Raw genomic sequence first — 112573 nt, 5'->3', positions numbered from 1 at the left:
CCTGCGCGGCATCCGGGAGTCCGGGACCGCCTTCGCCATCCCGACCTACGCGTTCATGGTCGGCATCCTGGGGATGATCGGGTTCGGCGTCTACCGGGCGTTCGTCGCGGGCGACGAGATGCTCGCGGAGAGCTCGGAGTTCGGCATCACCGCCGAGAACGGCGAGCTGACCGGCCTGTTCTGGGTGTTCCTGATGCTGCGCGCCTTCTCCTCCGGCTGCGCGGCGCTGACCGGCGTCGAGGCGATCAGCAACGGCGTGCCCGCCTTCCGCAAGCCCAAGTCCCGCAACGCGGCCACCACGCTGCTGATGATGGGCGGCATCGCCGTCACCATGATGATGGGCCTGATCCTGCTCGCCAAGGTCACCCGGGTGCGCGTCGCCGAGGACCCGGGCACCCAGCTCGTCGGCGCGCCCGAGGGCTATGAGCAGAAGACGATGGTCGCCCAGATCGCCGACGCGGTGTTCAGCGACTTCCGGCCGGGGTTCTTCTTCGTCACCGTCGTCACCGCGCTGATCCTGCTGTTCGCGGCCAACACCGCGTTCAACGGCTTCCCGGTGCTGGGCTCGATCCTGGCCCAGGACCGCTACCTGCCCCGCCAGCTGCACACCCGCGGCGACCGGCTGGCCTTCTCCAACGGCATCGTCGGGCTCGCCGGGTTCGCCATCGTGCTGGTCGTGGCCTTCGACGCGGAGGTCACCAAGCTCATCCAGCTCTACATCGTCGGGGTGTTCGTCTCCTTCACCATGAGCCAGACCGGCATGGTCCGGCACTGGAGCCGGCTGCTGTCCACCGAGACCGACCCCGGCGAGCGGCGGCGGATGCGGCACTCGCAGGCGATCAACGCGTTCGGCCTGTTCATGACCGGGTCGGTGCTGATCATCGTGCTGATCACGAAGTTCCTCGCGGGCGCCTGGATCGCCATTGCCGCGATGGGCGGGCTGTACGCGCTGATGACCGGCATCCGCAGGCACTACGACAGGATCAACCGCGAGCTGATCAAGGCCGAGGCCGAGCGGCCCGCGGTGCTGCCGTCCCGGGTGCACGCGATCGTGCTGGTGTCCAAACTGCACCTGCCGACCAAGCGCGCCTTGGCTTACGCCCGTGCCACCCGCCCGGACGTGCTGGAGGCGGTGACGGTCAATGTGGACGACGTCGACACCAGGCGGCTGGTGACGGAGTGGGAGAAGCAGTCCTTCACCGTCCCGCTGAAGGTGGTCGAGTCGCCCTACCGGGAGATCACCAAGCCTGTGCTGGAGTACGTCCGGCGTGTCCGGTCGGACAACCCGCGCGATGTCGTGACAGTGTTCATCCCGGAGTACGTCGTCGGGCGGTGGTGGGAGCAGTTCCTGCACAACCAGAGCGCGTTGCGCCTCAAGGGGCGCCTGCTGTTCCAGCCCGGGGTGATGGTGACCAGTGTGCCGTGGCAGCTCGCGTCGTCGCGAAAGGTCAACGAGCGCGATGAGGTGACGCCCGGCGCCGTGCGGCGCGGGCTCGGTGAGGAGGAGCGTCGGTGACCGATTGGACCGGGCGACGGTTGGAGGCTTCGGTCGAGGCCGTTGCCCACGGTGGGCACTGCGTGGCCAGGATCGAGAGCCGGGTGGTGTTCGTCCGCCACGCCCTGCCGGGGGAGCGGGTCATGGTGCGGATCACCGAGGACAAGGGCGGGTCGTTCTGCCGGGGGGACGCCGTCGAGGTGCTGGAGGCCGCCCCGGGACGGGTCGAGCCGCCGTGCGCGTACGCGGTGCCCGGCGGGTGCGGCGGCTGCGACTGGCAGCACGCGGACGGGGAGACCCAGCGCTCGCTGAAGGCGGCCGTGGTGGCCGAGCAGTTGCAGCGGCTCGCGGGCGTGGAGTGGGCGGTCGAGGTCGAGGAGCTGCCCGGCGGGCTGGGCGACTGGCGCACGCGGGCGCGGCTGGCCGTCGACAAGTCCGGGCGGGCCGGGTTCCGCGGGCACCGCAGCCACCGGCTCGTGCCGATCGCGGACTGCGTGATCGCGGCGCCGGGCACGGTGGACGAGGTCGTGGGCCGGTCGTGGACGCCGGGCGCGGAGGTCTCGGTGTCGGTCGACGCGACCGGGCGCACCCACGCCGCCGAGCTGACCGACCGCGGGCGGCGGGTGCGGGGCGTGATCGGCGCGCCGACGGCGCTCGAGCGGGCGGCGCGGCGGGACTGGCGCATCGACGCGCACGGGTTCTGGCAGGTGCACCCGGACGCGGCCGACCTGCTGGCCGAGGTCGTGGGGAAGTGGGCCGCGGCGCCGTCGGGCGGGTGTGCGTGGGACCTCTACGCCGGGGCCGGTCTCTTCGCCGCGGTGCTGGCCGCCCAGGTGGGACCTGAGGGCTCTGTCGTGGCGGTGGAGTCCGACCGCGACGCCGCCGAGCACGGTGCGGAGAACCTGGCGGACCTGCCGATGGTGCGGGTGTTCGCGGGCCGCGTGGAGGACGTCCTCGGCGCGGACCTGCCCGACCCGGACGTGGTGGTGCTCGACCCGCCCCGGCGCGGCGCGGGGGGAGCGATGGTCGACGCGATCGCCGCCCGCGGACCCGCCCGGGTGGTCTACGTCGCCTGCGACCCCGCGGCCCTCGCCCGCGACATCGCCTCCTTCGCCGGGCACGGCTACCACCTGCGCGACCTGCGGGCGTTCGACGCCTTCCCCATGACCCACCACGTGGAGAGCGTGGCCCTGCTCTCCCGCGACTGAGCCGCGCTATCGGCTCGGCGGCGTCCAGCCCGGTGGGGGCACGGGCCCGCCCGGGATGCCCCACGGCGGGGTGGGCGGGCCCGACGCTGGGTTGGGCACGCCCCCGGGCGGCGTCGGCGGGAAGGGCGGAACCGGCCCGCGCGGTGGGGCCGGAATCGGCCCGGAACCGTGGTGCCGGCCGGGCTGCCCAGGATCGGGCTGGCCGGGACCGGACTGCCCAGGGCCGGGCTGCCCGGGACCGGAAGGCGTGTGGCCGGACCTGCCGGGGCTGGGCGGCGGTGCGTGGCTGGGCTGTGCCGGACCGGGCGGTGGGCCGGGTTGGGGCGGACCCGGGCGCGGGCCGGAAGTGGGGCCGGGCTGAGGGGTGCTGCCGGGGTGATGCGGAGCCGGAATCGGGCCGCCCGGGGGGCGGTGGCCGGGGGCTGCCTCGCCCGGGCGGGTGATTCGGGCGCGCAGCCAGCCGGGGATGTGGGAATCCTCACGGGGGAAGAAGCGAAGCTCGTCAATGAACCCGATCGGGGGTGGGACCCGCCGCCAAGTGGGTTCGATGTCCGGCTCGAACTCCACTGTGTAGTCACCGGGGGGTTCGATCTCGTACACCGCCGAGATCCAGGTCCCGCGCCCGGCGCGGTACATGCCGCCGCGCAGCGTGCGCAGGCCCTCCACCATCTCCGTGGGCGGGCGGACCGACACCGGCTCGCCGTCGGCGCCGGTCACGGTGAGGTCGACCTCGACGTGCCTGCCGACCGAGCGGTACTCGGCGCGCAGCCGCTGCCAGCGGGGCCCCGCCACCGCGACCATCGCGCGGCCGACCTGCTTGGTCAGCCGGTCCAGCTCCACCTGGCCCATCGCCGTGTGCGGCTCGGTCATCCGCTGCTCGTCCCCCGACAACGCGTCCCCCCATCGTGCGCGCCAAACCATACCCGTCCAGACCAGTGCTTGCCTGGGCATCGCGCACACACGCCTCGGCGCGCCCCGGCGGGACACTCGTAGACTGGCCGAGTCGATATTCGCGACAGCCAACCGGACAAGACGAGGTGACGACTCGGTGACGCTGCTGGACACCGTGCACGGACCGGCCGATCTGCGGCGGTTCACCCACGAGGAACTGGACCGGCTGGCCGTCGAGATCCGCTCGTTCCTGGTGGACAAGGTCACCCGCGTCGGCGGGCACCTGGGGCCCAACCTGGGCGTGGTGGAGCTGACCATGGCGCTGCACCGGGTCTTCGACTCCCCGCGCGACCCGATCCTCTTCGACGTCGGCCACCAGGGCTACGTCCACAAGATCCTCACCGGCCGCCGCGAGGCGTTCGACGACCTGCGCCAGCAGGGCGGCGTGTCCGGGTACCCGTGCCGCGCCGAGAGCGAGCACGACCTGGTGGAGAACAGCCACGCCTCCACCGCCCTGTCCTACGCCGACGGCCTGGCCAAGGGCTTCGAGCTGCGCGGTGAGCGCCGCACGGTCGTCGCCGTGGTCGGCGACGGCGCGCTGACCGGCGGCATGTGCTGGGAGGCGCTGAACAACATCGCCGCCGGGCGCGAGCGCTCCGTGGTGATCGTCGTCAACGACAACGGCCGCTCGTACTCCCCGACCATCGGCGGCCTCGCCGACCACCTGACCACGCTGCGCCTGCAGCCGGGCTACGAGCGCGCCCTGGAGGGCGGCAAGCGGGTCCTGCAGGGCACCCCCGTGGTCGGCAAGCCCCTCTACGCCGCCCTGCACGCGGCCAAGCGCGGCATCAAGGACGCGCTGAGCCCGCAGGTGCTCTTCGAGGACCTCGGCATGAAGTACCTGGGCCCGGTCGACGGCCACGACGTGGAGACCATGGAGGCCGCGCTGCGCCGCGCCCGCGACTTCGGCGGGCCGGTGATCGTGCACGCGGTGACCCGCAAGGGCAACGGCTACCCGCTGGCCGAGAACGACGAGTTCGACCAGATGCACCAGACCGACCCGATCGACCCCGACACCGGCGCGCCCCGCAAGTCCCGGGCGACGACGTGGACCCACGTCTTCGCCGACGAGCTGGCCCTGGTCGGCGCCGAGCGCCCCGAGGTGGTGGCGATCACCGCGGCCATGCTGCGCTCCACCGGGCTGGCCCCGTTCGCCGAGCGGTTCCCCGAGCGCTGCTTCGACGTGGGCATCGCCGAGCAGCACGCGGTGACCTCGGCGGCCGGGCTGGCGATGGCCGGGCTGCACCCGGTCGTCGCGATCTACTCCACGTTCCTCAACCGCGCGTTCGACCAGATGCTGATGGACGTCGCGCTGCACCGGCTCCCGGTGACCGTCGTGCTGGACCGCGCGGGCATCACCGGCCCCGACGGGGCCAGCCACCACGGCATGTGGGACCTGTCGATGCTGGGCATGATCCCGGGCATCCGCATCGCCGCCCCCCGCGACGCCGGGACGCTGCGCGCGGAGCTGCGCGAGGCCGTGGCCATCGACGACGGCCCCTCGGTGCTGCGCTTCCCCAAGGCCGCGGTGGGCCAGGACATCCCCGCCGTCGCCCGGCGCGGTCCGGTCGACATCCTGCACCAGTCCGGGCACAAGGACGTCCTGCTGGTGACGGTCGGCTCGTTCGCCGCGCTGGGGCTGGCCGCCGCTGAGCGGCTGGCCGACCAGGGCATCGGCGTCACCGTCGTGGACCCCCGCTGGGTCACCCCGGTCCCGGAGGAGCTGGCCGACCTGGCCGCCGAGCACCGCCTGGTCGTCACCGTGGAGGACTGCGGGCGCCACGGCGGGTTCGGCTGGGCGCTCGCGGCGCTGCTGCGCGATTCCGATGTGGACGTTCCCCTGCGGGACCTGGGCATTCCCAACGTCTTCCACGACCAGGGCACGCGCGACGAGGTGCTCTCCCGCCTGGGCCTGACCGCCCAGGACGTCGCCCGCCGGGTGACGGGCTGGGCATCGGACCTGATCGTGCGCTCGAGCGACGCCGAGCAGGAGCAGGCCGAGCTATAGCTCCCGGGTGCGGCCGTAGGCGAGCCTGGCGACCTGCTCCTCGTACTCGGCGCGGTCCTTGCGGTCCAGGGTCCTGGGCCGGCCGAGGGCGGCGGCGCGCCAGTACAGCGTGCAGCCCCACTCCAGCAGGAGCGCGCGCTCGGTGGCGGTCTCCAGGTCCGCGCCGTGGGTCAGGGCGCCGTGGTTGGCCATGAGGGCGGCTGTGCGCCCGTCCAGGGCGTCCAGGACGGCCTCGGCCAGCTCCGGGGTGCCGAACGTCCGGTAGGGCGCCACGCGGACCGTGCCGCCCAGTTCCATGAGCTGGTAGTGCACGCACGGCAGCTCGTCCAGGACCAGGGAGACCGCGGTCGCCATCGAGGCGTGGGTGTGGACCACCGCGCCCGCGCGGAACCTCCGGTACACGCCCAGGTGCAGGTCCAGCTCGGAGGTCGGGGCCAGCGTGCCCTCGACCACCTCGCCGTCGAGGGCGATGACGGTCACCTGCTCCGCGCGGACCTCGGCCAGCCGCATGCCGGTCGGGGTGATGGCCACCAGGTCGCCGTCCCGGGCGCTGATGTTGCCCGCCGTTCCCAGCACCATGCCCTCCGCGGCCAACCGCCGGGCCTGCCGGGCCACCTGTTCGCGCACCGCACGCAGCTTCATGGCCCTGATCATGCCCAAACGGGACGATGCCGCGGCAGGTGTGGCACGGTTGTGGGGTGCGAATTCTGATCGTGGAGGACGAGGAGCCCCTGGCCGAGGCCATCGCGCGCGGCCTGCGCCGCGAGGGGATGGCCGTGGACGTGGCGCTCGACGGTGACGAGGGCCACGAGAAGGCCAGCATCACCCGCTACGACGTCGTCGTCCTCGACCGCGACCTGCCCGGTATGCACGGCGACCAGCTGTGCCGGGAGATCGTCGCCTCCGGCGCGCTGACCAGGGTGCTGATGCTGACCGCCAGCGACGGCGTCGCCGAGCGCGTGGAGGGCTTGTCCCTCGGCGCGGACGACTACCTGGCCAAGCCGTTCGCCTTCCCGGAGCTGGTGGCCAGGGTGCGGGCGCTGGCCCGGCGGGCCACGCCGGTGACCCCGCCCGTGCTGGTCGCGGGCGACCTGGAGCTGGACCCGGCCCGGCGCACCGTCACCCGGGGCGGGCGGGCGGTGGAGCTGACGCGCAAGGAGTTCGGCGTGCTGGAGGTGCTGCTCGCCGCGCGCGGGTCGGTGGTCAGCAGCGAAGAGCTGCTGGAGCGGGTGTGGGACGAGAACGCCGACCCGTTCACCACCACGGTGCGGGTCACGGTGATGACGCTGCGCAAGAAGCTGGGCGACCCGGGGCTGATCGATACGGTGGTCGGCTCGGGCTACCGCGTGCGCGCGGGGAAGTAAGTGGGGCTGCGGGCCCGGATCACGCTGCTGACCACCGTGCTGGTGGCGCTGGTCAGCGCCCTGCTGCTGTGGCTGGGCTGGCTGCTCGCGGGCGGGGTCGTCGCCTCGGTGCCGTCGCTGCCGCCGGGGGAGACCGTGCTCGTCGGCGGGGTCCCGGTGGCGGCGGACAAGCTGGCCGAGGCCCTGGCCGACGACGCGCGGCAGCGGCTGCTGCTGGCGGGCTCGGTGGCGTTCGTGTGCGTCGTGGCGGCGACGGCGCTGCTGGCGTGGGTGGTCACCGGCCGGGTGCTGCGCCCGCTGCGGGAGGTGACCGGGACCGCGCACCGGCTGTCGGTGGAGTCCCTGGGCTCGCGCATCAACCACCGCGGCCCGCGCGACGAGGTCGCCGAGCTGGCCGACACCTTCGACGCGATGCTGGAGCGCCTGCAGGCCGCGTTCGCCACGCAGCGCCAGTTCGTCGCCAACGCCAGCCACGAGCTGCGCACCCCGCTGGCGGTGATCCGCACCGAGCTGGACGTCACCCTGGCCGACCCCGACGCCTCGGCCGAGGAGCTGCGGCGCATGGGCGAGGTCGTCCGCGCCGCGACCCTGCGCGCGGGCCAACTGGTCGAGGCCCTGCTGGTGCTGGCCCGCACCGATGGCCTGGGCGTCGGCGCCACCGGCCCGGTCGACCTGGCCATGGTCGTGTCCAACGCCTGGCGCGCGACCGCCGCCCACGCCACCACCCGCGCCCTGACCACCACCTTCCACACCGACCCGGTCATCGTCCTCGGCGACTCGGCCCTGCTGGAACGGGTGGCGGGCAACCTCCTGGAGAACGCGGTGCGGCACAACGTCGACGGCGGCTGGATCGACGTCCGCACCACCTACGATCCACAGTGGACAACCCTGCGCGTGGCATCGTCGGGCGCGGTGGTGCCCCCCGACCGCGTAGGCGAGCTGTTCGAGCCGTTCCGCCGGGGCGGGGTCGACCGAACCGCCCACAAGGGCACCGGCCTCGGCCTGTCCATCGTCCGAGCGGTGGTACGCGCGCACGGCGGCCGCGTGGCAGCCGAAGCCGTCCCCGGCGGCGGCCTGGCCGTGACCGTCAACCTCCCGACAATGCGCCCCTGACCCTGATTCTTGACCACGGCAATCAACTTGACGTGCCATGCGCAGGCTCACGACCTGCTCGCTGTGGTCATGGATGGGCGGGTGGAGGCCAGTCCTCTCCAAGCCGACGAAGGTCTTCCGACAGCCCCGGCGCCACATCGCTCCACGAGACCACCAGGAGTGGTGGCACGTGTTTCCTGGTCTGCGCGAGTTGGTGCGGTGGGGACGCAGGCGCTTGCGGAGTTGGAGGGCGGGGCTCAGGGAACCCGAGGGGCCAGGCGACTGGCGAGGGCTTGGGCGTCGACGGGGGCGCGGACTTTGGCGTCGTTGTCGAAGTAGGTGTAGACGTCGGCGTGGGTGCGCCATTCGCGGATCTTGGTGGCCCAGCGGTCCAGGGCTTTGTCGGTGTAGCCGCTGGTGTAGAGCTCCTCGTCGCCGTGGAGTCTGATGTAGACGAAGTCGGTGGTGACTTCCTCGATGTTGGGCCAGTCCCCGGCGGCGTCGGCGATGACGATGGCCGTGCGGTGGGCGCGCATGAGGGTGGTGAACTCCTGGCTGAGGAAGCCGGGGTGGCGGGGCTCGACGGCGTGGCGGAGGGGGCGGTCGGCGTCGGTGGTGGTGTGGGCGCGGCCTTCGAGGCGGTGGTCGTGGCGGGTGGCCAGGGCGGCGGCCTCCGCTGTGGTGCGGGGGAGCGCGGTGAGGAAGGCGTCGATGACGTCCGGCTCGAAGGGGAACGTGGCGGGCAGCTGCCAGAGGATCGGGCCGAGCTTGGGGCCCAGGGCGAGCAGGCCGGAGGCGAAGAAGTTCGCCATCGCCTCCTCGGCGTCGCGCAGCCGCTTCATGTGGGTGATGAACCGCGACCCCTTGACCGCGAACACGAAGTCCTCAGGGGTCTGATCGCGCCAGTTCTGGTAGCTGCTGGGCCGCTGGAGCGAGTAGAACGAGGCGTTGATCTCCACCGAGTTGAGGACGCCCGCCAGGTAGGCCAGTTCCTTCTTCTGCGGCACGCCCTTGGGATAGAACACGCCGCGCCAGGGCGGGTACACCCACCCCGACGTCCCGATCCGCACCGTGCCCGTCATCGGGGCATCATGGCCCAACCGCCCGGCGTCCGCTGGTGGCGGACGCCGGGCGGCCAATCGTCAGGCAGGGTCGTCAGGCCGGGACGGAGGCCACGCCCCGGGCCAGGAACGGCGTGCCGTTGACCTTCGCCGAGATGCCCTCGCGGTCCAGGAACGGCGTCGCGCCGCCCATCCAGAACGGCCAGCCCGCGCCGAGGATCATGCACAGGTCGATGTCCTGGGCCTCGGCCACGACACCTTCGTCCAGCATGATGCGGATCTCCTCCGCGACGCCCTCCAGCACGCGCCCGCGGACCTCGTCGCCGGTCAGCGGGGTGGCGCCGAACTCCCAGAGCGCGGCGACCTCCGGGTCGACGCTCTGGTTGCCCGCCGCGTCCCAGGTGTACACCGCGGTCTTGCCCGCCGCCACGAACCGCTTCATGTTCTCGCTGACGGTGAAGCGGTCGGGGAAGGCGCGGTGCATGGTCTCGGCGACGTGCAGCGCCACCGCCGGGCCGACGAGCTGGAGCAGCACCAGCGGGCTCATCGGCAGGCCGAGGTTCTCCGTGGCCCTGTCGGCCACCTCGAACGGCGTGCCCTCGTCGACGGCGCGCACGACCTCGCCCATGAAGCGGGTCAGCAGCCGGTTCACCACGAACGCCGGGGCGTCCTTGACCAGCACGCACGACTTGCGCAGGGACTTGCCCACCGCGAAGGCCGTGGCCAGGGTGGCGTCGTCGGTCTTCTCCGCGCGGACGACCTCCAGCAGGGGCATGACCGCGACCGGGTTGAAGAAGTGGAAGCCCACGACCCGCTCGGGGTGCTTCAGCCCGGCGGCCATCTCGGTGATCGACAGCGACGAGGTGTTCGTCGCGAGCACGCACGTCTCGCTCACGTGCGCCTCGACCTCGGCGAACACCTGCTGCTTGACCGAGAGCTCCTCGAACACGGCCTCGATGACGAAGTCGGCGTCAGCGAAGGCCGCCTTGTCCAGCGAGCCGCTGACCAGCGCCTTGAGCCGGTTGGCCGCGTCGGGGGAGACCCGCCCGCGGCCCGCGAGCTTGTCGATCTCGGCGTGGACGTAGGACACGCCCTTGTCCACCCGGGCCTGGTCGATGTCGGTGAGCACCACCGGCACCTTCAGTTGGCGGGCGAACAGCAGCGCCATCTGGCCGGCCATCAGGCCCGCGCCGACGATGCCGACCTTGGTCACCGGACGCGCCAGGCCCTTGTCGGGAGCACCCGCCGGGCGCTTGGCGCGCTTCTGCACGAGGGTGAACGAGTACAGGCCCGCGCGCAGCTCGTCGGTCATGAGCACGTCGGCCAGCGCCTCGGTCTCGGCGGCGTACCCGCGGTCGAGGTCGTTCTCCCTGGCCAGCTCCAGCAGTTCCACGGCCTTGAGCGCGCCGGGGGAGGCGCCCTTGGTCTTGTCCCACACCAGCGCCTTGGCCCGCGCCACCGCGGCGTCCCAGCCCGCGCCCCGGTCGATCTCGCGGCGCGCCGGGGTGACCGAGCCGTCGAGCACCGCGGCCAGCCAGCGCAGCGACTCCTCGATGAAGTCGGCCGAGCCCAGCAGCACGTCGGCGATCCCGAGGTCGGCGGCCTGCTTGGGCTTGAGCATCCGGTTCTGGCTCAGCGCGTTCTCGAAGATCACCGTGACGGCGGCGTCCGGGCCGATCAGGTTCGGCAGCAGCTGCGTGCCGCCCCAGCCGGGGAACAGGCCGAGGAACACCTCGGGCAGCGCGATGGCCGCGGTGTTGTCGCTCAGCGTCCGGTAGTGGCACGACAGCGCCAGCTCCAGCCCGCCGCCCATCACCGCGCCGTTGACGAAGGCGAAGGTCGGCACGGGGGAGTCGGTCAGGCGGCGGAACACCGCGTGGCCCGCCTCGGCGATCTTGTGCGCCAGCGCCCGGTCCGCCACCTGCTCCACACCGGACAGGTCAGCGCCCACGGCGAAGATGAACGGCTTGCCGGTCACCGCGACCGCGGCGGGCTCGGCGGCGAACGCGGCGTCCAGCGCCTCGTTGAGGCTCACCAGGCTCTGCGGCCCGAAGGTCGACGGCCGGGTGTGGTCGTGGCCGTTGTCCAGGGTGATCAGCGCGACCGGCTTGGCCACGCCGGGGACGCTGACGAGGCGGGTGACCGCCCGGGTCACCACCTCGTCGGGGAAGGCCGTCGCGGCCTCGTCCTTGGTGAACATCACTTGCCCCCGTTCCAGTGCGGGTTCTCCCAGATGACCGTTCCGCCCATGCCGATCCCGACGCACATGGTGGTCAGGCCGTAGCGCACGTCGGGGCGCTCGGCGAACTGGCGCGAGAGCTGCGTCATCAGCCGCACGCCGGAGGAGGCCAGCGGGTGCCCGCAGGCGATCGCGCCACCCCACTGGTTGACCCGCGGGTCATCGTCGGCGATGCCGAAGTGGTCGAGGAACGCCAGCACCTGCACGGCGAACGCCTCGTTGACCTCGAACAGGCCGATGTCCCCGATGGACAGCCCGGCCCGGGACAGCGCCCGCTCCGTGGCGGGCACCGGGCCGATGCCCATCACCTCGGGCTCGACGCCGGTGAAGGCGTAGCCCACCAGGCGCATGCCGACCGGCAGGCCCAGCTCCCGCGCGGTGGCCTCCTCGGCCAGGATGCAACCGGTGGCGCCGTCGTTGAGACCGGCGGCGTTGCCCGCGGTGACCCGCCCGTGCGGACGGAACGGGGTCTTGAGCTTGGCCAGCGTCTCGACCGTCGTGCCCGGGCGCGGCGGCTCGTCCTCGGTGGCCAGGCCCCAGCCCAGCTCGGCGGAGCGGGTGGCGACCGGGACCAGCTCGGGCCCGATCTTGCCCGTCTTGACCGCCTCGGCGAAGCGCTCCTGGCTGCGCGCGGCGTAGGCGTCGCAGCGGTCCTTGGTCAGGTGCGGGTAGCGGTCGTGCACGTTCTCCGCGGTCTGGCCCATGATCAGCGCGGTCGGGTCGACCAGCTTGTCGGCCACGATCCGCGGGTTGGGGTCGACGCCCTCGCCCATCGGGTGGCGGCCCATGTGCTCGACGCCGCCCGCGATCACGATGTCGTAGGCGCCGAAGGCGATGCCGCTGGCGGTGGTGGTCACCGCGGTCATCGCGCCCGCGCACATGCGGTCGATGGCGAAGCCGGGCACCGACTTGGGCAGGCCGGACAGCAGCGCCGCCGTCCGCCCGATGGTCAGGCCCTGGTCGCCGATCTGGGTGGTGGCGGCCACGGCCACCTCGTCCACCCGCTCCGGCGGGAGCTCCGGGTGCCGCCGCAGCAGTTCACGGATGACCTTCACGACGAGGTCGTCGGCGCGGGTCTCGGCGTAGATGCCTTTCGGGCCTGCCTTGCCGAACGGCGTGCGGACGCCGTCGACGAAGACCACGTTCCGAACGGCGCGCTCGGCTGCGGGTGCAGCGGGTGCGGCCACGGGTGCTCCTTCACATTGGACTACTCACCGGTAACAATGCTAGCGCCAGTTACCCATCGGTAGCGCTGAGCTGTTCGCCACGATCGTGCCCGCCGCCGTCGATGCGCAGCAGGCCGGTCATCTCCCACAGGGTCGAGGTGAAGAACTCGTCGGCGGGGTCGGCGCTGCCCTTGAGCTGACCGAACAGCTCGAAGCTGAGCATCCCGAACAGCTGCGTCCAGGCGATCATCACCCGGGCCAGCGCGCCGGGCGCGATGGAGCTGCCGATGACGGCCGCGGTCTCGGTCATCTGCTGGCGCAGAGCGGTGCTCACCGGTGAGTCCGGCGCTCTCTCCGCGATTCTGACCAGCACTTTCGGCACTCGGGACGCGGGCGTGATGGTGTCCTGCGGCGCCTGGTAGCCCTGGATGGGGGAGCCGTAGATCAGCATGTACTCCGACGGGTTGCGCAGCGCCCAGTCCCGGATCGCGTGGCAGACGAGCAGCCAGCGCCGCGACGGCGGCGCCGAGGGGACGTCGGCCTGCTCGGCGGCGGCGCCGAGAGCGTTGTACGCATCGATGATCAGTGCCGTCAGCAGGTCGTCCCGGCTGGGGAAGTACCGGTAGATCGCCGAGGACGCGAACCCGACGGCCCGCGCGACCCCGCGCAGGGACAGGCTGTGCGGCCCGCCCTCCCGCAGCTGGGCGCGCGCCTCGTCCTTGATCTCCTGGACTATCTCCGCGCGAGCCCGCTCACGCGCCGTCCGTGCGGCTGTCATGGTCCAACACCCTACGCGGATCGCTGCACGCAATTGAGAGCACTGCTCTTGACCGCACTCGATTGAGTGGTGTTCACTGATCTCAGACGAGAGCAGTGCTCTCGTAACACCGTTCCGAGGAGAGACCATGAGCTACCAGAAGCCCGGCTCGTTCACCCGCCGCGTGTTCAACCCGCTGGTGGCGTTCCTGGTGCGGCGAGGTGTCAACGTCGCGGGCTCGCGCGTCCTGACCGTGCGCGGCCGCAAGTCAGGGGAGCCTCGATCCACCCCGGTCAACCTGCTGGCCCTCGACGGCGAGCGCTACCTCGTCGCCCCGCGCGGGCACACCCAGTGGGTCAGGAACCTGCGGGCGGACGGCGTCGGCGAGCTGAGCCTGGGCACGAGGACCGAGCGGTTCAGCGCCACCGAACTCGACGACGGCGCCAAGCCGGTGATCCTGCGCGCGTACCTCAAGCGGTGGGCCTGGGAGGTCGGCGTGTTCTTCGACAAGGTCGACGCCAAGTCCCCTGACGCCGAGCTGCTGCGAGTGGCGCCGGACCACCCGATCTTCCTGATCAAGCCCGCGGTCTAGCTTCAGGCGTGGGCGTGCAGCGCCTTGGTGAGGGCGGGCTCGGCGAGGGCGATCTGCCACTCGCGGGCGCCGCCCGCCCGCAGGGCCGCCGTGACGGAGTCGGGGTCGACGGGCTGCGGCGGGGTCCAGCAGGTGCGGCGGACCAGGTCGGGCTGCAGGAGGTTCTCCACGGGGAGCCGGTTGGCCTCGGCCAGCGCGGTCAGCGCCGTGCGGGCGGCGGCCAGGCGGGCCGCGGCGTCGGGGTCCTTGTCCGACCAGCGGTTCGGCGGCGGCGGGCCGTCGGCCGGGGGTGACGGGTCGGGCAGCTCGTCCTTGGGCAGCCGGGCGGCGGTGCGCAGGGCCCGCATCCACGTGCCGGACATGCGGCGCTGGGCGCGTCCCCGGAACACCGGCAGTTGCAGCAGGGCGGGCTCGTCCTCGGGGTTGGCCGCGGCGGCGGCCACGATCGCGGTGTCGGGCAGGACCCGCCCGGGCGCGATGTCACGCTGGCGGGCCAGGGTGTCGCGCGTCTCCCACAGCGCCCGCACGGCGGCCAGGCCGCGAGCCGAGCGCACCCCGTGGATGCCCGACGTGCGCCGCCACGGCTCCTTGCGCGGCGGGGGCGGCGGGGCCGTGCGCAGCGCCTCGAACTCCTCCAGCGCCCACTCCAGCTTTCCCTGCGCCCGCAGCTCCTCCTCAAGAGCGTCGCGCAATGGGACCAACAACTCGACGTCCAGCGCCGCGTAGTCCAGCCAGTCCTGCGGCAGCGGGCGCCGCGACCAGTCGGCGGCCCCGTGGCCCTTCTCCAGCTTGTAGCCCAGCAGCAGCTCCACCAGCGTGCCCAGGGCGACTCGCTCGAACCCGGCGAGGCGGCCCGCCAGCTCGGTGTCGAAGAGCCGCGGCGGGCGCAGGTTCAGCTCCGCCAGGCACGGCAGGTCCTGGGAGGCGGCGTGCAGCACCCACTCGTCAGTGGCCAGTGCGGCGATCAGGGGGTCGATCCGGTCGTCAACGGCGACGGGATCGATGAGGAAGGTACCGGCGCCTTCACGGCGCACCTGCACCAAATACGCCCGCTGGGAATAGCGGTAGCCCGAGGCGCGCTCGGTGTCGACCGCGATGGGCCCCTGGCCCGCTGCGATCTTCTCCGAGGCCCGCAGCAGTGCGGCGTCGTCCGCGACCACGTCCGGCGTGCCGTCCGCGGGCTCGGTGAGCAGCACCGGGATGACTTCGGGTCCTTTGCCGGGTGTGGTCACGGCGCATGACCATACGGCAAGGACGTTGGCCAAGCGTGCGGTTCAGCAGCAGTCGGGTGGTTGGGCCATGCCCAGCCCAGCCACCCGACTGCTGATGTCTAACGGATCACTCCGGCACGCATGGCCAGAGCGACCATCTGGGCGCGGTCACCGGTACCCAACTTGCGGCCTATCCGCGAGAGGTGCGACTTCACCGTCAGTGCTGACAGGTTCAGCGCCTCGCCGATCTCCTTGTTGGACTGCCCGTCCGCGACCAGCTGGAGCACCTCGACCTCACGAGCGGAGAGCTCGCGCGGCGTGTTGTCGGTGCCCGGCACCCGGGTGCCCGTGGCGAGGACCGGCGCGACGCTCGGGTCGGCGTAGACGCCGCCTTCGAGCACACGTCGGACCCCGTCGGTCACCACTACCGGCGACGCGGACTTCAGCAGGTACGCCTGGGCGCCCGCTTGGAAGGCCGATCGAACGGCGTAGGGGTCGTCGGACGAGGCGAGCACGACGATCCGCGGCCAACCGTGGCTGCGGAGCTCCGTGACCAGCTCGATCCCGCTGCCGTCCGGCAACCCGAGGTCGAGGATCGCCAAGTCGCAAGGCCCTGTGGCCTGCGCTCGCGCTCTCGCCTCGGCCACCGTGGCGGCCTCATGCACAGTGCCGGCGCCCATCTGGGTCAACCGGGCTGCTATCGCCTCCCTCAAGAGCGGGTGGTCATCGACCACCAGCACGGAAAAAAGCTCTTCCCGCGGGTGCGGGACCATGTTCGCCGGCAAGGAGCCGGCTGGCGTGGTTCGGACGGCCTGACCTAAGCCGACGGCAGCCACGTCACTACCTCCCTGGAGTCGGTCGTTGCCCCCCGACCGGCACTGGGACTTTCGACCAAACAGCCGCGCCGCCGTTGGACCGAAAGTGGTGTCGACACGGGCAGCCTAGCCGCCCAAGCGGGTTAGCGGGACGATCAATCGGGTATCTATCCGATCGGGTTGTGACAGACGGCAGTTTTCGTAACACGTTCGGGTGACTCGCCGACTGGTGACGTAACGGAGAGGTCTAGCTACACGATGAAACGGAGTCGCGGGTAGTGGCAGAGCAGTCCCTCAGGCGCGCCCGCAGCCTTCTGGAGACCGTCCCACTGATTGACGGTCACAACGATCTGCCGTGGACGCTGCGTGACCGGTTCGGCTCCGACCCGGCATCCGCGCTCGCCGCCATCGACCTCGCCGTCGAGCAGCCCGCCCTGCACACCGACCTGGTTCGGCTGCGCCGCGGGCAGGTGGGCGGGCAGTTCTGGTCGGTCTACGTCCCGAGCACGCTGAGCGGGCCCGAGGCCGCCACCGCCGTGCTGGAGCAGATCGAGCTGGTGCACGCCCTCGTCGGGCGGTATCCCGAGCTGCGCCTGGCCCGCACGGCGGACGAGGTCGAGGCCGCCTTCGCCGAGGGCCGGATCGCCTCCCTGATCGGCGCCGAGGGCGGGCACTGCATCGCCGAGTCCCTGGGCGTGCTGCGCGCGCTGCACCGACTCGGTCTGCGGTACCTGACCCTCACTCACAACGACAACACGCCGTGGGCGGACTCGGCGACCGACGAGCCCGCGGTGGGCGGCCTCTCGCCGTTCGGGGAGCGGGTCGTCGCCGAGCTCAACCGCCTCGGCGTGCTCGTCGACCTCTCCCACGTGGCGGCCACCACGATGCACGCCGCGCTGAACGTCACCCGGGCGCCGGTGATCTTCAGCCACTCCTCCTGCCGGGCGGTCACCGACCACGTGCGCAACGTGCCCGACGACGTGCTCGAACGCCTCCCGGGCAACGGCGGTGTCGTGATGGTCACATTCGTCGCGTCGTTCGTCTCCCAGGCGGTCGCCGACTGGGACGGCGGCGCGGGCGGCACGCCGCCGCGGGCCACCCTCGCCGACGTCCTCGCCCACCTCGACCACGCGCGCGAGGTGGTGGGCGTCGACCACATCGGCATCGGCGGGGATTACGACGGATGCGCCGACCTGCCCGTGGGCCTGGAGGACGTCAGTGCCTACCCCGGATTGTTCGCGGCGCTCCTGGAGCGCGGCTGGAGTGCGTCCGACTGCGCCAAGGTTGCTGGCCGTAACGTCCTACGTGTGCTCCGGGCGGCGGAAGAAACTGCCGCCGAGCGGTCGTAAGCGGCAACGGGTAATGGGAAAAACTGGCAACAGGTAAAAAGTGCCGGTGTGCCGTTGTGGCTCGGCAACTGGCAACCGGTAAGCCGCTCCCCTTGGGCCGATCTGACTACCGTCAGGCTGCCGGACGACCTTGGGGAAGGGACGTGTTGGGTGTGAACCGATCCATCAGAGGGGCTCGGCTGCTGCGGCTGACCGCCGCGCTCGGGCTCACCGGGGCCGTGGTGGCGGGCATCACCGCCGCCCCCGCGGCGGCCGACGACGGCGTGCTCAGGGCGGACCACGCCCTCGCGCGCAACTGCTTCGCCGAGCTGCTGCCCGCGAACGCGCGCGGCACCGCCCACCGCGAGGTCACCGCGGGCGCCGACGGGCTCGTCCAGGCCCGGCTGGCCCCGCACGGCGGCGGCGTCGGCGACTGGGACGTGGCCGTCTTCGACAGGGGGACCAGGGAGCTGGTGGCCGCGTCGGCCGGCCTGCGCGCGGTCGAGCTGGCCGAGAGCTTCGTCGGCGCGGGCCAGGAGCTGGTCGTGCAGGCGTGCCGGTACGGGGGCTCGGCCCGGTCGGTGCGCCTCGGCGTCGACTTCCTCGCCGTGCCCGCGGCCGGGGCCGCCCAGCGCGCCGACATCGTCCGCGTGCAGACCCCGACCCGGGCCCACAAGGACCGCCTGCTCGCCCTGGACCTCGACCTGACCGAGAAGGCCGACGCGACCGGCGTCGAGGTCGTGCTCGCCACCGAGGAGGACCGGGCGACGCTGGCGGCCAGCGGCCTCGCCTCGACCGTCGTGCGCGCGGACATCTCCGCCCGCTCGGTGGCCAACGCCGAGACCGACCGCCGCTACGCCGACCGCGTCGAGCGGTCCGCGCTGCCCTCGGGCCGCACCGCCTACCGGCACCTCTATGAGTACGAGTACGAGATGAAGGACCTCGCCCGGCGCAATCCGAGCCTGGTCCGGGTGTTCACCCTGCCCGAGCAGACCTGGGAGGGCCGCGACGTCCTCGGCGTGGAGATCGCCGCCGACGTGCACAACCTGGCCGACGGCAAGGCCGTGTCCTTCACCATGGGCATCCACCACGCGCGCGAGTGGCCCGCGGGCGAGCACGCGATGGAGTGGGCGCACGAGCTGGTCAACGGCTACCGCGCCGACGCCCGCATCCGGTCGCTGGTGGGCAAGACCCGCTCCATCGTGGTCCCGATCGTCAACCCGGACGGGTTCTCGGTCTCCCGCGAGGCCGAGCCGCGCGGGGACTTCACCCGCTTCGACTACGAGATGAAGCGCAAGAACTGCAACGTCAACGACTCGCCCGCCGAGCTGCGGACCGGGACCTGCGCCGACAACCCGGCCGGGCGGCTGCGCGGCACCGACCCCAACCGCAACTACGCCGGGTTCTGGGGCGGTGCGGGCGCCTCGACCAACTGGAGCAGCGACACCTTCCGCGGCTCCGGGCCGTTCTCCGAGCCCGAGACGCGCAACGTCCGGTCGCTGGTGTCGACCCGGCAGGTGACCAACCTGATCACCCTGCACACGTACTCCAACCTGGTGCTGCGCGTGCCGGGCGTGGCCGACGTGCGCCCGCCGCTCGACGAGCCCGCCTACAAGGCCCTCGGCGACCTCATGGCCTCCCGCAACGGGTACGTCAGCCAGCCGTCCTGGCAGCTCTACGACACCACGGGGTCCACAGAGGACTGGTCGTACTTCGCCACCGGCGGCTGGGGCTTCACCTTCGAGATCGGGCCGGACGAGTTCCACCCGCCGTTCCAGGCAGGCGTCGTGGCCGAGTACGCGGGCCTGGCGCCCGCGGCGGGCGCGGGCCGGGGCGGCAACCGGGCCGCCTTCCTGGACATGCTGGCCAACGCCGCCGACCCCGCCGCGCACTCCACGCTGATCGGCTCGGCGCCGAAGGGGCACACGCTCCAGCTGCGCAAGACCTTCCAGACGCCGACCTCGCCCGTGCGCCAGCCCGACGGGACCATCGGCTCGCCCCTCTACGTCACCGACACCCTGACCTCCTCGCTGGCGGCCACCGGCGGGCGGTTCAGCTGGGCGGTCAACCCCTCCACCCGCCCGTTCGTCGCGGGCCGCTACGGCAGGGTGCCGCAGGGGCCCGCCCAGCAGCCGGTCCTGCTGACCAACCCGCCGGGCATCCCCGCGGAGAACCCCGACTTCCCCGGCGACATGACCGGCGAGGTCATCCCGTTCCGCGTGGACGGCCTGCCCGCGGTCGACAACGGCAGGCTGACGGTGTCGGTGAAGTGGGCGACGCCGGAGACCGACTGGGACCTCTACGTGCTCGACGCCTCCGGGGCGGTCGTGACCTCCTCGGCCAACGGCGGGACCACCACCGAGAACGCGGTCATGTTCGACCCGCCCGCCGGGGACTACCGCGCGGTGGTGGTCAACTACTCCCAGGCCGACCCCGCGTCCCCGGACGACTGGTCCGACCTGCGGGTCGACTTCGCCGCGCCGCAGCCGCCCGTCTACGGCCCCAAGGAGGCGTACACCCTGACCTGCTCGGACCGCAGGGGCAGGCTCGTGGGCATCGCCGAGGTCTTCGCCGACCGCGGCCAGACCGTCGACGTCGGCCAGGTCTGCACCCGTTCGGCGCGGGAGGCGAAGGGCCGCTGAGTGAGGGGGGCGCTGAGTCGGGGGCCTGGGTCGGGGCCTTGAGTCAGCGCCCGAGTCGGGCCCAGCCGAGACCTGGGGTCCGCGGCGGCCATCCCCGTCGCCGCCGCGGACCCGTCTCTCACGCGGGCTGCGGCACCGCGGCCATCAGCGCGTGGAAGTGCTGGGGCTCGTGCGTGGAGAACAAGCCGTACCAGGCGGCCAGCGCGGCCGGGCTCAGCACGCCGAGGCGTTCCAGGACCGCGCGGGCGAACTCCAGGGGGGCCACGCCGGTGGCGGTGACCAGGTCGCCGTCGATGACCGCCGGATCGGTGCGGTACAGGCCCGCGCCGGTGTAGGTGGGAACCATCGCGGCCAGGGCGTTCGGGTCGTTGCTGGTATGGGCGCGGGTGTCCAGCAGCCCGGCCGCCGCCAGGGCCACGGTCGCGCCGCAGATGGCGGCCACCGGGACGCCCGCGACGAGGAACTCGGCGGCCTTGGCCGCGGCGGGCGCGTGCTCCGGGGCGTCCCAGATCTCCGCGCCGGGCAGGACCAGCAGCGCGCTCTCCTCCGGGGCGAGCTCGGACAGGGCCAGGTCCGGGGTGATCGTGAGGCCGCCCATGGTGCGGACCGGCTCGCGGGTCGCGCCGACGGTGCGCACGGGCAGGGCGGTGCCGGGCTCGGCGAAGAAGCGGCCGGTGTTCAGCTCCGCGCTCAGGTAGCCGACCTCCCAGTCGGCCATGGTGTCCAGGACGTACAGGTGTGCGCTCGTCATGATCCGACACTAACCGCGGGCACCGACAGTCCCCGGCAGGCCGATCACTCGCCTTGGCGCTGGCTGAACAGGGCGACCCCGACCGGCGGCAGCCCCACCACGCTGGCCATCAGGTCGCAGAACGCCTCGCCGTGGGGGGCCAGGTCCTCGGTGCGCGGGGTCCAGGAGGCGCGCAGCTCCAGGTCGTCGGTGCGGGCCGGGCCCGCGATGTCGCCGAAGCGGGCGGAGGAGGTGTCGGTGACCGTGCCGCCCAGGGCGGTGTGCTCCGCGCCCGCGGCGGCGAGCGCGTCGGTCAGCCACGACCACCCGACGCTGGGCAGCAGCGGGTCCTCGGCCAGTTCGGCGTCCAGCTCCGCGCGGACGTAAGCCACCAGGCGCAGGACGCCGTCCCACGCCTGCTGGCCGTCGGGGTCGTGCAGCAGGATCAACCGACCGGTGGCGTGGACGTCGCCGGGGCCGCTGGCCTCGGCGGTGAGGGCGTACGCGAACGGCGCCAGCCGCTGCGGCGCGCGGACCTCGGCGAGCTGCAGCTCCCGGCGCGGGCGCAGCGACCGCAGCGCCGCGACGGCCCGGACGAATATCTCAGGCGCTGGCGTCTCGGTCACGACTGGTAACTGTAGGACCACCCGAGACGGTGAGTGGGGATGGCGCGCCGGGCAACAGGGCAACCCACGGTACGAGTGCGGGGTCCGCCACCGGCCCGCGAGGACCGTGGCACGATGACGGTGCCATGACTGACACAGCGGACATCCAGGCGGGCCGGCGGTCGCCCGCCCGCAGGCACCTTCCCGACGCCCCCTTCCTGGTGGCCGCCCGCGGCGGGACCCCGAGCCACGTGCCGGTGTGGTTCATGCGCCAGGCCGGGCGCTCGCTCCCGGAGTACCGGGCGCTGCGCGAGGGCAGGCCCATGCTGACCGCCTGCTTCGACCCGGAGCTGGTCCGCGAGGTCACCCTCCAGCCCGTGCACCGCCACCGCGTCGACGCGGCCATCCTGTTCAGCGACATCGTGGTGCCGCTGGTCGCCGCGGGCATCGACCTGGACATCGTCGCGGGCACCGGTCCCGTGGTCGCCCGCCCGGTGCGCACGCCGCAGGCCGTCGCCGAGCTGCCGAGCCTGGACCCGGCCGCGGTCGAGCCGGTCGCCGAGGCCGTGCGGCTGCTGACCGCCTCGCTCGGGGACACCCCGCTGATCGGCTTCGCGGGCGCGCCGTTCACCCTGGCGTCCTACCTGGTCGAGGGCGGGCCCAGCCGCAACCACGAGCACACCAAGGCCCTGATGTACTCCGACCCGGACACCTGGCACACGCTGCTGGACCGGCTCGCCGACATCACCCTGGAGTTCCTGCGCGTGCAGCTCGCCGCGGGCGTGGACGCCGTGCAGCTGTTCGACTCGTGGGCGGGCGCGCTGTCCGAACGCGACTACCGCGAGTACGTCCTGCCACACTCCACGCGCGTCCTGTCCGGACTGGCCGACGCGGACGTGCCGCGCATCCACTTCGGCGTCGGCACCGCCAACCTCCTGGGCGCGATGCGGGAGGCGGGCGCCGACGTGGTCGGGGTCGACTGGCGCACCCCGCTCGACGAGGCCGTGCGCCGCGTCGCCGCGGCCCGGGGAGAGTTCCGGACCGGGCCGGTCGTGCAGGGCAACCTCGACCCGGCCGTGCTGTTCGCCGGGGACGACGCGGTGCGCGCGCACGCCGAGCGGATCGTCGCCGAGGGGCGCGCGGCCGACGGCCACGTGTTCAACCTCGGCCACGGCGTGCTGCCGCAGACCGACCCCGAGGTCCTGACCCGGCTGGTGGAGCTGGTGCACGCCCTGCCAGTGCGATGATCGCCGTCGTCGGCGGCGGCATTTCCGGGCTGGCCGCGGCGCACCGGCTGCGGGCCCTGCTCGGGCCGGGCGCCGACATCGTCGTGCTGGAGCAGTGCGGGCGCCTCGGCGGCAAGCTGTGCACCATCGAGATCGCGGGCACGCGCTTCGACGTGGGCGCGGAGGCGTGGCTGAACCGCAGGCCCGAGGTCGCCGACCTGGTCGCCGAGCTGGGCCTCGGCGGGATCGTGCACCCGAGCGGGGCGCGTTCGGCGGTGCGGGCGGGCGGGAACACCCGGCTCATCCCCGGCGGCACCATGCTGGGGCTGCCCGCCGACCCGGCCGCCGTCGCCGACCTGCTCTCCGCCGATGGGCTCAGGCGCGTCGAGGCGGAGGCCGGGCTGCCACCGGTCCGCCTCGGCCCCGACGCCGCCCTCGGGCCGCTGCTGCGCGAGCGCTACGGCGACGAGCTGACCGACCGGCTGGTCGACCCGCTGCTCGGCGGGGTGTACGCGGGCAGCGTGGACCGGCTCGGGCTGCGCGCCACCATGCCCCCGATCGCCGCCGCGCTGGACAGGGGCGCCGGGTCGCTCACCGCCGCCGCGCGGGCCGTCCTGCGCCCGTCGACCGGCGAGCCCGTCTTCGCCACCCTCGACACCGGCCTGGCCACGCTGGTCGAGCGCCTCGCGGTGGCCGCGGAGGTTCGGCTGGGCACTGTCGTGCGGGACCTGGAGCGCACCCCGACCGGCTGGCGGCTGACCGTGGGCCCGTCCTCGGAGGTGCTCGACGCCGAGGCCGTCGTGCTCGCGGTGCCGCCGCCCGCGGCCCGGCGGCTGCTGGGCCGGGCGGCGCCCGCCGCGTCCGCCGCGTACGGGCGCGTCGAGCTGGCGTCGATGGCGGTGGTAGCGCTGGCCCTGCCCGAGGGCACGGAACTGCCGGGCACCTCCGGGCTGCTGGTCGGCGCGGGGGAGCGGCGCGCGGACGGGCGGCCGTACGCGGTCAAGGCGTTCACATACTCGGCCACCAAGTGGGCCCGCCCCGGGCCGGTGCTGGTGCGCGGGTCGGTCGGGCGCTTCGGTGACCCCGGCGCGCTGCGCCTGACCGACGACGAGCTGGTCGCGGCCGTGCGCGCCGACCTCGCCGAGCTGGCGGGCGTGCGCGCCGCGCCGGTCGAGGCCGCGGTGCGGCGCTGGGGTGGCGGGCTGCCCCAGTACGGGGTCGGGCACACCTCGCTGGTCGCCGAGATCGAGCGCGCCGTCGCCGCCGAGCCGGGCCTGGCGGTGGCGGGCGCCCCCCTGCACGGCGTCGGGCTGCCCGCCTGCGTCGGGACCGGTGACGCCGCCGCCCGACGTGTCGCCGCCCACCTGCTGGCCGTGCGCTGAGAGTGGGACGATGGCGGTATGGCCCGCCTGAACTACACCGAGCTGAACGACACGATCCGGTACACGATGTGGTCGGTCTTCCGCATCACGCCCGGCACGCTGCCCCCCAACCGCGGCCCGGCCGCCACCGAGGCGCAGTCCTACCTGGACGCGCTGGGCGACAAGGGGGTCGAGGTGCGCGGCGTCTACGACCTCGCGGGCCTGCGCGCCGACGCCGACTACATGATCTGGTGGCACTCCGAGGCCATCGAGGACCTGCAGGCCGCCTACACCTGCTTCCGGCGCACCGAGCTGGGCCGGGCGTCGTCGCCGGTGTGGAGCCAGGTGGCGCTGCACCGGCCCGCCGAGTTCAACCGCAGCCACATCCCCGCCTTCCTCGCGGGCGAGGAGGCGCGCAAGTACGTGTGCGTGTACCCGTTCGTGCGGTCCTATGAGTGGTACCTGCTGCCGGAGGAGGAGCGCCGCAAGATGCTCGCCGACCACGGCAAGGAGGCCCGCGACTACCCGGACGTGCGCGCCAACACGGTGTCCTCTTTCGCCTTGGGCGACTACGAGTGGATCCTCGCCTTCGAGGCCGACGAGCTGCACCGCATCGTCGACCTCATGCGGCACCTGCGCGGCACCGAGGCGCGGCGCCACGTCCGCGAGGAGATCCCGTTCTACACCGGTACCCGCGTGCCCGCGGCGGAACTGGTAGCCAACCTGCCATAATCGTTGTGCGACAAGGGCTTCCGGGAATTGTCGGTGGCCGGGTCTAGCGTGGGCCGCGTTCTGATTTCCCCCCACGCTGGAAGGTTCGATCATGGTCATCCGCACAACCGCGTGGCCCGCGGGCACCCCGTGCTGGCTCGACGTGAGCACCGACGTCGACCGCGCGATGGCGTTCTACGGCACGGTGTTCGGCTGGAAGTTCGAGATCGGCGGCCCCGAGGTCGGCGGCTACGCGATGGCCAGCAAGGACGGCCACGTCGTCGCGGGCGTCGGGCCCCGCCAGGACCCCGACCAGCCGTCACTGTGGACGACGTACCTGGCCACCGACGACGTCGACGCCAGCGCCAAGGCCATCGCCGAGGCGGGCGGCCAGGTGTCGTACGGGCCCGTGGACGTCATGGACAAGGGCCGCATAGCGATCGCGCTCGACCCGCAGGGCGCGGTGTTCGGGCTCTGGCAGGCAGGCACCAACACCGGCGTCGACCTGGCCAACGAGCCCGGCTCGCTGGTGTGGAACGAGCACATGAGCGAGCAGTTCGACGCGGCGAAGGAGTTCTACGCCGCGGTGTTCGGCTACACCTACCAGGACGTCGAGGGCGCCGAGGGCAAGTACTGCACGGTCCACGCGCCCGGCGCGAGCGACCCGGTGGCCGGGATGGGCGCCGGTGGCGGGCCCGCCTGGTCGGCCTACCTCCAGGTCGAGGACACCGACGCGGCCATCACCACCATCACCGGCCTGGGTGGCTCGGTGCTCACCCCCGCCGAGGACACCCCGTTCGGCCGCATGGCGGTCGTGGCCGACGACCAGGGCACGCCCTTCAGCATCATCGGCACGCCTTCGGCCTGACGGCCCCACAGCGGCGACCCGGGGCGCGGGGGCGTCCCGGGCCTCAGCGCCGCCATCACGAGCCCTCCGACCACGAGCGCCGCGATCCTGGGCGCCGCGATCCCAGGCGCCGCGACGATCAGCGCCGCGACCACGACCGCTCTGCCCACGAGCGCCGCGACCACGACCGCTCTGCCCACGAGCGCCGCGATCCCGACCGCTATGACCGTCAGCGCTTCGATCTCCAGCGCTCCGACCTCCAGTGCTCCGATTTCTAGCGCTCCGACCTCCAGCGCTTCGACCACCAGCGCGTGGGCCGGGGGGCGCCGATCGCCCAGTCGCGGAAGGCTTTGGCGTCCGCGCGGGCGCGCGTGCCCGCCTGCCGCGGGTTGGCCTTGGCGTAGGCGTCGAACAGCTCGCGGTAGCGGTCGCCGAGGTCGGCCGCGGTCTCCGGGTCGAGCATGGCGTTGACCCTGCGGCGCTTGGCCAGCAGCGCGTCGGCCTCCACGGCGAGCAGGCGCTCGTCGAAACCCGCCGGGGGCGGTCCTCCCGCGAGGACCGCTCTCAGGAGCTCGCCCTGGCGCCGGGCCAGCTCCTCGCGGGCGCTCACGCCGCCACGATCGCGCGGATGGCGGCGAGTTCGGCGGCCAGGTCCTCGTCGGCGGGGTAGTGGTCGTCGCGCTCCAGCAGCACTCCTGGGGGTGTGCTCCTGGAGCACAGCTCACGCAGGAGGTCGAGCACCTCGGCGGGCACCGGGTGCGCGTGCGAGTCGTGGTAGACGCCCGCGTGCTCGTAGCCGCCCGCGACGTGCACGTAGGCGACCCGCTCCAGCGGGAGGCCGTCGAGCAGGGCGTCGAGGTCGTGGCCGAGGTTGCGGGCGTTGGCCCACATGTTGGCCACGTCCAGCAGCAGCAGGCAGTCGGTGCGCTCGGCCAGCTCGGTCAGGAACTGCGCCTCGGTGAGCTCGGCGTCGGGCCACTCCAGCAGGGCGGCGATGTTCTCCAGGGCCAGCGGGACACCGAGGACGTGCTGGGCCTCGGTGATGTTCGCGGTCAGGACGTCCAGGGCGACGCGGGTCCTGGGGACCGGCATGAGGTGCCCGGAGTCGAGGCCGCCCGCCCGGACGAAGCACACGTGGTCGCTCACCATCGGGGCGCCGACCAGGTCCGCGACGGCGGCCAGGTGTTCCACCCTGGCCACGTCGACCGGGTCGGCGCCGCCGAGGGACAGGGAGACGGCGTGCGGGAGCACGGGGACACCGCGGGATCGGAGCACCCGCAGGGAGTCGGGGAGCTCGTCGCCGTGGATGTTCTCCGCGACGACCTCCACGAAATCGACTCCCGGCAGTCGTTCGACGGTGAGGTCGATCTCCGACCGCCAGCCGATGCCCACCCCCAAAGTGCCCACGCTGTCCATCATGCCCCCGCTCGCCGTCTCACCCGCCGCCTCCGCCGCATCCGCCGCCACCACCGCCGCAGCTGCTCCCTCCACTGCTGCCGCCGCAGGACGACGAACTCCCCGAACAGGCGTACCCCGACCCGCCCCCGCCGCCGGAGGACGTGCTCGCGCGGGTGGCCAGCGCCGCGCTGATGTCCGGGTCGGGGTAGGCGGCCAGGCCCGCGAACAGCACGGTCGTGGTCGCCCCGCCCAGCAGGGTGGTCTGGGTGGCGAGCGCGACGCTCTGGGCGCGCATCTTGCGCGCCTCACTCAGCACGCGCTCCCCCGCGTACGAGCGCTCCGACAGCGGCGCCCGGTAGAGCACCACCGCCATCACCGCCGTGACGATCAGTCCGACGGTGAGCCAACCGACCGGGTGGCCCAACGAGATGCCGTTCAGCCACCGGGCCACGCCCACCACGAGGAGCACCAGCGCCGGGACGGCCGCGAGCCGCGCCCGGATGTCGCCCCCATCGACCAACAGCCCCTTGACAGTCAGCGACGTGCGGACGGCTTTCACCGCGTCGTCCCGACTGACCCGGTCGATCAGCAGGCTTACGGTTCGGTTCGCGTAGCGCTGGGCGTCGGTCAGGACCGCCAGGTCGACCGCGTCCGTCGCCGTGGCCCCCGCCACGACCCGGACCGCCCCCTGCCTGTTCGCCTTGAGCTTGCCGAGGTCGAGCAGCCGCGCCACGGTCGTCTCGACGACGCGCCGCGGCCCCCCGGCCAGGTACGCCAGCTCGTGCACGGAAAGCAGGTCGGCGCGGACCAGTCCCGCGGCCGAGCGCCCCACCGGCGTCCCCGCCCGCACCGCGATCCGCACCGCGGCCGCGAACAGCAGCACGAACGCGAAGCCGACCAGATAGATCCGCAGGAAGTCGGGCCCGGAAATACCCCACGGTTGCATCGGTTCCCCCTTGCTCGGGGTCGGCCGACGTCCTGGCGCCAGGGCGGCTCCCACCACCACTGGTCACATCGCGGACCGCACCGCCCACCCCGTCTTTCTCGCTGTCCGATCAGGATTGATCGTGTGCACCATGCTCTGAGGGTGTGACGGCCCGCACAAGACAGCTTGAGCAAGATTTAGGGAAGCCCTGGGCAGGACTTAGGTTTGCGGTTCCCGGGAAACGGACCGTCGCGGGATCACGTCGGGTCGGCACCGTCGGGGACCAGCCGCAGCGAGATCGAGTTGAGGCAGTACCGCTGGTCGGTCGGCGTGGGGTAGCCCTCGCCCTCGAAGACGTGGCCGAGGTGGCTGTGGCAGGTCGTGCAGATGACCTCGGTGCGGACCATGCCGTGGGTCCGGTCCTCGCGCAGGATGACGCGGTCGCCCGCCAGCGGGGAGAAGAACGACGGCCAGCCGCAGTGCGAGTCGAACTTCGTCTCGCTGCGGAACAGCTCCGCCCCGCACGCGCGGCAGTGATAGACGCCCGCGGTCTTGGTCTCGGTGTACTCACCGGTCCAGGCCGGTTCGGTGCCCGCCTCGCGCAGGACGCGATACTCGGCGGGGTCGAGCTGGGCGCGCCACTGCTCCTCGGACTTGACCACCGCGGGGGTGGCGCCGACAACCGGTTCCATGCCGTCCACGCTAACCCAGCAGGGTCGTCACGATGAACACCAGCGCGTCCCACGCCGCGATGATGATGCCGAGCAGGATCAGCCCGGCGACGATGCCCGCGGTCAGCCGGTAGTGCCCGCCGAGGCGGTTGGCCGAGTCGGCGAAGTCGCTCACTCCGCCGAGGTAGCCCTCGACGGTGTAGCCGGGGCGCACCCGCTCCACGCGGTCGAGGTGGGCGGCGAACGCCTGGGCCTCGGGGTCGTCGCGGTCGAGCCCGATGAGGTCGTCGCTGAACCGGTCGCGGCCGTGCCGCTTCTCGTCGTCGGGTGGCTCGCGGGTCACGCCCATGGCAACACGGTAGCTCGCCTGGGTGCGCAGTGTCGTCGTCCTGCCGGGCAATTCACGGCCCAACCCGTAGGCTGCCCGAGTGGCAGCAGCCGAGGAGATCACCGTCGACGGCCGCACCGTGCGGGTGTCCAACCCGGACAAACCGTACTTCGCGGAACTGGGACTCACGAAACGCGACATCGTCACCTACTTCCTGTCGGTCGGTGACGGCATCCTGGGCGCGCTGCGTGAGCGCCCGACCACGCTGGAGCGCTGGCCCGGCGGGGTGTTCGAGGGCGCCAAGCTCTCCACCCGCGCCGACAACCGCGGCGACGCCTTCTACCAGAAGCGCGTCCCCAAGGGCGCCCCCGACTACGTCGAGACCGCCCGCATCGCCTTCCCCAGCGGCAGGCACGCCGACGAGGTGTGCCCGACCGAGCTGGCGGTGGTCGCGTGGGCGGCCAACCTGGGCACCCTGACGTTCCACCCGTGGCCGGTGCGCCGCGCCGACGTCGAGCGGCCCGACCAGATCCGCGTCGACCTCGACCCGCAGCCGGGCACCGACTTCGCCGACGCCGTCCGCATGGCCCACGAGGCCCGCGCGCTCCTCGACGAACTCGGGATGCGGGCGTTCCCCAAGACCTCCGGCGGCCGGGGCGTGCACCTCTACGTGCCGATCGAGCCCCGCTGGACCTTCGTGGAGGCCCGCCGCGCCGTGATCGCCCTCGGCCGCGAGCTGGAGCGGCGCAGGCCGGAGCGGATCACCACCAACTGGTGGAAGGAGGAGCGCGGCGAGCGCATCTTCCTCGACTACAACCAGATGGCCCGAGACCGGACCATCGCCTCGGCGTACTCCGTGCGGCCCACCCCGCGCGCCCTGGTGTCGGCCCCGCTGACCTGGGACGAGCTGGACTCCGCGCACCCGGAGGACTTCTCGGTGCTGACCATGCCCGCCCGCTTCGCCGAGGTCGGCGACCTGCACGCGGGCGTGGCCGAGCACGCCTTCGGCCTTGAGCCCCTGCTGGAGATGGCCGAGCGCGACGAGCGCGACCACGACCAGGGCGACCTGCCCTACCCGCCGGAATACCCGAAGATGGCCGGTGAGCCCAAGCGCGTGCAGCCCTCGCGGGCGCGGGAGGACTGAGCGCTGCTCCATCTGGTCGAATGCCGGGCTGTTCCGGCATTCGAGGGCGTGGAAACGTCAGACTCCGTGCCTACACTCAGTCGCGTGAGGAGAGGAGGCTCGACATGACCGACCCCTACCTGGTGCGCTACGTCGGCGGGCCCCTCGACGGCAGGGTGGACACCGTCCCCGCCCCGACGGAGCCCCGCGAGACCGTCACCCACGTGCATCTGCACGAGGGCCCCAAGATCGTCCACCACTACGACCTGTCCTACGCCGTCGAGCTGGGCTGCGAGTACCGCCTGCGCGAGGTCTGAGAAGCCCCTTCAGAGGCGCAGCTCGGCCAGCACCGGGCGGTGGTCGGACGCGGTCGTCGCGGGCACGGTCGAGGTGGACACCCCGATCCCCGGTGAGACCGCGATGTGGTCCAGCCGCAGCGTCGGCGTCCCCGCCGGATACGTCGGACCTGGCTGCACGTCGGTGAACCGCGTCCACAGCGGGGCCAGCTCGGGCGCGCCCGGCTCGGCGTTGAGGTCGCCGAGCAGCACGTGCCGCCCGGCCTCGGGCACGATCCGCAATGTGTCGGCCACCTGGGCGGCCCGGACCGCCGGATCGGGCCGGAAGTCAAGGTGTGTCACCCAAACGTGCACGAGCGTGCCGCGCACGAGCACGCGCGCCTCGGCGAAACCGGGCGCCGGGCCCAGCGCGTTGTCCTGAGTGGACTGCCGGGTGATCTCGTGGTTCGCGGTGTGCGTGATCGGGAAGCGGCTCAGCACCGCGACGCCGTGGCGGCGGCGCGGGGTGCCGGGCAGGTCGTAGATCGGGGCGAAGAACACCCACATGTCCAGCAGCCCGGCCAGATCCGCGGCCTGGTCGGCGAAATCGCTGCGGGCCGACCAGTGCACGTCGACCTCCTGCAGGCCGACGACGTCGGCGCCGGTCCCGCGGATCGCGGACGCGGTGCGGGCCAAGTCGAGCCCGCCGTCGGCGCCGATCCCGGTGTGCACGTTGAAGGCCAGCACCCGCAGCACGACCGGCGGTGGGCCGGGAACCCCGGCCAGCAGCAGGATCGCCAGCAGCAGCGACTTCACCTACGGAGGACAGACCGTGCCGTCGCGGGGGACCGTGCCCGCCCGGAGGAACGCCAGCGCGGCCTCCGTCGCGCACGTCGAGGCGGGCAGGGCGCCGTGTCCCGCGCCCTGCCAGGAGACCCCGACCGCGGTGGCCAGCCGCTGCACGGCGCGCTCGGTGCCCTCCAGCGGGGTGACCGGGTCGATGGCGGTGGCCAGCACCACGATCGGCGGGGCGGCCTTGGCCACCGGCTGCGGCACCGGCTTGGACGGCACGGGCCACGGCCCGCACAGCGCCAGCCACTGGGCGGCCAGCGCGCCGAAGACCGGGTAGCGGGAGTTCAGGTCCCTGGTCGTCTGCTCGATCTGCTCGGTGGCCAGCCGTGACTTGGTGTCGTTGCAGCGCACCACGAGCGTGCCGTCGAAGGTCGCGGCCAGCTCCTCGGTCTCCAGCACGGTCGGCAGGATGAACCCGGCCAGCGCCGCGCCGTCCCCGTCGCGCGCCGCCGCGATGGCCTCGGCCAGCGCGGGCCACGCGGCCTGGTCGGCCAGTCCCTTGTGCACCGCGCGCAGGACGATGCCCGGCGTGAGGTCGATCCCCCCCGCCGTGAGCGGCAGGCTGCTCGCCTCGTCGAGGACCGCCGAAAGCGCTTGCCGGGCCGCATCGCCCAGCGGGCACGCGCGGGCGGCGCAGTCCTCGGCGAAGGCGTCCAGCGTGGCCTCGGCGCCCGCGGCCATCCCGGTCACCACGACGCGGTGGTCCTCGTCGGGGTCGGGCAGGCCGTCGAGCACCATCCGGCCGACCTTGCCGGGGTAGCGCTCGGCGAAGACCGACAGCACCCGCGAGCCCTCGCCGTGGCCGATGGCGTGCAGGCGCTCCATCCCGAGCGCGGACCGCACGGCGTCGGCGTCGGCGGCGGTGCGCCAGGTGTCCAGCGCGGGCAGGTGCTTCTCCAGCGCGATCGAGCAGTTCTGCCCCGCGCTGCGCGCCCAGTCGACCCACTCGCCGATCCGCATGGCGCGCGGGTCGGCGCCGACCAGGTCGGCGCGGACCCGCTCGGGCACGCAGCGCACGGCGTCGGAGCTGCCCGTGCCCCGGCGGTCCACGCCGACCAGGGAGAACTCGGCCAGGAACTCGGCGGGCAGGCGCGCGGCCACCTGCGCGGCGTAGAGCGTCCCCGGCAGGCCGTCGACGTCGTTGAACACCACGACCGGCACCGGGCCGGTGCCCGCGCGCAGCACCTGCATCCGCTTCACGCCGCGGTTGGGGGCGTAGGGGGAGTCCAGGACGCCGGTGACCCGGCCGCACTCCACCGCCAGCGACTCCGGCAGCCCCAGCCCGGCCAGCTGGTCGCTGATCTCCGGGCCGCAGGGGCTCCAGCGCAGCGAGGTCGCGCCGGGCTCCCCGAGCGGCGGCACCTCGGCCGGACCGGGGGCCTCGGCGGTCGGGGCCACGCTGCCGTCGCCCTGGACGACGATCGCGGGCCTGCTGGAGGGGCCCGCCGTGCACGCCGCGGCGGCCAGCGCGACCCCCGCGAGCAGAGCTGCGGCCCTCACACCCACGCCTGTCCCTCCTGACGACCAGCCACAACGATGCCGGCAACCGGGTGAGGACCCGGTGAACGCCATACGTAGGATGTTTTTGTGGTCATGGCACATGTGGACCGGGCGGGTCGGTCATCCTGGTGGCGCTGGACGGCGGCGCTGGCCGCGGTGCCCCGGCGGACCGGGTCGATCCCGCCGACGGTCTCGGTGCTCCTCGGTGTGGTCAGCGTCCAGGTGGGCGGCGCGGTCGCCAAGACGATGTTCAGCAGCGCGGGGGCCAGCGGGGTGGTCGCCCTGCGGCTGTTCTTCGCCGCGCTGATCCTCGTGCTGATCTGGCGCCCCCGGGTGCGGGTCGACAAGGCGACGCTGGGGGTCGTCGTCGCCTACGGGGTCGTGCTGGCGACGATGAACCTGCTGTTCTACCTCTCGCTGGCCCGCATCCCGCTGGGGGTGGCGGTGACCGTGGAGTTCCTGGGGCCGCTGTCGCTGGCGCTGCTGGGCTCGCGGCGGGTGCTGGACGCGCTGTGGGCGCTGATGGCCGCGGGCGGGGTGGTCCTGCTGGCCCGGGCGACCACCGACGCCGACCTGGTCGGCCTGCTGCTCGCGGCGGGCGCGGGGGCCTGCTGGGCCGGGTACATCCTGCTCAGCGCCAAGCTCGGCAGCCGCACGTCGGGCGGCGCCGGGCTGGCGCTGGCGATGGTCGTCGCCGCGGCGGTGGCGGTGCCCGTCGGGGTCGCCGACTCCGGGACGAGCCTGCTGTCGCCGATGGTGCTGCTGGCCGGGCTCGCGGTCGCGCTGATGTCCTCGGTGATCCCGTACTCCCTGGAGCTGGAGGCGCTGCGCAAGATCCCGCCGCGGGTGTTCGGCGTGCTGATGAGCATGGAACCGGCGGTGGCCGCCCTGGCGGGCCTCGTCGTGCTCGGCGAGCTGCTGCACCCGGTCCAGTGGGTGGCGGTCTGCCTGGTCGTGGCCGCGTCCGTGGGGGCGACCAGGACCGCGGGGCACTAGGTCTTGCGTTCGCGGACCTCGCCCTGCAGGACCGAGTCGAGGTCGTAGCGGGTCGGCTCCTCCAGCTGCTCGTACGTGCACGACTTCGGCTCCCGGTCCGGGCGCCAGCGGCGGAACTGGGCGGTGTGCCGGAAGCGGCCCGGGTAGCCGCCCTCGGTGTGCTCGTAGGCGACCTCCACCACCCGCTCCAGCCGCAGCGGCACCCACGGCTGCTCGGTCGTGCGCCACCGGCTGATCGCCCCGGGCATCCGCAGCACGTCGTGGTCGGCGTCGTCCGCCGCCCACGGGTGGTTCTCCCGCCCGCCGGGGATCAGCTCGGCCAGCTCGACGGCCAGCTCCCGCCGGTAGGCCGCCGGGAACGAGCCCACCACGCCGACGTGGTGCAGGTTGCCGTCGTGGTCGTACAGCCCCAGCATCAGCGACCCGACGGCCTCACCGGGCGTGGTGTCCTTGTACCAGCGCATCCCGCTGACCACGCAGTCCGCCGTGCGCGAGTGCTTGAACTTCAACAGCGTCCGCTTGTTGGGCGTGTACTCGCCGTCGGCGGGCTTGCCCATCACCCCGTCGAGGCCCGCGCCCTCGAAGATCTCGAACCACCGCCGCGCCAGGTCCGCGTCGCGCGTCACCGGGGTCAGGTGGACCCGCTCACCCAGGGACAGCGCGCCTTCCAGGATCTCCCGCCTGCGCACGGTGGGCGTCTCCAGCAGCACGTCGTCGTCCAGCGCGAGGATGTCGAAGGCGATGAACCGCGACGGCGAGGTCTCCGAGAGCATCGTGACCCGGCTCGCGGCCGGGTGGATGCGCTCGGCGAGCTTGTCGAAGTCCAGCCGCCCGTCGACGTCGACGATCAGCTCCCCGTCCACGACGGAGCGCTCGGGCAGGGCGGCGCGCAGGGCGGTCTCGGCCTCGGGGAAGTAGCGGTTGAGCGGCTTGCCCGAGCGCGACTGGAGGAACACCTCGTCGCCGTCGCGGAAGGCCAGGCAGCGGAAGCCGTCGTACTTGGGCTCGAACACCAGATCGGCGCCGTCGGGGATCGACGGCACCGACTTGGCCAGCATCGGTTGGACCGGCGGGGTCAGCGGGAGGGCCACGGGACCCATCCTGCCTGATCACCGCACCCGTGTCCGCCCCGCCGCGCCGAGCTCCACCCGCACTGCGGTGGGCAGCGACGCCACGCCGAGGGAGTCCCTGGCCCGGCGCAGCACCGACTCGTCCAGTTGCCGCCAGACGTTCTTGACGTCGCAGCCCTCGGCCAGCCACAGGCTCAGCCGCAGCGCGGGCGCCTCCCGGTCGCCCACGACCGTCGCCTTGGCGCGGTCGACCCCGTCCACCCGCTCGGCGTCGGCGCCGATCGCCGCGGCGATGGCGCCGGAGGTGACCGTCAGGTCCTCCTCCAGCGCCAGGTCGGGGTGGGTCTCCGGCCGCAGGGCGCGCACCGCCAGCCACACCCCGACGACGAGGAACATGACCCCGACGCCGATGGCGACCAGCCGCGACAGCAGCGGCCGCTCGGTGATGACGGCCACGGCGGCCGGGTCGAGCACCGACGTCCGCGCCCGGAAGGTGCCCAGCCAGCCCGCTCCCACCACCAGCGCGCCGATGCCCGCGATGAGGGCGAGCAGGCCGACGATCCCGGTCAGGCCGCGCTCGGCGCGGTAGGAGCGGGCCATGGCCCGTGCGGATGGCTGTGTCATGAGCGGTCCCTGGGGGGCTTCGGCTTCGGCTCTCGGGGCTGGCCGGGACCCGGCACGACCGCCTCGGCGGTCGGGGCGAGCGGGCCGGTGGTGTCGTGCCGGGGCGTCAAGTGCGGTCCCTCGGCGAGTCCACGACGACGCTGACCCGGGGCATGCGGGTCAGCGGCAGGTCGGCGAGCAGGTCGCCGACCACTTCGGTCAGCCGGGGGCGCAGCTGCGCCTCCGGCTCCAGCCCGCTGGTCGCCCGAACCCTGACCTTGCGCGCCGTCGCGGTCACCGAGGCGCCGCTCACCGTGTCCTCGGCCCTGACCCGCGTCCCGACGATGCGGGCCAGCGAGCGCGGGGACGTGCGCACGGTGACCCCCGGCGCCGGGTCGCGCAGCGGCACCTCGCGTCGGCGGGAGGACAGCGCGGCCGCGAACAGGGCGAGCCCGGCCAGCGCGGTGATCCCGGCGGTGAGCTGGACCGGCGGGCTCCGCCAGTCCAGCTCCGCGAGGCGGTCGCGCCAGTCCGGCCACGGCACCAGGAGCGGGGCATCGGTCGGCCGCAGCCACAGCCAGCCGACCTCCAGGGCCAGCAGCGCGCCCACGGCGGCGAGGGCGAGGGCCAGCAGCACCGCCACGATCCTCACGAACACTCGCACGGCTCACTCCAATCCGTCACTGCACTCGTGGGGTGGCGGGCGGGACCAGGCCGGTGACGACGACGTCGACACCGCGCACCTGGTAGCCGGTGATCCGCTCGACCTCATCGCTGACCTTCGCCCGGACCTCGGCGACCACCGCGCGGACGGCCGCCGGGTAGTGCAGGGCCAGCTCGACGCGCAACCGGACGCGCCCGCCCTCGCCGTCGACGGATGCCGACGCGCCGTGCTCGCCGAGGCCGATCCCGGCCACCGTCCGCGTGGTCCGCGCGGTGCCCGGGGTGGCGTCGGCGGCCCGCTCGGCGACCTGTCTGACCACCGACGGGGCGATGGTCAGCGTGCCGCGGTCGGCGGCGTCGGCGCTCACCTGTCCTTGCCCCGGCCCGCGAACACGTCGGACAGGTCCAGCTCGCCGTCGATCACCCTGCCGACCACCAGGCCGACGAACCCGATGGCCAGGGTGACCAGGAAGGAGATGAAGCCCTGCGTCGCCGCCAGGCCGAGGATGAGACCGGCGATGATGCCGGTCTGGGTGGCGTTCATGGGTGTTGTGACTCCCTGTTTGCTCAGCGGACCCGGGGCGTGCGGTGGCGCCGCCGGTACCAGCGGCGCAGCCGGACCGCCGCGCCCCGCACCCCGCGCGGCGGGTCGGCGCCCACGATGGGGGCGTCGAAGCGGGCGTCCCTTCGCGCCCGCAGCGCGGCGAGTCCGGCCACGAATTCGGCGGGGTCGCCCCCGCGGTCGGGATGGTGGCGGCGGACGAACTCGCGGTACTCCGCGCGCTCGTCGCGCCCGCTCACGGCACTTCCACGCCGGAGACGTGGACGTCGACGGCGACCGGGCCCGCGATGGCGCGCACCTGCTCGCGCACCTCGGCCACGACCTCCGGGATGGGCCGCTGCGCGCTGAGCACGACCGAGACCTCCACGGCGTCCCGCGCGCCGACCACGACCCCCACCACGCGCCTGCCCGGCAGCGCGGTCGCGACGGTGCCGAAGGGCCCGCCGTCGAGCCGCACGACCGCCGGGTGCCCGAGCACCGCGGCGCCGAGCCGGTCGGCGAGGGCGGCCATCACTCCACCCTGGACTGCGCGGACTCGTCGCTGTCGCCGTTCTCGTCGGGCAGGTGGATGTCGTTGACCGAGATGTTGACCTCGATGACCTCCAGCCCGGTCATCCGCTCCACCGCGGTGATGACGTTGCGGCGCACCGCGCGGGCCAGGTCGACGATCCCGGCGCCGTACTCCACGACCACGTCGAGGTCGATCGCGGCCTGCTTCTCGCCGACCTCGACCGCCACCCCGGAGGTCGACACCGTGCCCGCGCCGGGGATGCGCTCGCGGATGGCGCCGAAGGCGCGGGACACGCCGCCGCCGAGGGCGAACACGCCGGACACCTCGCGGGCGGCCATGCCCGCGATCTTCTGCACCACCCCGGACGCGATGGTGGTCTTGCCCTGGCTCTGGTCGTCGGCCAGGCGCGCGGGCACGCCGCCCGCTCGGGCGGTCGGGACCGCTTCGGTCGAGCCGGACTTGGTGGTGCTGGGCTGTGCCATGACTGGCAGCTCCCTTCCCCGTGGACTCCGGTGTGCGGACGGCCGTTGTCGTCTCCTGTGCACACCATCAGATGCCACCGCATCCGGCATCGTCTCGGCAAGTCACCCAATCGAGGAAGCGCGGGCACCGGTGAGGTGAATGTCCACTGTGTAGATCACCTGTGCTGTCAGCCTTTTCGCTCAGGCCGGGGTAGACAGTCCGATATGGACCATTTTAGTAGGGCGGGCCGCCCCGGCGGTAGCGCAGCATCACGAACCCGTTGTCGGTCAGCACGGACTCCAGCCGCAGCGTGCTCGGCGCCGCGGGCGGGGGACCCGTCGCGATGCGGCTCGGGCCGCCGCCCGCCAGGATCGGGGAGATGGTCAGGTTGAGCTGGTCGACGAGGTCCGCGGCGGCCAGCGCGCCGAACAGCTCCGGCCCGCCCTCGCAGCACACCCTGCGCAGACCGCGCTCCCCCAGGATGGCCAGCGCCCTGGCCGGGTCGACCCGCGCGTCGCCCGCGACGACGACCTCGGCGCCCGCGTCGGCCAGCGCCCGCCTGCGGGCGGCGGGGGCGGCCTCGGCGGTGACCACGATGAGCGGCGCCAGCGTGTCGGTGACCAGCGGCGAGTCCGGCGGCACCGAGCATCGGCCGGTCACCACCGCGATCGGCGGCACCTCCGAGAGGCCGCGCTCGGCGCGCCTGCGGGTCCGCGTCTCCTTGCGCTTGACGCCGCGGTAGCCCTCGGCGCGGGCTGTCCCCCAGCCCACCAGCACCACGTCGGCCAGGTCGCGGCCGAGGGCGAGGACCCTGCGGTCGCCGGGGCTGGACAGCCCGGCCGAGCGGCCCGACAGCTCGGCGCCGCCGTCGGCGCTGGTCACGAAGTTGACCTGCACGAACGGGGCGGCGAGGTCGCCGGGGTAGTCGTAGAGGTCTTCCAGCGCGGTGTCGTCCACCACAGCGGGTTGGGGCTGACCTGGGGAAAGCGGGGGAGGGGGCCACAGTTTGTGCACCTGGCCATCCCAGCACGCCGCTACGCTCCCCGGCATGCCGCCGCCCAGCCTCACCGGCCGCGAGCCCGTGCTCGCGCCCGAGGAACTCGTCGCCGCGCTGACCCCGCCGCCGCGCTTCGGCGCGGTCTCCTTCGAGACCTACGTGCCCAGCCCGGACGAGCCCAGCCAGGCCGCCGCGGTCGCCGCGGGGCAGGTCTTCGCCGCGCGGGTGCCTCGGGAGCGGACGCTGATGCAGCGGTTGCTCGGCCGGGCCGAGCGGGGAAAGCCGGGGCTCTACTTCGACGGCGGGTTCGGCGTGGGCAAGACGCACCTGCTCGCCTCGCTGTGGCACGCGGTGCCCGGCCCCAAGGCGTACGGCACGTTCGTCGAGCTGACCTACCTGGTGGGCGCGCTGGGCTTCGCCGAGACCGTCCGGCGCCTGGGCGGGCACCGCCTGCTGGCCATCGACGAGTTCGAGCTGGACGACCCGGGCGACACGATGCTGGTCACCCGGCTGCTCGCCGAGCTGACCGACGCCGGGGTGTCGGTGGCGGCCACGTCCAACACCCTGCCGGACAAGCTGGGCGAGGGCCGCTTCGCCGCGGGCGACTTCCTCCGCGAGATCCAGGCCCTCTCGGCCCGCTTCGACGTCGTGCGGGTGGACGGTCCCGACTACCGCCACCGCGGCCTGCCCGACGCGCCGGAGCCGGTGTCGGAGGCCGACCTGCTCGCGCGGATGTCGCCCGGGTCGACGCTGGACGACTTCGACGCGCTGTGCGCCCACCTGGCCGCGCTGCACCCGTCGAAGTACGGGCGGCTGCTGGACGGCGTGACGGCGGTGCACCTGCGCGGCGTGCGCCCGCTGGAGGGCCAGGACGTGGCCCTGCGGCTGGTGGCCTTCGCCGACCGGCTCTACGACCGGGCGATCCCCGTGGTCGTCTCCGGCGCGCCCCTCTCGGCGCTGTTCACCCCGGAGATGCTGCGCGGGGGCTACCGCAAGAAGTACCTGCGCGCGGTGAGCAGGCTGGTGGCGCTGTCCCGGGACGCGGTGAGGCTCTGAGGGCTCAGGGCCTGCGCCTGCGGCCCTCGCGCGGCTGGCCGTGGTGCTCGCGGTGCTCGCCGATGAGTGCCCAGACCGACACCCCCGCGCCATCCGCCCGCGAACCGGCCCGCTCGGGCTCTGCGCGTTCATGAAGCTCGCGCTGGACCTGGTCGTAAATGGGTGTGTCGGTCACCGCCGTCCTTCCGCCGAGTCGTGTCGCCCGTCGTCAGGTTACGTAAGGTACGCCCCCGCGTTCGTGACCCCGCACTGTGGTCTCCTCGCTACTTCGAGTGATTCTCTCGGGTGAAACGGCTACCGTGTGGTGTTTTCCGAGGTCTCGCCCGGCAGGTGAGCGTCCCCCACAGGACGCGCGGGGGCGCTGGGTCCGTGCCGGTGAGTGCGTTTGGCTGGAAGTTCACGCAAGCCAGCGCAAGCGCCTGTCGTTGTCTTGCGCGAATCAGTCTATGCTTGCGCGCATGTCGCGACGCAGGCTTGCCGAGGTGGCCGAGAAGGTCGGGGTCAGTGAGGCCACCGTCAGCCGGGTGCTGAACGGGAAGCCCGGGGTGTCCGAGGTGACCCGCGGCGCCGTGCTGACCGCCCTTGACGTGCTCGGATACGAGCGCCCGACCCAGCTGCGGGGGGAGCGGGCACGGCTCGTCGGGCTGGTGCTCCCCGAGCTGCAGAACCCGATCTTCCCCGCCTTCGCCGACGTCGTCGGCAACGCGCTCGCCCAGCGGGGCTTCACCCCGGTGCTGTGCACCCGCACGGCAGGCGGCGTGCCGGAGTCGGACTACCTCGACCTGCTCCTTGAGCAGCACGTCTCCGGGGTCGTCTTCGCGGGCGGGCTCTACGCCCTCGCCGACGCCCAGCACGACCACTACCAGCAGCTCGTGCGCCGCAAGCTGCCCACCGTCCTGGTCAACGCCTCGGTGGAGAACCTCGGCCTGCCCACCGTCTCCTGCGACGACCGGGTGGCCGTCGAGCAGGCGTACGCCCACCTCGTGGCCATCGGGCACGAGCGCATCGGGCTGGTCCTCGGCACGCCCGACCACGTGCCGTCGCGGCGCAAGCTCAGCGCCCTGCGGGTCTGCGCCGCCGCCGCGGGGACCACCGTCGGCGACGACGCCGTGGAGTACACGATGTTCTCCCTGGAGAGCGGACAGGCCGCCGCGACCGCCCTGGTCAACCGGGGGTTCACGGCGCTGATCTGCGCCAGTGACCCCATCGCCCTCGGAGCGGTGCGGGCGGTGCGCAGGCTGGGGCTGGCGGTGCCGGAGGACGTCTCGGTGATCGGGTTCGACGACTCGGCCCTGATGACCGCCACCGATCCGCCGCTGACCACGGTGCGCCAGCCGATCGAGGCGATCGGGCGGGCGGCGGTCGACCTGCTGGCCGCGCAGATCGCCGGGGCACCGGTGCCGACGGGAGAGCTGCTGTTCGAGCCGGAGCTGGTGGTCAGGGGGTCGGCGGCGCCGCCGCGGCGGAGGTAATCGCACACTGTAGAAATCTTGCGGGTTGGTGTCGAGATATTGCGGTCAGATGTCGTGCGGGCTTATGGTCCGCGTCACACGACATCCACGAAGGGTCCCCGCGATGAACACACCTGTCCGCCGCCGGACGGTCGGCATCATCCTGGCCGCCGGTCTGTGCCTGTCCACCGTCGCCGCGTGCGGTGACGACTCCCCAGCCGGGCAGCCGGGCGGCAAGGTGACCATCACCGTCAACGGCCAGCCGCCGGGGACGCAGCCGTTCGACCGGAAGATCTTCGACGAGGACGTCGCCGAGTTCGAGCTCGCGCACCCGGACATCGACATCGAGCCCCGCGAGGGGTTCATGGACCCCAAGACGTTCTCCGCCAAGCTCGCGGGCGGCCAGCTCGAAGACGTCTTCTACGTCTACTTCACCGACCCCGCCCAGCTCATCGCCCGCCGCCAGGCCGCCGACATCACCGACCACCTCGCAGGCGTCCCGGCCGTCGCCGACCTGCAGCAGCCGCTGAAGGACGTCTTCAGCAAGGACGGCCGCGTCTACGGGCTGCCCACCGCCAACTACACGATGGGCCTGCTCTACAACCGCGAGCTGTTCACCAAGGCCGGGCTCGACCCCGACAAGCCGCCCACGACGTGGGCCGAGGTGCGCGCCGCCGCGAAGAAGATCGCCGCGCTGGGCAACGGCACCGTGGGCTTCGCCGACTACAGCAAGTCCAACCAGGGCGGCTGGCACTTCACCGCCTGGATGTACTCCGTGGGCGGCCAGATCGCCCGCCAGGACGGCGACAAGTGGGTCGCGGACTTCGACAACGAGAAGGGCCGCGAGGTCGTCGAGACCCTGCGCGCCATGCGGTGGGACGACAAGAGCATGGGGGAGAAGCAGCTGCTGGAGATCGGCGACGTGCAGCAGAAGATGGGCGCGGGCCAGCTCGGCATGTACCTGGCCGCCCCGGACAACATCCCCACGATCGTCAACCAGTTCAAGGGCGACTACGCCGACTACGGCCTGGCCCCGATGCCCGGCGGCAACGGCACCCTCATCGGCGGCGAGGGCTACATGATCAACCCGAAGGCCACCCCTGAGAAGATCAAGGCCGGGCTGACCTGGGTCCAGTGGAAGTACCTCAACCCCGACCGCCTTGAGAAGAACCTCCAGCGCTACAAGGACGAGGGCCAGCCCATCGGCCTGCCGGTCCCGCCGGTCGCCGACATCTGGACCGGCGCCGTCCGGGACAAGCAGGAGGAGCTGAAGGTCAAGCACGCCACCGTCCCGGTCTCCAACTACGCCGCCTACATGGCGGGCGCCAGCAGGCTGGAGGGCCGCATCGAGCCGCCCAACGCCCAGCAGGTCTACGCCGCCCTCGACAACGTCATGCAGGGCGTGCTCACCGACGCCGACGCCGACCCGGGAAAGCTGCTCTCCGACGCCGCCGCGAAGGTCAACAGCGCGCTCGCCCAGGTCAAGTGAGCCAGGGCCCGGCAGGCGGCACGCCTGCCGGGCCCACCCACGGAAGGCCCCCGATGAGCACCCGCACCGAACCCCGGCTCACCCTGCGCACGCGCCGGAAGATCACCGATTCCCTGACCGCGTACGGGTTCCTGTGCGCCGCGCTGGTCTGCTTCGCGCTGTTCTCCTGGTACCCCATCGGCCGTGGCGTCCTGCTCAGCTTCCAGCAGGTCGACTTCGTCAACTCCGCGCAGTGGGTCGGCTGGGACAACTTCGCGCTGCTGCTCGACGACCCGCTGTTCCTCACCGCGTGGCGCAACACCTTCCTGTTCACCCTGTACGCCCTGGTGTTCGGTTTCGCCATCCCGTTCGCCTTCGCCCTGGTGCTCAACGAACTCCGCCACGCCAAGGGGTACTTCCGGCTGGTGGTCTACCTGCCGGTCATGCTGCCCCCGGTCGTCTCGGCGCTGCTGTGGAAGTGGTTCTACGACCCCGGTCCCGGCCTGTTCAACAGCATCCTGCGCGGCCTGGGACTGCCCGGTCTGTCCTGGTTGGACTCCACCGACACCTCGCTGCTGTCGCTGGTGCTGGTGACCACCTGGGCCAACCTCGGCTCGGCCACCCTGATCTACCTCGCCGCCCTGCAGACCATCCCCGGCGAGCTGTACGAGGCCGCCGAGCTGGACGGGGCCACGCTGCGCCAGCGGCTGCGCCACGTCACCATCCCGCAGACCCGGTTCGTGCTGCTGGTGATGATGCTCATGCAGATCGTGGCCACCATGCAGGTGTTCACCGAGCCGTTCGTCATGACCGGCGGCGGCCCGCAGGACTCCACGGTCACCGTGCTGCTGCTGCTCTACCGCTACGCCTTCGTCTACAACGACTTCGGCACCGCGAGCGCCCTGAGCCTGATGCTGTTCGCCGTGCTCGGGGTGTTCTCCGCGCTGTACCTCAAGCTCACCAAGACGGAGGACTGATGGAGCGCGCCGTCCGCACCCTGATCACCCCGTCCGCCATGCGCAGCGCGCGCGGCCGCCGCGTCTACTGGCTGGTGTTCTCCCTGGTCCTGTTCGCCTTCACCGCCGCGTTCGTGTTCCCGTTCCTGTGGCTGCTGCTGGGCGCGATGAAGGCGCCCGCCGAGCTGGCCCAGGTCCCCGCGACGGTCCTGCCGACCCAGTGGCACCCCGAGAGCTACGGCGAGGCGTGGTCCTTCATGGACCTGGCCAAGTACTTCCGCAACACCGTCGTGGTCACCATCGGCGCGTGGCTGGTGCAGCTGGCCGTGGACGTGCCCGCCGCCTACGCGCTGTCCAAGCTGCGGCCCGTGATGGGCAACCTCGTGCTCGCCATGATGCTCGCCACCCTGATGCTGCCCGCGTCGGCGCTGCTGGTCCCGACCTACCTCACCATCACCGACGTGCCGCTCCTCGGCGTCAACCTGGTCAACAACCCGGCCGCGATCTGGCTGCCCGCCGCCGCGAACGCGTTCAACATCTACCTGCTCAAACGCTTCTTCGACCGCATTCCCACCGAGCTGATCGACGCCGCCCGCATCGACGGCGCGGGCACGATCACCACGATGGCGCGGATCGTGCTGCCGCTCTCGCGCCCCATCCTGGCCGTGGTGTCGATCCTGGCGATCGTGGCGGCCTGGAAGGACTTCATCTGGCCGCTGCTGGTGTTCTCCGACCCCGAGAAGCAGACCCTGAGCGTCGCGCTCAACCGGTTCGCCCCGGACACCCCGATCAACCTGATGCTCGCCGGGCTCGTGCTGGCCAGCGTGCCCATGGTCGCGGTGTTCCTCATCTTCCAGCGGCACATCCTCGCCGGACTGACCGCGGGCGGCCTGAAGGGCTAGCCCGTTCCACACTAGAAGGGGGTTCGCGTTGACCGGACACGCATGGTGGCGCGGCGCGGCGATCTACCAGGTCTACGTGCGCAGCTTCGCCGACGGCGACGGTGACGGCACCGGCGACCTGACGGGCCTGCGCGCCCGCATCGGGCACATCGCCGAGCTGGGCGTCGACGCCATCTGGCTCAACCCGTGGTACCCGTCGCCGATGGCCGACTCCGGCTACGACGTCGCCGACTACCGCGACATCGAGCCCGCGTTCGGCACCCTGGAGCAGGCGGAGCTGTTCATCGAGGAGGCGCACGCCCACGGCCTCAGGGTGATCATCGACATCGTGCCCAACCACTGCTCCGACCAGCACCCGTGGTTCACCGAGGCGCTGGCCGCCGGACCGGGCAGCGACGCCCGCCGCCGCTTCTGGTTCCGGCCTGGGCGCGGCGACGGGCCGCCCAACGACTGGCAGTCGCGCTTCGGCGGGTCGGCCTGGACCCAGGTGCCCGACGGCGAGTGGTACCTGCACCTCTACGCCCCGGAGCAGCCCGACCTGAACTGGGACGACCCGCGGGTGCGCGCGGAGTTCGAGGACGTCCTGCGGTTCTGGTTCGACCGCGGTGTCGACGGCTTCCGCATCGATGTCGCCGACGGGCTGGTGAAGGACCCGGCGCTGCCCGACGTGCGCGGCCGCGCGCAGATCCCGCTGCCGTTCTCGGACATGGACGGCGTGCACGAGGTCTACCGGCGCTGGCGGGAGATCGCCGACTCCTACGCCGAGCCGCGGGTGTTCGTCGGCGAGATGTGGCTGCCCGACCCGCTGCGCTTCGCCCGCTACCTGCGCGCCGACGAGCTGCACTCGGCGTTCAACTTCGACTTCCTGTCCTGCGCGTGGGACGCGGAGAAGCTGCGCGGCTGCATCGACGCGACGCTGTCGGCGCACGCCCCGGTCGGCGCGCCCGCCACCTGGGTGCTGTCCAACCACGACGTCACCCGGCACGTGACCCGCTACGGCCGCGACGACACCTCCTTCGGGTTCGCCGACCGCCAGCACGGCGTCTTCACCGACCGGGCCATCGGCCTGCGCAGGGCCAAGGCCGCGGCGATGCTGGCGATGGCCCTGCCCGGCGGGCTCTACGTCTACCAGGGCGAAGAGCTGGGCCTGCCGGAGGTGGAGGACCTGCCCGACACCGCGCGCCAGGACCCGGTCTTCGCCAGGACCGGCGGCGCCGACATCGGCCGCGACGGCTGCCGCGTGCCGCTGCCGTGGTCGGGGACCGAGGCGCCCTACGGGTTCAACGACACCGGCGCCGCGCCCTGGCTGCCGCAGCCGTCTGACTGGGGCCCGCTGACCGCGGCCGCCCAGGAGGGCGACCCGGGCTCCATGCTGGAGTTCTACCGCCGCGCCCTGCGCCTGCGCCGCGCCCACCTCGGCGACGGCACCCTGACCTGGCTCGACGAGCAGCCCGAGGGCGTGCTGGCCTTCGCCCGCGACACCGGCGTCGTCTGCGTGGTCAACCTCTCGACCGAGCCGGTCGCGATGCCCGAGAATTCCAAGGTGCTGCTGTCCAGCGCCGAGGTGAGCGACACCTTGCCGCCGGACACGGCGGTCTGGCTCATGGAGGTCTAGTCCCGTTCCTCACGAGAGGTGCAATGACGCACATGTCCAGCAACCACACCCCGCGCTCCCGGTGGGCCGCTTCGGCGGCCGCCGCGGTAGCGGTTTCCGGACTTGTCACAGCGGGCGTCCTCAGCTCGGGCGCGGCCTCCACGGCCGCGCCCGCGCGGGGCGCCACGGTCCCCTTCCTCAGCCACGAAGCCGAATCCGCCGCCACCAACGCCGCCGTCCTGCCGATGGACCGCACCGCGGGCACCCTGTCCGGTGAGGCGTCCGGCAGGCGGGCGGTGCGGCTGGGCGCCGCGGGCCAGTTCGTGGAGTTCACCCTCACCGCGCCCGCCAACGCCCTGACCGTGCGCTACAGCATCCCCGACACCGACCAGGGCACCGGCCGCGACGGCACGCTGTCGGTGTACGTCAACGGCGCGCACAACCGCGACCTCAACCTGACCTCGCGCTACGGCCACTTCTACGGCTCCTACCCCTACACGAACAACCCCGCCGCCGGGAAGCCGCACCACTTCTACGACGAGACCCGCGCGCTGCTGGGCACCACCTACCCGGCGGGCACGAAGATCCGCTTCCAGGCCGACAGCGGCGACATCACCCCGACGACGGTGGACGTGGCCGACTTCGAGCAGGTCGCCCCGCCCTCGGCCCGCCCGGCCGACGCCGTGTCCGTCACCGACCACGGCGCCACGGCCAACGACGGCACCGACGACGGCGCGGCCTTCGTCGCCGCGGTGGCCGCGGGCCGGGCCCAGAACCGCCCGGTGTGGATTCCGGCGGGCACCTTCACCGTCAACCGGCACATCACCGTCGACCGGGTCACCCTGCGCGGCGCGGGCCACTGGCACAGCGTGCTGCGGGGCAACCGGGTCGGTGTCTACGGGCTCGGCGAGCCGTCCAGCTGCGGGCAGGGCGGCAACAGCGGGGTCAGCACCGCGGTGACCCTGCGCGATTTCGCCATCATCGGCGAGGTCACCGAGCGGGTGGACTGCGACCAGGTCAACGGCATCGGCGGCGCGCTGGGCGGCGGCTCGCTCGTGCAGGGCCTCTACATCCAGCACACCAAGGTCGGCCTGTGGCTCGACGGCCCGTTCAGCGGCCTGACCGTGCGCGACAACCGCATCGTCGACCAGACCGCCGACGGGCTGAACCTGCACCGCGGGGTCACCGACACCGTCGTCACCAACAACTTCCTGCGCAACATCGGCGACGACGGCCTGGCGATGTGGTCGGAGTCGGTGGAGAACCGCAACAACACGTTCTCCTTCAACACCGTGATCGTGCCGATCCTGGCCAACAACATCGCGATCTACGGCGGGCGCGACATCAGCGTCACCGACAACCACGTCGCCGACACCCAGACCCAGGGCGGCGGCATCCACATCGCCAACCGGTTCGCCGCGACGCCGGTCGCGGGCACGTTCACCGTGGCCCGCAACACGACGCTGCGCGCGGGCGTGCTCGACCCGAACTGGCAGTTCGGCGTCGGCGCGCTGTGGTTCGACGGCCGCGACTCGGCGATGACCGCCACGATCAACGTGACCGACACCGACCTGATCGACAACTCCTACGAGGGCATCCACTTCATCGGCAGCGGCGTGCGCAACGTGAACTTCGACGGGGTGCGGATCAGCGGGGCGGGCACGTTCGCCGTGCAGCTGCAGACCTCCGGCGCGGCGACCTTCCGCAACGTCGTGGCCACCGGCATCGGCCGGGCGGGCATCTACAGCTGCATGGGCCAGGGCGCCTTCACCATCGGCGACCTGGGCGGCAACTCGGGCTGGCTCGGCGGCTCCCCGTACTGCGGCCCGTGGCCGACCCCGGTCTACGGCGCCCCGCCCACCACGACCACGACGACCACGCCGCCGCCCACCACGACGACCACCCCGCCGCCGCCGGGGAACCTGGCGCTGAACCGCCCGGTCTCGGCCACCGGCCACGCCGACGTCTACGTGCCGCGCAACGCCGTGGACGGCAACCCGAACACCTACTGGGAGAGCGTGAACCGCGCCTTCCCGCAGTCGCTGACCGTCGACCTCGGCACGGCGCTGCAGGTGCGCAGGGTCGTGTTGAAGCTGCCGCCGTCGAGCGCGTGGGGCGCGCGCAACCAGACGCTGACCGTGCTCGGCAGCGCGGACGGCGGGTCGTGGTCGACCCTCGCCGCCGCCCGCGACCACCGCTTCGACCCGGCGACCGGCAACACCGTGACCATCGCGGTCGCGGGCAGCGCCCGGCACCTGCGCGTCACCTTCACCGCCAACACGGCTTGGCCCGCGGGCCAAGCATCGGAACTGGAGGTGTACTCCTGAACTCCGGGGTTGATCTCCACTTAACTGGAGCTATTAACCTGAGTGCACAGGGTGAAAGCACCAGGACCAAGGGGGAACCTTGCGAGTCGAGCTGAACCACACCGTTGTCGGCGCCAGTGACAGCACGGCGTCGGCGCGCTTCCTGACCGACGTGCTCGGGCTGCCGGAGCCCAAGCCGTTCGGCCCGTTCATGACCGTGCCACTCGAGCATGATCTGACCCTGGACTACTACCAGGTCGACGGGCCGGTCCCCAGCCAGCACCTGGCGTTCAAGGTCAGCGAGGAGGACTTCGACGCGGTGTTCGCCAGGGTCGTGGAACGGGGGATCGAGTACTGGGCAGACCCGTTCCACAACCAGGCGCGGCAGATCAACACCAATGACGGCGGGCGCGGCTTCTACTTCAGCGACCCCGACGGCCACAACCTGGAGGTGCTGACCCGCTCCTACGGCGCCGCGGTGTAGGCGGCGATGGTGCGGTCGGCCGCTGCTTGCGCGGCCGCGGGCTCGGTGCCCGCGGCCACGCTCGCGTCGCGCCACTCGGTGTTGGCGCGGGTCATGAACTCGATGCCCTCGGGAGAGGCCATCCAGGCCATGGCCGAGGCCGGTTCCACGGCGGGGGCGCCGGAGAGGTGCTCGTTGAGGCCCATGACGCCCAGGTCCCAGCCGAGGCCGACAGCGCCGGGGCCGAACTCGGCCCACCGCTCGTCGTCGACGTGGGCGATGTGCTCCAGCCGCAGGCGCGTGCCGCCCGCGTCGTCGGGGCCGATGGTCACCTCGATCCAGCTCACCTCGCCGCCGAACTCCCAGGTGGCGGCGAAGCCGGTCGGCGGGTCGCAGCGCTCGACGACGCCGCCCGCGTTGCCCTCCAGCTGGTAGTGCCCGCCGAGGCGCAGCTCGCCGGTGATCGGGAGGAACCAGCGGGGCAGCCGCTCGGGGTTGGTCACCGCGTCCCAGACGTCGTCCACATCGGCCTTGTACGTCTGGGACACGGTGACCACCCGGGCCTCGCCCGCTTCCAGCGTGCGGGAGCCCACGCTGCGGGCGACTGAGCTGATCTGGTGGTCGACGTCGATCATGAGGGTCCTTTCTCGCGGCGGCCGCGAGCCAGTTCGGTTGCCAGCGCGTCCAGGTGCGGGGTCCAGTAGCGCCGGAAGCGGTCGAGCCACACGTCGACGTCGCGCAGGGGATCGGTGTTCACCGAGTACAGCCTGCGGGCACCCGCGGCCCGCACGGTGGTGAAACCGTTGTCCCGCAACACCTTGAGGTGCTGGGACACCGCGGGCTGGGTGATCCCGAACTCCTCGGAGATGACCGATGACACCGCACCGGCGGGCCGCTCGCCGTCGGCGAGCAGCTCCAGGATGCGCCGTCGGACGGGATCGCCGAGGACGTCGAACGCGTGCACGGCGCCAAGCTAACAGTCGAGACTTATATAAGCAACAGCTAATACACGTGCTCGGTAAGTTCGAGGGCATGGGGGACGACAAGCGCGTGCCGTACGCCGACCCGGGCATTCCCGACACCCGAGGCCCGGGGCGCTACCTCTGGTGGCTGGTGACCGCCCAGTGGCGGCAGGCGGCGCGGGGCGCGCTGTGGGGCAGCCTGTGGATGTGCGGGCTGATCCTGCCGCCGTACCTGGTCTCCCGCGCCATCGATGACGGCCTGCGCGCCGGGGACTGGTCGGCGCTGCTGTTCTGGACCGGCGCGATCCTGCTGGTGGGCGTGGTCAACGCCGGGATCGCGTGGATGCGCCACCGCACCATGACCCTCGTGCGCGGCGACGCGTCCTACCGGACCGTCCAGGTGGTCGTGCGGCACGTGGCCCGGCTCGGGTCGGCGTTCCCCCGCGCGATGTCGGCGGGGGAACTGGCCAGCGTGCACGCCACCGACATCCAGCGCATCGCCCGCACGCTCACCGCGTCCGGGCCGGGAGTCGGGGCCGTGGTCGCCTACGCGCTGACCGCCGTGGTCCTCCTCGGCATCTCCCCGCTGCTGGCCGTGGTCGTGCTGCTCGGCGTGCCGGTGCTGGCGCTGGTCCTGGGACCGCTGCTGAGCAGGCTGCGCGGGGTGGAGTCGGGGTACCGCGAGCGCCAGGGCGCGCTGACCGCGCGGACCGCCGACATCGTCGCGGGCCTGCGGGTGCTGTGCGGGATCGGCGGCAAGGACGTCTTCGCCCGCCGCTACCGCGCCGAGTCCGCCGAGCTGCGCGCCGACGGGTACCGCGTCGGCGCGGTCACCAGCTGGGTGCAGGCCGTCGGCGCCTGCCTGCCGGGGGTCTTCCTGGCCGTGGTCACCTGGATCGCCGCGCGCTCGGCGGCCACGGGCGCGATCACCGTCGGCGAGCTGGTCGCCGTCTACGGCTACGTCGCCGTCCTGGTGATCCCGGTGGGCTTCCTGATCGAGGGCGCCGACGACATCGCCCGGGGGCTGGTCGCGGCCGCGCGGGTGGTCGAGGTGCTGCGCATCGAGGTCCCGCCCCGCCCGGCGGCGGCCCCGGCCCCGCGCCTCGGTGAGCTGACCGCTGTCGTCGGCGCCACCCCAGCCCTGGTGGAACGCCTGGGCGAGCACGGCGTCGTCGCCGACGACTCCGCGTACCTGTTCCCCGGCCCGCTCCACGCGGTGATCACCCCGCCGGGCGCCGACCCCGGCCGGATCGGGGACGCCATCGCGGCGGCGTCCGCCGAGGACATCGTCGACGCGCTCCCCGACGGCCTGGACACCGTCATGGACACCGAGGCGAGAAGCCTCTCCGGCGGCCAGCGCCAACGGCTGCGCCTGGCCCGCGCCCTGCTCGCCGACCCGGAGGTGCTGGTCCTGGTCGAGCCCACCTCGGCCGTCGACGCGCACACCGAGGCCGCCATCGCCGCGGGCGTCGCCGCCTACCGCCGAGGCCGGACCACCGTACTGGTCACCACGTCCCCACTACTGCTCCAGCACGCCGACCACGTGTGCCTGGTGCGCGAGGACCAGGTGATCGCCGAGGGCCGCCACGCCGACCTGCTCGCGAACCCGGCGTACCGGTCCGTGGTCGATCGGGGCGAGGTGTTGCGATGAGCGCGTTTCCCGTGGTGGATGCCCGCGCGAGTGGCGGGGTCGCGTGGGGCTTGGTGCGTGATGACCAGGTGATTGCCGAAGGTCGTCACGTCGACTTGCTTGTCGACCCGGCGTATCGGGCCATGGTGGATCGGGATGAGGTGTTGTGGTGAGGGCGTTTCCCGTGGCGGATGCCCGTGCGACCGGTCGGGCCGTGCGGGGTCTGGTGCGTGGCGACCGCTGGTCGTTGCTCGGCGTTTTGGGCCTGACCTTCGCCGCGGCGGGCGCTGGGCTGGCCGGGCCGTGGCTGCTGGGTCGCATCATCGACCTGGTCAAGTCCGATGACGCCCCGGTGAGCGCGATCGACGGGCTGGCCTTGGCGGTCGTCGGCTTCGCGGTGGCGCAACTCGTGCTGACCCGGTTCGCGCGGCTGGCCGCGCACCGGATGGGGGAGCGGGCCACGGCGCGGCTGCGGGAAGGGTTCGTCGAGCGGGTGCTCACCCTGCCGACCGCGGTGGTGGAGCGGGCCGGGACCGGGGACCTGGTGACCCGCTCGACCGCCGACGTGGCGACCGCGGGCACGACCCTGCGCGACGCCGCGCCCGACCTGGTGCTGGCCGCGGCGCAGTCGCTGCTCGTGCTCGGCGCGGTGTTCTTCCTCGACCCGCTGCTCGGCCTCGCCGCGGTGGCCGGGCTGCCGCTGCTGGTCCTGGGGATGCGGTGGTACCTGAAGCGCGCCCGCCCCGCGTACCTGGCCGAGGGGCGGGCGTCCTCGGCGGTGGCCGAGAGCATGGCCGCCACGGCGGCGGGCGCGCGCACCGTCGAGACCTACGGCCTGGCCGCCGAGCGCGTCGCCGACGCCGACGCCGCCATCGACGCGATCTACCACGCCCGCTACCGCACGCTGTCCCTGCGCCTGCGGGTCTTCCTCGCCGCCAACCTGGCGCACCTGGCCCCGCTGGTCGTCATGCTGCTCGTCGGCGGGGCGGCGTACTTCGACGGGCGGGTCAGCCTGGGCGCCATGACCGCCGCCATCCTCTACGTCTGGCAGCTCGCCGAGCCGCTGGACCGCTTCACCCTGTGGCTGGAGCTGGTCCAGGGCGGCTTCGCCAGCGTGGCGCGCATCGCCGGGGTCGACGCGCCCGGGTCGCCGCCCGCCGGGCGCGTCCCCGAGGACGACCGCGTCAGCCTGAGCGACGTCCGCTTCGCCTACGTCCCCGGCCGCGACGTCCTGCACGGCATCGATCTGGCCGTGCGGCCGGGCGAGCACCTGGCCATCGTCGGCCCCTCCGGCGCGGGGAAGTCCACTGTGGGCAGACTGGTCGCGGGCATCGACCGCCCCCGCGCGGGCGCCGTCCTGCTGGGCGGTGCCCCGGTCGCCGACCTCGATGCCGCCGAGCGCAGCGCCCGCGTCGTGCTCGTCACCCAGGAGCACCACGTCTTCCTGGGCAGCCTGCGGGAGAACCTGGCCATCGCCGCCCCCGAGGCCGACGACGACGCCCTGCGGAGCGCCCTCGCCGCGGTGGGCTGGCACGACGCCCCGCCGCTGGACACCCCGCTGCGGAACCTGCCCCCCGACAAGGCCCAGCTCCTGGCCCTGGCCCGCGTCATCCTCCGCGACCCGCACACCGTCATCCTCGACGAGGCCACCTCGGTCCTGGACCCCCGCTCGGCCCGCGCCGCCGAGGCCGCCCTCGGCGCGGTCCTCAGTGGACGGACCGTCATCGCCATCGCCCACCGCCTGCACACCGCCCACGACGCCGACCGCGTCGCCGTCGTCGACCACGGCCGCATCACCGAACTCGGCCACCACACCGACCTCATCGCCGCCAACGGCCCCTACGCCACCCTCTGGCGCACCTGGCACGGCTGAGCCGTGAAACACGGCCTAGGCCGTGTTTCAGATGTGGAGCACGGCATGGCCGCGCCAGTCCGCCCGCAGGCGGCATGGGCCGGATACGCCCGAATACGACACCGGTATGAGGACGATCCGTCCCGCACCGCCTGCGGCCGGACTGATCACGACTCTCCCGCCCCCACATCTGAAACACGGTCTAGCCGTGTCAGCGGTCAGGCTGATCCCATACAGGGCTACCGGTTACACGGGGCTACCAGCTCGGCCGGGCCGTCATCCCGCCGTCCACCGCGATGTCCTGGCCGCTGACGAAGGCCGCCATCGGCGATGACAGGAACACGCACACGTCCCCGACGTCGGACGGGGAGGCCATCCGCCCCAGCGGGACCGCGGCCATCCACCGCCGCACCCCGTCCGGCCACCGCTGCGCCAGCCCGTCCCGCTCGACCAGCCCCGGGGACACGGTGTTGACCCGCACCCCCAGCTCCCCGTACTCCAGTGCCGCGGCCCGCGCGTGCATGATCAACCCGGCCTTGGCGGCGCTGTAGTGGGCGTGGCCCGCCGCGGGCGCGCGTCCCTCGATGGAGGCGATGTGCGTGATCGCCCCGCCGCCCGTGCGCCCCATGAACCGCACCGCGGCCTGGGTGACGCTGAACGCGGAGGTCAGGTTGAGGTCCACAGTGGACCGCCAGTCGGCCGCCGACATGTCCGCCAGCGGGAGCACGGGCTGCACCCCGGCGTTGTTCACCACCGCGTCCAGCCGCCCGGCCCACCCGGCGGCCTCCTCGACCAGCCGCTCGCACTCCGACTCGGCCGCGAGATCCGCCCCGATGGCGACCGCCCTGACCCCCAGCGCCCCCACCAGGTCCTCGGCCCCGGCGCGGTCGCGGTGGTAGTGGGCCACGACCGCCGCCCCCGCCCGCGCGAACCGGCGCGCGATCCCGCCGCCGACCAGGCCGCTCGCCCCGGTCACCAGCACCGACGTGCCCCGCAGATCGATCATCGCTCGTCCACTCCCAGCGGCATGGCTGTTGGCGCGTCGGGGCGCGACAGGGCCCGGATCAGCTCCGCCTGTGCCGGGTACGCCAGGGCCAGCACCTCCGGATCGCCGCCGATGTAGTCCGACGGCACGAAACCCGGCGCCATCGTCGTCCCGCACAGCGCCCACGACCCGCCCGGCGCGACCCGCGCGCCCATCCACGTGCCCGCGGGGACGGTGAGCTGGACGTGGTGCCCGGCGAGGATGTCCGGCCCCAGCACCGCCACCCGGCTCTCGGCGTCGAGCAGCAGCAGTTCCACCGGGTCGCCGAGGTAGCGGTGCCACACCTCGTCCACCGGCAGCCGGTGCAGCGCGGAGAACCCGTCGCCCTCGGTCAGCAGGACCAGGATGGCCGACCCGGCGGGACGGCCCGCGGTCACCACCCCCGCCCACGTGCGCCGGTAGAGCCCGCCCTCCGCGGGCAGCGGGACCAGGTCGAACCGGGCCGCGACGTCGTCGGCTGTTACCTCCACGCCCTCACATTACGTCAGCGGATAACCGGCCGCGATTGATCGGGATTCCATGCTGCGCACCGCGGCGGAACCGACGACGATCGGGGCGACCCGCGAGACGAGGAGCACGACGATGGGCGATCCGCTCGACGCCGCACCGGTCACGATCGAGCCCGCGTGCTGAGGGGAGTCCCGGCGGTCCCGGGGACCGCGGTCGGCCCGGTGGCCCGGCTCGCCCCGGCCCCGGTGCTGCCCGCCGTCGCGCCCCCGCCGGGCGCGGACGAACACGCCCTCGCCCGCGCCGCGCTGGACACCGTGGTGGCCGAGCTGGTGGACCTCGCCGCCGGGCTCGACGGCGAGCTGCGCGACATCATGGACACCCAGGTGATGATGGCCCGCGACCCCGGCCTCGCCGCGGGGATACGGGACGCCGTCGACAAAGGACTCCCGGCGGCGTGGGCGGTGCACGAGGCGTTCGGCGTCCACGTCGCGGCGCTGTCCTCCCTGGGCGGCTACCTCGCCGACCGCGTCGGCGACCTCACCGCCCTGCGCGATCGCGCCATCGCCGTCCTCCTCGGCCTGCCCCGCCCCGGACCGCCCGCGGGGACCGATCCGTACGTCCTGGTCGCGGTGGACCTCGCCCCCGCGGACACCGTGACCCTGGACCGGGCCCGCGTGCTGGCCATCGTCACCGAGAAGGGCGGCCCGACCAGCCACACCGCCATCGTGGCCCGCGCCATGGGCATCCCCGCCGTGGTCGCCTGCCCCATCGCCGAGCTGGCCGAGGGCGTCCGCGTCCTCGTCGACGGCGCCGCGGGCACCGTCGAGCCCGACCCGCCCGAGGAGTCCGCGCGCCGGGCCACCGCCAAGACCCGCGAACCGGCCGCCCACACCGGGCCCGGCCGCACCGCCGACGGCCACCCGGTCGCCCTGCTCGTCAACATCGGCGGTGAGCCCGGCGGGAACCCGGAGGCCGAGGGGGTCGGCCTGTTCCGCACCGAGTTCCTGTTCCTGGACCGCGCCGAGGCCCCCAGCGTCGCCGAGCAGCGCGGCGCGTACGGCGCGGTGTTCGCCGCGTACCCGGGAAGGCCGGTCGTGGTGCGCACCCTCGACGCGGGCGCCGACAAGCCGCTGCCCTTCGCCACCGCCGCCGACGAGCCCAACCCGGCCCTCGGCGTCCGCGGCTATCGCACCGTCCGCCGCAACCCCGACCTGCTGAGCGCGCAGCTGGAGGCCATCGCCGCGGCCGCCGCCGACCACGCCGCCGACGTCCGGGTCATGGCCCCGATGATCGCGACCTGCGCCGAGGCGGCGGCCTTCGCCGCGAGCGCCCGCGCCGCGGGCCTGGCCGCGGTGGGTGTCATGATCGAGATTCCGGCCGCGGCGCTGCGGGCCCCGGAGATCCTCGCCGAGGTCGATTTCGTCAGCGTCGGCACCAATGACCTGGCCCAGTACACCTTCGCCGCCGACCGCCTCCTGGGCGAGCTGGGCGACCTCCTCGACCCCCGCCAGCCCGCCCTCCTGGCCCTGGTCGCCGAGGTGGCCCGAGCCGCCAGGGCCGCGGACAAGCCCGCGGGCGTCTGCGGTGAGGCGGCGGCCGACCCCGGCCTGGCCCCGGTCTTCGCGGGCCTGGGGATCACCAGCCTGTCCATGTCCGCCCCGGCCGTCCCCGCCGTCCGCGCGGCCCTGCGCGCCCGCACCCACGCCGAGTGCGTGGCCCTGGCGGCCGAAGCCCTGGCCTGAGCGGGTCAGCTCACGTCCGCGTCACGGTGGCCGTTGGCGGCGATCAGGTCGCCGCGCGCCCGCGCCACCCGGGACCGGACCGTCCCGACAGGACAGTCGCAGATCTCGGCCGCCTCCGCGTAGGTCAACCCGAGCACCTGGGTCAGCAGCAGCGCCTCGCGCCGGTCGGGGGACAGCCCGGCCAGCAACTGCCCCACCTCCACCACCTGCTCGAACCCGGCCGCGTGGCTCGCCGCCCGCGCGGCGTCGGAAACCTGGCGGTAGTCCGCGGAGTAGGCGATCGCGGGCCGCGCGCCGCGCGCCCGCAGGTGGTCCACCACGGTCCGCCGGGCGATGGACAGCAGCCAGGTGCGCGCCGACGAGCGGCCCGCGAAGCCGGGCAGGCCGCGCAGCGCGCGCAGGTAGACGTCCTGGGTCAGGTCGTCGGCCAGCCGCGGCTCACTCAGGTGGGCCACCAGGCGCCACACGTCGCGCTGGGTCGCCCTGATGAACCGCTCCAGCGCGGCGCGGTCGCCGGACCGGGCGGCCAGCGCCCAGGCGGTCGCCTCGTCCCATGAGGACGCGTCGTCACTGTCCGAGATCGCCACGGGCGCGACAGTAGTGGAGGAACCCAAGGGAACTCTGAGAGCCGCGCGGACGACAACCACCCCGTGGAGTGTGAAACCTGCCGGGAAGCCCTGTCCGCCCGACTCGACGGCGAGGCCGAGCCGGTCGACGCGCACCTGGCCGACTGCGCCGCCTGCCGGGCCTGGCACGCCGACGCGGCGGACCTCACCAGGGCGCTGCGCGTCCGCGAGGCCGTCCCCACTCCCGACCTGGCCGACGCCGTCCTGGCCGCCGACCCGCGCCGCGAGCCCGCCGGGTACCGCAGGCTCGCCCTGGGCGTCGTCGCCGTCGCCCAGCTCACCCTCGGCATGGCCCAGCTGCTCGGGGTCACCCACGGCCCCGGCCACTCGCACGTGCTCAACGAGTCCTCGGCGTGGACGATCGCGCTCGGCGCCGCTCTGGCCTACGCGGCGTTCCGGCCCGCGGCGGCGACCGGCGTGCTCGTCGCGACCGGTGGGTTCCTCGGCGTGCTGACCCCGTTCGCCGTCATCGACCTGGCCGTGGGCGCCGCCACCGCGAGCCGGGTCGCCACCCACGCCATCCTGCTGCTCGCCGTCGGCCTGCTGATCGCGGTCCGCCCCGGCGGTGACGCGGCGGGTTCGCGGCGTCCGTCACCGGGGTCGCGCACCGCCGCCGACCAGCCCGCGGAACCCGTGCGCCGCGACGGCGATGACGGACGAAGCCGCTTGCGGCCAGTCAGCCGCAAGTCTGCCGCCTAATGGTCACTGGGTGCCGAAGTGTTTCGTGACTTTCCGTCCAGAACGCGGACATACTGGCCATTCGATCCTTTACGAGGAGGTCGATTCGTGTCCCCTGCCTTACGAATCCCCGTCTTGACCGCCACCATCCTCGCCGCGGGCGCCTTGGTCGTCGCGCCGAGCGCCGTCGCCGTCCCCGCTGACCCCGTCGCGGCGGTCACCGCCGCCATGTCCGAGCGCGGGCCGGTCACCCCGCGCGTCACCGTCACCCGCCGCGACGGCGACTGGGCCTTCGGCACCGCGGTCGCGCTCGGCACGCCGGGCACCGACCGGATGCCCGACGGCTGGCTGTTCCTCGCCGAGCGCACCCGCGGCGGCTGGAAGGTGGCCTTCGACGGCCAGCCCGCCTTCGCCGAGCTCGCCGCGGCGGCCCCGCTCGTCAAAGCCGAGGAGAAGCCGCTCTTCGCCCAGCAGGACGGCGTCCAGCCCGCAGCGGGCGGCGACTTCCGCACCGGCATGTCCCTGCCGTGGGCGACCGGCCAGACCTGGGGTATGCCCGGCGGCCCGCACGGCTGGGCGGGCACGCCCGCCCCGTGGAGCTCGCTGGACCTCGCGGGCGGCGACCAGCGGGTCCGCGCCGCGCGCGCGGGCACGGCGTACACGATGTGCAAGGGCTGGATTCGCGTGATCCACGACCGCGGCTACGCCACGGACTACTACCACCTCTGGAACAACATCAACGTCAACGGCGCGGCCGTCGCCCAGGGCGCCTACCTCGGCGACACCGGCACCGACGTCACCTGCGGCGGCTCGGCGCTGGGCAGGCACGTGCACTTCGCGCTCCGCCAGAACAACGCCTACGTGGACATCGCGGGCCACAACCTCGGCAAGTGGGTGCCGCAGAACGGCGGCTCGGCGTACTCGGGCTCGGCGCTGCACGGCAGCGCGCGCGTCAACGCGGGCGGCTCGCTCTACAACTACGGCGCCCTCGGCTTCAACCAGGGCGTGGTGGACACCAACGGCGGCGGGTCGGTCAACAAGCGCTCCGGACCCGGCACCGGCTACGGCGTGGTCGGCTCGGTCACCGACGGAGCCACGGTGACGGTCTCGTGTTCGTCCAACGGGACCTCGCACACCGGCCGCTACGGCGCGACCAGCCTGTGGAACCGCCTCAGCGACGGCACCTGGATGAGTGACGCGTTCCTCTGGAGCGGCGTCAACGGTCCCATCGCCGGGTACTGCTAGCTGGTGAACAGGGGTCCGGGCGGTGGTCGCGCGGTGGGGATCACCCGCGACCGCCTGCCCGGGCCCGCTGCCGGGCCGTGTCAGCCGAGCGTTCCCGTGGCCAGCAGCCCGCCGTCCACCCGCACGCACTCCCCGGTGATCCAGCCCGCCTTGTCCGAGGCCAGGAACGCCACCAGCTCGGCGACGTCCTCGGGCACGCCGAGGCGCTTCATCGGGTACGCCGCCGACGCGGTGTCCTCGCCCTGGGAGTACAGCGCCTCGGCGAAGCGGGTCTTGACCACTCCCGGCGCGACCGCGTTCACCCGGATCTTCGGGCCGAGCTGCCAGGCCAGCTCCTCGGTCAGCCGGATCAGCGCCGCCTTCGAGGCCCCGTAGGCCGCGATCACCCCGGTGGAGCGCAGGCCCGCCACCGAGGCGATGTTGATGATCGAGCCGCCGTGCTCGCCCATCCACGCCTTCACCGCGAGCTGGACGTAGCCCAGCGCCGCGACGACGTTGGTGTCGAAGATCTTGCGCACGCCGTCGAGGTCCACGTCGACCAGTGGGCCGTACACCGGGTTGATGCCGGTGTTGTTGACCAGCACGTCCAGGCTGCCGAACTCGGCGACGGTGCGCTGCACGACCTCGGCGCGCTCCTCGTCACGCCCGGTGTTGGCGGCCACGGTCAGCACCCGCGCGCCCGGCACGGCGGAGCGGATCTGGGCCGCGGCCGCGTCGAGGGTGTCGGGCTTGCGCGCGGAGATGGTCACCGCGGCGCCGCCGCGGGCCAGTTCGGTGGCGATGGCCAGGCCGATGCCCCGGCTGGCCCCGGTGACCAGCGCGGTCTTCCCGGTGTACTCGGCAGTAGTCATGCCGGGCACTGTAGCTAAGCGAGCGCTTAGTCGCGAGCACCGGAAACGCACTCGTCCGGTCCGGCTACACTCGAGACGTGGTCATCACCGATTGATCGGCGGGTGCGCTCGCGGGCTACGGCGCGCGGGCCGCTGACCCATGCCCCGGCTCGACCACCCAATCTCGGAGAGATATCCACGTGATCACCGCCACTGACCTGGAACTGCGCGCCGGTTCGCGCATCCTGCTCGCCGATGCCGCGCTGCGCATCCAGCCCGGGGACCGCATCGGCCTCGTCGGCCGCAACGGCGCGGGCAAGACCACCACGCTGCGCGTCCTCGCGGGCGAGGGCGAGCCGTATGGGGGCACCGTGCGCCGCTCCGGCGAGCTGGGCTACCTGCCACAGGACCCCCGCGAGGGCGACCTGTCGGTGACGGCCAAGGACCGCGTGCTCTCCGCGCGCGGCCTCGACGAGCTCTCCCGCGGCATGGAGAAGGCCCAGACGGCGATGGCCGAGCTGGCCGACGACGCCGAGCGCGAGCGGGCCGTGCGCCAGTACGGGCGGATGGAGGAGCGCTTCTCCGCCCTCGGCGGGTACGCCGCGGAGAGCGAGGCGGCCCGCATCTGCGCGAACCTGGGCCTGGCCGACCGCGTCTTGGCGCAGCCGCTGAGCACGCTGTCCGGCGGCCAGCGCCGCCGGGTGGAGCTCGCCCGCATCCTGTTCGCCGCCTCCGAGGCGGGCGCGGGCGGCGGCTCGGGCACGATCCTGTTGCTCGACGAGCCCACCAACCACCTCGACGCGGACTCCATCGGCTGGCTGCGCGGGTTCCTCAAGGGCCACTCCGGCGGCCTGGTCGTGATCAGCCACGACGTCGAGCTGCTCGGCGACGTGGTCAACAAGGTCTGGTTCCTCGACGCCACCCGCAGCGAGGTCGACCTCTACAACATGGGCTGGCAGCGCTACCTCGACGCCCGCGCCAGCGACGAGAAGCGCCGCCGCCGCGAGCGGGCCAACGCCGAGAAGAAGGCCGGGGCGCTGATGGCCCAGGCCGACAAGATGCGCGCCAAGGCCACCAAGGCCGTCGCCGCGCAGAACATGATCAAGCGTGCGGAGAAGCTGGTCTCGGGCCTCGACGACATCCGCCAGGCCGACCGGGTCGCCAAGATCCGCTTCCCGGAGCCCGCCTCCTGCGGCAGGACGCCGCTGACCGCCGAGGGGCTGAGCAAGTCCTACGGCTCGCTGGAGGTCTTCACCGGCGTCGACCTGGCGATCGACCGCGGCTCCCGGGTGGTCATCCTCGGCCTCAACGGCGCGGGCAAGACCACCCTGCTGCGGCTCATGGGCGGCATGGAGAAGGCCGACTCCGGCAAGGTGGTGCCGGGGCACGGGCTGCGGATCGGCTACTACGCCCAGGAGCACGAGACCCTCGACCACAACGCCAGCGTGTGGTCCAACGTCCGCCACGCCGCGCCGGACGCCCCTGAGCAGCAGCTGCGGTCACTGCTGGGCACGTTCCTGTTCCAGGGCGAGCAGCTCGACCAGCCCGCGGGCACGCTCTCCGGCGGTGAGAAGACCCGGCTGGCGCTGGCGGGGCTGGTGTCCAGCGCGGCCAACGTGCTGCTGCTCGACGAGCCGACCAACAACCTCGACCCGGCCAGCCGCGAGCAGGTCCTCGACGCGCTGCGCCGCTACACCGGCGCGGTGGTCTTGGTCACCCACGACCCCGGAGCGGTCGAGGCACTCCAACCCGAGCGGGTGATCCTGCTCCCCGACGGGAACGAGGATCACTGGTCGCCCGACTACCTGGAACTCGTGCAACTTGCGTGAAATTGGCCGTTTTCCTGGGCTCTCGTAATAGCGAGATCACGCACCGTCCTCGCTTCGGTATCGGCCGTGATCATCGAGTTCGACACGTTTTTGTCATCTCGTCTGGCATTCCGCGCCACCGTGTTCGATCATTGCGGCGGTAGGGACCATCCGTGGGCCCCGCCACTTGCGACGGAAGGCGGACAACGTGGCTGACCTCAAGAAAGGCGCTCGGATCACCGGCGCCATGCGGGACAAGCTGGCCACCGACTTGAAGAAGAAGTACGAGAAGGGCGCGAGCATCCGCGCCCTCGCGGAAAGCACAGGGCGATCCTATGGATTCGTGCACCGCGTGCTCTCGGAGTCAGGAGTGACGCTGCGGGGCCGGGGCGGCGCCACGCGAACCAAGAAGAAGTAGCCCGCGGATCGACGCGGAGGTTCCGGTGTGGTGCCAACATCGGAATCCGCTGCGGAAACCGGAACGATCAGTCGAATCGGAGTCGGAAACCGAGTCCTGATCCCGCATGATCGTTCCCGGTCCCCGCCGCGTCCGATGTGGACCGGCCCTCTCCCGGCGTGCCCGGGAGATCACTCAGTGCGCGCGTGCCGCCGTGGGAAGATCTCCGGCGGTGTCGGCGTTGCACTGGGGTTGGGAGGGGGTCGGCCGATGGACAACGCGCGAAGTTTCCTGCGCGGCTCAATGCGGGCAGCGGACACGCCCAAGGAGCTGCGCACCGGGACCCTGCGGCGGGTCATGGCGTTCAGCCGCAGCCACCGCAGGCGGCTGGTGTGGTTCCTGCTGCTGACGGTCGTCTCGGCCGTGCTGACGGTGAGCACCCCGCTGTTGGCCGGCCGGGTCGTCGACGCGATCGTGGCCGGGTCGTCGGTGTCGACGGTCGTCTGGCTGGCCGTGGCCATCGCCGGACTGGCCGTGGTCGCCGCGGGCCTCGGCGTCGCCGAGCGCTGGCAGTCCGCCCACATCGGCGAGGGCCTGATCTACGACCTGCGCCGCGCGGTCTACGAGCACGTCCAGCGGATGCCGGTGGCGTTCTTCACCCGCACCCGCACGGGCGCGCTGGTCAGCAGGCTCAACAACGACGTGATGGGCGCGCAGCGGGCGTTCACCTCGACGCTGGCCGGACTGGTCACCAACGTGATCCAGCTGGTGCTCTCGCTCGGGGTGATGATGACCCTGTCCTGGCAGGTCACGCTGCTGGCGCTGGTCCTGCTGCCGGTGTTCGTCCTGCCCGCGCGCCGCATGGGCAGGCGGATGGCCGACCTGCAGCGCGAGGCGGCCGGGCTGACCGCGTCGATGCACACCCAGATGACCGAGCGCTTCTCCGCGCCCGGCGCGACCCTGGTCAAGCTGTTCGGCCGCCCGGCGGTGGAGACGGCCGACTTCAGCGCGCGGGCGGGCCGCGTCCGCGACATCGGGGTGCGCACCGCGATGGCGACCCGATGGTTCATGACCGGCCTGCAGCTGGTGTCCGCGCTGGCCCAGGCGCTGGTGTACGGGCTGGGCGGCTACCTGGCGCTGCGCGGGGAGCTGGCCCCGGGGACCGTGGTGGCCCTCGCGCTGCTGCTGACCCGGCTGTACACCCCGCTGACGGCGCTGGCCAACGCCCGGGTGGACATGATGACCGCGCTGGTGTCCTTCGAGCGGGTGTTCGAGGTGCTGGACCTCAAACCGATGATCGAGGAGCGGCCACAGGCGGGGTCGCTGCCGCAGGGCGGCCCGGTGTCGGTCGAGTTCGACGACGTCCGGTTCGGCTACCCGCCCGCGGAGAAGGTGTCGCTGGCGTCCCTGGAGGAAGTGGCGGTGCTGGACCGCCGCGGTGGGACCGAGGTGCTGCACGGGGTGTCGTTCGTCGCGGACGCGGGGCAGATGATCGCGCTGGTCGGGTCGTCGGGGGCGGGCAAGTCGACCATCGCGGGCCTGGTGCCCCGGCTGTACGACGTGGACTCCGGCGCCGTCCGGCTGTCCGGGGTGGACGTGCGCGACCTGACGTTCGACTCCCTGCGCGAGACCGTCGGCGTGGTCACCCAGGACGGGCACCTGTTCCACGACAGCATCCGCGCCAACCTCACCTACGCCGGCCCGTCGGCCACCGACGACGACCTGTGGGCGGCCCTGCGCGGCGCCCGCCTCGACACCCTGATCGCCGCGCTCCCCGACCAGCTCGACACCGTCGTCGGCGAGCGCGGCTACCGCTTCTCCGGCGGCGAGCGCCAGCGCCTCACCATCGCCCGCCTGCTCCTGGCCCAACCCGGCGTCGTCATCCTCGACGAGGCCACCGCCCACCTGGACTCCTCCTCGGAAGCCGCCGTCCAAGCCGCCCTGGCCGACGCCCTCCGCGGCCGCACGGCCCTGGTGATCGCCCACCGCCTGTCGACCATCCGCGCCGCCGACAAGATCCTGGTGATCGAGGACGGCCAGATCGCCGAACAGGGCACCCACGAAGAACTCCTGGCCGCCTCCGGCCGCTACACCGAGCTGTACCGCACCCAGTTCGCCAACGAGGACGCCGTCGCCTAGCTGACTGGCAGCGGCTAGCGGGTCAGGTTACTCCGGAAGGCGTCCCACCCTTGGGTGGCGAGGACGAGGACAGGCCCGGAGGCGTTCTTGGTGTCGCGGATGCCGACGACCGCTCCGCCGTGCGCCATGGCCACGCACGCCTGGGTTGCGTTGCTGCGGCTGCTCTTGCGCCAGTTGGTGAGGTTCGGGGGGACCACGGGTGACTCCTCTAAGCTCTGGACTCGCCGATCTCACTGATCTGATGAGCCGAATCGAGCGCCAAGCTGGGCGGCCCCAGTTCCCCGTTGACCATCAGCGTCGACCGGGAGGGCGCGGCCAGGCTCGAAGCCTTTGTGGGCGCGGCGAAAGCGGCGTTGATCAAGCACCTCGACGAGCAGGACGCGAAGTACTTGATCCGCCCGGCCATTGCGACGGATCAGACTCCGTAGACGTCACTCGTCAGCCGAGGTGGGGGACTCGGTCGCCGTACTTGTCGAGGAGGGTGGCGTTGGCGGTGTCGCCGCCTTCGACGTTGGAGCTGCGCCAGCGGGGGAGGTCCACGCCCGCGGCGGTGGCGCGGTCGTGGAGGCGGGCGAGCATCTGATTCCACAGGAAGGCGTTGCACAGGGTCGAGAGGGACGCGGTGACGGGGGAGTCGGCTGGGTAGGCGACGTCGCCGGGGCCGGTGAGGGTGTCCAGCAGGATGGTGGCGTGGTGGGCCAGCAGGGCGCCCGCGCGGCGGGTGGCGCCCGCTGACGACGCCGGTGAGGTGACCGCGACCACGGGGCAGCCCGCGTCCAGGGCGGTCTGGGCGAGTTCGACCGGGAACGGGTTGACGCCGGAGTTGGAGAAGATGAACAGCACCTCGTGGCCGCTGCGGGGCACCTCGGCGAAGACCTCGGCGGCCAGGCCGGTGCGGCGTTCGGCTGCGGTGGCCTGGCGGGCGCCGCCGAAGACCTGGAGGTCGTCGTGGACCAGGGGGCGCACGCAGGCCAGGCCGCCCGCGCGGAAGAAGGTCTCGGCGACGGCGGCCAGCGAGTGGCCCGCGCCGGAGGTGAGCACGAGGCCGTCGGCGCGGACGCAGGCCAGCACGAGGTCGGCGGCGTCGTCGAGGGCGTCGGCGTTGTGCTCGGCGACCTTCGCCAGGTGGGCTAGGGCCAGCTCGCCGTAGGTGTCCACGGTGCCTCCTCGGGGTCGGTGTCGGTGCTCACGGCAGGTCTTCTGGGCGGTCGGCGTCGGCGCCGTCGGCGATGTCCGCGCACGGGACGCCGACCACGGGGTGGGCCGCGAGGTAGGGGCGGGCGCCGGCGTCCCCGACGGCCTGGGCGGCGATCTCCGCCCAGTGATCGCGGCCGAGCAGGACGGGGTGGCCCGGGCTGCCGTCGTAGGTGGCGCGGGCGAGCGCGTCCGGGGCGGCCAGGGCCGAGACCCGGCGCACGGCCGCCGCCGTCACCCCGGGTGTGTCCACAGTGAGCACAATCGCGGCGTCCACGGCGAGACCGTCGAGAGCGGCCAGTCCGGCGCGCAGCGAGGAAGCCATGCCCGAGGCCCAGTCCGGGTTCTCGACGACGTGGACAGCGGAGTCGGCCACGTGGGCGGCGACCTCGTCGGCCGCGGCGCCGGTCACGACGACGACCGGCGCGCACCCGCCGTCGGCGAGGGTGGCGACGGCGTGGTCGACCAACAGCGCGCCGCGGTGCGGGGCGAGGGCTTTGGGCATACCGAAGCGCCTGCCCGCGCCCGCGGCGAGGAGCAGACCGGCGGGGGCCGTCATGCGGGCAGCCTAGAGGCAACGGCGAGATTGATCGAGAGCCGGGAGCCGGGTGTCTTTGCCTGCCCGGTTTTTGGCTGGGCGGCCGGGCGGCGGCACTCGGCCGGCGAGAAGCTGGACTGTCGAGAAATCCGGCGTAGGACACCGACGTCCCAGGCCGGAAGGTCGGTGTCTTTGTCGGTGGTACTCGGGATCTTTCCCGGTGCGGCCTGCGGGAAGCTGGGCCGTCGAGAAGTCCGGCGCGGGACACTAGGTCAGGTGCGCGACCAGCACGGCGCTCATGGCTTCGGGGATCTCCCAGAGCATCCAGTGCGACACGTCTTCCAGCAGTTCGAAATGGTATGGACCATTCGTCCACTTCGCGCAGCTCAGGGCGGCCGTGGAGCCGACGGCGACGTCCTCGGTGCCCCAGAGGTACAGCACCGGGACCGCCACCGGGTCGGGGAGCACCGGGCGGCGGGACGAGCGGAACCAGTTGAGCGCGGCGGTCAGCGCGCCGGGCTCGGACAGGCGGGCGACGTAGTCGGCCACCGCCGAGGGCGGCAGACGGTACTCGAAGATCGCGCGCAGCGCGGCGGCGTCGTCGGCGAGCAGGCGGCGTTCGGCCGAGCGCTCCTTGAACACCGCCAGGTGCTGGGAGCGCATGGCCTGGTCCTCGTCGGTGCGGGCGGCCTCGGCCAGCGCCGACGGGTGCGGGGTCGACAGGGCGGCCAGGGTGCGGACCCGGTCGGGGTGGGCCGCGGCGGCGTGCCAGCCGACGGTGGCGCCCGCGTCGTGGCCGACGAGGTCGAAGGTGGTCCAGCCCTGGGCGTCGGCGATGGCCAGCACGTCGCCCACCAGCTCGTCGACGTGGTAGTCGGCGGGCCGCTCCGGGCGCACGCCGGGGGAGTAGCCGCGCTGGTCGACGGCAACCGCCCGGTACCCGGCCCGGCCCAGGGCGGCGACCTGGTGCTCCCACACCGTCGCGGCCTCGGGGAAGCCGTGCAGGAGCAGGACGGGGCGGTCGTCGGGGGAACCCGCCGCCAGCGCGTCGAAAATGCCCGCCTCGGTCGCGATCCGCAGGTGTTCGATCACGGACGGCAGCCTACGCGCCAGGACCGACACCCCACCGGGACCGACTCCACCGGACCGACTCCTCACCGGGACTGACTCCCGCCGAATCGACTCTCCACCGGGACCGACTCCCACCCGGGACCAAACCGCCGAGGACCCTGGTTGCGAAGATTACTGCGTGGACGAACCAAGCCTGCGCCGCTTCGGCCGTGGCGACGCGCGGGCCGCCGTGCTCGTGCTGCACGGCGGTCGTGAGTGGAGCACCGCGCGCGTGACCTCCCGCCAGCTCGCCTACCTCCGGATGGTGCCCTTCGCGGTGGACATCGGGCGGCGGGGGCGCGGGGTCGCGGTGTACCTGCTGCGCAACCGCTACCGGGGCTGGAACCCCCCGGCCGAGCACCCGGTCGAGGACGCGCGCTGGGCGCTGGCGCGGATCAGGGAGCGCCACGGCGGCGTACCCGTCGCGCTCGTCGGGCACTCCATGGGCGGGCGGGTGGCGCTGCGGGTGGCCGGGGACCGCGACGTCGTCGGCGTGTGCGCGCTCGCACCGTGGACGAAGCGGGGCGAGCCGGTCGAGCAGCTCGCCGGACGGGCCGTGCTGATCGCCCACGGCGACCGCGACCGCACCACGGAGCCTGCGCTGTCCTTCAGCTTCGCCGAGCGCGCCCGGCAGGTCACCGACCGGGTGGCCCGTTTCCACGTGCACGGCGATGGCCACGCCATGCTGCGCAAAGCGGGCGCCTGGACCCGGCTGACCACGGGATTCACTTTGGGGGTCCTCGGCACCCAACCGCTTGATCCGGTGGTGACGAATGCCTGGCGCCAGCCCGCGCCGGACGGTCTGCGGGTGCCGATGTAGAGGGAGGACGCCGTGCTGGGTGTCGATCGGGACCGGGTCGCCGTGATCGGGAGCGGGGTGTCCGGCCTCACCGCCGCCTACCTGCTCCAGCGCCGCTACGACGTGACCCTGTTCGAGTCCGACGACCGCATCGGCGGCCACGCCCACACCCACGACCTGCCCACCAGCGACGGCCGGGTCGCCGCGGTGGACAGCGGGTTCATCGTCCACAACGAGCGGACCTACCCGAACCTGCTGCGCCTGTTCGCCGAACTCGGGGTGAGCACCCGGGACTCGGAGATGTCGATGAGCGTGCGCTGCGAGGGCTGCGGGCTGGAGTACGCGGGAGCGCGCGGCGCGCGGGGGGTCTTCGCCCAGACCGCCAGCGTCGCCAGGCCGCGCTTCCTGCGGATGCTCGCCGAGGTCAAACGCTTTCACCTGCACGCGAGGCGCGTCCTCGACGGCGACCCGGGCGACACCACGCTGCGCGCGTTCGTCGTCATCGGCGGCTATTCGCGCTACTTCGTCGACCACTTCCTCATCCCGGTCGTCTCCGCGGTGTGGTCCTCGGGGCCGGAGCCGACCATGCGCTACCCCGCCCGCTACCTGTTCGAGTTCCTGCACCACCACGGGTTGCTGGCCGTCAGCGGCTCGCCGCGGTGGCGGACGGTCGTCGGCGGCTCCCGCGGCTACGTCGAGCGGGCCGCCAAGGGCCTCTCGGCGGTGCAGGTCTCCACCCCGGTGCGCGCCCTGATCCGCCACGGCGACCACGTCGAGGTCCGTGACGACGCCGACGACCCGCACCGCTTCGCGCGGGTCGTCGTGGCCACGCACCCCGACCAGGCCCTGCGCTTACTCGCCGCGCCCACCGACGCCGAGCGGGCTGTCCTGGGCGCGTTCGAGTACTCCGTCAACGAGACACTGCTGCACACCGACACCTCGATCCTGCCCCGCGCCCGCGGCGCGGCGGCGTCCTGGAACTACCTCAAGCCCACGTGCTCCGCGGACGGCGGCCCGGTCCGGGTCAGCTACCACATGAACCGCCTCATGCGCCTGACCGAACCCGAGGACTACGTGGTCACCCTCAACGCCGAGGACCGCGTCGACCCGGACAAGGTGTTGCGCCGCATGGTCTACGAGCACCCGATCTACACCCCGGACACGCTGGCCGCCCAGCGCGGCCTGCCGGGTCTCACCGACGAGCGGGTCGCCTACGCGGGCGCCTACCACGGCTGGGGCTTCCACGAGGACGGCTGCGCCTCCGGGGTCCGCGCCGCGGAGGCGTTCGGCGCCGGATGGGCCCGATGACCGCGCTGCGCGACAGGAGCGCCCTGTACGACGCCGAGGTCACCCACACCCGCTTCGAGCGCGTCGAGCGCGCCTTCCGCCACCGCGTGCACTACTGGCTGGTCGACCTCGACGCCTTGCCGCGACTGGGCCCGCTGGCGGGCTTCCGCGCCGCCGACCACCTCGGCGACCCGGCAGCCACCATCAAGGACAACCTGGCGTCCTGGCTCGCCCGCCACGGCGTCACCGTCCGCGGCCGGGTGCTCATGCTCGCCAACGCCCGCGTCCTCGGCCACGTGTTCAACCCGCTGACCCTCTACTGGGTGCATAACGAGGACGACGAGGTCGAGTGCGTCGTCGCCGAGGTGCACAACACCTATGGCGAGCGCCACTGCTACCTGTTGCGCCCCGACGAGCGGTCCCGGGCCTGCGTGGACAAAGAGTTCTACGTCTCACCGTTCTTGGAGACGGGCGGCGAATACCTCATGCGCGTCCCTCGTCCGGGTGTCACGCTTTCGGTGACGATTACCCTGCGCCAGGCCGGGAAGACACCTTTCACCGCCACGGTGTCCGGCACCCGCCGGTCGCCGTCGGCCGGGGAGGTGGTCCGGATGGTGCTGCGCGGGCGCCTGCTGCCCCAGCGGGTCAGCGCCCTCATCCGCAAGCACGGCATCGCCCTGTGGCTGCGCCGGATACCCGTTGTCCCCCGACCGCGGCACGTTCCCCAGGATGGTGTCCAGCGACCGAGATGCCGACGCGCGCCGACACCGCCGGGCGGTGGGGAGCGCTGTCCAGCCCGCCGTGCGACCCCTTCCGCGCCCGCATCGCCCGCGCGCTGTTCACCAACGCGGTGCGGACCCTGTCCGTGCGCGTGGTCTACCCCGACGGCACCCGCGCGGGCGCGGGCGGCCCGGGCTCCCCGGTGATGCGGGTCGAGCGCCCCGAGGCGTTCTTCCACCGCCTCGGCGTGGACGCCAAGATCGGGTTCGGCGAGAGCTACATGGCAGGCGACTGGTCCAGCACCGCGCTGGCGGAGGTGCTGACGGAGTTCGCGGCCCGGATGGGCACCCTCGTCCCGCCGCGCCTGCAGGCGTTCCGCCGCTGGGTCGACCGCCGCCAGCCCGCCACCGAGGAGAACACCCCGGTGGGCTCGCGCAGCAACATCCAGCGCCACTACGACCTGTCCAACGACCTGTTCGCCACTTTCCTCGACGAGACCATGACCTACTCATCGGCGTGGTTCGCCCCCGGCTGCGCCGACCTGGCCGCGGGCCAGCTCCGCAAGATCGACGGCGTCCTGGACTACGCCGGGGTCGGCCCGGACACCCACGTCCTGGAGATCGGCACCGGGTGGGGCGCCCTGGCCATCCGGGCCGCGCGGCGCGGCGCCCGGGTCACGACGCTGACCCTGTCCGCCGAGCAGAAGGCGCTGGCCGAGAAGCGCGTCAGCGAGGCCGGGGTGGCCGACCGCGTCCAGGTCGTCCTGCGCGACTACCGCGAAGCCCAGGGCTCCTACGACGCCGTGGTCAGCGTGGAGATGATCGAGGCCGTCGGCGAGCGCTACTGGCCGACGTACTTCGCCACCGTGGACCGCCTGCTACGCCCTGGGGGCCGGTTCGGCCTGCAGTCCATCACCATGCCGCACGACCGGATGATGGCCACGCGCGAGTCGTACACGTGGATTCACAAGTACATCTTCCCGGGCGGCATCATCCCCTCCACGGAGGCGATCGAGCAGACCCTGGCCCGGCACACCGATATGCGGGTGCGCGCCTTCCGCGACTTCGGCCTGGACTACGCCGAGACGCTGCGCCAGTGGCGCGTGCGCTTCCTGGACCGCTGGCCCGAGGTGTCGGAGCTGGGCTTCGACAGCACGTTCCGCCGGATGTGGGAGTTCTACCTGGCCTACTGCGAAGCCGGATTCCGGTCCGGTTACCTGGGCGTCCGCCAGCTCTCGATCGGGCGCTGAGCAACCTCCCCCGGGCGCGCGGCGTCCCTTCAGTAAGCAGTGGGAGACTCCCACACGGAAGGAAACGGTGTTCGTCACACGGTCGGGTGGTCTTTCATGAGCTACGGACAGCAGCAGCCCGGCCATCGCCAGGGCAACCGGCCGCCGCCCTACCACCCCGACGGCCGTCCGGGCCCCGGCAACCGCAGGCCGCCCCCTCCCAGCGGCGGCTACGGCGCCCCGCCCGCACGCCCCCGGCGCAGGCGCAGGCCCGGCCGGATCGTGCTGGTCGTGCTCCTGCTGATCGTCGCCCTCATCGGCGGGCTCTGGATCTACGGCGAGAGCTCGCTCAACCGGACCGCCGCGCTGGGCGACTACGAGGGCAGGCCCGCGGCGGGCGCGGGCACCAACTGGCTCATCGTCGGCTCCGACAGCCGCGAGGACCTCTCCGAGGAGCGGCAGAAGGAACTCAGCACCGGCGCGCCGCAGGGCAGGCGCACCGACACGATCATGCTGATGCACATCCCGGACAACGACACCCCGCCCACCCTGGTGTCCCTGCTGCGCGACTCCTACGTGCCGATCCCGGGCAAGGGCCGCAACAAGCTCAACGCCGCCTACGCCTTCGGCGGCCCGCAGCTGCTCGCCCAGACCGTGGAGATCAGCACCGGCCTGCGGCTGGACCACTACATCGAGATCGGCCTCGGCGGGTTCGCCGACCTGGTCGACGCCGTCGGCGGCGTGGAGATGTGCCTCAAGGACCCGATCAAGGACCCGCTGGCGGGCATCAACCTGCCCGCGGGCTGCCAGGAGCTGGCAGGCGCCGAGGCCCTGGGCTACGTCCGCACCCGGGTCGGCCCGCGCGCCGACTTGGACCGGGTGATCCGCCAGCGGGAGTTCATCAGCGCGCTGACCGACAAGGCCACCAGCTTCGGCACGATCGTCAACCCGTTCCGGATGTTCCCGCTGCTGGTCGCCGCCCCCGATGCGGTCACCGTCGACGAGGGCGACAGCCTGCACAACCTGCTGCCCCTGGCGATGGCCATGGGCTCCAGCGACCTGCTCACCACCACCGTGCCGATGGGTGGCGGTGAGCGCGTCCAGGGGGTCGGCGCGGTGATCCGGTGGGACAAGGCGAAGGCGCTGCGGCTGTTCGAGGCCCTCGGCACCGACGCCCCGGTGCCCGCCGACGTGATCGTCGCGCCGCCGAAGTAGCCGCTCAGCTGGAGGTCTTGCGCGAGCGCAGGACCTCCAGCGCCTGGTCGGCGTGGACGTTGAAGCGCAGCTCGCTCTTGATCTCGGCCAGCACCGTGTGGTCGGTGTCGATGACGAACGTCTTGCGCTTGGTCAGCAGCGGGCCGAACCGGCGGCGCACGCCGAACAGCTTGGCCACCGTGCCGTCGGGGTCCGACAGCAGCGGGAAGTCGAAGGTGTGCATCGCCGAGAACTGGGCCTGCTTGTCCACCGAGTCCGGGCTGATCCCCACCCGGTGCGCGTCGACCTCGGCGAACTCCCTGGCCAGGTCGCGGAAGTGGCAGCTCTCCGCGGTGCAGCCGCCGGTCATGGCGGCGGGGTAGAAGAACAGCACGACGGGGCCGGTGGCCAGGAACTCCGAGAGCGGGCGCTGCGCGCCGGTCTCGTCGGCCAGGGTGAAATCGGGGACGGTGTCGCCGGTCTTCATCGGTCTCCTTGTCGGGTCTTCGCTGGTGGGAGCGGCAGGAACCCGCTGGTCCTGGCCACGTACTCGGCGTAGCCGGGGCGGCTGGAGCGCAAGTGCCGCTCGGTCAGCGGCTTGCCGGTGCCCTTGGCCAGCAGGAACGTCATGGTGATCGGGGCGACGATAGTGGCAGCGCCGAGCCAGGAGTGACAGGCCATCAGGTACAGGCCCCACCACACGCAGGCGTCGCCGAAGTAGTTCGGGTGCCGGGTGTAGCGCCACAGGCCGGTGTCGAGCACGCGCCCGGCGTTGGCCGGGTCGGCGGTGAAGCGGCGCAGCTGGTGGTCGCCCACCGCCTCGAAGGTGAAGCCCACCACCCACAGCAGGACGCCGAGCGCGGCCGGCGGGCCGAAGGAGTGCTGGCCGTACTGGGCGGCCTGCACGGGCAGCGAAATCACCCACATCAGCGCGCCCTGGGTCAGGAACACCACGCGCAGCATGTGCAGGCGCGGGTTCCCCTTGGCCTTGCCGAGGATTTCGACGTAGCGCCGGTCCTCCGGCCTGCCGTGGTTGCGGACGTGCAGGTGCGCGGCGAGGCGCACACCCCAGACCACGGTCAGGGCCGCCACGGTGGCGCGCAGCGCGTTCGGGCCGTCGCCAAAGGACAGTCCGAACGCGACGAGGGCGATCAGCGCGAAACCGAGGCCCCAGGCGGTGTCGATGGTGTCGTACCTGCCCCGCCGCACGCTGACGGCGAACACGGCGAGGACGAACACCGCGACCGCCGCCGCGGTCACCAGGAAGTTCACGCGTCGACCCGGGCGGCGAGCAGGTCCGCGCGGGTGCGCGGCATCCCGCCTGCCCCGCTCGGGGTGGGCCGCACGGCCAGGATCTGGTCGACGCCCATCCGGTTCTCCTCGAAAGCCAGCGCGCCGCCCGCGAAGTACAGCCGCCACACCCTGGCCTGCTCCTCGCCGATGAGCGCCACCACCTCGTCCCAGCGCCGCTCCAGCGTCTGCCACCAGGCGCGCACGGTCCAGACGTAGTGCTCGCGCAGCGCCTCCACGTCGCGGACCTCCAGGCCCGCGCCCTCCAGCAGGTCGACGGTCTGCCCGACCGGGCGCATGTTCATGTCCGGGGCGATGTAGGTCTCGATGAACGCCCCGCCGCCCTGCGCGTTCGCGCCGCGCGACATCTGCTGCAGCAGCAGGCGCCCGCCGGGCTTGAGCATCCGGAACAGGGTGGCGGCGTAGACCGGGTAGTTCGCCGCGCCGACGTGCTCGCCCATCTCCAGGGTGCCGATGGCGTCGAAGGGCTCGTCGGCGAGGTCGCGGTAGTCCTGCAGCCGGATGTCGACGCGGTCGGCGAGCCCCAGTTCCCCGACGCGGTCGAGGATGAACTGACGCTGTTCCCTGGCCAGGGTGATGCCGGTGACGTGCACCCCGTGGTGGCGCGCGGCGTGGATGGCCAGCGAGCCCCAGCCGCAGCCGACGTCGAGCATCCGCGTCCCGGGGCGCAGGCCCAGCTTGCGGCAGACGAGGTCGAGCTTGTCGCGCTGGGCGTCATCGACGGTGTAGTCGGGGGAGTCGGAAGTCCAGTAGCCGCAGGAGTAGGCCATCCGCGGGTCGAGGATCAGCTGGTAGAAGGCGTTGGAGAAGTCGTAGTGGTGGGAGATCGCGGCCTTGTCCCGCGCCTTCGAGTTCTTCGGCCCGCTCAGCCGCGCCTCGGCGGCCGGGATCGGCGGGCGCGGGCCGAGCACGCCGAGGCGCAGGCCCGCGCGCACCACGCCCAGCTTCTCGCCGAGGGACAGCCGCGGGGTTCCCCGGTTGATCGCCCAGAACAGCGACAGCGCCGCGCCCAGGTCGCCCTCCACGTCGAGGTCACCGCTGACGTACGCGCGCGCGAGCCCCAGCTCGTCCGGGTTCCACAGCAGCCTGCGCAGCGCCCGTCGCGAGCGCACCACGCCGACCGGCGCGTCCGCGGGTCCGGCCTCGCTGCCGTCCCAGGCCCGCAGCCGCACCGGCAGCGGCGCGCCGAGCACCCGCTCGGCCAACTCGGCCAGCGTGCTGGCGACAGGGGTGCGTGCGGCCACGGCGACTCCGATCCGGTCAGGGGACGTCCATCCCCCATTCGGCCACCACCGGCGCGCGGATGGGTCGGGCGCGCCTGCCAGTATCGGTCTGGTGGAGATCCCGGTGGCCCGCGTCGCGACAGAGGTGTTCTCCCCGGCCGTCGTCGTGCTGGTCCTGCCCATGGTGGTGGCCTGGCACGCGACCGGCCAGGTGGGCCCGACCGTGCTGTGGGGCCTGGAAGTGGCGCTGTTCTCCAGCGTCCTGCCGATGCTGTTCATCATCCGCGGCGCCCGCGCGGGGCGCTGGGACGGCCACCACGTCCGCGACCGCGAGCACCGCACCGTTCCGCTGCTGGTCGGGCTGGCGTCCTCGGTAGTCGGCATCGCGATCCTGCTGCTGGCCGACGCGCCGGGCGAGGTCCTGGCGCTGTCGGTGGCGATGGTCGTCACGCTGGCGGTGTGCCTGGCGGTCACCCGGTTCTGGAAGATCTCCCTGCACGCGGCGGTGTCCGGCGGCGCGGTCGCCCTGGTCACCCTGCTCCACGGGCCGTGGTCGCTGCTCCTGCTGGCCCCGCTCGCCCTGGTGTGCTGGTCGCGGGTCGTGCTCGGGGACCACACCGCCGCGCAGGTCGTGGTGGGCGCGCTCACCGGACCGGTCGTCGGCGGTGTGGTCTTCCTGCTGGTGGTGTGACCCAGGGCGTGGGTCACACCGCTAGTTCGCTGACCCGATGACCTCGGCGATGGCGGCCACCCCCTGGTCGATCTCGGCCTCGGTGATCACCAGCGGCGGCGCCACGCGCAGCGTCGAGTCGTGGGTCTCCTTGCACAGCACGCCACGGCCCATCAGCGCCTCGGACACCGCCCGTCCCGGCAGCCCGCCGGACAGCTCCACGCCCGCCCACAGCCCGCGGCCGCGGACCTCGCTGACGCCGTGGCCCACCAGCTCGTTCAGCCTGCCGTGCAGGTGGGCGCCGAGCACCCGGGAGCGTTCCTGGAACTCCCCGGTGGACAGCAGCCGGATGACCGCCCGGCCCACCGCGCAGGCCAGCGGGTTGCCGCCGAAGGTCGAGCCGTGCTCGCCGGGGCGCAGCACGCCGAGGACGTCGCGGCGCCCGACCACGGCCGAGACCGGCAGGATGCCGCCGCCGAGGGCCTTGCCCAGGGTGTAGACGTCGGCGCGCACCCCGGCGTGGTCGAGGGCGAACAGGGTGCCGGTGCGGGCCAGGCCGGACTGGATCTCGTCGGCGATGAACAGCACGCCGTTGTCGTCGCAGAGGCGGCGGACCGCGCGCAGGTACTCCGCGGACGGGACGACCACGCCCGCCTCGCCCTGGATCGGCTCGACCAGCACCGCGGCGGTCCGGTCGGTGATCGCCGCGGCCAGCGCGGCGGCGTCGCCGTACTCGACGACGGTGAAGCCGGGGGTGAACGGCCCGAAGTCCGCGCGCGCCACCGGGTCGGTGGAGAAGGAGACGATGGTGGTGGTGCGGCCGTGGAAGTTGCCCCCGGCGACGATGATCTCGGCGGTGTCGCGCGGGACGCCCTTGACCCGGTGGGCCCACGCGCGGGCGATCTTGACGGCGGACTCGACGGCCTCGGCGCCGGAGTTCATCGCCAGCACCATCTCGGTGCCGGTCAGCTCGGCCAGCTCCTGGCAGAACGGCCCGAACTGGTCGTGGTGGAACGCGCGGCTGGTGAGCGTGACCCGGCCGAGCTGCTCGACCGCGGCGGCGACCAGCGCGGGGTGGCGGTGGCCGAAGTTGAGCGCGGAGTACCCGGCCAGGAAGTCCAGGTAGCGGCGTCCCCGCACGTCGGTCACCCACGCGCCCTCGGCCTCGGCGATCACCACGGGCAGCGGGTGGTAGTTGTGCGGGCTCCAGTGCTCGTCCAGACCGATGAAGTCGGCCTGCTGTGCGGCGGCGGGTGGGACGGTCGCGGTCATGGGCTCAGGTTAAGGGGAGGGCAGCGACGATTTCATCCGCGTAATGTTGCTTGTCCTGCGGAAACGTTGCGCTGTTCAACCCGGTTTCGACGGAAAGTTGCGCAAGCGGGCGGCTGGAAGGAGGTCTACCCTCCGAACATGGCCAAGAAGAAGACGGTCCGCGACGCGCTGAGGGTACGTCCGGACCGCGCTCCCGTCCTCCCGGAACCGCGCTCGACGCCGGTCGGTCCCGCCTCGAAGGCCGAGGCCGCCGCGGCCCTGCCCGGCATCGGCGCCCGCCTGGCCGAGCTGCAGGAAGCGCTGTACGCCGAGGGGACCCGCGGCGTGCTGCTGGTGCTGCAGGGCATGGACACCTCGGGCAAGGGCGGCACGATCAAGCACGTCGTCGGCCTGCTCAACCCCCTGGGCCTGCGCATCGCGTCGTTCAAGAAGCCCACGCGCGCGGAGCAGCGCCACGACTTCCTCTGGCGCATCCGCAAGCAGGTGCCCACCGTCGGCCAGATCGGCGTGTTCGACCGCTCGCACTACGAAGACGTCCTCGTGGTGCGCGTCGACGGCCTGATCCCGCAGAGCGAGTGGGAGCCGCGCTACGACGAGATCAACGACTTCGAGGCCGAACTCGCCGACTCGGGCATCACGATGGTCAAGTGCTTCCTGCACATCTCCCCGGAGGAACAGCGCGAGCGCCTGCTGGCCCGGCTGGGCGATCCCGCCAAGCACTGGAAGTACAACACGGGCGACCTCGACGCCCGCGCGAAGTGGAGCGCCTACCAGGAGGCGTACCAGGCGGTCCTCCAACGCTGCTCGACCGTGGCCCCGTGGTACGCGATCCCGGCCGACCGCAAGTGGTACCGCAACTGGGCGGTGGCAAGCCTCCTGCTGGAGACGCTGGAAGACCTGGCCCCCCAAACCCCGGCCGCCACCTTCGACGTCGCCGCCGAACTGGCCAAACTCACCGACCACGACCCGCTGGGATGACTTCGGTCGGCCGAGTCTGGGACCGGCTGTGGAGAGGCTCGGGACAGGCGAAGAAACTCCGGTGACCTTCACCGGTGGGCAGGGGTCGTCCGGATAGGTTGTCCGGCGTGACCAACGAGACCTCCTTCCTGCGCCTACAGGCGCGGACCCAGCGGTTCACCCTCGGTGCCCCCCGTGAGTTCCGGATCGCCCCGGGGTGGGTGCTGTTCCTGCGGTCGGCGTCGGGGGAGGACCGCACGCATGTGTTGTGGCGGCGGGACCTCGCGACCGGGGCCGAGACGCGGCTTGCCGACCCGGCCGTCCTCTTGGGTGGGACCGAGGAGCTGCCGCCGGAGGAGCGGGCGCGCCGGGAGCGCAGCCGGGAGCAGGGTGGCGGGGTTGTGGGCTACGCCACCGACGCCGGGGCGCGGATCGCGGCCTTCGCCCTGTCCGGGCGCCTTTTCGTCGCCGACGCGGCCACCGGGGAGGCGCGCGAGCTGCCGACCCCGGGCTCGATCGTCGACCCGCGGCCCGACCCGACCGGCCGCCACATCGCCTACGTCGCCGACAACGCCCTGCGGGTCATCGGCGTCGACGGCACCGGTGACCGCGCCATCGCCGTCCCCGAGGGCGACGACCGCGCCTGGGGCCTCGCGGAGTTCATCGCCGCCGAGGAGATGAACCGCTCCCGGGGCTACTGGTGGTCCCCCGACGGAACCCGCCTGCTGGTCGCGCACACCGACCGCAGGGAGGTCCAGCGCTGGCACATCGGCGACCCGGCCAACCCCGCCGCCGAGCCGAAGACCGTGGCCTACCCCGCCGCGGGCACCGCCAACGTCACCGTGCGCCTGGCCGTGATCGACCTCGACGGGACCAGGACCGACGTCGACTGGGCGGGGGAGTACCTGGTCACCGCGCACTGGTCGGCCCACGGCCTGCCGCTGATCGCCACCCAGCCCCGCGACCAGCGCTCCCTGGAGATCCGCACCGTCGACCCGGACACCGGCGCCACCGAGGCGCTGCACACCGACACCGACGAGACGTGGGTCGAGATCGTCCAGGGCGTGCCCGCCTGGACCCCGGGGGGCGACCTCGTCCGCGTCGCCGCGCACGACGGCGCCACCCGCCTGTTCATCGGCGACGAGCCGGTCACCGGCGCCGACGTCCAGGTCCGCGCCGTCCTCGACGTCGGCGACGACGTGCTGTTCACCGCGTCCACCGACGACCCCACACAGGTCCACGTCCTCGCCGCCACCAAGGACGCGGTCACCCCGGTGTCCTCTGAGGACGGCGTGCACACCGCGGCCCGCGGCCACGGCGTGACCATCCTCACCACCTGGTCGCTGGGCTGGTCCGGATCGAAGGTCACGCTGAGCACGGCGGGCGGGCCCGCGGGCGAGATCGCCAACCACGCCGTCACGCCCCCGCTGACCCCGAACCCCCACCTGCTCACCGTCGGCGAGCGCGGCCTGCGCGCGGCCCTGCTCTACCCCACCGGGCACGTCCCCGGCACCAGGCTCCCGGTCCTCATGGACCCCTACGGCGGCCCGCACGCCCAGCGCGTGCTCGCCACCCGCAACGCCTACCTGGGCCCGCAGTGGCTGGCCGACCAGGGCTTCGCCGTCCTCATCGTCGACGGCCGCGGCACCCCCGGGCGCGGGCCGGAGTGGGAGCGCGCCATCGCAGGCGACTTCGCGGGCGTCACCCTCGCCGACCAGGTCGACGCCCTGCGCGCCGTCGCCGCCGAGCACCCCGACCTGGACCTGGGCAAGGTCGCCATCCGCGGCTGGTCCTACGGCGGCTACCTGTCCGCCCTGGCCGTGCTGCGTGCCCCCGAGGTGTTCCACGCCGCCATCGCGGGCGCCCCCGTGACCGACTGGCGCCTCTACGACACCCACTACACCGAGCGGTACCTGGGCCACCCCGACGAGCAGCCCGAGGTCTACGACCGCAACTCCCTCATCGACGACGCCCCCAAGCTGGACCGGCCGCTGCTGGTCATCCACGGCCTCGCCGACGACAACGTCGTGGTCGCGCACGCCATCCGGCTCTCCAGCGCGCTGGTCGCCGCGGGCCGCCCGCACGCGCTGCTGCCACTGCCCGGTGTGACGCACATGACGCCACAGGAGGACGACGTGGCTGAGAACTTCATGATGTTGCAGGTGCGCTGGCTCAAGTCCGCGCTGGGTCTGACCGAGTAGAGGAGCCGCAATGTCCGTCACGCCGAGGTGGGGCATCACGCTGCCGTTGACCGGGGTCCCGCTCACCGCGCACCGGGAGCTGGTCAAGGAACTGCCCGACCTCGGCTACACGGACCTGTGGTCGGCCGAGACCGCGGGCACCGACGCGTTCACCCCGCTGGCGCTGGCCGCGGAGTGGTCCCCGGGCCTGCGCCTCGGCACCGCGATCGTCCCGGTCTACACCCGCGGCCCCGGCCTGCTGGCGATGAGCGCTGCCACGCTGGCCGAGCTGGCCCCCGGCCGGTTCGTGCTGGGCATCGGCACGTCGTCGCCGACGATCGTCGAGGGGTGGAACGGCGTCAGCTTCACCGAGCCGTTCCGCCGGGTGCGCGACACGCTGCACTTCCTGCGCGCCGCGCTGGCCGGGGAGAAGGTCACCGAGCAGTACGGCACGTTCTCGGTGACGAAGTTCCGCTTGGAGCGCCCGCCGACGGTGCCGCCGCAGCTGATGCTGGCCGCGCTGCGCCCGGGGATGCTGCGCCTGGCCGCCCAGCAGTCCGACGGGGCGATCACCAACTGGCTCGGGGCGGACGACGTGGCCACGGTGCGCGCCGAGGTGGGCGCGGACACCGAGCTGGTCGCCCGGATCTTCGTCTGCCCGACCGAGGACGCCGAGGCGGCCCGCGGCCTGGGCAGGCTGCTGATCAGCAGCTACCTGACCGTGCCGGTGTACGCGGCCTTCCACGACTGGCTCGGCCGCGGCGACGTCCTGCGCCCGATGCACGAGGCGTGGGCCGCGGGCGACCGGGCGGGCGCCAACGCGGCGATCCCCGACGAGGTCGTCGACGAGCTGATCGTGCACGGCAGCCCGGAGCAGTGCCGGGAGAAAGTGGCCGCCTACCAGGCCGCCGGGCTGACCACGCCGGTGATCGCGCTGCTGCCGACCGGGGCGGACCCCGCGGAGATGGTCAGGGCCCTGGCGCCGCGCGGCTGAACATCGCAAGATCGAACGGATGGGGCCGCGGCGCCTGTCCTTGATCAGCTAAGAAGGGTTGGCGATGACCGCTTCGCACGACGCGCCCCCGGTGCGTCCTGGCCTGCGCGGTCCCGACACGCGCGGCCCGGCCGCCCTCGCCGCGCCGCGGGCGGTGCGCGAACTGCTCGGCCCGACCCTCGACGCGCTGGCCGACGGCGCGCGCGAGCGCGGCGGTCCGGTGCCCGCGGGCGGTCCGGCCGCCTTGGGCGCGCTGGCCGAGGTGCTGCCCGAGCACGGGGTGGGCGTGGGCGCGGTCGCCGAGGTGGCCCGCCTGCTCGCCGCGGGCTCCGCCGACCCGGCCGACCCGTGGTGCGCCGCGCACCTGCACTGCCCGCCGCTGGCCGTCGCGGTCGTCGCCGACCTCGCGGCCAGCGCGCTCAACCCGTCGATGGACTCCTGGGACCAGGCGCCCGCGGCCAGCGCGCTGGAGCGGCAGGTGACCGACGCGATCGCCCGCCTGTGCTACCCGGACGCGCCGCGCCCGGACGCGCTGGTCACCACCGGCGGCAGCGAGTCCAACCTGTACGGCCTGCTGCTGGCCAGGGAGAAGTACGGCACGGTCACCCCGGTCTGCGGGCGCAACGCCCACCACAGCGTCGCCCGCGCCGCCTGGCTGCTGGGCCTGCCCCGGCCGGTCCTGGTCGACTGCGCCGACGACCGGCTGCGGCCCGACGCGCTCGCCGCGGCCCTGGACGGCCTCGACGGCCCCGCCGCGGTGATCGCCACCGCGGGCACCACCAACAGCGGGGCCATCGACCCGCTCCCGGAGATCGCCGCGCTCACCGGCGACGCCTGGCTGCACGTCGACGCCGCCTACGGCGGGGCGCTGCTGTTCACCGAGCGCCGCGAGCTGCTGGCGGGCCTGGACAGCGCCGACTCCATCGCCCTGGACCTGCACAAGTTCGGCTGGCAGCCGATCGCGGCCGGGCTGTTCGCCTGCCGGGACGCCGAAACCCTGCGGGTGATGGACACCAGCGCCGACTACCTCAACGCCGACGACGACACCGAGGCCGGGCTGCCCGACCTGCTGGGCCGCTCGCTGCGCACCTCCCGCAGGCCGGATGCGGTCAAGATCGCCGCCACCCTGCGCGCCCTGGGCCGCCGCGGCGTCGGCGAGCTGGTCGACGCCTGCTGCGCCACCGCGCTCGGCGTCGCCGCCGCCGTCGAGGAGCACCCGGACCTGGAGCTGTGGGCGCGGCCCGCCCTGTCGACGGTCGTGTTCCGGCCGAAGGCGGCCCGCGACGTCGCCGCCGTGCGCCGCGCCCTGCTGGACGAGGGCCGCGCCGTGCTCGGCCGGGCCCACCTGGACGGCCTCTGGCTCAAGCTGACCCTGCTGCACCCGCACACCACCCCCGCCGACTACCAGCCGCTGCTGGACCTCGTGGCCAAGGCGGCCACATGACCGAGCTGGACCTGGCCGGGGTCGGCATCGGCCCGGTGAACCTGTCGCTGGCCGCGCTCGCCGACCCGGTGCCCGGCCTGCGCACCGCGTTCTTCGAGCGGCGCCCGGAGTTCCGCTGGCACCCCGGCCTGCTCATCGACGGCACCACCCTGCAGGTGCCGTTCCTGGCCGACCTGGTGTCGCTGGTCGAGCCGACGCACCCGCTGTCGTTCCTGGCCTACCTGCGCGACCGCGACCGCCTGTTCCCGTTCTACTTCGCCGAGCGCTTCCACATCCCGCGCGCGGAGTACGACGACTACTGCCGCTGGGCCAGCGAACGCCTGCCCGGCTGCCGGTTCGGCCACGAGGTGCGCGGGATGCGGTGGTCCGACGGCGCCTTCGAGCTCGACGTCCCCGGCGGCCCGGTCCGGGCGCGCAACCTGGTGCTGGGGGTGGGCACCGAACCGGTGGTCCCGCCGCCGCTGCGGCCGCTGGCCGACGACCCCGGCGCGGCGGTGGCGCACTCCGCGGACTACCTCGCCGCGCGCGATCGGCTGCTGGCCGCCGAGGACGTGACCGTGGTCGGCTCCGGGCAGTCCGGCGCCGAGGTCGTGCTGGACCTGTTGCGGCGCAGGGCGGGCGCGCTGCGCTGGATCGCGCGGACCCCGGCGTTCGCGCCGATGGAGTACTCCAAGCTCGGGCTGGAGCAGTTCACCCCGGACTACGTGCGCTTCTTCCGCGGTCTCGACGAGCGCACGCGCGACCGGCTCGTCCCCGCGCAGTGGCAGCTGTACAAGGGGATCAGCGCCGAGACCATCGAGGCCATCCACGACGAGCTGTACCAGCGCACCATCGGCGGCGGCTGGCCGCGGGCGACCTTCGCCCCCGGGGTCGAGGTGACCGCCGCGCGGCCGGGGATCGAGCTGGACCTGCGGCACGCGCAGCAGGGCAGCACCGCGACCGTGCGCACCGACGCGGTGGTGTGCGCGACCGGGTACGCCGAGCGGGACATCGAGCCGCTGCTGGGCGGCCTGGCGGTGGGCCGCGACGCCGCGGGCCGGATCGCGGTCGACGCCGACTTCCGGGTGCGGCTCGACCCCGCGGTCACCGGGTCGGTGTTCGTGCAGAACGCCGAGCGGCACACCCACGGCGTCGGCGCGCCCGACCTCGGGCTGGCAGCCTGGCGGGCGGCGACGATCCTCAACGCGGTGTGCGGGCGCGAGGTCTACCGCCTGCCGAGTCGCACCGCGTTCACCACCTTCGGGTTGACCGGCGAGAGGGAGGTCGGGTGAGGCAGGCATGGCAGGCCGCGGGCGCCGCGGCGGTGCACAAGATGCTCGGCGAGCTGAGCTACGAGGGCCTGCTGCGCCCTGAGCCGGAGGGCGGGCCGGACGCGCGCGGCTTCCAGCGGTGGCGGCTGGCGCTGCGCGGCGGGACGGAGTACCGCTTCACCGCGCGACGCGGGGCGTTCGAGTCGTGGGCCGTGCGACCCGACACCGCCCACCGCGACGGGCTCCCCGCCGACGACCCCCGGACGCTGGTGCTCGACGCCCGAGCCGAACTGGGGCTGACCGGGCTGCGCCTGGCCGACGTCCTGGCCGAGCTGACCTCGACGGTGGCCAACGAGGCCACCCGGCTGGCCGCCGCGCCGAGTGCCGCCGAACTGTCCACGATTGACTACGACACCGCCGACGGGCGGTTGACCGGGCACCCCCGGCTGGTGCTCAACAAGGGCCGGGTCGGCTTCTCCGCCCGCGACCGCGCCCGCTACGCCCCGGAGTCGGGCGCGACGTTCGCGCTGCCGTGGGTGGCCGTGCGGCGCGAGATCGCCGCCTTCCGCTGCACCGCCGACCTCACCGAGGAAATCCTGCTGACCGAGGAGCTGGGTGACCAGCTCGCCGAGTTCCGCTCCCACCTCACCGACCCCGACGACTTCACCCTGGTGCCGGTGCACCCCTGGCAGCTCGACGAGATCCTGGGCACCCTCTACGCCGCCGAGCTGGCCACCGGCGCCGTGGTCCCGGTCGGCGAGAGCCGCGACGCCTACCGTCCACACCAGACCGTGCGGACGCTGGCCAACGCGAGCCACCCGACGCGCCGCGACGTGAAGACGGCGGTCTCGGTGCGCAACACCCTGGTGTACCGCGGTTTGGCGTCGGCGGCGACCCTGGCCGCGCCACAGGTCACCACCTGGCTGCGCGACGTGCACGCCGACGACGAGCTGCTGCGCGACCGCTACCGGTTCGACCTGCTCGGCGAGGTGGCCAGCGTGTCCGTGCGGCACCCGATCTTCGGCGCGGTGGACGAGCTGCCCTACCGCTTCCATGAGACGCTCGGCGCCCTGTGGCGCGAGCCGATCCGTGCTCGGCTGGCCCTGGGGGAGCGGGCCGTCTCCTTCGCCGCCCTGCCCTACCGGGGGCCGGACGGGGAATCGGTGCTCGCCCACCTGGTCCGCCAGTCCGGGATGGACCCGGACGCCTGGCTGAGCAGGGTGCTCGACATGCTGCTGACGCCGCTGCTGCACTGGCTGCTCGAACACGGCGTCGGGTTCTGCCCGCACGGCCAGAACCTCATCCTCATCACCTCGGCCGACGGCGTCCCGCTGCGGGTGGCCATCAAGGACTTCGCCCAGGGCGTCGACCTGCTCGACGAGCACCTGCCCGCCTACGACCGCCTCGGCCGCGACGCCGCCGCCGACATGCTGCGCTGGCCCGCGCACCTGCTGGCCCAGTCGCTGTTCAGCTCGGTGTTCGCCGGTCAGCTGCGCTTCATCGCCGAGATCGCCGACACCGAACTGGACTACCCCCGCCCTCGGCTGTGGGCGCGGGTCCGCGAGACCGTCGGCGCCTACCGCGACACCCACCCCGCGACCGCGGCCCGCTTCGACGCCTGCGGGCTCTTCGCCCCCGACGTCGAGCGGGTGTGCCTCAACCGCGAACACCTCGCCGGGCAGGGCTTCGACAAGATCGACCGCGACGACGAGTTCGACGTCCGCCACGGCCGCGCGCTCAACCCGCTGGCGGGGCCAGACTCCGGCGGTGCGTGGTGATCGACCACCGGCGGCCGGTCGGCCCGCGCACCCTCGCCGCCCGGACCAAGGCCGCGTCGGCGGTGGCGGTCGCCCTGCGCGCCGCGGTGGCCGCGGGCGAGGTGCGGCGCGTGGTGTGCCTGGTGCCCGATCCGCACGCCCGCTTCGCCGCGGTCGAGCTGGGCGCGGACTTCTTCACCGACACCGTGCTCCCCTCCGGGTACGGGCTGTGCTCCTACGTCCTCGGCTGGAACCCCGAGCGCGCCCCGGTCAACGCCTCCGCCGTCGACCAGTTCCTCGGCGGCTACGGCGACCTCGTGCTGCGCCCGGACCTCGCCACGCTCGCGCCCGCGGAGCCGGGGACCTGGCAGGTGGTCTGCGACGTCGAGTGGCCCGACGGCCGCCCGGTCCCCGAGGCCCCGCGCACCGTCCTGCGCGAGCGCCTCGCCGACGCCGAGCAACTGGGCCTGGTGCCGTCGGTCGGCATCGAGCACGAGGTCACGTTCACCTCGGCCGACGGCACCCCGCTGACGCCCGCGGGCCTGGACTACTCGGTCGCGGGCCTGACGCCGCTGCGCGCCCTGCTGTCCGACGTGACCGCCGCCGTCGCCGGGCTCGGCCTCGGCGCGGAGTCCGCGCGGGGGGAGGTGCACCCGGGCCAGTACGAGATCGTCCTGCGCCACCGCGACGCCCTCGCCGCCTGCGATGACGCGATGCTGCACCAGGTGGCCGTCCGCCGGGTGGCCGCCGAGCACGGCGTGCGCGCCGGGTACCTGGCCGCGGAGGCGTCCGGGCAGGGCAGCTCGGGCCACGTCCACCTGTCCCTGTCCGACCCCGACGGCGCGCCGCTGAGCGCGGGGTCGGCGCCCGGCGAGCCCTCCACCCTCTTCGGCCACTTCATCGCGGGCGTCCTGCGGGCGGCCAGCGACCTCACCGCCATCTGGGCCCCGACCTGGAACTCCTACGTCCGCCTGCGCACCGCCCCGTTCTCCCCGCGCCAGCTGCGCTGGGGCCGCGACGACCGCACCGCCGCCGTGCGCCTGGCGGGCCACGGCCGTTCCCTGCGCCTGGAGGCCCGCTTCGCAGGCGCCGACGCCCACCCGCACCTGGTGGTGGCCGCGTTGATCGGCGCGGGGGTGGCGGGCGTGCGCGACCGCCTGCCCCTCCCCGCCGAGGGCCGCGTCACGGGGGAGCTGGCCCGCACCCCGTGGGAGGCGCTGAGCCTGCTCACCGAGGCCAAGACCGCCCGCGCCGTCCTGGGCGAGGCGGTGGTCGCCCACCAGGCCGCGATGCTGGGCGACGAGCTGGCCGCCGGCCTGGACACGGTCACCGACTGGCAACGCCATCGCGGTGATTTGCGGGCCTGACCTGCATTTTTAGGGGAGTGATAAAACAATCAAGCACGAATGCTTGAAAATGTCGGACGCCCGTGCGACGGTGGTCCCGTGATCGACCTGACCGCGCTGATCGCGGACCTGCGGGCCGAGGGTGACCTGGTGGACTCCTGGGTCGCCGACCTGCCGCCCGAGGGGTGGGCCCGCCCGACGCCCGCGCCCGGGTGGACCGTCGCCCACCAGATCGCCCACCTGGCCTGGACCGACGAGCACACGCTGCTCTCGGCCACCGACCCCGAGACCTTCACCGCGACGCTGGCCAGGACGTTCGCCACAGGCGACCCGAACAGGGTGGTCGACGAGGCCGCGACCGAGGTGGCCGCGCGGCCGGACCTGCTGGCGCACTGGCGCGACACCCGCGCGGCCGTGGCCGAGGCGCTGGCCTCGGTGCCCGCCGGGGCGAAGCTGCCGTGGTTCGGCCCGCCGATGAGCGCGGCCTCGATGGCCACCGCGCGGATCATGGAGACCTGGGCGCACGGCACCGACGTCGCCGACGGTCTCGGCGTGCGCCGCGAGCCCTCCGACCGGCTGCGGCACGTGGCCCACATCGGCGTGCGGACACGCGACTTCGCCTACCTCGTGCGCGGGCTCGCCGCGCCCGCCGAGCCGTTCCGGATCGAGCTGACCGGGCCGGACGGCGCGCTGTGGACCTGGGGCCCGGCCGACGCCGAGCAGCGGGTCAGCGGCAGCGCGGGGGACTTCTGCCTGCTGGTGACCCAGCGCGTGCACCGCGACGACACCGCGCTCGTGGCCACCGGCGCCGAGGCCGAGCGGTGGCTGGGGATCGCCCAGGCGTTCGCCGGGCCGCCCGGGGGCGGGCGGGAGCGCTCGTGATCCGGATCGCGAACATCTCCGGCTTCTACGGCGACCGCCTCTCCGCCATGCGCGAGATGCTCGACGGCGGCGAGGTCGACGTCCTCACCGGCGACTACCTGGCCGAGCTGACCATGCTGATCCTGGGCCGCCAGCGGATGAAGGACCCGTCGGCGGGCTACGCGCGCACGTTCCTCAAGCAGGCCGAGGACTGCCTCGGCACCGCCGTCGAGCGCGGCGTGCGGATCGTGGTCAACGCGGGCGGCCTCAACCCGGCAGGTCTGGCCGACGCCGTGCGCGCCCTGGGCGTCACGGCTTCGGTGTCCCATGTGGAGGGTGACGACCTGCTGCCGCGGGCTGGGGAACTGGGCCTGACCGGCGCGCTGACCGCCAACGCCTACCTGGGCGGCTGGGGCATCGCCTCCTGCCTGCGCGCGGGCGCCGACGTCGTCGTCACCGGCCGGGTCACCGACGCCTCCCTGGTCGTCGGCGCCGCCGCCGCCCACTTCGGCTGGGCCACCGACGACTACGACGCCCTGGCGGGCGCGACCGTCGCGGGCCACGTCATCGAGTGCGGAACCCAGGCGACCGGCGGCAACTACTCGTTCTTCACCGAGATCGAGTCCATGGACCACCCCGGCTTCCCCATCGCCGAGATCCACGCCGACGGCTCCTCGGTGATCACCAAGCACCCCGGCACCGGCGGCGCGGTGACGGTGGAGACCGTGACCGCGCAACTGCTCTACGAGATCCAGGGCCCGAACTACCTGGGCCCCGACGTCACCACGCGCTTCGACACCATCACCCTGACCCCCGACGGCGCCGACCGCGTCCGCGTCACCGATGTGAAGGGCACACCCCCGCCACCGGAGGTGAAGGTCTGCGTCAACACCCTCGACGGCTTCCGCAACAGCGCCACCTTCATCCTCACCGGACTGGACATCGACGCCAAGGCCGCCCTGGTCCGCCGCCAACTGGAAGCCACCGTCGGCAAGGTCACCTGGACCCTGGCCCGCACCGACCGCCCCGACGCCGACACCGAGGAAACCGCCAGCGCCTTCCTCCACGCCACCATCCGCACCCCCGACCCCGCCCACGCCAAGACGTTCTCCAGGGCAGCGGTCGAACTGGCCCTGGCCTCCTACCCCGGCTTCACCCTCACGGCCCCGCCCACCGACGGCACCCCCGTGGGCGTCTACCACCCGGCATACCTCCCCCGCGCCGAAGTCCCCCACACCGCCGTCCACCCCAACGGCACCCACGTCCCCATCCCCTGGCCCGAAGCCCCCACCACACCCGACAAGGCCCCCGAAACCCCAGCCCACGACACCCCCGACCCGCAAACCCTCCCGGGCAACCCCCCAAGCCGCGCACTCTTGCGGCCCGAGAATCCCGAGGCCAACCCCCAAGTCCACACGGCCTCGCAGCCTGAAGATCCCCAGGCCAACCCCCAAGGGCACACGAACTCGCAACCTGAAAACCCGCAGACCAGTCCCCAAACACACGCCCCGCAGCCCGGAAATCCCCAGGTCAACGCCCAAAACCACGCGGCATCGCCGCCCCGAAACCCCCACCAACCATCCCCCACCGCTCCCTGGGGGGTCGGCCCTGCTCCAGGCTACCCGCGCAGCGGTGGCGCGGAGCTTGCTACTGCCGAGTTGTGGATAACGCGGAGCGCTGTGGATGGCGGTTTGACAAGCCCGTCTGGCGTGGCTACCCGGCGGTGTGCGTTGGGGGAGGTCGTCGGGGCTCGGTCGGGGGACAAGGGTGGGGACGCGAACCTGGGGGTGTGGGTGCGTGAGGCGCGGGCGTATCCGTGGCTGGTGGCCGAGTTGACGGTGGAGCGGCTCAAGGAGCTGTTGCCCGAGGCGGCCGGGTTGTCGGTGGAGCGGTACGAGTTGCCGAACCTGCTCGCGGTCAATTTCGTCCTCAAAGGACTGCTCGGCCAAGGGGTCGCGGCCGGTACGCGGTTCGATCCGCAGGCGAAGGGGCTTGGTGAATGGCTGCGGAGCCGCTGCGTCGAGGTTCCGGAGGTGTTGCTGTGAATCCGTTCGAGCGGCGTGAGCTGCGGGAGACGGTGCGCGCGTTCATGAAGCGGGACGTCCTGCCGCACCTTGAGCAGTGGGAGCGCGACGGCGAGTTGCCTCGGGAGTTGCACCGCGAGGCGGGGCGGGCCGGGCTGCTGGGCGTGGCGTTCCCCGAGGACGTCGGCGGCGGGGGCGGCGACCTGGTCGACGCCATGGTCGTCGTGGAGGAGATGCACTACGCGGGCGCCTCCGGCGGGCTCATCGCGAGCCTGCTCACCTGCGGTATCGCCGTACCGCATATCGCCGCCTCGGGCACGGGCGTCGACCGGTGGGTCCGGCCGACGCTCGCCGGGGACAAGATCGGCGCGCTGGCCATCACCGAGCCCGACAGCGGGTCCGACGTCGCCAGCCTCCGCACCACGGCGAGGCCCGACGGCGACGACTACATCGTCAACGGCGCCAAGACCTACATCACCTCCGGCGTCCGCGCTGACTTCGTGACGACCGCCGTGCGGACCGGCGGGCCGGGGGCGCACGGGATCTCGCTGCTCGTCATCGAGAAGGGCACGCCGGGGTTCGCCGTGAGCCGCAAGCTGGAGAAGATGGGCTGGCACTGCTCCGACACCGCCGAACTCGCCTTCACCGACTGCCGCGTCCCGAAGGAGAACCTGGTCGGCGCGGAGAACACCGGGTTCGTCCAGATCGCGGTGAACTTCGTCGCCGAGCGGCTGACGCTGGCCGTGCAGGCGTACGCCCACGCCCAGCGGGCGCTCGACCTGACGCTGGAGTGGTGCCGCAACCGGCAGACCTTCAACCGCCCGCTCATCTCCCGGCAGTCCGTGCAGACCACCCTCACCGAGATGGCCCGCAAGGTCGACGTCGCCCGCACCTACACCCGCCAGGTCGCGCTGAGGCACCTCGACGGCGATGACGTCATCGCCGAGGTGTGCTTCGCCAAGAACACCGCGGTGGAGGCGGGGGAGTGGGTGGTCCACCAGGCCGTGCAGCTGCACGGTGGGCTGGGCTACATGCGCGAGTCCGAAGTGGAACGACACTACCGCGACATCCGCGTCCTCGGCATCGGCGGCGGCACCAACGAGATCATGACCGGCCTGGCCGCGAAGCGATTGGGGTACACGGCATGACCGTGCTGCGCTCCACAGTAGACACTGCAAGCACCGACTTCAAAGCCAACAGCGAGGCCATGCTGGGCAAGCTGGACGAGCTGGCGACAGAGCAGGCCAAGGCGGTCGCGGGCGGCGGCGAGAAGTACGTGACCCGCCACCGCGCCCGCGGCAAGCTGCTGGCCCGCGAGCGCGTCGAGCTGCTGCTGGACCAGGACTCGCCGTTCCTGGAGCTGTCCCCGCTGGCCGCGTGGGGCACCGCCTACCAGGTCGGCGGCAGCCTGGTCACCGGCATCGGCGTGGTCGAGGGCGTCGAGTGCCTGGTCAACGCCAGCGACCCGACCGTCAAGGGCGGCGCGATCAACCCCTGGGGGATGCGCAAGGGCTTTCGCGCGGCCGACATCGCCGCGCAGAACCGCCTGCCCACGATCAACCTCGTCGAGTCCGGCGGCGCGGACCTGCCCACCCAGAAGGAGATCTTCATCCCCGGCGGGCGGACCTTCCGCGACCTGACCCGGGCCAGCGCCGCGGGCGTGCCGACGGTGGCGCTGGTCTTCGGCAACTCCACCGCGGGCGGGGCGTACCTGCCGGGCATGTCCGACCACGTGGTCATGGTCAAGGAGCGCGCCAAGGTGTTCCTCGGCGGCCCGCCGCTGGTGAAGATGGCCACCGGCGAGGAGTCCGACGACGAATCCCTTGGCGGGGCCGAGATGCACGCCCGCGTGTCCGGCCTGGCCGACTACCTCGCCGTGGACGAGCGGGACGCCATCCGCATCGGCCGCCGGATCGTGGCCCGCCTCAACTGGCGCAAGCGGGGCCCGGCGCCGCGCACCGACTACGCCGAGCCCGCGCACGACCCCGAGGACCTGCTCGGCATCGTGCCCACCGACCTCAAGGTGCCCTTCGACCCGCGCGAGGTCATCGCCAGGGTGGTCGACGGCTCCGACTTCGACGAGTTCAAGCCCCTCTACGGCACCAGCCTCGTCACCGGCTGGGCGAGCGTGCACGGCTACCCCGTGGGCATCCTCGCCAACGCGCGCGGCGTGCTGTTCGGCGAGGAGGCGCAGAAGGCCACGCAGTTCATCCAGCTGGCCAACCAGACCGACACCCCGCTGCTGTTCCTGCACAACACCACCGGCTACATGGTCGGCAAGGACTACGAGCAGAGCGGCATCATCAAGCACGGCGCCATGATGATCAACGCGGTGTCCAACTCGACGGTCCCGCACATCTCGATCCTGATGGGCGCCTCCTACGGCGCGGGCCACTACGGCATGTGCGGGCGCGCCTACGACCCCCGGTTCCTGTTCGCCTGGCCCAGCGCCAAGTCCGCGGTCATGGGGCCGGCCCAGCTGGCGGGCGTGCTGTCGATCGTCATGCGGCAGAACGCCGAGCGCGCGGGCCAGCCGTACAATGAGGACAATGACGCGGCCATGCGCGCGATGGTCGAGGGGCAGATCGAGGCGGAGTCGCTGCCGATGTTCCTCTCCGGCATGCTCTACGACGACGGCATCATCGACCCGCGCGACACCCGCACGGTGCTCGGCATCAGCCTGTCCGCCATCCACACTGGACCGATCCGGGGCGCCGATGGCTTCGGCGTCTTCCGGATGTGAGGACGACATGATCACTTCGGTTCTGGTGGCCAACCGCGGCGAGATCGCCCGCCGCGTCTTCCGCACCGCCCGCGACCTCGGTCTCGGCACCGTCGCGGTGTTCTCCGACCCGGACGCCGACGCACCGCACGTGGCCGAGGCCGACGTGGCCGTCCGGCTGCCCGGCGCCACCCCCGCCGAGACCTACCTGCGCGCCGAGCTGCTGGTCCGCGCGGCCGTCGACGCCGGGGCCGACGCGGTGCACCCCGGCTACGGCTTCCTGTCGGAGAACGCCGCGTTCGCCCGCGCCGTCACCGACGCGGGGCTGACCTGGATCGGCCCGCCCGCGCGGGCGATCGAGGCGATGGGCTCCAAGATCGAGGCCAAGCGGATCATGGCCGACGCGGGCGTGCCCGTGCTGGGAGAACTCGACGCGGTGACGGAGGCCGACCTCCCGGTGCTGGTCAAGGCGTCGGCGGGCGGCGGCGGCCGGGGTATGCGGATCGTGCGGTCGCTGGCGGAGCTGCCCGGGGCGATCGAGGCCGCGCGCTCGGAGGCCGGGTCGGCCTTCGGCGACCCGACGGTGTTCTGCGAGCCCTACGTCGAGCGCGGCAGGCACATCGAGGTCCAGGTGCTCGCCGACACCCACGGCACCGTGTGGGCCGTCGGCGAGCGTGAGTGCTCGATCCAGCGCAGGCACCAGAAGGTCGTCGAGGAGGCGCCGTCGCCGCTGGTGGACGCCGCCATGCGCGCCGAGCTGTTCGACGCCGCCCGCAAGGCCGCCCAGGCGATCGGCTACACCGGCGCCGGGACCGTGGAGTTCCTGGCCGACGAGACCGGCCGCTTCTCCTTCCTGGAGATGAACACCCGCCTGCAGGTCGAGCACCCGGTCACCGAGTGCGTCACGGGCCTCGACCTGGTGAGCTGGCAGCTGGCGATCGCCGAGGGCGCGGCCCTGCCCGCCGAGCCGCCGCCCACCCGCGGCCACGCCATCGAGGTCCGCCTCTACGCCGAGGACCCGGCGGCCGACTGGCGACCGCAGAGCGGCACCCTGCACGACTTCGCCGTCCCCGGCGTCACCGCGACCTTCGGCGGCGGCGGGGAATCCGGGCTGCGGCTGGACTCCGGTGTCGAATCGGGGTCCACTGTGGGCGTTCACTACGACCCCATGCTGGCCAAGCTCATCGCCTGGGCGCCCGACCGCACCAGCGCGGCGCGCGCGCTCGCCGGGGCGCTGGCGAGGGCCCGGGTCCACGGCGTGCGGACCAACCGCGACCTGCTGGTCCGCGTGCTCAGGCACCCGGCGTTCCTGGCTGGGGAGACCGACACCGCGTTCTTCGACCGCCACGGCCTTGCCGCGCTGTCGGCGCCGCTGGTCGACAAGGACGGCGCCGAGCTGTGCGCGCTCGCGGCGGCACTGGCCGACGCCGAGGCCAACCGCGCGGAGGCCCGCGTGCTGGGGCGTATCCCGAGCGGCTGGCGCAACGTCGTGTCGCAGCCGCACGTCAAGCACTACGTCTCGCCCGCCGGGGAGCACGAGGTGCGCTACCGGATCAGCCGCGGCGTGCTCGACGGCCAGGCGGTCCTGGTGTCGGCCGCCCCGGATCACGTGGTGCTGGAGGTCTCCGGTGTCTGGCGGCGTTTCGCTGTCGCCCGGCACGCCGGTACCACCTATGTGGACACCGACACCGGCTCGGTGGCGCTCGAGGTGGTCGGCCGGTTCACCGACCCCGCCGACCAGGTCGCCGCGGGGTCGCTGCTGGCGCCCATGCCCGGCACCGTCGTGCGGGTCGCGGTCGCCTTGGGGGACGAGGTCACCGCCGGGCAGCCGCTGCTGTGGCTGGAGGCGATGAAGATGGAGCACCGGATCGACGCGCCCGCCGACGGCGTGGTGACCGAGCTGGGCGTACGGGCGGGTGACCAGGTCGATGTCGGCAGGGTGCTGGCCGTGGTGGGCGAGGAGGAGGGCACGTGAGCACGGGATTCACCGAGTCCGATGAGCGGCGGGCGCTGCGCGAGGCCGTCGCCGGGTTGGGCCGCAAGTATGGCCATGAGTACACACTGGACAAGGCGCGCTCCGGCGGTCACACCACGGAGTTGTGGGACGAGGCGGGCAGGCTGGGCTACCTCGGCGTCAACGTCCCCGAGGAGTACGGCGGCGGGGGCGGCGGCATCGGCGACCTCGCCGCGGTGTGCGAGGAACTGGGCGCGGCGGGCGCGGGCCTGCTGCAGATGGTCGTCTCACCCGCCATCTGCGCCACCATCATCGCCCGCTACGGCACCGACGCGCAGAAGCGGGCGTACCTGCCCCGCTTCGCCGACGGCAGCCTGCGCATGGCCTTCGCCATCACCGAGCCGGACGCGGGCTCCAACTCCCACCGCATCACCACCACCGCCCGCCGCACCGACGACGGCTGGGCGCTCACCGGCGGCAAGGTCTACATCTCCTGCGTGGACGAGTCGGAGTCGGTGCTGGTCGTCGGGCGGACCGAGGACGCCAAGACCGGCACGCTCAAGCCCGCGCTGTTCGTGGTGCCCACCGACGCGCCCGGGTTCACCTTCCGGCACATCCCGATGGACATCATCTCCCCGGACCGCCAGTTCACCCTGTTCTTCGACGAGGTGGCCCTCCCCGCCGACGCGCTGATCGGCTCGGAGGACGCCGCCCTCATGCAGCTGTTCGCGGGCCTGAACCCCGAGCGGATCATGGCCGCGTCCTTCGCCGTCGGCATGGGCCGCTTCGCCCTGGCCAAGGCCGTCGACTACGCCAAGACGCGCACCGTCTGGAAGGAGCCCATCGGCGCCCACCAGGCCGTCGCGCACCCGCTCGCCCAGGCCAAGATCGAGCTGGAACTGGCCAAGCTCATGACCCAGAAGGCCGCCGCGCTCTACGACGCGGGCGAGGACATGGCCGCGGGCGAGGCCGCCAACATGGCCAAGTACGCCGCGGGCGAGGCCGTGGTGCGCGCGGTGGACGCCGCCGTGCAGACCCACGGCGGCAACGGCCTGGCCAGCGAGTACGGTCTCGGTGCGCTCGTCGCGGCGTCCCGGCTGACCAGGATCGCCCCGGTGAGCCGGGAGATGGTGCTCAACTTCGTGGCGCAGTTCTCGCTCGGGCTGCCCAAGTCGTACTGAGGGGACGAACGTGGGCGAGCCGCGCCAGGACCGCAGCCGGGCCACCCGGCGTCGGCTGCTGGACGCGGCCATCGACTGCCTGGCCGACGTCGGCTGGTCCGGCAGCACCGTCTCGGTCGTCGCCGAGCGCGCGGGCGTCTCCCGGGGCGCGGCGCAGCACCACTTCCCGACCAGGGAGGACCTGTTCACCGCCGCCATCGAGCACGTCACCGCCGAACGGCTGCAACAACTGCGCGCCGACCTGCCGAGCCTGCCCCCGGGCCGGGACCGCACAGCCCACGTGGTGCTGACCATCGGTGAGATGTACGCGGGCAAGCTGTTCCGGGCCGCGCTGCAACTCTGGGTCGCCGCGGCCTCCGACGAGCCCCTGCGGGCGAAGGTCGTCCCCCTGGAGACCCAGATGGGCCGGGAAGCCCACCGCCTGACCGTCGAGGCCCTGGGCGCCGACGAGTCCCGCCCCGGCGTCCGCGAGGCCGTCCAGGCCACCCTCGACCTCGCCCGCGGCCTCGGCCTGGCCAACGTCCTCACCGACGACGCCAAACGCCGCACCCGCGTCCTGACCGAGTGGGCCACGACCCTGCACGCGGTCCTGTTCTAGGTCGTGTTTCAGGGGTTGCGGCCGGTCGCGGCGATGAGGCGGTCCTGGGGGCCCGCGTCGGCGGGGACGGGGGCCGGCGAGGCGAGGATGGTGCCGTACCAGACGGGGAAGTAGTGGCTCATCTCGTCGGTGATGGTGGTGACCAGGTCGGGGTTGAGGGTTTCGTCCAGGCCCGCGCCGCGAGCCAGGTCCCAGGCGTGGATGGTGAGGTCGAAGACCATCTGCCAGGCGTACTCGTCGGCGTTGATGGCGCCGCCGGAGGTGTGCACCTGGCCCGCCATGGCGCCGCGCTGGTGGAAGGCGTCCTGGGAGGCGACGGCGGCGGCGGCCCACGCGGCGACCGGGTCGGGGCCGAGGACGTCGCCGTCGAAGCGCTCGCCGATCTCGGCGAGGGTGATGCCGCGCAGCAGGTGCGGCGCCCAGAGGTGTTCGGCGGTGACGTGGTTGACCAGGTCGCGGACCGTCCACTCGGCACACGGGGTGGGGGCGTCCCAGTCCGCGACCTCGCGCACCCGCCGGTCGAACTCGCTCAGGCCCGCGTCGAAGGCGACGATCAGCTGCATGGGTCCACTGAAACACCGACCAGGGATCGCGGCCACTCGGCGGTAGAATCCGCTGTGGAGAAAAGGGACCAGGTGCGCCTGCCCGACCGGGCCGCCTCACGCGCGGTGCTCATGGGCCCCTTCGCCGGGCGCATCGCCGCCGCCATCACCCATCCGGTGTACGGCGGCTTCGACCCCGATCATTGCCTGGTACTGCGTGACGCGGTCACGATGGAAGGCTTTCGCGAGTACACGCGAGCGGCGACCGACACGCTGCTGGTGTTCATCGGCGGCAGCGCCCTTCCTTCCGACCTGGCACCGGTCCTGGCGGAGTCTCCTGCCGCCCACAAACTGGTGATCACGCCGTCCACCGTGGTGAGGAACCTCTACCCGAGCGGCATGCCTGGTAGCGCCAGTCTGCTGATAGCGGCGTCCGCCGACGTGCTGTCCTCGCTGAACGATGGCGTGCCCGACGAGGACGAATTGCTGGGCTTTGATGCCCTTCGCCACCACCTGATGCTGACAACCAGCTCGCCGCCGGTCTCGCATGAGTTCAGCGTGATGGACGAGGACATCGCCATCGCGCGGAACCCCGCGTACAAGGGCCATGCGGTGCCCGGTATCGACTCGCTGCCCCCCGACGCCGTTGTGCTGTTGGGGCGGGCGTCCCTGCTCGCCGACGGCGAGCCCCTGACTGAAGAACTCGCGGACGCCTGGAACGCCCGCGACGCTAGGGCAACCTTGGTGACAAACTTCTGGCTCACCGAAGACGGCCACCTCAGCAACCCCCGCGCCCGCCAGATGGCCACCGTGCTGTTCGCCGAGGACCCCGAGCCGGACCAGGCCAGGACCGCTCTGCGCAGGCACCGGGTGGTTGCGGCCGGAGCCGTTCCGCAACCCCAGCTGACCAGGGACTACTGGACCACCGACGACCACCTCGACTACCGCCCCTACGCTGAGGCGGTGGCCGCGTTCATCCGGCACTCCGGCTCGAAGCCGCCGCTCACCATCGGCATCAAGGGCCGCTGGGGCGCGGGCAAGACATCCCTCATGCGGATGATCCTCGCCGCCCTCGACGCGCCCGACGAGCACGGCAAGCCGCGAGCAGTCCAGCTGACCAGCCGCTCCCGGAACGCGCTTGCCAAGCGGAGGTGGTGGCGGAGGAGGAAGAGGCCCGACACCCCGGTCACCAACGGGGAGGTGTCGCGCTCGGCGGCAGGCACTCAGCAACCGCAGGCCCTCGGTGTCGAACCTCCTGCGGAAGACTGGCGCCCCACCGTCTGGTTCAACCCGTGGGCGTACCAGAACAGCGAGCAGGTCTGGGCTGGTCTCGCGCACGCGGTGATCAGCCAGGTGACCGACCGCCTGCGCCCCGGTGACCGGGAGCGGTTCTGGCTCAAGCTGAACCTCGCCCGCGTCGACCGCCTCGCCGTGCGGCGGCGGGTGTACCGGCTTCTGCTGGAGCGCCTCGCGCCATTCGTGCTGGCGTTCGTGCTGGCCGCCGGGACTGCGGCAGTGCTGTGGCTGACCGGGTTCGCCAAGGACGCCGGGCGCTGGGTGCTGGCGGGCGGCACCGGCGCGGTCCTGCTGGGCGCGGCCGTCCGCTACGGCGTGTTTCGAGGCCAGAACGCGGCGGCCGGGTTCGGGCAGCTGCTGTCCGGACCGACGGCGGGCGTCATCGCGGGTGAGGCCAAGGGCCTGTTCGACGTGGCCGCCGATCCCGGCTACCTGGGCAAGGCGGGCTTCCTGCACGCCGTCCACACCGACATGGCCCGGGTGCTCGACTTGGTGGCCACGGAGGACCGTCCGCTGGTCGTGTTCGTCGACGACCTCGACCGCTGCTCGCCGGGCGTCGTCGCGCAGGTGATCGAGGCGGTGAACCTGTTCCTGGCCGGGGACTTCAACAACTGCGTGTTCGTCATGGCGATGGAGCCCGACATCGTCGCCGCCCACGTCGAGACCGCCTACGCCGACCTCGCCGCCAGGGTCGGCGGGGATGGCGGCGAGCTGGGCTGGCGGTTCCTGGAGAAGATCGTCCAGCTCCCGATGGGCCTGCCCGCCATCGACCCCGACACCCACGTCCCCCGCTACCTGCGCGCCCTGCTCGGCGTCCCCGGGGCCCCGGTCGCCGTGACGGCGCTTGCCCGACCGGCGGGGGAGCCGGTGGCCGTGTACCCCGTTCCGCGCGTACCCACCGGGCCGGTGCCTGCTCCTGCCTGGCTGCACACCGCCCGGCAGGCATTGCGTCCGCGATTCGTGCCTCCCGTCGAGTTCCACGACTGGATACTGCGCCGCCTCCGCTCGGCCTCGACCCTGGAGAACCTGGACGAGGCAGCAGCAGCACTGCGCGCTCAACTGGCTGCCGGAGCGCTCCTCGACTTCGACCTGGACGGCCCGATCCACGTCCACCTGCCCCCCGACCAGGTCGACACCATCGTCAACCAGGCCGCAGACCGCCTCTACACCGAGCTGTACACCCGCTCCTACACCGACGACCTCGCCTACAACGCCATCGGCGCCGCCCTGCCCGCCCTCGGCGCGGCCAGTCCGCGCGAGATCAAGCGCTACGTCAACCTGTTCCGCTTCTACTCCTTCATCGTCGCGGGCCGCAGGGCCGAGATCGGCGCCGACCAGATCGCCAAGCTCTCGGGCCTGGCCATCCGGTGGCCGGACCTGCTCACCACCCTCACCCGCGAGGACCTGCTCGCCCACCTCGAACGGGCCGCGTTCGACTCCGACACCCGGGCCGGGGACGATGCCTGGGCCACCGCCGTCGAAGACGCCGGCCTGCGCGCCGCGCAGCCCCGCTTGGCCGCCCTGCGCGAGTTCCTCGGGCAGGGACCGCCCATCGCCGAGGTCGCCCGGCTCATCCTCTGAGGGGGCCGGCTACCGGGCTCCTTCTTCGCTGTCGCAGTCCAGCAGGCTGATCGCGAGCGCCGTCAACTCCTCCGCCAGCCCCGGCCGGTCGTTGACACCCCGCGTGCGCGGCAGGTCGTTGACGACCGTCAGTGCCGCCTGCACCACGACCCGGGCCTCCGCCTCCGACAGTGAGGGGGTCAGCTCGCCCACCAGCCGGACCCACTCGGCCACGTAGGCGCGCTGCAACCGGCGCATCTCCTTGGCGTCGCGCTCCGGCAGGTTGCCGATCTCGTTGGCGTACACCGCGATCAGGTCGTCGGAGCGCAGTACTGTGTCCACATAGGAGCGGGCGAGGCGGTGCAGGGCGTCGCGGGGGGAGTCGGCGGCGGCCAGGGAGTCGGTGAGGCCGAGGGTGAGGCGGTCGGCCATGCGGCGGCTGGCGGCGAGCAGGATGTCGGACTTGCCGGTGAAGTGGCGGTAGATGCTCGGTCCGGCGATGCCCGCCGCCGCGCCGATGTCCTCCATGCTCACGGCGTGGAAGCCGTGGTCGCGGAACAGGCGGGTGGCGGCGCTCAGCAGTTCCTCGCGGCGGCTGGCGGGCGGCGTCGGGTGGGGGCGGGGGGCCTCCGCAGAGGCGGTCGCGGGCACGACGGGGCTGCGCACGACCGACTCGGCGAGGTCGGCCAGCAGGACCGCGAACCGCTCCCGGGGAGGCGCGGCGTGGTGATCCCCGACACTGCCGAAGACGCTCAGCGCGGCGAAGCACAGCAGCAGGGCGTCGCGGTCGTCCAGTTCCGGGCGCAGCCCGCGCAGGCCCTGCTGCCAGCCCGCCAGGAGCACGCCGGTGCGGCGGATGATCTCCTTCTGGTCCGCCTGGTGCAGGTGGCGGCCCTGCCAGCGCCACAGCGCGGTCAGGTCGCGGTGGTCGATGGCGGCCTCGGCGCCGGTCAGCAGCAGCGGGCGCAGGCCCGAGTCGCCGAAGCGGGCCACCACCTCGCCCAGCCGCGCGGCCAGGGCGTCCACGCCGGTCAGCAGGACGTGGCCGAGGACCGCCTGCTTGTTCTGGAAGTGCCGGTACACCCCGGGACCGGTGATGCCCGCCGCCGCGGCGATGTCGTTGACGCCGACGGAGTGGTAGCCGCGGCGCCGGAAGAGGTCGGCGGCGGCGGTGGCCAGCTGCGCCTTGCGGTCGCGCGGTCGGCGACCCCGCGCGCGGGCCGTCTCCGCGGTCACCGATACCTCCAGGTCTGAGTCAGAGTGTGAGAACCGAGTTACACGGTAAGGCGGAGCCTGCCCGTTGACAACCAGCGGATCTGCGACAGAATGTTAATCGTCATTAGCGATGCCTCTCAGAGAGGACCGGTCGGGCGTGAGCACCGAAGCCTTCATCTACGAGGCGATCCGCACGCCGCGCGGGCGCGGCAAGAAGAACGGGTCGCTGCACGGCGTCAAGCCGATCAGCCTGGTCACCGGGCTCATCGGCGAACTGAGGTCCCGCCACCCCGAGTTGGACCCGGCCACCATCGACGACGTCGTCCTCGGCGTGGTCTCCCCGATCGGCGACCAGGGCGCGGTCATCTCCCGCACGGCGGCCGTCGCCGCGGGCCTGCCGGACACCGTCGCGGGCGTCCAGCTCAACCGGTTCTGCGCCTCGGGCCTCGAGGCGGTCAACACCGCGGCCGAGAAGGTCCGCGCGGGCTGGAACCAGCTGATCATCGCCGGCGGCGTCGAGTCGATGTCGCGGGTCCCGATGGGCTCCGACGGCGGCGCCTGGTTCCTCGACCCGGAGACCAACTACGACTCCTACTTCGTCCCCCAGGGCGTCAGCGCCGACCTGATCGCCACGATCGAGGGCTTCTCCCGCGACGACGTGGACTCCTACGCCGTCGAGTCGCAGAACCGCGCCGCCGCGGCCTGGGAGGGCGGCTACTTCACCAAGTCCGTCGTCCCGGTCAAGGACCGCAACGGCGTGACCCTGCTCGACCACGACGAGCACATGCGCCCCGGCTCCACCACCGAGAGCCTGGCCAAGCTGCAGCCCGCCTTCGCGGGCATCGGCGAGATGGGCGGCTTCGACGCCGTCGCGCTGCAGAAGTACCACTGGGTCGAGAAGATCGACCACGTCCACAGCGCCGCCAACTCCTCGGGCATCGTCGACGGCGCGGCCCTCGTGCTCATCGGCACCGAGGCCGCGGGCAGGGCGGCGAACCTGGCCCCGCGCGGGTGGGTCGTCTCCGCCGCGGTGACCGGCGCCGAGCCGACCATCATGCTCACCGGCCCCACGCCCGCCGCGCGGAAGGCCCTGGCGCTGGCCGGGCTCACCCCGGCCGACATCGACCTGTGGGAGCTCAACGAGGCCTTCGCCGCGGTCGTGCTGAAGTTCATGAAGGACCTGGACATCCCGCACGAGAAGATCAACGTCAACGGTGGGGCCATCGCCATGGGCCACCCGCTGGGCGCGACCGGCGCGATGATCCTGGGCACCGTGCTCGACGAGCTGGAGCGCCGCGGGGAGCGCCGCGCGCTGGTCACCCTGTGCATCGGCGGCGGCATGGGCGTCGCGACCATCATCGAGCGAGTCTGAGGGCCGAAAGAGATGAACATGTTCCGCTGGGAAGCCGACGCCGACGGCATCGTGACGCTCACGATGGACGACCCCGGCCAGTCCGCCAACACCATGAACGACGTCTTCCGCGCCTCGTTCACCGAGACCGTGGCCCGCCTGGTCGCCGAGAAGGACAGCATCACCGGCGTGGTGCTGACCTCGGCCAAGAAGACCTTCTTCGCAGGCGGCGACCTCCGCATCCTCAGCAAGGCCAGCCCGGCTGACGCGCCGGAGATCACCGCCAGGGTCAACGGCATGAAGGCCGACATGCGCGCGCTGGAGACCCTGGGCCGCCCGGTCGTGGCCGCGCTCAACGGCGCCGCGCTCGGCGGCGGCTGCGAGATCGCGCTGGCCTGCCACCGCCGCGTCGCCCTCGACGCCAAGGGCAGCGAGATCGGCCAGCCCGAGGTCAGCCTCGGCCTGATGCCCGGCGGCGGCGGCATCACCCGCACCGTGCGGATGATGGGCCTGCAGTCCGCGCTGCTCAACGTGCTCCTGCAGGGCCAGCGGCACAAGCCGGCCAAGGCGCTGGAGATCGGCCTGGTCGACGAGGTGGTGAGCACCCCGGAGGAGCTGATCGCCAACGCCAAGGCGTGGATCAAGGCCAACCCCGACGCCGCCCAGCCGTGGGACCAGCCGGGCTTCAAGATCCCCGGTGGCACCCCGTCGAACCCGAAGTTCGCCGCCAACCTGCCCGCGTTCCCGGCCAACCTGCGCAAGCAGCTCAAGGGCGCCCCGATGCCCGCGCCGCGCAACATCCTGGCCGCCGCCGTGGAGGGCTCCCAGGTCGACCTGGAGACCGCCGAGCGCATCGAGACGGAGTACTTCGTCAACCTGGTGATCGGCCAGGTCGCCAAGAACATGACGAAGGCGTTCTTCTTCGACCTGCAGGCCATCACCAAGGGCGCGAGCAGGCCGGAGGGAGTCCCGCGCTACCAGGCCAAGCGGGTCGCCGTGCTGGGCGCGGGCATGATGGGCGCGGGCATCGCCTACGTCAGCGCGCGCAACGGCATCGAGGTCGTGCTCAAGGACGTCACGCTGGAGTCGGCCGAGAAGGGCAAGGCGTACTCGGCGAAGATCCTGGACAAGGCCGTCTCCCGGGGCAAGATCACCCAGGAGAAGCGCGACGAGGTGCTGGCCCGCATCCACCCGACCGGCAAGGCCGAGGACGTCGCGGGCGTGGACCTGGTCGTCGAGGCGGTCTTCGAGAGCCCCGAGCTGAAGAAGAAGGTGTTCGCCGAGATCGAGGGCCTGGTCGCCCCCGACGCGCTGCTGGGCTCCAACACCTCCACGCTGCCGATCACCGGCCTCGCCGAGGGCGTGCAGCGGCAGGCGGACTTCATCGGCCTGCACTTCTTCTCCCCGGTGGACAAGATGCCGCTGCTGGAGATCGTCGTCGCCGAGCAGACCAGCGACATCGCGCTGGCCAAGGCGTTCGACTACGCCCAGCAGATCAAGAAGACCCCGATCGTGGTCAACGACAGCCGCGGGTTCTTCACCAGCCGGGTCATCGGCACCTTCATCAACGAGGCCGTGGCCATGGTCGCCGAGGGCGTCGCGCCCGCGTCGATCGAGCAGGCGGGCGCGCAGGCGGGCTACCCGGCCCCGCCGCTGCAACTGCTCGACGAGCTGACGCTGACCCTGCCGCGCAGGATCCGCCAGGAGACCCGCGCGGCGGTGGAGGCCGCGGGCGCCGAGTGGCCCGAGCACCCGGCCGAGGCGGTCATCGACCGGATGGTCGACGACCACGACCGCAAGGGCCGCTCCTCCGGGGCGGGCTTCTACGAGTACGACGACGAGGGCAAGCGCACCGGCCTGTGGCCGGGCCTGTCCGAGGCGTTCGCCACCGGCGACGGTGACGTCCCGTTCCAGGACATGATCGAGCGGATGCTGTTCGCCGAGGCGCTGGAGACCGTCAAGTGCTTTGACGAGAACGTGCTGCGGTCGGTGGCCGACGCCAACATCGGCTCCATCTTCGGCATCGGCTTCCCGGCCTGGACCGGCGGCGTGATCCAGTACATGGAGGGCTACGAGGGCGGCCTGCCCGGCTTCGTGGCGCGGGCCCGCGAGCTGGCCGCCCGCTACGGCGACCGGTTCACCCCGCCCGCGTCCCTGGTGGAGCGCGCGGAGCAGGGCAAGCACTTCGAGTAGGGCGTGGGGAACGGCCCGTCACCTGGTGGCGGGCCGTTTCCTGTCGCAGTGTTGACTGTGGCGATGTTCTTGGCACGGTTCAACGCCGCTGGGGCGGTGGAGGCGTCGGCAGCGTTACTGGCCTGCTGCGCGTCGACGAAGTGGGCGCGCGCGGTCGCCGCGAAACGGCCCTATGCCGATCTGGACGCCCTCAGGGCCGCGTCGGCCGCGGTGATCGAGGACCTGTCCTGGCCGGACGTCGTCGAGGCGCTGGGAGCGCACCCGAGGATCGGCGACCGCGCCGACGGCGACGCCCGGGAGGCGGGCTGGTCACGCCAGGAGCAGGCGGCCGCCGTACCCGCGTCAGACGAGGTGCGGGAGCGGCTGCGCGCGGGCAACGCCGAGTACGAGCGCCGCTTCGGCCACGTGTTCCTCATCTGCGCGACCGGCCTCACCGCCGACGAGGTGCTGACCGCCCTGCGCGCGCGGATGAAGAACGACGTCGACGTCGAGCGGGACGCCGTCCGGGACGAACTCCGCAAGGTCGCCGACCTGCGCCTGGTGAAGGCGGCCCAGGGATGAGCCTGTCAACCCACGTCCTGGACACCGCCCTCGGAGTCCCGGCGGCAGGCATCCCGGTTCGCCACGACATCCGCGACGGCGACACCTGGGTGCCCGCCGACACCGGCACGACCAACTCCGACGGCCGCATCACCGGCTGGACCGCGACGCCGGGCGTACACCGCCTGACCTTCGACACCACGGCATACCTGGGCCCCGACGCCTTCTACCCGGAAGCCACCGTGGTCTTCCGCGTCACCGACACCAGCCACCACCACGTTCCCCTGCTCCTCAGCCCTTTCGGCTACACGACGTACCGGGGAAGCTGACCGTTCATGCCGGCTCAGGCGGTGCGCGCCTGTCCGGTGGAATCGAACCCGCCGATGCTCGCGGTGAATGCCGCCCAGGTGTGTGTCGGTAAGGCGATCGCGCCTGCGGCGGGGTGTTTGCTGTCCCGGACGGAGACGCTGTTGGCGGTTGGGGCGACTTCGACACAGTTGCCGGTGGCAGTGCTGTGGCTGCTCTTGCGCCAGCCGGTGCGGGGAGGGGAGTCGGGGGTCATTGCAGGTCCTTGATCACTTTGCGGATGAGGTCGAGTGACTCTCGTGGCGTCAGCGCCTGACCCTGCACAGAGCTGAAGGCGTGCACGTAACTGCGGATCACGCCAGCGCGCTCGTGCACGTTCCATGACGTCACACCGTCAACATAGACGGCTTCGGGGTCGGTTTCATCGGGCCATTGGATGATCACGAACGAATCGCCCAGGGCAGCATGGGCGTCAGCCGTGAACGGCACGACCTGCACGGTGATGTCGTGCTCGCGGACCATGCGGGTGATGTGGAGCAGTTGCTCGCGAAGGACAGCGGGTCCGCCGATTTGCTGACGGACTGCGGCCTCGCTGAGGATCGCGGTCAGCCGCAACCCCTTGTCGAGCCGCTGCTGGCGGTTCATCCGCAGCTCCAGGTACCGGTCGATGTCGGCGACCCGGATGTGCGGGGCTCCGGCTGTGATCAGCCGCTCGGCGTAGTCGCGTGTCTGGAGCAGGCCGGGAACGACGTTGCCCTCATAGGTGCGAATCCACGAGGCGTCGGTCTCCAGTTCGATGAGCATCTGGACCGCCTCGGACAGGATGTCGCCGTAGTCCTGCCACCAGCCGGGCATGTCGGCCTTGTCGTGCAGCGCCTTGAGCTGGACGGCCACTTCCTCGGGGATGGCCAGCTCCTCGACGATCCGGGCCAGCACCTCGGGGGACATCTTGACCTTGCCGGACTCGATCTTCGACCAAGTGGCCTGGTGGATGCCCACCTTGGCTGCCAAGTCGGTGCCGGACAGGGCGTTCTGCTTGCGGTAGTGGCCCAGCTTGCTGCCGAGACGACGACTGCGCACGGTCGGTCGCATCGAGTGTCCTCCGTTCTGTTGCCGCCCATCTTTGACGTCAGCACGCCCGAAGACCTCGGCGATCACCCGATCAGGTCTCTATCGTCTGAGCACCATGACAGGCATTATGCCTACATGACAACTCACATGCTCGCTGACCTGCCCGCACTGGGCACGGAGCCGGAATTCGCCGCGATCGTCGAGCGCATGGTCGTGGGTGACGCGCCCGCCTTGTTCGCGGTGGTGCAGGAGTACGGGGAGCGCGTCGACGCGCGGATCGCCGCGTGGGGGATGGCGTTCCCCGACCATGCCGAGGTCATCGGGGTGGGGCGGACCGGGTGGATGAGCCTTCAAGCTCCTGAGGGCGCTGTGCGGATGTTCGAGACCGGTGAGCACATCCGGGTCCGGCTGGTGTGGCTTGGGCCTCGGCGGGATGACCTGGCTGGCTGAGGCTGGTCGGGCTACCCTCCGTGCCCTGGGCACGGTTTGGGGTGTTGTGGTCATGAGTGTGTGTGATTGCCCTTCGACAGGGTGGCTCGTCTAGGGGAGGATGCGTGTTTTCGGCGGGAGGACGTGGTGGGGGAGCTGATGGAACTCGGGGACAACCAGTACGGCAAGGCTGAGGTGCGCTTGGTGCGGGTTGAGCGTGGTGACGCCGGGCATGGGCTGACCGACCTCACGGTGACCACCACGCTCGCGGGGGACCTGGCGGCGACCCACTTGACCGGCGACAACACCGATGTCCTGCCCACGGACTCGCAGAAGAACGCCGTCTACGCCTTCGCCCGCGAGGGGGTCGGCGAGATCGAGGACTTCGCGCTGCGCCTCGCCAGGCACTTCCTGGGGGCCACCTCGGCGATCACCCGTGCGCGGGTCGCCATTGAGCAGCACAGCTGGGACCGGCGCGCCGACCACTCGTTCGTTCGCGGGGCGGGGACGCGCACCGCGACCGCGTCGGTGTCCGAGGCGGGCTCCTGGGTGGTCTCGGGGGTCTCGGACCTGGTCGTGCTGAACACGACCGGTTCGGAGTTCCACGGCTTCCCGCGCGATGAGTACACCACCCTCGCCGAGACCGACGACCGCATCCTGGCGACGGCGGTGACCGCGCGCTGGCGGCACTCGACGCCGACGGACTGGGGCGCCTCGCACGGCGCGGCGCGGGAGGCGCTGCTGGAGGCGTTCGCCTCCACGCACAGCCTTTCCCTGCAGCAGACGCTCTACGCGATGGGGGAGCGGGTGCTGGAGTCGGGGGAGTCGATCGCCGAGGTGCGGCTGTCCCTGCCCAACCGCCACCACTTCCTGGTCGACCTCTCGCCGTTCGGGCTGGACAACCCGAACGAGGTCTACCACGCCGCTGACCGGCCCTACGGGCTCATCGAGGGCACAGTGCGCAGGCCGGGCGCGCCCGAGCCGGGCCTGGCCTGGTGGTAAAGGGGTCCACTGTGGAATTTCTTCGACCGGTGACGCTCGCCGAGGCGCTGGCGGTGAAAGCCGAGCATCCCGAGGCGGTCCCGATCGCGGGCGGCACCGACGTGATGGTGGAGCTGAACTTCGACAAGCGGCGCCCGGCCGCCCTGCTCGACCTCTCCGGCGTCCCCGAGCTGTCCACTTGGGACGCCAACGGGGCGACCAGGATCGGCGCGACCGTGCCGTACTCGCGGATCATCGACGAGCTGGGGACGCGGGCGCCGGGGCTGGCCGCGGCCGCGCGGAGCGTCGGCTCGCCGCAGATCCGCAACCGCGGGTCGGTCGGCGGCAACCTCGGCTCGGCGTCGCCCGCCGGTGACGCGCACCCGCCGCTGCTGGCCGACGGGTCAACCGTCGAGATCGCCTCGGTGCGCGGCACGCGGACGGTGCCCGCGCGGGAGTACTTCACCGGACCCAAGAAGTCCGTGCTGGCGCCGGACGAACTCGTCGTCGCGGTCTCGGTGCCCGAACCCGCGGGCCCCCAGCAGTTCGCCAAGGTCGGCACCCGCAACGCCATGGTGATCGCGGTCTGCTCCTTCGCCGTCGCGCTGGACGCCGCCACGCACACCGTGGGCACCGGCATCGGCTCCGCGGGCCCGACGCCGCTGCGCGCGACCGACGCCGAGCGGTTCGCCGCCGACCTGGACTGGGACGCCGAGCTGCCCGAGGCCGCCGCCCGCCGCTTCGGCGAGCTGGTCGCCGAGGCCGCGCGGCCCATCGACGACGTGCGCGGCAGCGCCGCCTACCGGCGGCACGCGCTCGGGGTGTTGGCACGCCGGACCCTGACCTGGGCCTGGGCGGATTACCGGAGCGGGAGGTGGCCGCGATGCGCGTGAGGGTCGAGGTCAACGGCGAGCAGCGGGTGGCCGAGGACGTGTGGGAGGGCGAGAGCCTGCTCTACGTCCTGCGCGAGCGCCTGGGGCTGCCCGGCAGCAAGAACGCCTGCGAGCAGGGCGAATGCGGCTCCTGCACGGTCTACCTGGACGAGGTCGCGGTCTGCGCCTGCCTGGTCGCCGCCGGTCAGGCGGAAGGCCGCCGCGTGCGCACCATCGAGGGCTTGGCCGAGGACGGCCTCGACGGCGTGCAGCAGGCGTTCCTGGAGACCGGCGCGGTGCAGTGCGGGTTCTGCACCCCCGGCCTGATCGTCGCCGCCCACGACCTGCTGCGCCGGGTGCCCGAGCCCGCCGACGCCGACATCCGGGAGGCGCTGGCGGGCAACCTGTGCCGCTGCACCGGCTACGAGAAGATCATGGACGCGGTCCGGCTGGCCGCGTCCCGGGCGAAGGGCTGAGCCGGGCCATGCGGGTGATCATCGAGGGGGCGGCGGTGGCCACGGTGGACGCCGTGGGCACCGAGCACGCCGAGGGACACGTGGTGGTGGAGGACGGCCGGGTCGCGCTCGTCGGCCCGGGGCCCGCCCCGGACCTGCCCGCCGACCGGCGCGTCGACGCGCGCGGGTGCCTGCTCACCCCGGGCCTGGTCAACACCCACCACCACCTCTACCAGTGGGCGACCCGCGGGCTGGCCCAGGACGCCGACCTGTTCACCTGGCTGGTCACGCTCTACCCCGTCTGGTCCGGCCTGGACGAGGACATCACCCGCGCCGCCGCCCGCGCGGGCCTGGCCCGCCTGGCCCGCACCGGGTGCACCACCGCCGCCGACCACCACTACATCTACCCGCGCCACGGCGGCGACCTGCTGGGCGCGGTCGTCGACGCCGCGGGCGAGATCGGCCTGCGACTGCACGCCGTGCGCGGCTCCATGGACCGCGGCCTGTCCCACGGCGGCCTGCCCCCGGACTCCCTCGTGGAGACCACCGACGACGCCCTGGCGGGCACCCAGGCCGCGATCGACCGCTTCCACGACCCCGCCCCCGACGCGCTGGTCCGCGTCGCCGTCGGCCCGTGCTCGCCGTTCTCGGTCAGCGCCGAGCTGATGACCGGCGCCGCGGACCTGGCCAGGTCCGCGGGCGTGCGCCTGCACACCCACCTCGCCGAGACCCTGGACGAGGAAAAGCAGTGCGTGGCCGAGTACCGCTGCACCCCGGTGGAGTACGCCGAGCGCCTGGGCTGGACCGGCAGGGACGTCTGGCTCGCGCACGCCATCCACCTCTCCGACGCCGCCGTGGCCACCCTCGGCGCCACGCGCACCGGGGTGGCGCACTGCCCCACCTCCAACGCCCGCCTCGGCGCGGGCATCGCCAGGGTGGCCGACCTGCTCGCCGCGGGCGTCCCGGTCGGCCTCGGCGCCGACGGCGCGGCGTCCAACGAGGACGGCGGGCTCGGCGTGGAACTGCGCCAGGCCACCTACCTGGCCCGGCTCCGCGACGGCAACGCCTTCGGCGCGCGCCAGGCGCTGCGCCTGGCCACCATGGGCGGCGCGGAATGCCTGGGCCGCGAGGCCGAGATCGGCTCCATCGAGCCGGGCAAGCTCGCCGACCTGGCGCTGTGGGACCTCACCGGCATCGAGCACGCGGGCATCGCCGACCCGGTCGCCGCCCTGGTCTTCGGCGCCCTGCCGCCACTGGCCGCGCTGCTGGTCGGCGGCCACCCGGTCGTCGAGGACGACCGCCTCTGCCGCTCCGCCGAGGACGACATCGCCGCGTCCCTGGCCACCGCGAGCACGTCACTGGCCCGCAAGGCCGGCCTGGCGAGGTAGCCCAAGCATCCGTCCGCTGCGACCAGCGTGTCGTCGCGCCGACGGCCATGCGGATGCCGACCGCTTCAATGCGGCGGCGTCGAATCGGACGACCTGGATTGATCCTCGTTTGAGGACCGACCGCAGGCTCGGCGGGTATCGCCCCCGACCCTGCGTCGCCTATCCGACCGCATCCCATCCCGGCCAGCTGCGGCGCAGGGTCGGTGGTCGGTCGTCGTGACGGGGCCACAGGGCCATGCGGTACTGGTCCATGCCGACGGCGCCTCCGGCGGCCGCGGTATATCCGCGGGCGGACAGGCGGGCCCGGAAGTTGCCGGAGGGCAGCAGGTGCTCGCACGGGGTCGGGGCAAAGCCGCCGGAGGGCTCGAACACCAGGCGGCCCTGGTGAATATCGAAGTCCAGATCGACAACGTGGTCCCAGTCGGTGTCGTCGGTGGGGGGTTCGACGGGCCAGAACTCGACGCGCATAGGTGCGTCGAAGCTCTTGGCGAAGGGCACCACGAGGTCGATCGTCCCGTCGGCCAGACCGACCCAACGGCTAGACTGACGAGCATCCTCGAGGGCGCGCAAGACCGCGTCGTTGTCAGGGTCGGCGGCCCAGGGGGCGACGGAGTAGATGTAGAGCTGGCCGTGATCGATCTCGACCTGGAGGTCGATGGTCACATCCGGTCGCGTGGTCATCCGCACCAACCTTGGTCCTCGGCGATGTCAACGCCTTGCCGGGTGCTGGCGAGGGGGAACTTGCCCGCCGTGCTTGCGGGGGGAGCTGGCAGGCAGACCTTACGGCGATTGACGGCTTCCGCTGCCCCGGTCCTTGGTCAGGACATCAGAGTGGCCCGCCTGCCAGGCGGTGGAGATGTTGCGGGCGATAGGCATCTTGGCGGCGTCGATGACGACGAACTTCAGGTTGTCGCACTGCTGATCGGCAGGCCCTCGTGCCGGCGCACTTGTGTACCTCAGCGGCGGCCACACCACCCGCTTCCGCTGTGAAACGGCAGAGGTGCCTCGCAATGTGCCGAACTTCGGCAGGGGGACTACGGCAGGCGCGAGTAGGTCGTCTCCGCGTCGCGGGCCCGGGCCAGTTGGGTCACGCCGTACGCGGCGAGGATTGCGCAGGCGGTGGCCAGGACGGCGTCCAGGCGGGTGGTCGCCAGGCTCTCGCCGAGGAACACCACGCCGATGGCCGTCGCCGTCGCCGGGTTGACCAGGTTGGTGACCGCCAGCGGGGCGGCGAGGCCGTCGCGGTAGGAGCGCTGGGTGAACACCGTCGCGGCGATCGCCAGCGTGGCGATGGCCACGATCGAGACGAGCGTGGCGGGGCGCAGGAGCACGCCCGGTCCGTCGGCCTCCAGGTGCACCACCACGGTCTGGCACAGCGCCGAGCAGACGGCGAACGCCATGCCGCCCGCGACGGCCTCCCAGAGCGTGGAGGCGCCGGGCTGCTGGCCCTTGAACCCCAGCACGCCGATCACCACGGTGCCCGCCACCAGCAGGCCGGTGAGCTCGCCGCTGGTGAGGGTGTCGGGGTCGCCGCCGGTGGTGATGATCAGGCTCAGCCCGGCGAGGCCGACCACCGTGGCGGCCATGCCGACCGCCTCGAGCCGGGTCACCCGCCGCCGCGCGGTCGCCGCGGCCACCGGCACGGCGATGACCAGCGTGAGCACGCCCAGCGGCTGGATCAGCGAGAGCGGGCCGAAGCCGAGGGAGACGACGTGCATCGCGGCGCCGAGGCCGTTGAGGGCCAGGGCGAGCCACCACACCGGGACGCGGGTCAGCTCCTTGATGCTCAGGTGGGCGCGGTCGGCCTGGATGAGCGCGGCGGTGGCGTAGACGATGGCGACCGCGACGCAGAGCGCGATGGCGATGATCAGGTCACTCATGCCTCGGTGCGCCCCAGTCTGCTTCGGTCGGTCCATCCGACGGGTGTCCCACGGTCCGCGCTCGGACGTGCCGACGACCTTCGGCCACCATGGCCCGCGGTCACTTGTCGAGAGTAGCTTTCCGCACGTGCGCGTTGGTGCGTTTCTTGGTTCCAGTGGCCTACTTGACAGTGGCGGGACCCTCGTCAGGTGAGCCAGGGCACAGCGGAGGACGGGCGGATGAGCGGCACGGAGACCCTCGTGGACGTCGACGGCGGGGTGGGCACGAGCCCGCAGCGGCCCGACGGCGTGCTCAAGGTGCGGGGTGAGTTCGCCTACTCCTCCGACCTGTGGGCCGACGGGATGCTCTGGGGCGCCACCGTCCGCAGCCCCCACCCGCACGCCCGCGTCACCGGGGTGGACGTCGCCGAGGCGCTGCGGCTGCCGGGGGTGTCCGCCGTCCTGACCCACGAGGACGTGCCGGGCCGCAACCGCTACGGCCTTGAGCACGCTGACCAGCCCGTTCTCGCCGAGGACGTGGTGCGCTACCAGGGCGAGGCGGTGGCCGTCGTCGCCGCCGACCACCCGGAGACCGCCCGCCGGGCCGCCGCGCTGGTCGCGGTCGCCTACGACGTCCTCGACCCCGTCACCGACCCGGAGGCCGCGTTCACCGGGCACGTGCTGCACCCCGAGCACGGCTCCAACGTGCTGCGCCACGTCCCCATCCGCCGCGGCGCCGACGAGCCGCACGCGCCG

110 protein-coding genes and 1 pseudogene (2 of these 111 only partly in view) are annotated in these 112573 nt (G+C 72.9%); 64 read left to right on the top strand and 47 right to left on the bottom strand.

The window, feature by feature from the left end; translation table 11 throughout:
- Together ACTG9Q_RS16925 and ACTG9Q_RS16920 are read left to right on the top strand one after the other, a co-directional pair.
- Window positions 1-1516, top strand: partial view of an APC family permease gene (locus ACTG9Q_RS16925; protein WP_455573745.1) — the 3' portion only. Its footprint begins 485 nt before the window's first position; the window shows 1516 of its 2001 coding nt (coding positions 486-2001); the start codon falls outside the window, past its left edge; the stop codon is at window positions 1514-1516.
- Window positions 1513-2703 (top strand): class I SAM-dependent RNA methyltransferase, encoded by a 1191-nt coding sequence (locus ACTG9Q_RS16920; protein WP_455573744.1) that lies wholly within the window; start codon window positions 1513-1515, stop codon window positions 2701-2703. Before ACTG9Q_RS16925 ends, ACTG9Q_RS16920 begins: the two co-directional genes overlap by 4 nt.
- Window positions 2704-2709: 6 nt before the next feature.
- Here ACTG9Q_RS16920 and ACTG9Q_RS16915 read toward each other — a convergent pair whose 3' ends face one another.
- A complete protein-coding gene (locus tag ACTG9Q_RS16915) occupies window positions 2710-3573 on the bottom strand; it encodes a hypothetical protein (protein WP_455573743.1) in 864 nt (287 codons plus the stop codon).
- Window positions 3574-3751: 178 nt separating this feature from the next.
- Here ACTG9Q_RS16915 and dxs point away from each other — a divergent pair, with 178 nt between their 5' ends.
- Complete coding sequence (dxs, locus tag ACTG9Q_RS16910) at window positions 3752-5662, top strand: 1-deoxy-D-xylulose-5-phosphate synthase (RefSeq protein ID WP_455573742.1); 1911 nt, start codon at window positions 3752-3754, stop codon at window positions 5660-5662.
- Here the strand turns inward: dxs and ACTG9Q_RS16905 are convergent.
- On the bottom strand, window positions 5657-6304 hold the full coding sequence (locus ACTG9Q_RS16905; protein WP_455573741.1) for a class II aldolase/adducin family protein: 648 nt from the start codon (window positions 6302-6304) through the stop codon (window positions 5657-5659). The genes dxs and ACTG9Q_RS16905 overlap by 6 nt on opposite strands.
- A 56-nt stretch (window positions 6305-6360) precedes the next feature.
- On the opposite strand from ACTG9Q_RS16905, the gene ACTG9Q_RS16900 reads away from it, so the two are divergent.
- Window positions 6361-7026, top strand: a complete 666-nt coding sequence (locus ACTG9Q_RS16900) for a response regulator transcription factor (protein ID WP_455573740.1) — start codon at window positions 6361-6363, stop codon at window positions 7024-7026.
- Window positions 7027-8139 (top strand): sensor histidine kinase, encoded by a 1113-nt coding sequence (locus tag ACTG9Q_RS16895; protein WP_455573739.1) that lies wholly within the window; start codon window positions 7027-7029, stop codon window positions 8137-8139.
- A 236-nt stretch (window positions 8140-8375) separates the two neighbouring features.
- Here the strand turns inward: ACTG9Q_RS16895 and ACTG9Q_RS16890 are convergent, their stop codons facing one another.
- The 4 genes from ACTG9Q_RS16890 to ACTG9Q_RS16875 form a co-directional block, all read right to left on the bottom strand.
- Complete coding sequence (locus ACTG9Q_RS16890; RefSeq protein WP_455573738.1) at window positions 8376-9200, bottom strand: DUF72 domain-containing protein; 825 nt, start codon at window positions 9198-9200, stop codon at window positions 8376-8378.
- Window positions 9201-9273: 73 nt separating this feature from the next.
- Window positions 9274-11379, bottom strand: a complete 2106-nt coding sequence (locus ACTG9Q_RS16885; protein WP_455573737.1) for a 3-hydroxyacyl-CoA dehydrogenase NAD-binding domain-containing protein — start codon at window positions 11377-11379, stop codon at window positions 9274-9276.
- Window positions 11379-12605, bottom strand: a complete 1227-nt coding sequence (locus ACTG9Q_RS16880; RefSeq protein ID WP_455573736.1) for a thiolase family protein — start codon at window positions 12603-12605, stop codon at window positions 11379-11381. The genes ACTG9Q_RS16885 and ACTG9Q_RS16880 overlap by 1 nt, the downstream gene beginning before the upstream one ends.
- A 49-nt stretch (window positions 12606-12654) precedes the next feature.
- A complete protein-coding gene (locus ACTG9Q_RS16875; protein WP_455573735.1) occupies window positions 12655-13362 on the bottom strand; it encodes a TetR/AcrR family transcriptional regulator in 708 nt (235 codons plus the stop codon).
- 127 nt (window positions 13363-13489) lie between these two features.
- Here ACTG9Q_RS16875 and ACTG9Q_RS16870 point away from each other — a divergent pair, with 127 nt between their 5' ends.
- Window positions 13490-13933 (top strand): nitroreductase family deazaflavin-dependent oxidoreductase, encoded by a 444-nt coding sequence (locus ACTG9Q_RS16870; protein ID WP_455573734.1) that lies wholly within the window; start codon window positions 13490-13492, stop codon window positions 13931-13933.
- A gap of 2 nt (window positions 13934-13935) precedes the next feature.
- On the opposite strand, the gene ACTG9Q_RS16865 is transcribed toward ACTG9Q_RS16870, so the two are convergent.
- Together ACTG9Q_RS16865 and ACTG9Q_RS16860 are read right to left on the bottom strand one after the other, a co-directional pair.
- Window positions 13936-15165: an HRDC domain-containing protein gene (locus ACTG9Q_RS16865; RefSeq protein WP_455573733.1), complete on the bottom strand. Its 1230-nt coding sequence runs from the start codon at window positions 15163-15165 to the stop codon at window positions 13936-13938.
- A 98-nt stretch (window positions 15166-15263) separates the two neighbouring features.
- The gene (locus ACTG9Q_RS16860; protein WP_035282988.1) at window positions 15264-15980 is read right to left on the bottom strand and encodes a response regulator; all 717 of its coding nucleotides are present in this window, start codon (window positions 15978-15980) and stop codon (window positions 15264-15266) included.
- Between the two features lie 257 nt (window positions 15981-16237).
- Here ACTG9Q_RS16860 and ACTG9Q_RS16855 point away from each other — a divergent pair, with 257 nt between their 5' ends.
- Both ACTG9Q_RS16855 and ACTG9Q_RS16850 read left to right on the top strand, forming a co-directional pair.
- Complete coding sequence (locus ACTG9Q_RS16855; protein ID WP_455573732.1) at window positions 16238-17308, top strand: dipeptidase; 1071 nt, start codon at window positions 16238-16240, stop codon at window positions 17306-17308.
- Between the two features lie 182 nt (window positions 17309-17490).
- Window positions 17491-19929 carry a M14 family zinc carboxypeptidase gene (locus ACTG9Q_RS16850; RefSeq protein ID WP_455574039.1) on the top strand — a complete coding sequence of 813 codons (2439 nt, stop codon included), beginning with the start codon at window positions 17491-17493 and terminating at the stop codon, window positions 19927-19929.
- A 118-nt stretch (window positions 19930-20047) separates the two neighbouring features.
- On the opposite strand, the gene ACTG9Q_RS16845 is transcribed toward ACTG9Q_RS16850, so the two are convergent.
- Both ACTG9Q_RS16845 and ACTG9Q_RS16840 read right to left on the bottom strand, forming a co-directional pair.
- On the bottom strand, window positions 20048-20680 hold the full coding sequence (locus tag ACTG9Q_RS16845) for a DJ-1/PfpI family protein (RefSeq protein ID WP_455573731.1): 633 nt from the start codon (window positions 20678-20680) through the stop codon (window positions 20048-20050).
- Between the two features lie 44 nt (window positions 20681-20724).
- The gene (locus tag ACTG9Q_RS16840; protein ID WP_455573730.1) at window positions 20725-21285 is read right to left on the bottom strand and encodes a DUF3000 domain-containing protein; all 561 of its coding nucleotides are present in this window, start codon (window positions 21283-21285) and stop codon (window positions 20725-20727) included.
- Between the two features lie 125 nt (window positions 21286-21410).
- Between ACTG9Q_RS16840 and hemE the strand changes: the two genes are divergently transcribed.
- The 4 genes from hemE to ACTG9Q_RS16820 all read left to right on the top strand — a co-directional run bounded on the left by hemE (window position 21411) and on the right by ACTG9Q_RS16820 (window position 25430).
- Window positions 21411-22511 (top strand): uroporphyrinogen decarboxylase, encoded by a 1101-nt coding sequence (gene hemE, locus ACTG9Q_RS16835; protein ID WP_455573729.1) that lies wholly within the window; start codon window positions 21411-21413, stop codon window positions 22509-22511.
- Entirely contained in the window at window positions 22508-23872 is a 1365-nt protein-coding gene (gene hemG / locus ACTG9Q_RS16830; RefSeq protein WP_455573728.1) for a protoporphyrinogen oxidase, read from the top strand. Before hemE ends, hemG begins: the two co-directional genes overlap by 4 nt.
- Before the next feature lie 18 nt (window positions 23873-23890).
- On the top strand, window positions 23891-24583 hold the full coding sequence (hemQ, locus tag ACTG9Q_RS16825) for a hydrogen peroxide-dependent heme synthase (RefSeq protein ID WP_455573727.1): 693 nt from the start codon (window positions 23891-23893) through the stop codon (window positions 24581-24583).
- A gap of 91 nt (window positions 24584-24674) precedes the next feature.
- On the top strand, window positions 24675-25430 hold the full coding sequence (locus tag ACTG9Q_RS16820) for a VOC family protein (RefSeq protein ID WP_455573726.1): 756 nt from the start codon (window positions 24675-24677) through the stop codon (window positions 25428-25430).
- A 253-nt stretch (window positions 25431-25683) separates the two neighbouring features.
- Here the strand turns inward: ACTG9Q_RS16820 and ACTG9Q_RS16815 are convergent, their stop codons facing one another.
- The 5 genes from ACTG9Q_RS16815 to ACTG9Q_RS16795 all read right to left on the bottom strand — a co-directional run bounded on the left by ACTG9Q_RS16815 (window position 25684) and on the right by ACTG9Q_RS16795 (window position 28752).
- On the bottom strand, window positions 25684-26019 hold the full coding sequence (locus tag ACTG9Q_RS16815) for a hypothetical protein (protein WP_455573725.1): 336 nt from the start codon (window positions 26017-26019) through the stop codon (window positions 25684-25686).
- Window positions 26016-26816: a DUF692 domain-containing protein gene (locus ACTG9Q_RS16810; protein WP_455573724.1), complete on the bottom strand. Its 801-nt coding sequence runs from the start codon at window positions 26814-26816 to the stop codon at window positions 26016-26018. Before ACTG9Q_RS16810 ends, ACTG9Q_RS16815 begins: the two co-directional genes overlap by 4 nt.
- Before the next feature lie 28 nt (window positions 26817-26844).
- A complete protein-coding gene (locus ACTG9Q_RS16805) occupies window positions 26845-27753 on the bottom strand; it encodes a TIGR04222 domain-containing membrane protein (RefSeq protein WP_455573723.1) in 909 nt (302 codons plus the stop codon).
- 236 nt (window positions 27754-27989) lie between these two features.
- Window positions 27990-28424 carry a peptide-methionine (R)-S-oxide reductase MsrB gene (gene msrB / locus ACTG9Q_RS16800; RefSeq protein WP_455573722.1) on the bottom strand — a complete coding sequence of 145 codons (435 nt, stop codon included), beginning with the start codon at window positions 28422-28424 and terminating at the stop codon, window positions 27990-27992.
- 10 nt (window positions 28425-28434) lie between these two features.
- Window positions 28435-28752 (bottom strand): hypothetical protein, encoded by a 318-nt coding sequence (locus ACTG9Q_RS16795; protein WP_455573721.1) that lies wholly within the window; start codon window positions 28750-28752, stop codon window positions 28435-28437.
- A 79-nt stretch (window positions 28753-28831) separates the two neighbouring features.
- Between ACTG9Q_RS16795 and ligD the strand changes: the two genes are divergently transcribed.
- Both ligD and ACTG9Q_RS16785 read left to right on the top strand, forming a co-directional pair.
- Window positions 28832-29875 (top strand): non-homologous end-joining DNA ligase, encoded by a 1044-nt coding sequence (ligD, locus tag ACTG9Q_RS16790; RefSeq protein WP_455573720.1) that lies wholly within the window; start codon window positions 28832-28834, stop codon window positions 29873-29875.
- Window positions 29876-29979: 104 nt separating this feature from the next.
- The gene (locus ACTG9Q_RS16785; protein WP_455573719.1) at window positions 29980-30171 is read left to right on the top strand and encodes a hypothetical protein; all 192 of its coding nucleotides are present in this window, start codon (window positions 29980-29982) and stop codon (window positions 30169-30171) included.
- 9 nt (window positions 30172-30180) lie between these two features.
- Here ACTG9Q_RS16785 and ACTG9Q_RS16780 read toward each other — a convergent pair whose 3' ends face one another.
- Together ACTG9Q_RS16780 and ACTG9Q_RS16775 are read right to left on the bottom strand one after the other, a co-directional pair.
- Window positions 30181-30945, bottom strand: coding sequence for an endonuclease/exonuclease/phosphatase family protein (locus ACTG9Q_RS16780; RefSeq protein ID WP_455573718.1), 765 nt, complete (start codon window positions 30943-30945; stop codon window positions 30181-30183).
- The gene (locus ACTG9Q_RS16775) at window positions 30946-32481 is read right to left on the bottom strand and encodes an alpha/beta hydrolase (RefSeq protein ID WP_455573717.1); all 1536 of its coding nucleotides are present in this window, start codon (window positions 32479-32481) and stop codon (window positions 30946-30948) included. It lies immediately after the preceding gene.
- An 87-nt stretch (window positions 32482-32568) separates the two neighbouring features.
- On the opposite strand from ACTG9Q_RS16775, the gene ACTG9Q_RS16770 reads away from it, so the two are divergent.
- The gene (locus tag ACTG9Q_RS16770; protein WP_455573716.1) at window positions 32569-33477 is read left to right on the top strand and encodes an EamA family transporter; all 909 of its coding nucleotides are present in this window, start codon (window positions 32569-32571) and stop codon (window positions 33475-33477) included.
- Here the strand turns inward: ACTG9Q_RS16770 and ACTG9Q_RS16765 are convergent.
- The 9 genes from ACTG9Q_RS16765 to ACTG9Q_RS16725 form a co-directional block, all read right to left on the bottom strand.
- Window positions 33474-34577, bottom strand: a complete 1104-nt coding sequence (locus tag ACTG9Q_RS16765) for an ATP-dependent DNA ligase (protein ID WP_455573715.1) — start codon at window positions 34575-34577, stop codon at window positions 33474-33476. The two genes, ACTG9Q_RS16770 and ACTG9Q_RS16765, sit on opposite strands and share 4 nt — an antisense overlap.
- Before the next feature lie 9 nt (window positions 34578-34586).
- Window positions 34587-35171: an alkaline shock response membrane anchor protein AmaP gene (locus ACTG9Q_RS16760; protein ID WP_455573714.1), complete on the bottom strand. Its 585-nt coding sequence runs from the start codon at window positions 35169-35171 to the stop codon at window positions 34587-34589.
- Window positions 35172-35277: 106 nt separating this feature from the next.
- Window positions 35278-35814 carry a DUF6286 domain-containing protein gene (locus ACTG9Q_RS16755; RefSeq protein WP_455573713.1) on the bottom strand — a complete coding sequence of 179 codons (537 nt, stop codon included), beginning with the start codon at window positions 35812-35814 and terminating at the stop codon, window positions 35278-35280.
- Between the two features lie 16 nt (window positions 35815-35830).
- Complete coding sequence (locus ACTG9Q_RS16750; RefSeq protein ID WP_455573712.1) at window positions 35831-36181, bottom strand: Asp23/Gls24 family envelope stress response protein; 351 nt, start codon at window positions 36179-36181, stop codon at window positions 35831-35833.
- Window positions 36178-36357, bottom strand: a complete 180-nt coding sequence (locus tag ACTG9Q_RS16745) for a hypothetical protein (RefSeq protein ID WP_455573711.1) — start codon at window positions 36355-36357, stop codon at window positions 36178-36180. The genes ACTG9Q_RS16750 and ACTG9Q_RS16745 overlap by 4 nt, the downstream gene beginning before the upstream one ends.
- 23 nt (window positions 36358-36380) lie before the next feature.
- Entirely contained in the window at window positions 36381-36614 is a 234-nt protein-coding gene (locus ACTG9Q_RS16740) for a hypothetical protein (protein WP_455573710.1), read from the bottom strand.
- Entirely contained in the window at window positions 36611-36886 is a 276-nt protein-coding gene (locus ACTG9Q_RS16735) for a hypothetical protein (RefSeq protein ID WP_455573709.1), read from the bottom strand. The genes ACTG9Q_RS16740 and ACTG9Q_RS16735 overlap by 4 nt, the downstream gene beginning before the upstream one ends.
- Window positions 36886-37368 (bottom strand): Asp23/Gls24 family envelope stress response protein, encoded by a 483-nt coding sequence (locus tag ACTG9Q_RS16730; RefSeq protein WP_455573708.1) that lies wholly within the window; start codon window positions 37366-37368, stop codon window positions 36886-36888. Before ACTG9Q_RS16730 ends, ACTG9Q_RS16735 begins: the two co-directional genes overlap by 1 nt.
- A 214-nt stretch (window positions 37369-37582) precedes the next feature.
- Window positions 37583-38308 carry a pyrimidine reductase family protein gene (locus tag ACTG9Q_RS16725; protein WP_455573707.1) on the bottom strand — a complete coding sequence of 242 codons (726 nt, stop codon included), beginning with the start codon at window positions 38306-38308 and terminating at the stop codon, window positions 37583-37585.
- Between the two features lie 88 nt (window positions 38309-38396).
- On the opposite strand from ACTG9Q_RS16725, the gene zapE reads away from it, so the two are divergent.
- Complete coding sequence (gene zapE, locus ACTG9Q_RS16720; protein ID WP_455573706.1) at window positions 38397-39401, top strand: cell division protein ZapE; 1005 nt, start codon at window positions 38397-38399, stop codon at window positions 39399-39401.
- A gap of 4 nt (window positions 39402-39405) precedes the next feature.
- Here the strand turns inward: zapE and ACTG9Q_RS16715 are convergent, their stop codons facing one another.
- On the bottom strand, window positions 39406-39576 hold the full coding sequence (locus tag ACTG9Q_RS16715) for a hypothetical protein (RefSeq protein ID WP_455573705.1): 171 nt from the start codon (window positions 39574-39576) through the stop codon (window positions 39406-39408).
- Window positions 39577-39859: 283 nt separating this feature from the next.
- Between ACTG9Q_RS16715 and ACTG9Q_RS16710 the strand changes: the two genes are divergently transcribed.
- From ACTG9Q_RS16710 to ACTG9Q_RS16680, 7 genes are all read left to right on the top strand, one after another.
- Window positions 39860-40873: a LacI family DNA-binding transcriptional regulator gene (locus tag ACTG9Q_RS16710; RefSeq protein ID WP_455573704.1), complete on the top strand. Its 1014-nt coding sequence runs from the start codon at window positions 39860-39862 to the stop codon at window positions 40871-40873.
- A gap of 103 nt (window positions 40874-40976) precedes the next feature.
- A complete protein-coding gene (locus ACTG9Q_RS16705) occupies window positions 40977-42341 on the top strand; it encodes an ABC transporter substrate-binding protein (RefSeq protein ID WP_455573703.1) in 1365 nt (454 codons plus the stop codon).
- A gap of 53 nt (window positions 42342-42394) precedes the next feature.
- A complete protein-coding gene (locus ACTG9Q_RS16700) occupies window positions 42395-43297 on the top strand; it encodes a carbohydrate ABC transporter permease (protein WP_455573702.1) in 903 nt (300 codons plus the stop codon).
- Entirely contained in the window at window positions 43297-44178 is an 882-nt protein-coding gene (locus tag ACTG9Q_RS16695) for a carbohydrate ABC transporter permease (protein WP_455573701.1), read from the top strand. Before ACTG9Q_RS16700 ends, ACTG9Q_RS16695 begins: the two co-directional genes overlap by 1 nt.
- A 28-nt stretch (window positions 44179-44206) precedes the next feature.
- On the top strand, window positions 44207-45793 hold the full coding sequence (locus ACTG9Q_RS16690) for a glycoside hydrolase family 13 protein (RefSeq protein ID WP_455573700.1): 1587 nt from the start codon (window positions 44207-44209) through the stop codon (window positions 45791-45793).
- Window positions 45794-45825: 32 nt separating this feature from the next.
- The gene (locus ACTG9Q_RS16685; protein WP_455573699.1) at window positions 45826-48099 is read left to right on the top strand and encodes a discoidin domain-containing protein; all 2274 of its coding nucleotides are present in this window, start codon (window positions 45826-45828) and stop codon (window positions 48097-48099) included.
- A gap of 79 nt (window positions 48100-48178) precedes the next feature.
- On the top strand, window positions 48179-48562 hold the full coding sequence (locus ACTG9Q_RS16680; protein ID WP_455573698.1) for a VOC family protein: 384 nt from the start codon (window positions 48179-48181) through the stop codon (window positions 48560-48562).
- On the opposite strand, the gene ACTG9Q_RS16675 is transcribed toward ACTG9Q_RS16680, so the two are convergent.
- A complete protein-coding gene (locus ACTG9Q_RS16675) occupies window positions 48544-49176 on the bottom strand; it encodes an SRPBCC family protein (protein WP_455573697.1) in 633 nt (210 codons plus the stop codon). The genes ACTG9Q_RS16680 and ACTG9Q_RS16675 overlap by 19 nt on opposite strands.
- Window positions 49173-49505 carry an ArsR/SmtB family transcription factor gene (locus tag ACTG9Q_RS16670; RefSeq protein WP_455573696.1) on the bottom strand — a complete coding sequence of 111 codons (333 nt, stop codon included), beginning with the start codon at window positions 49503-49505 and terminating at the stop codon, window positions 49173-49175. Before ACTG9Q_RS16670 ends, ACTG9Q_RS16675 begins: the two co-directional genes overlap by 4 nt.
- A gap of 68 nt (window positions 49506-49573) precedes the next feature.
- Between ACTG9Q_RS16670 and ACTG9Q_RS16665 the strand changes: the two genes are divergently transcribed.
- Genes ACTG9Q_RS16665 through ACTG9Q_RS16655 form a run of 3 tightly spaced genes read left to right on the top strand, consistent with a single transcriptional unit; the run spans window position 49574 to window position 53006 of the window.
- On the top strand, window positions 49574-51154 hold the full coding sequence (locus tag ACTG9Q_RS16665) for an ABC transporter transmembrane domain-containing protein (RefSeq protein ID WP_455573695.1): 1581 nt from the start codon (window positions 49574-49576) through the stop codon (window positions 51152-51154).
- The gene (locus tag ACTG9Q_RS16660) at window positions 51151-51306 is read left to right on the top strand and encodes a hypothetical protein (RefSeq protein WP_455573694.1); all 156 of its coding nucleotides are present in this window, start codon (window positions 51151-51153) and stop codon (window positions 51304-51306) included. Before ACTG9Q_RS16665 ends, ACTG9Q_RS16660 begins: the two co-directional genes overlap by 4 nt.
- Window positions 51303-53006, top strand: a complete 1704-nt coding sequence (locus ACTG9Q_RS16655) for an ABC transporter ATP-binding protein (RefSeq protein ID WP_455573693.1) — start codon at window positions 51303-51305, stop codon at window positions 53004-53006. The genes ACTG9Q_RS16660 and ACTG9Q_RS16655 overlap by 4 nt, the downstream gene beginning before the upstream one ends.
- 235 nt (window positions 53007-53241) lie before the next feature.
- Here ACTG9Q_RS16655 and ACTG9Q_RS16650 read toward each other — a convergent pair whose 3' ends face one another.
- Window positions 53242-53991, bottom strand: coding sequence for an SDR family NAD(P)-dependent oxidoreductase (locus ACTG9Q_RS16650; RefSeq protein ID WP_455573692.1), 750 nt, complete (start codon window positions 53989-53991; stop codon window positions 53242-53244).
- Entirely contained in the window at window positions 53988-54500 is a 513-nt protein-coding gene (locus ACTG9Q_RS16645; RefSeq protein ID WP_455573691.1) for a cupin domain-containing protein, read from the bottom strand. The genes ACTG9Q_RS16650 and ACTG9Q_RS16645 overlap by 4 nt, the downstream gene beginning before the upstream one ends.
- 156 nt (window positions 54501-54656) lie before the next feature.
- Between ACTG9Q_RS16645 and ACTG9Q_RS16640 the strand changes: the two genes are divergently transcribed.
- Entirely contained in the window at window positions 54657-56222 is a 1566-nt protein-coding gene (locus tag ACTG9Q_RS16640) for a putative PEP-binding protein (protein ID WP_455573690.1), read from the top strand.
- 5 nt (window positions 56223-56227) lie between these two features.
- Here the strand turns inward: ACTG9Q_RS16640 and ACTG9Q_RS16635 are convergent, their stop codons facing one another.
- A complete protein-coding gene (locus ACTG9Q_RS16635) occupies window positions 56228-56809 on the bottom strand; it encodes a sigma-70 family RNA polymerase sigma factor (RefSeq protein WP_455573689.1) in 582 nt (193 codons plus the stop codon).
- A gap of 63 nt (window positions 56810-56872) precedes the next feature.
- On the opposite strand from ACTG9Q_RS16635, the gene ACTG9Q_RS16630 reads away from it, so the two are divergent.
- On the top strand, window positions 56873-57547 hold the full coding sequence (locus ACTG9Q_RS16630) for a zf-HC2 domain-containing protein (RefSeq protein WP_455573688.1): 675 nt from the start codon (window positions 56873-56875) through the stop codon (window positions 57545-57547).
- A 114-nt stretch (window positions 57548-57661) separates the two neighbouring features.
- Window positions 57662-58771 carry a peptidoglycan DD-metalloendopeptidase family protein gene (locus tag ACTG9Q_RS16625; RefSeq protein ID WP_455573687.1) on the top strand — a complete coding sequence of 370 codons (1110 nt, stop codon included), beginning with the start codon at window positions 57662-57664 and terminating at the stop codon, window positions 58769-58771.
- Window positions 58772-58851: 80 nt separating this feature from the next.
- Here the strand turns inward: ACTG9Q_RS16625 and ACTG9Q_RS16620 are convergent, their stop codons facing one another.
- Window positions 58852-59622 carry an SDR family oxidoreductase gene (locus ACTG9Q_RS16620; RefSeq protein WP_455573686.1) on the bottom strand — a complete coding sequence of 257 codons (771 nt, stop codon included), beginning with the start codon at window positions 59620-59622 and terminating at the stop codon, window positions 58852-58854.
- Between the two features lie 179 nt (window positions 59623-59801).
- Between ACTG9Q_RS16620 and ACTG9Q_RS16615 the strand changes: the two genes are divergently transcribed.
- The 3 genes from ACTG9Q_RS16615 (at window position 59802) to ACTG9Q_RS16605 (ending at window position 63945) form a co-directional block, all read left to right on the top strand.
- Complete coding sequence (locus tag ACTG9Q_RS16615; protein ID WP_455573685.1) at window positions 59802-61430, top strand: ABC-F family ATP-binding cassette domain-containing protein; 1629 nt, start codon at window positions 59802-59804, stop codon at window positions 61428-61430.
- A 187-nt stretch (window positions 61431-61617) separates the two neighbouring features.
- A complete protein-coding gene (locus tag ACTG9Q_RS16610) occupies window positions 61618-61827 on the top strand; it encodes a helix-turn-helix domain-containing protein (protein WP_189213154.1) in 210 nt (69 codons plus the stop codon).
- A 249-nt stretch (window positions 61828-62076) separates the two neighbouring features.
- Complete coding sequence (locus ACTG9Q_RS16605; protein ID WP_455573684.1) at window positions 62077-63945, top strand: ABC transporter ATP-binding protein; 1869 nt, start codon at window positions 62077-62079, stop codon at window positions 63943-63945.
- A gap of 14 nt (window positions 63946-63959) precedes the next feature.
- On the opposite strand, the gene ACTG9Q_RS16600 is transcribed toward ACTG9Q_RS16605, so the two are convergent.
- Window positions 63960-64142, bottom strand: coding sequence for a DUF397 domain-containing protein (locus ACTG9Q_RS16600; RefSeq protein WP_455573683.1), 183 nt, complete (start codon window positions 64140-64142; stop codon window positions 63960-63962).
- Window positions 64143-64229: 87 nt separating this feature from the next.
- On the opposite strand from ACTG9Q_RS16600, the gene ACTG9Q_RS16595 reads away from it, so the two are divergent.
- Window positions 64230-64373, top strand: coding sequence for a hypothetical protein (locus tag ACTG9Q_RS16595; RefSeq protein ID WP_455573682.1), 144 nt, complete (start codon window positions 64230-64232; stop codon window positions 64371-64373).
- A 10-nt stretch (window positions 64374-64383) separates the two neighbouring features.
- Here the strand turns inward: ACTG9Q_RS16595 and ACTG9Q_RS16590 are convergent, their stop codons facing one another.
- The 3 genes from ACTG9Q_RS16590 to ACTG9Q_RS16580 form a co-directional block, all read right to left on the bottom strand.
- On the bottom strand, window positions 64384-65103 hold the full coding sequence (locus ACTG9Q_RS16590; RefSeq protein WP_455573681.1) for a sugar isomerase domain-containing protein: 720 nt from the start codon (window positions 65101-65103) through the stop codon (window positions 64384-64386).
- Window positions 65104-65131: 28 nt separating this feature from the next.
- On the bottom strand, window positions 65132-65698 hold the full coding sequence (locus tag ACTG9Q_RS16585) for a nucleotidyltransferase family protein (RefSeq protein ID WP_455573680.1): 567 nt from the start codon (window positions 65696-65698) through the stop codon (window positions 65132-65134).
- Window positions 65699-65944: 246 nt separating this feature from the next.
- Complete coding sequence (locus tag ACTG9Q_RS16580; RefSeq protein ID WP_455573679.1) at window positions 65945-66769, bottom strand: alpha/beta fold hydrolase; 825 nt, start codon at window positions 66767-66769, stop codon at window positions 65945-65947.
- 157 nt (window positions 66770-66926) lie between these two features.
- Here ACTG9Q_RS16580 and ACTG9Q_RS16575 point away from each other — a divergent pair, with 157 nt between their 5' ends.
- From ACTG9Q_RS16575 to ACTG9Q_RS16555, 5 genes and pseudogenes are all read left to right on the top strand, one after another.
- Window positions 66927-67607 carry an alpha/beta hydrolase gene (locus ACTG9Q_RS16575; protein WP_455573678.1) on the top strand — a complete coding sequence of 227 codons (681 nt, stop codon included), beginning with the start codon at window positions 66927-66929 and terminating at the stop codon, window positions 67605-67607.
- A 12-nt stretch (window positions 67608-67619) separates the two neighbouring features.
- The gene (locus tag ACTG9Q_RS16570) at window positions 67620-68894 is read left to right on the top strand and encodes an NAD(P)/FAD-dependent oxidoreductase (RefSeq protein WP_455573677.1); all 1275 of its coding nucleotides are present in this window, start codon (window positions 67620-67622) and stop codon (window positions 68892-68894) included.
- Window positions 68882-69577 (top strand): annotated as a pseudogene (locus ACTG9Q_RS16565) (DUF1365 domain-containing protein); the annotation flags it as partial. The gene ACTG9Q_RS16570 and the pseudogene ACTG9Q_RS16565, both read left to right, overlap by 13 nt.
- Window positions 69578-69621: 44 nt before the next feature.
- On the top strand, window positions 69622-70842 hold the full coding sequence (locus tag ACTG9Q_RS16560) for a class I SAM-dependent methyltransferase (RefSeq protein WP_455573676.1): 1221 nt from the start codon (window positions 69622-69624) through the stop codon (window positions 70840-70842).
- A 96-nt stretch (window positions 70843-70938) separates the two neighbouring features.
- Entirely contained in the window at window positions 70939-72036 is a 1098-nt protein-coding gene (locus ACTG9Q_RS16555) for an LCP family protein (RefSeq protein ID WP_455573675.1), read from the top strand.
- Window positions 72037-72040: 4 nt separating this feature from the next.
- Here the strand turns inward: ACTG9Q_RS16555 and ACTG9Q_RS16550 are convergent, their stop codons facing one another.
- From ACTG9Q_RS16550 to ACTG9Q_RS16540, 3 genes are read right to left on the bottom strand one after another with little or no spacing between them, the layout of a single operon-like run.
- Window positions 72041-72502 carry a peroxiredoxin gene (locus ACTG9Q_RS16550; RefSeq protein ID WP_455573674.1) on the bottom strand — a complete coding sequence of 154 codons (462 nt, stop codon included), beginning with the start codon at window positions 72500-72502 and terminating at the stop codon, window positions 72041-72043.
- Complete coding sequence (locus tag ACTG9Q_RS16545) at window positions 72499-73287, bottom strand: DUF1295 domain-containing protein (protein WP_455573673.1); 789 nt, start codon at window positions 73285-73287, stop codon at window positions 72499-72501. Before ACTG9Q_RS16545 ends, ACTG9Q_RS16550 begins: the two co-directional genes overlap by 4 nt.
- Window positions 73284-74570: a class I SAM-dependent methyltransferase gene (locus tag ACTG9Q_RS16540; RefSeq protein WP_455573672.1), complete on the bottom strand. Its 1287-nt coding sequence runs from the start codon at window positions 74568-74570 to the stop codon at window positions 73284-73286. The genes ACTG9Q_RS16545 and ACTG9Q_RS16540 overlap by 4 nt, the downstream gene beginning before the upstream one ends.
- Window positions 74571-74661: 91 nt before the next feature.
- On the opposite strand from ACTG9Q_RS16540, the gene ACTG9Q_RS16535 reads away from it, so the two are divergent.
- Entirely contained in the window at window positions 74662-75240 is a 579-nt protein-coding gene (locus ACTG9Q_RS16535; protein ID WP_455573671.1) for a hypothetical protein, read from the top strand.
- 21 nt (window positions 75241-75261) lie between these two features.
- On the opposite strand, the gene rocD is transcribed toward ACTG9Q_RS16535, so the two are convergent.
- Complete coding sequence (gene rocD / locus ACTG9Q_RS16530) at window positions 75262-76491, bottom strand: ornithine--oxo-acid transaminase (protein WP_455573670.1); 1230 nt, start codon at window positions 76489-76491, stop codon at window positions 75262-75264.
- A 138-nt stretch (window positions 76492-76629) separates the two neighbouring features.
- Here rocD and ACTG9Q_RS16525 point away from each other — a divergent pair, with 138 nt between their 5' ends.
- From ACTG9Q_RS16525 to ACTG9Q_RS16460, 14 genes are all read left to right on the top strand, one after another.
- Window positions 76630-77469 (top strand): PPK2 family polyphosphate kinase, encoded by an 840-nt coding sequence (locus ACTG9Q_RS16525; RefSeq protein ID WP_455573669.1) that lies wholly within the window; start codon window positions 76630-76632, stop codon window positions 77467-77469.
- A gap of 107 nt (window positions 77470-77576) precedes the next feature.
- Window positions 77577-79649, top strand: a complete 2073-nt coding sequence (locus ACTG9Q_RS16520) for a prolyl oligopeptidase family serine peptidase (protein WP_455573668.1) — start codon at window positions 77577-77579, stop codon at window positions 79647-79649.
- A 10-nt stretch (window positions 79650-79659) separates the two neighbouring features.
- On the top strand, window positions 79660-80622 hold the full coding sequence (locus ACTG9Q_RS16515; protein WP_455573667.1) for an LLM class F420-dependent oxidoreductase: 963 nt from the start codon (window positions 79660-79662) through the stop codon (window positions 80620-80622).
- 64 nt (window positions 80623-80686) lie between these two features.
- A complete protein-coding gene (locus ACTG9Q_RS16510) occupies window positions 80687-82066 on the top strand; it encodes a pyridoxal phosphate-dependent decarboxylase family protein (RefSeq protein WP_455573666.1) in 1380 nt (459 codons plus the stop codon).
- Window positions 82063-83337 carry a lysine N(6)-hydroxylase/L-ornithine N(5)-oxygenase family protein gene (locus tag ACTG9Q_RS16505; RefSeq protein WP_455573665.1) on the top strand — a complete coding sequence of 425 codons (1275 nt, stop codon included), beginning with the start codon at window positions 82063-82065 and terminating at the stop codon, window positions 83335-83337. Before ACTG9Q_RS16510 ends, ACTG9Q_RS16505 begins: the two co-directional genes overlap by 4 nt.
- 41 nt (window positions 83338-83378) lie before the next feature.
- Window positions 83379-85094, top strand: a complete 1716-nt coding sequence (locus tag ACTG9Q_RS16500) for an IucA/IucC family protein (protein ID WP_455574038.1) — start codon at window positions 83379-83381, stop codon at window positions 85092-85094.
- Entirely contained in the window at window positions 85091-86440 is a 1350-nt protein-coding gene (locus tag ACTG9Q_RS16495) for a glutamine synthetase (protein WP_455573664.1), read from the top strand. Before ACTG9Q_RS16500 ends, ACTG9Q_RS16495 begins: the two co-directional genes overlap by 4 nt.
- A gap of 78 nt (window positions 86441-86518) precedes the next feature.
- Window positions 86519-87301 (top strand): TIGR03084 family metal-binding protein, encoded by a 783-nt coding sequence (locus tag ACTG9Q_RS16490; protein ID WP_455573663.1) that lies wholly within the window; start codon window positions 86519-86521, stop codon window positions 87299-87301.
- Entirely contained in the window at window positions 87298-89325 is a 2028-nt protein-coding gene (locus tag ACTG9Q_RS16485; protein ID WP_455573662.1) for an acyclic terpene utilization AtuA family protein, read from the top strand. The genes ACTG9Q_RS16490 and ACTG9Q_RS16485 overlap by 4 nt, the downstream gene beginning before the upstream one ends.
- Window positions 89280-90452, top strand: coding sequence for an acyl-CoA dehydrogenase family protein (locus ACTG9Q_RS16480; RefSeq protein ID WP_455573661.1), 1173 nt, complete (start codon window positions 89280-89282; stop codon window positions 90450-90452). The genes ACTG9Q_RS16485 and ACTG9Q_RS16480 overlap by 46 nt, the downstream gene beginning before the upstream one ends.
- Window positions 90449-92047, top strand: a complete 1599-nt coding sequence (locus ACTG9Q_RS16475) for an acyl-CoA carboxylase subunit beta (protein ID WP_455573660.1) — start codon at window positions 90449-90451, stop codon at window positions 92045-92047. The genes ACTG9Q_RS16480 and ACTG9Q_RS16475 overlap by 4 nt, the downstream gene beginning before the upstream one ends.
- Before the next feature lie 7 nt (window positions 92048-92054).
- Entirely contained in the window at window positions 92055-94001 is a 1947-nt protein-coding gene (locus ACTG9Q_RS16470) for an ATP-binding protein (RefSeq protein ID WP_455573659.1), read from the top strand.
- Complete coding sequence (locus ACTG9Q_RS16465) at window positions 93998-95161, top strand: acyl-CoA dehydrogenase family protein (RefSeq protein ID WP_455573658.1); 1164 nt, start codon at window positions 93998-94000, stop codon at window positions 95159-95161. Before ACTG9Q_RS16470 ends, ACTG9Q_RS16465 begins: the two co-directional genes overlap by 4 nt.
- Window positions 95162-95171: 10 nt before the next feature.
- Window positions 95172-95759 (top strand): TetR/AcrR family transcriptional regulator, encoded by a 588-nt coding sequence (locus ACTG9Q_RS16460; protein ID WP_455573657.1) that lies wholly within the window; start codon window positions 95172-95174, stop codon window positions 95757-95759.
- An 8-nt stretch (window positions 95760-95767) separates the two neighbouring features.
- Here ACTG9Q_RS16460 and ACTG9Q_RS16455 read toward each other — a convergent pair whose 3' ends face one another.
- Window positions 95768-96322, bottom strand: coding sequence for a TIGR03086 family metal-binding protein (locus ACTG9Q_RS16455; protein ID WP_455573656.1), 555 nt, complete (start codon window positions 96320-96322; stop codon window positions 95768-95770).
- A 54-nt stretch (window positions 96323-96376) separates the two neighbouring features.
- Between ACTG9Q_RS16455 and ACTG9Q_RS16450 the strand changes: the two genes are divergently transcribed.
- Window positions 96377-99178: a KAP family P-loop NTPase fold protein gene (locus tag ACTG9Q_RS16450; RefSeq protein ID WP_455573655.1), complete on the top strand. Its 2802-nt coding sequence runs from the start codon at window positions 96377-96379 to the stop codon at window positions 99176-99178.
- Between the two features lie 9 nt (window positions 99179-99187).
- Here ACTG9Q_RS16450 and ACTG9Q_RS16445 read toward each other — a convergent pair whose 3' ends face one another.
- Window positions 99188-100393, bottom strand: coding sequence for a TetR/AcrR family transcriptional regulator (locus tag ACTG9Q_RS16445; protein ID WP_455573654.1), 1206 nt, complete (start codon window positions 100391-100393; stop codon window positions 99188-99190).
- A 136-nt stretch (window positions 100394-100529) separates the two neighbouring features.
- On the opposite strand from ACTG9Q_RS16445, the gene ACTG9Q_RS16440 reads away from it, so the two are divergent.
- The 4 genes from ACTG9Q_RS16440 to uraH all read left to right on the top strand — a co-directional run bounded on the left by ACTG9Q_RS16440 (window position 100530) and on the right by uraH (window position 104785).
- On the top strand, window positions 100530-101744 hold the full coding sequence (locus ACTG9Q_RS16440) for an acetyl-CoA C-acetyltransferase (protein WP_455573653.1): 1215 nt from the start codon (window positions 100530-100532) through the stop codon (window positions 101742-101744).
- A 12-nt stretch (window positions 101745-101756) separates the two neighbouring features.
- Window positions 101757-103916, top strand: coding sequence for a 3-hydroxyacyl-CoA dehydrogenase NAD-binding domain-containing protein (locus ACTG9Q_RS16435; RefSeq protein ID WP_455573652.1), 2160 nt, complete (start codon window positions 101757-101759; stop codon window positions 103914-103916).
- A 63-nt stretch (window positions 103917-103979) separates the two neighbouring features.
- A complete protein-coding gene (gene uraD, locus ACTG9Q_RS16430) occupies window positions 103980-104477 on the top strand; it encodes a 2-oxo-4-hydroxy-4-carboxy-5-ureidoimidazoline decarboxylase (protein WP_455573651.1) in 498 nt (165 codons plus the stop codon).
- A complete protein-coding gene (gene uraH, locus ACTG9Q_RS16425) occupies window positions 104474-104785 on the top strand; it encodes a hydroxyisourate hydrolase (protein WP_455573650.1) in 312 nt (103 codons plus the stop codon). The genes uraD and uraH overlap by 4 nt, the downstream gene beginning before the upstream one ends.
- Window positions 104786-104799: 14 nt before the next feature.
- Here the strand turns inward: uraH and ACTG9Q_RS16420 are convergent, their stop codons facing one another.
- Window positions 104800-105018: a DUF397 domain-containing protein gene (locus ACTG9Q_RS16420; protein ID WP_455573649.1), complete on the bottom strand. Its 219-nt coding sequence runs from the start codon at window positions 105016-105018 to the stop codon at window positions 104800-104802.
- A complete protein-coding gene (locus tag ACTG9Q_RS16415) occupies window positions 105015-105920 on the bottom strand; it encodes a helix-turn-helix domain-containing protein (protein WP_455573648.1) in 906 nt (301 codons plus the stop codon). The genes ACTG9Q_RS16420 and ACTG9Q_RS16415 overlap by 4 nt, the downstream gene beginning before the upstream one ends.
- A 48-nt stretch (window positions 105921-105968) precedes the next feature.
- Between ACTG9Q_RS16415 and ACTG9Q_RS16410 the strand changes: the two genes are divergently transcribed.
- The 5 genes from ACTG9Q_RS16410 to ACTG9Q_RS16390 all read left to right on the top strand — a co-directional run bounded on the left by ACTG9Q_RS16410 (window position 105969) and on the right by ACTG9Q_RS16390 (window position 109958).
- On the top strand, window positions 105969-106283 hold the full coding sequence (locus tag ACTG9Q_RS16410) for a hypothetical protein (protein ID WP_455573647.1): 315 nt from the start codon (window positions 105969-105971) through the stop codon (window positions 106281-106283).
- A gap of 138 nt (window positions 106284-106421) precedes the next feature.
- Window positions 106422-107264: a factor-independent urate hydroxylase gene (gene pucL / locus ACTG9Q_RS16405; protein WP_455574037.1), complete on the top strand. Its 843-nt coding sequence runs from the start codon at window positions 106422-106424 to the stop codon at window positions 107262-107264.
- Window positions 107265-107275: 11 nt separating this feature from the next.
- Complete coding sequence (locus ACTG9Q_RS16400) at window positions 107276-108136, top strand: FAD binding domain-containing protein (protein WP_455573646.1); 861 nt, start codon at window positions 107276-107278, stop codon at window positions 108134-108136.
- Window positions 108127-108591, top strand: a complete 465-nt coding sequence (locus ACTG9Q_RS16395) for a (2Fe-2S)-binding protein (protein ID WP_455573645.1) — start codon at window positions 108127-108129, stop codon at window positions 108589-108591. The genes ACTG9Q_RS16400 and ACTG9Q_RS16395 overlap by 10 nt, the downstream gene beginning before the upstream one ends.
- A gap of 8 nt (window positions 108592-108599) precedes the next feature.
- Window positions 108600-109958 (top strand): 8-oxoguanine deaminase, encoded by a 1359-nt coding sequence (locus tag ACTG9Q_RS16390; RefSeq protein WP_455573644.1) that lies wholly within the window; start codon window positions 108600-108602, stop codon window positions 109956-109958.
- 159 nt (window positions 109959-110117) lie between these two features.
- Here ACTG9Q_RS16390 and ACTG9Q_RS16385 read toward each other — a convergent pair whose 3' ends face one another.
- Together ACTG9Q_RS16385 and ACTG9Q_RS16380 are read right to left on the bottom strand one after the other, a co-directional pair.
- The gene (locus tag ACTG9Q_RS16385) at window positions 110118-110639 is read right to left on the bottom strand and encodes a hypothetical protein (protein ID WP_455573643.1); all 522 of its coding nucleotides are present in this window, start codon (window positions 110637-110639) and stop codon (window positions 110118-110120) included.
- A gap of 353 nt (window positions 110640-110992) precedes the next feature.
- Window positions 110993-111838: a DMT family transporter gene (locus ACTG9Q_RS16380; protein ID WP_455573642.1), complete on the bottom strand. Its 846-nt coding sequence runs from the start codon at window positions 111836-111838 to the stop codon at window positions 110993-110995.
- 219 nt (window positions 111839-112057) lie between these two features.
- Here ACTG9Q_RS16380 and pucD point away from each other — a divergent pair, with 219 nt between their 5' ends.
- Window positions 112058-112573, top strand: the 5' portion of a protein-coding gene (gene pucD / locus ACTG9Q_RS16375) for a xanthine dehydrogenase subunit D (protein WP_455574036.1). Its footprint extends 1764 nt past the window's final position; the window shows 516 of its 2280 coding nt (coding positions 1-516); the start codon lies at window positions 112058-112060; its stop codon lies off the right edge, out of view.

This window comes from Actinokineospora lacus (assembly GCF_053813445.1).
The sequence above is the reverse complement of the archived record's forward strand: the minus strand, read 5'-3'. Positions and strand labels throughout refer to the sequence as shown.

Coding starts and splice junctions, on each gene's coding strand:
- ACTG9Q_RS16915 (WP_455573743.1), bottom strand. CDS start 3,573: ATGACCGAGCCGCACACGGCGATGGGCCAGGTGGAGCTGGACCGGCTG.
- ACTG9Q_RS16905 (WP_455573741.1), bottom strand. CDS start 6,304: ATGAAGCTGCGTGCGGTGCGCGAACAGGTGGCCCGGCAGGCCCGGCGG.
- ACTG9Q_RS16890 (WP_455573738.1), bottom strand. CDS start 9,200: ATGACGGGCACGGTGCGGATCGGGACGTCGGGGTGGGTGTACCCGCCC.
- ACTG9Q_RS16885 (WP_455573737.1), bottom strand. CDS start 11,379: ATGTTCACCAAGGACGAGGCCGCGACGGCCTTCCCCGACGAGGTGGTG.
- ACTG9Q_RS16875 (WP_455573735.1), bottom strand. CDS start 13,362: ATGACAGCCGCACGGACGGCGCGTGAGCGGGCTCGCGCGGAGATAGTC.
- ACTG9Q_RS16870 (WP_455573734.1), top strand. CDS start 13,490: ATGAGCTACCAGAAGCCCGGCTCGTTCACCCGCCGCGTGTTCAACCCG.
- ACTG9Q_RS16845 (WP_455573731.1), bottom strand. CDS start 20,680: ATGACGAGCGCACACCTGTACGTCCTGGACACCATGGCCGACTGGGAG.
- hemE (WP_455573729.1), top strand. CDS start 21,411: ATGACTGACACAGCGGACATCCAGGCGGGCCGGCGGTCGCCCGCCCGC.
- hemG (WP_455573728.1), top strand. CDS start 22,508: ATGATCGCCGTCGTCGGCGGCGGCATTTCCGGGCTGGCCGCGGCGCAC.
- hemQ (WP_455573727.1), top strand. CDS start 23,891: ATGGCCCGCCTGAACTACACCGAGCTGAACGACACGATCCGGTACACG.
- ACTG9Q_RS16820 (WP_455573726.1), top strand. CDS start 24,675: ATGGTCATCCGCACAACCGCGTGGCCCGCGGGCACCCCGTGCTGGCTC.
- ACTG9Q_RS16805 (WP_455573723.1), bottom strand. CDS start 27,753: ATGCAACCGTGGGGTATTTCCGGGCCCGACTTCCTGCGGATCTATCTG.
- msrB (WP_455573722.1), bottom strand. CDS start 28,424: ATGGAACCGGTTGTCGGCGCCACCCCCGCGGTGGTCAAGTCCGAGGAG.
- ACTG9Q_RS16795 (WP_455573721.1), bottom strand. CDS start 28,752: ATGGGCGTGACCCGCGAGCCACCCGACGACGAGAAGCGGCACGGCCGC.
- ACTG9Q_RS16785 (WP_455573719.1), top strand. CDS start 29,980: ATGACCGACCCCTACCTGGTGCGCTACGTCGGCGGGCCCCTCGACGGC.
- ACTG9Q_RS16765 (WP_455573715.1), bottom strand. CDS start 34,577: ATGGGTCCCGTGGCCCTCCCGCTGACCCCGCCGGTCCAACCGATGCTG.
- ACTG9Q_RS16760 (WP_455573714.1), bottom strand. CDS start 35,171: ATGACACAGCCATCCGCACGGGCCATGGCCCGCTCCTACCGCGCCGAG.
- ACTG9Q_RS16745 (WP_455573711.1), bottom strand. CDS start 36,357: ATGAACGCCACCCAGACCGGCATCATCGCCGGTCTCATCCTCGGCCTG.
- ACTG9Q_RS16735 (WP_455573709.1), bottom strand. CDS start 36,886: ATGGCCGCCCTCGCCGACCGGCTCGGCGCCGCGGTGCTCGGGCACCCG.
- ACTG9Q_RS16730 (WP_455573708.1), bottom strand. CDS start 37,368: ATGGCACAGCCCAGCACCACCAAGTCCGGCTCGACCGAAGCGGTCCCG.
- zapE (WP_455573706.1), top strand. CDS start 38,397: ATGCCGCCGCCCAGCCTCACCGGCCGCGAGCCCGTGCTCGCGCCCGAG.
- ACTG9Q_RS16710 (WP_455573704.1), top strand. CDS start 39,860: ATGTCGCGACGCAGGCTTGCCGAGGTGGCCGAGAAGGTCGGGGTCAGT.
- ACTG9Q_RS16705 (WP_455573703.1), top strand. CDS start 40,977: ATGAACACACCTGTCCGCCGCCGGACGGTCGGCATCATCCTGGCCGCC.
- ACTG9Q_RS16700 (WP_455573702.1), top strand. CDS start 42,395: ATGAGCACCCGCACCGAACCCCGGCTCACCCTGCGCACGCGCCGGAAG.
- ACTG9Q_RS16695 (WP_455573701.1), top strand. CDS start 43,297: ATGGAGCGCGCCGTCCGCACCCTGATCACCCCGTCCGCCATGCGCAGC.
- ACTG9Q_RS16685 (WP_455573699.1), top strand. CDS start 45,826: ATGTCCAGCAACCACACCCCGCGCTCCCGGTGGGCCGCTTCGGCGGCC.
- ACTG9Q_RS16675 (WP_455573697.1), bottom strand. CDS start 49,176: ATGATCGACGTCGACCACCAGATCAGCTCAGTCGCCCGCAGCGTGGGC.
- ACTG9Q_RS16665 (WP_455573695.1), top strand. CDS start 49,574: ATGGGGGACGACAAGCGCGTGCCGTACGCCGACCCGGGCATTCCCGAC.
- ACTG9Q_RS16660 (WP_455573694.1), top strand. CDS start 51,151: ATGAGCGCGTTTCCCGTGGTGGATGCCCGCGCGAGTGGCGGGGTCGCG.
- ACTG9Q_RS16650 (WP_455573692.1), bottom strand. CDS start 53,991: ATGATCGATCTGCGGGGCACGTCGGTGCTGGTGACCGGGGCGAGCGGC.
- ACTG9Q_RS16620 (WP_455573686.1), bottom strand. CDS start 59,622: ATGACTACTGCCGAGTACACCGGGAAGACCGCGCTGGTCACCGGGGCC.
- ACTG9Q_RS16605 (WP_455573684.1), top strand. CDS start 62,077: ATGGACAACGCGCGAAGTTTCCTGCGCGGCTCAATGCGGGCAGCGGAC.
- ACTG9Q_RS16585 (WP_455573680.1), bottom strand. CDS start 65,698: ATGACGGCCCCCGCCGGTCTGCTCCTCGCCGCGGGCGCGGGCAGGCGC.
- ACTG9Q_RS16560 (WP_455573676.1), top strand. CDS start 69,622: ATGCCGACGCGCGCCGACACCGCCGGGCGGTGGGGAGCGCTGTCCAGC.
- ACTG9Q_RS16555 (WP_455573675.1), top strand. CDS start 70,939: ATGAGCTACGGACAGCAGCAGCCCGGCCATCGCCAGGGCAACCGGCCG.
- ACTG9Q_RS16550 (WP_455573674.1), bottom strand. CDS start 72,502: ATGAAGACCGGCGACACCGTCCCCGATTTCACCCTGGCCGACGAGACC.
- rocD (WP_455573670.1), bottom strand. CDS start 76,491: ATGACCGCGACCGTCCCACCCGCCGCCGCACAGCAGGCCGACTTCATC.
- ACTG9Q_RS16525 (WP_455573669.1), top strand. CDS start 76,630: ATGGCCAAGAAGAAGACGGTCCGCGACGCGCTGAGGGTACGTCCGGAC.
- ACTG9Q_RS16515 (WP_455573667.1), top strand. CDS start 79,660: ATGTCCGTCACGCCGAGGTGGGGCATCACGCTGCCGTTGACCGGGGTC.
- ACTG9Q_RS16510 (WP_455573666.1), top strand. CDS start 80,687: ATGACCGCTTCGCACGACGCGCCCCCGGTGCGTCCTGGCCTGCGCGGT.
- ACTG9Q_RS16505 (WP_455573665.1), top strand. CDS start 82,063: ATGACCGAGCTGGACCTGGCCGGGGTCGGCATCGGCCCGGTGAACCTG.
- ACTG9Q_RS16500 (WP_455574038.1), top strand. CDS start 83,379: ATGCTCGGCGAGCTGAGCTACGAGGGCCTGCTGCGCCCTGAGCCGGAG.
- ACTG9Q_RS16480 (WP_455573661.1), top strand. CDS start 89,280: ATGGCTGCGGAGCCGCTGCGTCGAGGTTCCGGAGGTGTTGCTGTGAAT.
- ACTG9Q_RS16475 (WP_455573660.1), top strand. CDS start 90,449: ATGACCGTGCTGCGCTCCACAGTAGACACTGCAAGCACCGACTTCAAA.
- ACTG9Q_RS16470 (WP_455573659.1), top strand. CDS start 92,055: ATGATCACTTCGGTTCTGGTGGCCAACCGCGGCGAGATCGCCCGCCGC.
- ACTG9Q_RS16455 (WP_455573656.1), bottom strand. CDS start 96,322: ATGCAGCTGATCGTCGCCTTCGACGCGGGCCTGAGCGAGTTCGACCGG.
- ACTG9Q_RS16435 (WP_455573652.1), top strand. CDS start 101,757: ATGAACATGTTCCGCTGGGAAGCCGACGCCGACGGCATCGTGACGCTC.
- uraD (WP_455573651.1), top strand. CDS start 103,980: ATGTTCTTGGCACGGTTCAACGCCGCTGGGGCGGTGGAGGCGTCGGCA.
- uraH (WP_455573650.1), top strand. CDS start 104,474: ATGAGCCTGTCAACCCACGTCCTGGACACCGCCCTCGGAGTCCCGGCG.
- ACTG9Q_RS16420 (WP_455573649.1), bottom strand. CDS start 105,018: ATGACCCCCGACTCCCCTCCCCGCACCGGCTGGCGCAAGAGCAGCCAC.
- ACTG9Q_RS16410 (WP_455573647.1), top strand. CDS start 105,969: ATGACAACTCACATGCTCGCTGACCTGCCCGCACTGGGCACGGAGCCG.
- pucL (WP_455574037.1), top strand. CDS start 106,422: ATGGAACTCGGGGACAACCAGTACGGCAAGGCTGAGGTGCGCTTGGTG.
- ACTG9Q_RS16395 (WP_455573645.1), top strand. CDS start 108,127: ATGCGCGTGAGGGTCGAGGTCAACGGCGAGCAGCGGGTGGCCGAGGAC.
- ACTG9Q_RS16390 (WP_455573644.1), top strand. CDS start 108,600: ATGCGGGTGATCATCGAGGGGGCGGCGGTGGCCACGGTGGACGCCGTG.
- ACTG9Q_RS16385 (WP_455573643.1), bottom strand. CDS start 110,639: ATGACCACGCGACCGGATGTGACCATCGACCTCCAGGTCGAGATCGAT.
- ACTG9Q_RS16380 (WP_455573642.1), bottom strand. CDS start 111,838: ATGAGTGACCTGATCATCGCCATCGCGCTCTGCGTCGCGGTCGCCATC.